Source organism: Collinsella aerofaciens (assembly GCF_015670745.1).
In the GTDB taxonomy this organism is placed as follows: Bacteria; Actinomycetota; Coriobacteriia; order Coriobacteriales; family Coriobacteriaceae; genus Collinsella; species Collinsella aerofaciens_T.
Window position 1 is genome coordinate 1 of sequence record NZ_JADPCH010000007.1, and the last position, 90255, is coordinate 90255.

General features: G+C 59.5%; 78 protein-coding genes, 1 tRNA gene and 1 pseudogene. 21 read left to right on the forward strand and 59 right to left on the reverse strand.

The features are described from left to right. Positions 1 to 75 precede the first annotated feature (75 nt). Complete coding sequence (locus I4W07_RS03675) at positions 76 to 933, reverse strand: class II fructose-bisphosphate aldolase (protein ID WP_022095149.1); 858 nt, start codon at positions 931 to 933, stop codon at positions 76 to 78. Between the two features lie 335 nt (positions 934 to 1268). Between I4W07_RS03675 and I4W07_RS03680 the strand changes: the two genes are divergently transcribed. Next, entirely contained in the window at positions 1269 to 2072 is an 804-nt protein-coding gene (locus tag I4W07_RS03680; RefSeq protein WP_195444998.1) for a DeoR/GlpR family DNA-binding transcription regulator, read from the forward strand. Positions 2073 to 2136: 64 nt separating this feature from the next. Here I4W07_RS03680 and I4W07_RS03685 read toward each other — a convergent pair whose 3' ends face one another. Further along, complete coding sequence (locus I4W07_RS03685; protein ID WP_196025644.1) at positions 2137 to 3297, reverse strand: FprA family A-type flavoprotein; 1161 nt, start codon at positions 3295 to 3297, stop codon at positions 2137 to 2139. A 129-nt stretch (positions 3298 to 3426) separates the two neighbouring features. Next, positions 3427 to 4413: a LacI family DNA-binding transcriptional regulator gene (locus I4W07_RS03690; protein WP_196025690.1), complete on the reverse strand. Its 987-nt coding sequence runs from the start codon at positions 4411 to 4413 to the stop codon at positions 3427 to 3429. Between the two features lie 383 nt (positions 4414 to 4796). Between I4W07_RS03690 and I4W07_RS03695 the strand changes: the two genes are divergently transcribed. Both I4W07_RS03695 and I4W07_RS03700 read left to right on the forward strand, forming a co-directional pair. Then, the gene (locus tag I4W07_RS03695) at positions 4797 to 6002 is read left to right on the forward strand and encodes a galactokinase (protein ID WP_196025645.1); all 1206 of its coding nucleotides are present in this window, start codon (positions 4797 to 4799) and stop codon (positions 6000 to 6002) included. Beyond that, positions 5993 to 7621 carry a UDP-glucose--hexose-1-phosphate uridylyltransferase gene (locus tag I4W07_RS03700; RefSeq protein WP_196025646.1) on the forward strand — a complete coding sequence of 543 codons (1629 nt, stop codon included), beginning with the start codon at positions 5993 to 5995 and terminating at the stop codon, positions 7619 to 7621. The genes I4W07_RS03695 and I4W07_RS03700 overlap by 10 nt, the downstream gene beginning before the upstream one ends. A 242-nt stretch (positions 7622 to 7863) precedes the next feature. On the opposite strand, the gene I4W07_RS03705 is transcribed toward I4W07_RS03700, so the two are convergent. The 6 genes from I4W07_RS03705 to I4W07_RS03730 all read right to left on the reverse strand — a co-directional run bounded on the left by I4W07_RS03705 (position 7864) and on the right by I4W07_RS03730 (position 13361). Next, on the reverse strand, positions 7864 to 8799 hold the full coding sequence (locus I4W07_RS03705; RefSeq protein ID WP_196025647.1) for a hexose kinase: 936 nt from the start codon (positions 8797 to 8799) through the stop codon (positions 7864 to 7866). Positions 8800 to 8998: 199 nt separating this feature from the next. Then, on the reverse strand, positions 8999 to 9523 hold the full coding sequence (gene lacB, locus I4W07_RS03710) for a galactose-6-phosphate isomerase subunit LacB (protein ID WP_117583544.1): 525 nt from the start codon (positions 9521 to 9523) through the stop codon (positions 8999 to 9001). A gap of 63 nt (positions 9524 to 9586) precedes the next feature. Continuing rightward, positions 9587 to 10015, reverse strand: coding sequence for a galactose-6-phosphate isomerase subunit LacA (lacA, locus tag I4W07_RS03715; RefSeq protein ID WP_006234830.1), 429 nt, complete (start codon positions 10013 to 10015; stop codon positions 9587 to 9589). Between the two features lie 308 nt (positions 10016 to 10323). Further along, on the reverse strand, positions 10324 to 11295 hold the full coding sequence (locus I4W07_RS03720) for a hypothetical protein (protein WP_196025648.1): 972 nt from the start codon (positions 11293 to 11295) through the stop codon (positions 10324 to 10326). Between the two features lie 508 nt (positions 11296 to 11803). Next, positions 11804 to 12142 (reverse strand): PTS lactose/cellobiose transporter subunit IIA, encoded by a 339-nt coding sequence (locus tag I4W07_RS03725; RefSeq protein WP_006234827.1) that lies wholly within the window; start codon positions 12140 to 12142, stop codon positions 11804 to 11806. A 214-nt stretch (positions 12143 to 12356) separates the two neighbouring features. Next, positions 12357 to 13361 carry a LacI family DNA-binding transcriptional regulator gene (locus I4W07_RS03730; protein WP_196025649.1) on the reverse strand — a complete coding sequence of 335 codons (1005 nt, stop codon included), beginning with the start codon at positions 13359 to 13361 and terminating at the stop codon, positions 12357 to 12359. Positions 13362 to 13718: 357 nt separating this feature from the next. On the opposite strand from I4W07_RS03730, the gene I4W07_RS03735 reads away from it, so the two are divergent. Beyond that, positions 13719 to 15494 (forward strand): lactose/cellobiose PTS transporter subunit IIB, encoded by a 1776-nt coding sequence (locus I4W07_RS03735; RefSeq protein ID WP_196025650.1) that lies wholly within the window; start codon positions 13719 to 13721, stop codon positions 15492 to 15494. Between the two features lie 66 nt (positions 15495 to 15560). Beyond that, a complete protein-coding gene (gene lacG / locus I4W07_RS03740; RefSeq protein WP_196025651.1) occupies positions 15561 to 17000 on the forward strand; it encodes a 6-phospho-beta-galactosidase in 1440 nt (479 codons plus the stop codon). A gap of 204 nt (positions 17001 to 17204) precedes the next feature. Here the strand turns inward: lacG (I4W07_RS03740) and I4W07_RS03745 are convergent, their stop codons facing one another. Then, on the reverse strand, positions 17205 to 18233 hold the full coding sequence (locus I4W07_RS03745; RefSeq protein WP_230317464.1) for a LacI family DNA-binding transcriptional regulator: 1029 nt from the start codon (positions 18231 to 18233) through the stop codon (positions 17205 to 17207). A 350-nt stretch (positions 18234 to 18583) separates the two neighbouring features. On the opposite strand from I4W07_RS03745, the gene lacG (I4W07_RS03750) reads away from it, so the two are divergent. Both lacG (I4W07_RS03750) and I4W07_RS03755 read left to right on the forward strand, forming a co-directional pair. Further along, on the forward strand, positions 18584 to 20026 hold the full coding sequence (lacG, locus tag I4W07_RS03750) for a 6-phospho-beta-galactosidase (protein ID WP_022094683.1): 1443 nt from the start codon (positions 18584 to 18586) through the stop codon (positions 20024 to 20026). A gap of 176 nt (positions 20027 to 20202) precedes the next feature. Next, positions 20203 to 21963, forward strand: coding sequence for a PTS lactose transporter subunit IIBC (locus tag I4W07_RS03755; RefSeq protein ID WP_022094682.1), 1761 nt, complete (start codon positions 20203 to 20205; stop codon positions 21961 to 21963). Positions 21964 to 22301: 338 nt separating this feature from the next. On the opposite strand, the gene I4W07_RS03760 is transcribed toward I4W07_RS03755, so the two are convergent. Beyond that, positions 22302 to 23303 (reverse strand): LacI family DNA-binding transcriptional regulator, encoded by a 1002-nt coding sequence (locus I4W07_RS03760; protein ID WP_196025653.1) that lies wholly within the window; start codon positions 23301 to 23303, stop codon positions 22302 to 22304. A 284-nt stretch (positions 23304 to 23587) separates the two neighbouring features. On the opposite strand from I4W07_RS03760, the gene I4W07_RS03765 reads away from it, so the two are divergent. The 3 genes from I4W07_RS03765 (at position 23588) to I4W07_RS03775 (ending at position 28448) form a co-directional block, all read left to right on the forward strand. Next, entirely contained in the window at positions 23588 to 25351 is a 1764-nt protein-coding gene (locus I4W07_RS03765; RefSeq protein ID WP_196025654.1) for a PTS lactose transporter subunit IIBC, read from the forward strand. A gap of 75 nt (positions 25352 to 25426) precedes the next feature. Then, positions 25427 to 26848, forward strand: a complete 1422-nt coding sequence (lacG, locus tag I4W07_RS03770) for a 6-phospho-beta-galactosidase (RefSeq protein WP_230317460.1) — start codon at positions 25427 to 25429, stop codon at positions 26846 to 26848. A gap of 367 nt (positions 26849 to 27215) precedes the next feature. Then, entirely contained in the window at positions 27216 to 28448 is a 1233-nt protein-coding gene (locus I4W07_RS03775; protein WP_006234817.1) for a Fic family protein, read from the forward strand. Here I4W07_RS03775 and I4W07_RS03780 read toward each other — a convergent pair. Then, the gene (locus I4W07_RS03780) at positions 28445 to 28825 is read right to left on the reverse strand and encodes a sugar phosphate isomerase family (protein WP_271739747.1); all 381 of its coding nucleotides are present in this window, start codon (positions 28823 to 28825) and stop codon (positions 28445 to 28447) included. The two genes, I4W07_RS03775 and I4W07_RS03780, sit on opposite strands and share 4 nt — an antisense overlap. Before the next feature lie 162 nt (positions 28826 to 28987). Then, on the reverse strand, positions 28988 to 30682 hold the full coding sequence (locus I4W07_RS03785; protein ID WP_196025655.1) for a PTS lactose transporter subunit IIBC: 1695 nt from the start codon (positions 30680 to 30682) through the stop codon (positions 28988 to 28990). 356 nt (positions 30683 to 31038) lie between these two features. Between I4W07_RS03785 and I4W07_RS03790 the strand changes: the two genes are divergently transcribed. After that, positions 31039 to 31959: a DUF7916 family protein gene (locus tag I4W07_RS03790; protein WP_196025656.1), complete on the forward strand. Its 921-nt coding sequence runs from the start codon at positions 31039 to 31041 to the stop codon at positions 31957 to 31959. 54 nt (positions 31960 to 32013) lie between these two features. After that, positions 32014 to 32751, forward strand: a complete 738-nt coding sequence (locus I4W07_RS03795) for a GntR family transcriptional regulator (RefSeq protein ID WP_196025657.1) — start codon at positions 32014 to 32016, stop codon at positions 32749 to 32751. A gap of 272 nt (positions 32752 to 33023) precedes the next feature. Here the strand turns inward: I4W07_RS03795 and I4W07_RS03800 are convergent, their stop codons facing one another. Further along, complete coding sequence (locus I4W07_RS03800; protein ID WP_271739748.1) at positions 33024 to 33788, reverse strand: DeoR/GlpR family DNA-binding transcription regulator; 765 nt, start codon at positions 33786 to 33788, stop codon at positions 33024 to 33026. A 204-nt stretch (positions 33789 to 33992) separates the two neighbouring features. Here I4W07_RS03800 and I4W07_RS03805 point away from each other — a divergent pair, with 204 nt between their 5' ends. After that, a complete protein-coding gene (locus tag I4W07_RS03805; RefSeq protein WP_196025658.1) occupies positions 33993 to 35045 on the forward strand; it encodes an aldose epimerase family protein in 1053 nt (350 codons plus the stop codon). 84 nt (positions 35046 to 35129) lie between these two features. Here the strand turns inward: I4W07_RS03805 and I4W07_RS03810 are convergent, their stop codons facing one another. Beyond that, a complete protein-coding gene (locus tag I4W07_RS03810; RefSeq protein WP_196025659.1) occupies positions 35130 to 35609 on the reverse strand; it encodes a PTS system mannose/fructose/N-acetylgalactosamine-transporter subunit IIB in 480 nt (159 codons plus the stop codon). A 156-nt stretch (positions 35610 to 35765) separates the two neighbouring features. Here I4W07_RS03810 and I4W07_RS03815 point away from each other — a divergent pair. After that, positions 35766 to 35841 (forward strand) — tRNA-Thr (locus I4W07_RS03815). A 213-nt stretch (positions 35842 to 36054) separates the two neighbouring features. Here the strand turns inward: I4W07_RS03815 and I4W07_RS03820 are convergent. From I4W07_RS03820 to I4W07_RS03830, 3 genes are all read right to left on the reverse strand, one after another. Further along, positions 36055 to 36528 (reverse strand): NanQ anomerase/TabA/YiaL family protein, encoded by a 474-nt coding sequence (locus tag I4W07_RS03820; RefSeq protein WP_117746073.1) that lies wholly within the window; start codon positions 36526 to 36528, stop codon positions 36055 to 36057. Positions 36529 to 36725: 197 nt separating this feature from the next. Continuing rightward, on the reverse strand, positions 36726 to 37661 hold the full coding sequence (locus I4W07_RS03825; RefSeq protein ID WP_196025660.1) for a hexose kinase: 936 nt from the start codon (positions 37659 to 37661) through the stop codon (positions 36726 to 36728). A gap of 59 nt (positions 37662 to 37720) precedes the next feature. Next, the gene (locus tag I4W07_RS03830) at positions 37721 to 38602 is read right to left on the reverse strand and encodes an aldose 1-epimerase family protein (protein ID WP_196025661.1); all 882 of its coding nucleotides are present in this window, start codon (positions 38600 to 38602) and stop codon (positions 37721 to 37723) included. A 156-nt stretch (positions 38603 to 38758) separates the two neighbouring features. On the opposite strand from I4W07_RS03830, the gene I4W07_RS03835 reads away from it, so the two are divergent. Beyond that, on the forward strand, positions 38759 to 39343 hold the full coding sequence (locus I4W07_RS03835) for a flavodoxin domain-containing protein (protein WP_230317461.1): 585 nt from the start codon (positions 38759 to 38761) through the stop codon (positions 39341 to 39343). A 75-nt stretch (positions 39344 to 39418) separates the two neighbouring features. On the opposite strand, the gene nagA is transcribed toward I4W07_RS03835, so the two are convergent. The 21 genes from nagA to tmk form a co-directional block, all read right to left on the reverse strand. Continuing rightward, the gene (gene nagA, locus I4W07_RS03840; protein WP_022094606.1) at positions 39419 to 40588 is read right to left on the reverse strand and encodes an N-acetylglucosamine-6-phosphate deacetylase; all 1170 of its coding nucleotides are present in this window, start codon (positions 40586 to 40588) and stop codon (positions 39419 to 39421) included. Between the two features lie 118 nt (positions 40589 to 40706). Further along, entirely contained in the window at positions 40707 to 41873 is a 1167-nt protein-coding gene (gene agaS, locus I4W07_RS03845; RefSeq protein WP_138374503.1) for an AgaS family sugar isomerase, read from the reverse strand. 114 nt (positions 41874 to 41987) lie between these two features. After that, positions 41988 to 42719, reverse strand: a complete 732-nt coding sequence (locus tag I4W07_RS03850; RefSeq protein ID WP_022094608.1) for a GntR family transcriptional regulator — start codon at positions 42717 to 42719, stop codon at positions 41988 to 41990. Between the two features lie 185 nt (positions 42720 to 42904). Then, on the reverse strand, positions 42905 to 43987 hold the full coding sequence (locus I4W07_RS03855) for a PTS system mannose/fructose/sorbose family transporter subunit IID (RefSeq protein ID WP_022094609.1): 1083 nt from the start codon (positions 43985 to 43987) through the stop codon (positions 42905 to 42907). Further along, positions 43977 to 44777: a PTS mannose/fructose/sorbose/N-acetylgalactosamine transporter subunit IIC gene (locus I4W07_RS03860; RefSeq protein WP_022094610.1), complete on the reverse strand. Its 801-nt coding sequence runs from the start codon at positions 44775 to 44777 to the stop codon at positions 43977 to 43979. The genes I4W07_RS03855 and I4W07_RS03860 overlap by 11 nt, the downstream gene beginning before the upstream one ends. 90 nt (positions 44778 to 44867) lie before the next feature. After that, the gene (agaV, locus tag I4W07_RS03865) at positions 44868 to 45350 is read right to left on the reverse strand and encodes a PTS N-acetylgalactosamine transporter subunit IIB (protein ID WP_022094611.1); all 483 of its coding nucleotides are present in this window, start codon (positions 45348 to 45350) and stop codon (positions 44868 to 44870) included. 36 nt (positions 45351 to 45386) lie between these two features. Next, positions 45387 to 45668 (reverse strand): preprotein translocase subunit YajC, encoded by a 282-nt coding sequence (gene yajC / locus I4W07_RS03870; RefSeq protein ID WP_022094612.1) that lies wholly within the window; start codon positions 45666 to 45668, stop codon positions 45387 to 45389. Next, a complete protein-coding gene (locus tag I4W07_RS03875; protein WP_022094613.1) occupies positions 45668 to 46111 on the reverse strand; it encodes a PTS sugar transporter subunit IIA in 444 nt (147 codons plus the stop codon). Before I4W07_RS03875 ends, yajC begins: the two co-directional genes overlap by 1 nt. 631 nt (positions 46112 to 46742) lie before the next feature. Next, complete coding sequence (locus tag I4W07_RS03880; protein WP_196025663.1) at positions 46743 to 47837, reverse strand: hypothetical protein; 1095 nt, start codon at positions 47835 to 47837, stop codon at positions 46743 to 46745. Positions 47838 to 47963: 126 nt separating this feature from the next. Continuing rightward, positions 47964 to 49049: an isocitrate/isopropylmalate dehydrogenase family protein gene (locus I4W07_RS03885; protein WP_196025664.1), complete on the reverse strand. Its 1086-nt coding sequence runs from the start codon at positions 49047 to 49049 to the stop codon at positions 47964 to 47966. A gap of 6 nt (positions 49050 to 49055) precedes the next feature. Further along, entirely contained in the window at positions 49056 to 49754 is a 699-nt protein-coding gene (locus tag I4W07_RS03890) for a HEAT repeat domain-containing protein (protein WP_196025665.1), read from the reverse strand. Between the two features lie 15 nt (positions 49755 to 49769). Continuing rightward, a complete protein-coding gene (locus tag I4W07_RS03895) occupies positions 49770 to 50198 on the reverse strand; it encodes a hypothetical protein (protein ID WP_118206488.1) in 429 nt (142 codons plus the stop codon). Positions 50199 to 50203: 5 nt separating this feature from the next. Next, entirely contained in the window at positions 50204 to 51283 is a 1080-nt protein-coding gene (locus I4W07_RS03900; protein WP_196025666.1) for an NAD(P)-dependent oxidoreductase, read from the reverse strand. Between the two features lie 98 nt (positions 51284 to 51381). Then, the gene (locus I4W07_RS03905; RefSeq protein WP_196025667.1) at positions 51382 to 52335 is read right to left on the reverse strand and encodes a DegV family protein; all 954 of its coding nucleotides are present in this window, start codon (positions 52333 to 52335) and stop codon (positions 51382 to 51384) included. 80 nt (positions 52336 to 52415) lie between these two features. Beyond that, positions 52416 to 53000 (reverse strand): ribosome hibernation-promoting factor, HPF/YfiA family, encoded by a 585-nt coding sequence (gene hpf / locus I4W07_RS03910; protein ID WP_055285508.1) that lies wholly within the window; start codon positions 52998 to 53000, stop codon positions 52416 to 52418. A 317-nt stretch (positions 53001 to 53317) separates the two neighbouring features. After that, on the reverse strand, positions 53318 to 54328 hold the full coding sequence (locus tag I4W07_RS03915) for a substrate-binding periplasmic protein (protein WP_230317467.1): 1011 nt from the start codon (positions 54326 to 54328) through the stop codon (positions 53318 to 53320). A 733-nt stretch (positions 54329 to 55061) separates the two neighbouring features. Next, a complete protein-coding gene (locus I4W07_RS03920; protein WP_196025668.1) occupies positions 55062 to 56174 on the reverse strand; it encodes a hypothetical protein in 1113 nt (370 codons plus the stop codon). Between the two features lie 10 nt (positions 56175 to 56184). Continuing rightward, positions 56185 to 56991, reverse strand: a complete 807-nt coding sequence (locus tag I4W07_RS03925) for a ComF family protein (RefSeq protein ID WP_196025669.1) — start codon at positions 56989 to 56991, stop codon at positions 56185 to 56187. A gap of 101 nt (positions 56992 to 57092) precedes the next feature. After that, positions 57093 to 58787, reverse strand: coding sequence for a PSP1 domain-containing protein (locus tag I4W07_RS03930; RefSeq protein ID WP_196025670.1), 1695 nt, complete (start codon positions 58785 to 58787; stop codon positions 57093 to 57095). Next, a complete protein-coding gene (locus tag I4W07_RS03935; protein WP_196025671.1) occupies positions 58778 to 59905 on the reverse strand; it encodes a DNA polymerase III subunit in 1128 nt (375 codons plus the stop codon). Before I4W07_RS03935 ends, I4W07_RS03930 begins: the two co-directional genes overlap by 10 nt. 1 nt (position 59906) lies before the next feature. Continuing rightward, complete coding sequence (tmk, locus tag I4W07_RS03940) at positions 59907 to 60590, reverse strand: dTMP kinase (RefSeq protein WP_196025672.1); 684 nt, start codon at positions 60588 to 60590, stop codon at positions 59907 to 59909. 248 nt (positions 60591 to 60838) lie between these two features. Between tmk and I4W07_RS03945 the strand changes: the two genes are divergently transcribed. Then, entirely contained in the window at positions 60839 to 61822 is a 984-nt protein-coding gene (locus I4W07_RS03945) for a zinc-ribbon domain-containing protein (RefSeq protein WP_196025673.1), read from the forward strand. 122 nt (positions 61823 to 61944) lie between these two features. On the opposite strand, the gene I4W07_RS03950 is transcribed toward I4W07_RS03945, so the two are convergent. From I4W07_RS03950 to I4W07_RS03980, 7 genes are all read right to left on the reverse strand, one after another. Then, positions 61945 to 64536 carry a DNA topoisomerase I gene (locus I4W07_RS03950; RefSeq protein ID WP_196025674.1) on the reverse strand — a complete coding sequence of 864 codons (2592 nt, stop codon included), beginning with the start codon at positions 64534 to 64536 and terminating at the stop codon, positions 61945 to 61947. A 54-nt stretch (positions 64537 to 64590) separates the two neighbouring features. Continuing rightward, the gene (hypB, locus tag I4W07_RS03955) at positions 64591 to 65274 is read right to left on the reverse strand and encodes a hydrogenase nickel incorporation protein HypB (protein WP_138374518.1); all 684 of its coding nucleotides are present in this window, start codon (positions 65272 to 65274) and stop codon (positions 64591 to 64593) included. A gap of 55 nt (positions 65275 to 65329) precedes the next feature. Beyond that, positions 65330 to 65686: a hydrogenase maturation nickel metallochaperone HypA gene (gene hypA, locus I4W07_RS03960; protein WP_117565013.1), complete on the reverse strand. Its 357-nt coding sequence runs from the start codon at positions 65684 to 65686 to the stop codon at positions 65330 to 65332. A gap of 6 nt (positions 65687 to 65692) precedes the next feature. Next, positions 65693 to 66484 carry a twin-arginine translocase subunit TatC gene (gene tatC, locus I4W07_RS03965; protein WP_022093860.1) on the reverse strand — a complete coding sequence of 264 codons (792 nt, stop codon included), beginning with the start codon at positions 66482 to 66484 and terminating at the stop codon, positions 65693 to 65695. Continuing rightward, complete coding sequence (locus I4W07_RS03970) at positions 66484 to 67071, reverse strand: twin-arginine translocase TatA/TatE family subunit (protein ID WP_196025675.1); 588 nt, start codon at positions 67069 to 67071, stop codon at positions 66484 to 66486. Before I4W07_RS03970 ends, tatC begins: the two co-directional genes overlap by 1 nt. Positions 67072 to 67224: 153 nt before the next feature. Further along, on the reverse strand, positions 67225 to 67539 hold the full coding sequence (locus I4W07_RS03975; RefSeq protein WP_035137695.1) for an STAS domain-containing protein: 315 nt from the start codon (positions 67537 to 67539) through the stop codon (positions 67225 to 67227). Positions 67540 to 67590: 51 nt separating this feature from the next. Further along, positions 67591 to 68895: an aminotransferase class I/II-fold pyridoxal phosphate-dependent enzyme gene (locus I4W07_RS03980; protein ID WP_196025676.1), complete on the reverse strand. Its 1305-nt coding sequence runs from the start codon at positions 68893 to 68895 to the stop codon at positions 67591 to 67593. Positions 68896 to 69044: 149 nt separating this feature from the next. Between I4W07_RS03980 and I4W07_RS03985 the strand changes: the two genes are divergently transcribed. Next, on the forward strand, positions 69045 to 69299 hold the full coding sequence (locus I4W07_RS03985) for a hypothetical protein (RefSeq protein WP_022093864.1): 255 nt from the start codon (positions 69045 to 69047) through the stop codon (positions 69297 to 69299). Between the two features lie 372 nt (positions 69300 to 69671). On the opposite strand, the gene nhaA is transcribed toward I4W07_RS03985, so the two are convergent. From nhaA to I4W07_RS04020, 7 genes are all read right to left on the reverse strand, one after another. Next, positions 69672 to 71030: a Na+/H+ antiporter NhaA gene (gene nhaA, locus I4W07_RS03990; RefSeq protein WP_196025677.1), complete on the reverse strand. Its 1359-nt coding sequence runs from the start codon at positions 71028 to 71030 to the stop codon at positions 69672 to 69674. Positions 71031 to 71297: 267 nt separating this feature from the next. Then, positions 71298 to 72221, reverse strand: coding sequence for a manganese-dependent inorganic pyrophosphatase (locus tag I4W07_RS03995; protein WP_196025678.1), 924 nt, complete (start codon positions 72219 to 72221; stop codon positions 71298 to 71300). Between the two features lie 166 nt (positions 72222 to 72387). Next, the gene (locus I4W07_RS04000; protein ID WP_230317462.1) at positions 72388 to 73341 is read right to left on the reverse strand and encodes an ROK family protein; all 954 of its coding nucleotides are present in this window, start codon (positions 73339 to 73341) and stop codon (positions 72388 to 72390) included. A 241-nt stretch (positions 73342 to 73582) separates the two neighbouring features. After that, positions 73583 to 73915, reverse strand: a complete 333-nt coding sequence (locus I4W07_RS04005) for a PTS lactose/cellobiose transporter subunit IIA (protein ID WP_230317463.1) — start codon at positions 73913 to 73915, stop codon at positions 73583 to 73585. Positions 73916 to 73924: 9 nt separating this feature from the next. After that, positions 73925 to 74227: a PTS sugar transporter subunit IIB gene (locus tag I4W07_RS04010; RefSeq protein ID WP_035137700.1), complete on the reverse strand. Its 303-nt coding sequence runs from the start codon at positions 74225 to 74227 to the stop codon at positions 73925 to 73927. Positions 74228 to 74376: 149 nt separating this feature from the next. Further along, positions 74377 to 75729, reverse strand: a complete 1353-nt coding sequence (locus I4W07_RS04015) for a PTS sugar transporter subunit IIC (protein WP_196025680.1) — start codon at positions 75727 to 75729, stop codon at positions 74377 to 74379. Positions 75730 to 75849: 120 nt separating this feature from the next. Next, positions 75850 to 77250 (reverse strand): glycoside hydrolase family 1 protein, encoded by a 1401-nt coding sequence (locus I4W07_RS04020; protein WP_196025681.1) that lies wholly within the window; start codon positions 77248 to 77250, stop codon positions 75850 to 75852. Between the two features lie 303 nt (positions 77251 to 77553). Here I4W07_RS04020 and I4W07_RS04025 point away from each other — a divergent pair, with 303 nt between their 5' ends. Next, entirely contained in the window at positions 77554 to 78273 is a 720-nt protein-coding gene (locus I4W07_RS04025; protein ID WP_196025682.1) for a GntR family transcriptional regulator, read from the forward strand. A gap of 73 nt (positions 78274 to 78346) precedes the next feature. Next, on the forward strand, positions 78347 to 79279 hold the full coding sequence (locus I4W07_RS04030) for a type I phosphomannose isomerase catalytic subunit (protein ID WP_412766513.1): 933 nt from the start codon (positions 78347 to 78349) through the stop codon (positions 79277 to 79279). A gap of 278 nt (positions 79280 to 79557) precedes the next feature. Here I4W07_RS04030 and I4W07_RS04035 read toward each other — a convergent pair whose 3' ends face one another. Together I4W07_RS04035 and I4W07_RS04040 are read right to left on the reverse strand one after the other, a co-directional pair. Continuing rightward, positions 79558 to 82458, reverse strand: a complete 2901-nt coding sequence (locus tag I4W07_RS04035) for an ATP-dependent helicase (RefSeq protein ID WP_196025684.1) — start codon at positions 82456 to 82458, stop codon at positions 79558 to 79560. Between the two features lie 413 nt (positions 82459 to 82871). Further along, positions 82872 to 83846 (reverse strand): undecaprenyl-diphosphate phosphatase, encoded by a 975-nt coding sequence (locus I4W07_RS04040; protein WP_196025685.1) that lies wholly within the window; start codon positions 83844 to 83846, stop codon positions 82872 to 82874. 248 nt (positions 83847 to 84094) lie between these two features. Between I4W07_RS04040 and I4W07_RS04045 the strand changes: the two genes are divergently transcribed. Next, complete coding sequence (locus tag I4W07_RS04045; RefSeq protein WP_196025686.1) at positions 84095 to 84532, forward strand: universal stress protein; 438 nt, start codon at positions 84095 to 84097, stop codon at positions 84530 to 84532. A 330-nt stretch (positions 84533 to 84862) separates the two neighbouring features. Here the strand turns inward: I4W07_RS04045 and I4W07_RS04050 are convergent, their stop codons facing one another. The 4 genes and pseudogenes from I4W07_RS04050 to purH all read right to left on the reverse strand — a co-directional run bounded on the left by I4W07_RS04050 (position 84863) and on the right by purH (position 89186). Next, complete coding sequence (locus I4W07_RS04050; RefSeq protein WP_138374528.1) at positions 84863 to 85906, reverse strand: sensor histidine kinase; 1044 nt, start codon at positions 85904 to 85906, stop codon at positions 84863 to 84865. A 9-nt stretch (positions 85907 to 85915) separates the two neighbouring features. Further along, positions 85916 to 86586: pseudogene (locus I4W07_RS04055) on the reverse strand (response regulator transcription factor). 179 nt (positions 86587 to 86765) lie between these two features. Then, positions 86766 to 87497: a hypothetical protein gene (locus I4W07_RS04060; protein WP_196025687.1), complete on the reverse strand. Its 732-nt coding sequence runs from the start codon at positions 87495 to 87497 to the stop codon at positions 86766 to 86768. 81 nt (positions 87498 to 87578) lie between these two features. Then, entirely contained in the window at positions 87579 to 89186 is a 1608-nt protein-coding gene (purH, locus tag I4W07_RS04065; protein WP_196025688.1) for a bifunctional phosphoribosylaminoimidazolecarboxamide formyltransferase/IMP cyclohydrolase, read from the reverse strand. Between the two features lie 277 nt (positions 89187 to 89463). Here purH and I4W07_RS04070 point away from each other — a divergent pair, with 277 nt between their 5' ends. Next, the gene (locus I4W07_RS04070) at positions 89464 to 90105 is read left to right on the forward strand and encodes a GNAT family N-acetyltransferase (protein WP_196025689.1); all 642 of its coding nucleotides are present in this window, start codon (positions 89464 to 89466) and stop codon (positions 90103 to 90105) included. The last annotated feature ends 150 nt before the right edge of the window (positions 90106 to 90255 follow it).

Consider the following 90255-nt stretch of genomic DNA (forward strand, 5'->3'; position numbering starts at 1 on the left):
CATGCCCGAGGACGATTGGGGAACTAAGCCCTCGTCCCTCCCCGGGATATGTAGCGAGTCGGAGTACCCTTGCTGTTACTCTGCTTTGCCCACAGAGTTGAGGTTGGTCATGCGGATCTTAACCAGCTCGGTGATCTCACGCATGCCCTCCTTGGCCGGCTTCTTGGGATCGAAGCAGGCAGGGTTCTCGGCCATGTAGGCCATGAAGCCCTTGGTGTAGGCCTGACGCAGCTCGGTGGCGTAGTTGACCTTGCAGATGCCGTTCTTCACGGCCTCGGCGACCTGCTCATCGGGCACACCGGAAGTGCCGTGCAGAACCAGCGGCACGTCGACGGCGTCGCGGATGGCCTTGACCACGGACTGCTCGATGTGAGGATCGCTCGTGTACACGCCGTGGCTGGTGCCAACGCCAATGGCCAGCGAGGTGCAGCCGGTGCGCTCGACGAACTCCTTGGCCTCGGCCGGATCGGTGTAGGGGCTCTCGCCCTCAACCGCGGGACCGTCGTCCTCCTTGCCGCCAACCTTGCCAAGCTCGGCCTCGACGGGCACACCCATGGCGCGGCCAGCGTCGGCGACGGACTTGGTCAGAGCGATGTTGTCCTCGAAAGACTCGTGAGAACCGTCAATCATGACAGAGGTGTAGCCCGTGCGGAAGGCCTGCATGCAGCGGTCATAGCCATCGCCGTGATCGAGGTGCAGAGCGACGGGCACGGAAGCGCGCTCGGCGGCAGCCTTGACCATGCCGTAGAAGTAGTCCAGACCAGCGGTCTTGATGGTGCCCGGGGTGGTCTGCATGATGACGGGGGACTTGGTCTCCTCGGCAGCGGCCAGAACGGCCATAACAAACTCGAGGTTCTCGACGTTGAACGCGCCAACGGCGTAATGGCCGGCCTGAGCGTCCTTGAGCATCTTTTCGGTGGTAACAAGTGCCATGAGCGTTTGCTCCTCTCCCTCGCCCGCATCTGGACATCGGGCGTACGTGTCCGCAAGACGTTTTACCTTGCGTTTTGCTGCGTCCATTGTATGAAATTCAGCGGCTTTGCATGTGCGAGATATTGAGCCCATGCAGGTCAATACAGTCGTTTTTGAAAAGTAAACGGAAGGAATTGGAGCCGAGTGGGCGTATTCGATATTGAATTTTGGGCGTTCAGCGTCTTTCTTTTATAGAAAAGATAAGTAATCGAAAGGCGTTTTCTTACTCAAAAAGAAAATGAACGAAAATAGACTCAACACAATTCCTGCAAATTTCGGTTGAGAATGGAGCAGCTATGGCCCATGCGACAACCCGAGCTTTCGCCGATGAGCGTCGTTCCGCCATCATGGAAATGCTCGAACATAACGCCTCGGTGCAAGTGGCAGAAATCGCCCAGACCTTTGGCGTGTCCTCCGTTACCGCCCGCGCCGACCTGGACGCGCTCGCCGAGTCCGGCAAGTTGCGCCGCACGCATGGTGGCGCCGTGTCTCTCCAGAAGCGACTGACCGTATCCACCCAGGATCGCCGCATCAACGTCAATGTCGCCGCCAAGCAGGCCATCGCGCAAAGCGCCATCGAGCTCGTCGGCAATGGCGACACGCTGCTTGTCGACTCGGGCACCACGGCGCTCGAGTTCGTCCGGCTCCTCGATCAGCGCGACGGCATCACCGTCATCACGGCCGACATTACCATCGCCGATTACATCGACGAGAGCATGCCCTCGGTCGATGTCGTCATGCTGGGTGGGGCACTGCGCAAAGGTCATCGCTATCTGTACGGTCCACTTACCATGCAGGCGCTCCAAATGGTCCACGCCGACCTTGCCGTCATGTGCCCCGGCGCTTTTGTCCCCCGCTGCGGCTTTACGACCGACTTTCCCCAAATGGCCGAGACCAAAACGGCTATGATCGCCGCAGCCCATCAAAGCGTCGCCCTCATGGACGCCAGCAAGGTTAACGGACGCGGCATGTACCGCTTTGCCGAGCTGGCAGATGTCGACACCATCGTGATGGACCGTGACCCCGATCATGCCGTCGCCACCTCAATCGCCGAGATCGTCGACGACGCCCGCCCAAATCTCCTCATCGCTGGCGCTTAAATAAAAACCACCACAAAGGTGCCTGTCCCCTTTGTGGTGGTTGAGCGTTAAAAGCGAAATATCGCTACTTGGAAAGCTCGTCGGCGAGGGCCTCGATCTGGGCGCGCGATGCGTCGTTGAGCGAACCCATGACGGTCACTTTGTTCTGCGTCTGGGCGATGTCCTTCATGCCCTCGAGCTCCTTGGTCATAACCTTGGCAGCGGCAGGCGCCCAGGAACCGGCCTCGACGAGCGCAACCGTACGGTTCTGATAGGCGTGCTCGGCAAGCGTATGGATAAAGGTGCTCATGAACGGGAAGATCTCGCCCTGATAGGTGATGGAGGCGAGCACCAGGCGGTCGTAGCGGAACGCGTCCTCAACGGCCTCAGCCATATCATCGCGAGCCAGGTCAAAGACGGAAACCTTCTGGCCGCGGGCCTCGAGCGCAGATGCGAGCTCTTCAACGGCAGCCTTCAGATGCCCATACACACTCGCATAGGCAATCGTGATGCCCTCGTCCTCGGGCTGATAGCTCGACCAGGTGTTGTAGGTGTCGAGGTAATAGCCCAGGTTCTCGGTCAGCACGGGACCGTGAAGCGGGCAAATGATCTGGATGTCCAGATTGGCGGCCTTCTTGAGCACGGCCTGCACAAACTTGCCGAACTTGCCCACGATGCCAAAGTAGTAACGGCGCGCTTCGCAGGCCCAGCCCTCGGGATCCTCGATGTCGTTGGCGCCAAACTTGCCAAAGCCGTCGGCACTAAAGAGCACCTTGTCGGTGGCCTCGTAGGAGAAGAGCACCTCGGGCCAGTGAACATTGGGGGCACCGACAAAGGTTAGGCTGTGGCCGCCCAGGTCGAGCACGTCGCCATCTTTGACGACCATCTTGCGCTCGGAGAAGTCGGTGCCAAAGTAGTTGACCATCATGCGGAAAGCACCCATGCTAGCCACAATCTGCGCCTGGGGATAGCGCTCCATAAAGGCGGCGATACCGGCGGAATGATCGGGCTCCATGTGATGGACAACCAGGTAGTCGGGCGTACGGCCATCGAGCGCGGCCTCGAGGTTGCCGAGCCACTCGTCGACAAAGCCAGCGTCGACCGAATCGGCGACAGCAATTTTATCGCCCAAGATAACATAGCTGTTGTATGCCATGCCGTTCTCGGACACGTCGTACTGGCCCTCGAACAGGTCAATGTCGTGATCGTCGACGCCAATATAGCGGATATCCTTGGTGATCTCCATCAGGCAAAGCCTCCTAGATAGACAAAAGAACCCGTCTATCATAACACTCGCCTTTAGAGCCACAGCTATCTACCGGCATCCTTATCGATTGTTATTGATGCGGAATATACCGCTTTTGACCTGCAAAAACTATGCGCGAGGCTCTGCCGTGCTATGTCGAACGATGAGCTGACCGGGGATGCGAATGGCGACGGTTTTGTCCGTTGCCCCCGCCTTGGGAACCGCGTGCTCGAACACCTCGCGTCCACGCTGATGCAAATCAAATCGAACGGTCGTGAGCTCGTTGTGTGCGACAAAATCATCGAGCGAATCGTCGACGCCCACCACGCTCACGTCCTCGGGCACGCGCAAGCCGCTATCGCGCAGCGCTGCAATGGCGCCATTTGCCATCTGATCGTTTGCCGCATAGATCGCCGTCATGGTGCGATCGTGCTCGGCCAGGTACCTACCGGCCTCGTAACCGCTGTTGGCAGACCAGTCGCCCTCGAGCGGCTCTGCCGGCTCGATGTGCTTACGCTCGAGCGCATCCTGCCAGCCGGCGCGACGGAACTGTTCGTCAATCGAAAAGGACGGGCCGCCGATAAAGCGAATCTGTTCATGTCCCAGCTCAAACAGATGATTCATGAGCAACAGCGAGCAGCCGTAATGATCGGAGTCAACCGTAGTCACCCGCGGGTGCGCATACATGGTAACGATGACCGTGCCAATACCCGGCAACGGATCGAACGTCTCAAAATCGGGAGCCATACGGCTCATGCCGATAATGATGCCGTCCACGGGCAGCGCGGCCATACGACGTGTTGCCTCGGCAAGAGAGAATTCCTCGGTCTTGGACATCTCGACCAGTGTGATGGCGCAATTATGCTCGCGAGCAGCGCTGGCGATGCCGTCAATCATTGAGAGGTTGCCAAACTTGGTGACATCGTTGACGCACAGGCCGACCGAATGGTAACGGCCGTCACGCAACGAACGGCCGGCATAGCTCGGACGGAAGCCGAGCTCTTGCATAGCGGCTTGCACGCGCTGGCGCGTCTGTTCGTTAACGTTGGGCAATCCGTTGGCAACGCGCGAAACCGTCTGTTGCGAAACACCGGCAGCGCGGGCAACGTCGGCCATGGATACCGGACGCGTACCCGTATCGTTGGAAGGGCGCCTTGCCACAAAATCACCTTCGCTCTCGCAGGATCTGAATAGTGCGAATGTCGGCCCGGGCAGAAACACACCCCGCGCCGAAGCCCGCTATCGTCGGACGCATGTTAACGTACTCTACTTTTTCTATCAGCGGTTCTTTTGCTCCATATGTCCATACGGCCACACCGTTCACGGCCGAAAATCTACCGATTACCAGATTCTCAAAAAAGGAGATACATTGTGTTATGAGTACGTTAACATACCCTTTAACGTGCGGCGCCGCGAACGTCTGGTTTGTGGTGCTCAAAATTGTTAACGTACTCATAATGACACGGACCAGTCTCTCCGGCGTCAAGGAAAGGACTCCCATGACCACCCCCGACGAAAAGACATTCGCCACGCTCACCAAACTGTTTGAGGAGGAGTTTGGCCCCATCGGCGACCGCCAGGTGCTCTATGTGCACGCGCCCGGCCGTTCCGAAATCAGTGGCAACCACACCGACCACGAGGGCGGCCACGTCATCGCCGGCTCGCTCGATGTCGCCGTTGACGGCATTGCCGTAGCGACCGACACCAACAAGATTCGCGTCGCCGACGAGGGCTACCCCACCTTTGAGATCACGCTCGACACGCTGGATATTCAAGCGTCCGAGAAGGGCACGTCCGCGAGCCTCGTCCGCGGCATGGCCCACGAAATCGCTGCTCTGGGCGTTGAGCCCCAGGGCTTCGACTTCGCCTTCACCTGCTCTGTCCCCTCGGGCGGCGGCCTTTCCAGCTCCGCTGCTGTCGAGGCGGCATACGGTCGCGCCATGGAGACGCTCTGGGGCGCACCCGCCATTGAGCCCGTCGCGCTCGCTCAGATGAGCCAGCGCACCGAGAACAACTACTACGGCAAGCCCTGCGGCCTGATGGACCAGGCCGCCGTATGTCTGGGCGGCCTCGCCTACATGGACTTTGAGGACCAGGCTCAGCCTAAAACCAAGAAGCTCGAGCTCAACTTTGAGGATCACGGCTACGCGCTCGTGCTCGTTAAGGTCGGTGCCGACCACGTGGCCGCCACCGACGACTACGCCGCCGTTCCGCGCGAAATGCAGGACGTCGCCGCCGAGTTTGGCAAGGAACGCCTGTGCGAGGTCGATGTTGCCGACTTTGACGCCAAGCTCCCCGAGCTGCGCGCCAAGCTGGGCGACCGCGCCTGTCTGCGCGCCGTTCACTACTGGTACGAAAACGGCCTGGTCGACAAGCGCTGGGCTGCCCTGAACGCCGGCGACATCGATCAGTTCCTGGTCCTGACGCGCGAGTCCGGCGCCAGCTCTGCCATGTACCTGCAGAATGTCGTTGCCAAGCTGGGCTCCGAGCAGCCCTCGATGTATGCCCTGGCACTGGCCGAGCACGTGCTCGACGGCCGAGGCGCCGTCCGTATCCACGGTGGCGGCTTTGGTGGCACCATCCAGGCCTTCGTGCCGCTCGACCTGGTCGACACCTTCATCGCCAAGATGAACGGCTGGCTGGGCGAGGGCTCTGCCCGCCACTACGCAATTTCTGACAAGGGGGCCTACGCGGCATGGCTGTAATGACTGACGTGCGCGAGGCCGCGCAGAACCTGATCGAGTACGCCATCCACCGATCGATGATCGGCCAGGACGATCGCATCTGGGCGTATAACACCATTCTCGAGTGCATCGGTGCTACGGGCCCGGCGCTCGACATGGCCTGGGCGCTCCAGGTCGAGAAACTCTCGCTCTTGCACCCCGATACCCTGCCCAACTTTGACCTTGAAGGCACACTTGCCGCGCTTGCCGAGGCGGCTGTTGCCAACGGCGCCGCCGAGGACACGGCATCGGGCCGCGACCGCATCGCCATGCGCATCATGGGCGCGCTCATGCCGCGCCCGTCTGCCGTGATTGACGAGTTTACCGGCCGCATGGGCGTCAACGAGCCCCGCGCCGCGACCGACTGGTTCTACGGCCTGTGCTGCGACGCCGGCTACGTGCGCCGTGCCGCCATCGCGCGCAACATCAAATGGAGCACCCCCACCAACTGGGGCGATCTTGAAATCACCATCAACCTGTCCAAACCCGAGAAGGACCCGCGCGATATCGCCGCGGCAGGTGCAGCCAAGAACATGGGCGAGAAGTATCCCGCCTGCCAGCTCTGCATCGAGAACGAGGGTTACCCCGGACGCTCCGCCGCGGCTGACGGCGGCGCTCATCCCGCCCGCCAGAATCTGCGCGTTATCCCCATCCAGCTCGACGGCGAGCGTTGGGGCTTCCAGTACAGCCCGTACGCGTACTTTAACGAGCACTGCATTGCCATGAGCTCCGAGCATCGTCCGATGCACGTCGACCGCAAGGGGCTGACCTGCCTGCTCGATTTTGTGGACCTGTTCCCGCACTACTTTATCGGCACCAACGCCGACCTGCCCATCGTGGGCGGCTCGATTCTGTCGCACGACCACTTCCAGGGCGGCGCGCACGAGTTCCCCATGATGCATGCCACCGAAGTCTCGCAGTTTAGCGTGCCCGGCTTTGACCAGGTCAGCGGTACCGTGTTGCAGTGGCCGCTTTCGGTGCTGCGACTGCGCTCGCACGACCGCGCCCAGTTGCTCGACGCTGCCGAGAAGATTATCCTCGCCTGGCGCGAGTGGACCGATGAGTCTGTGGGCGTTATCGCGCACACGGCCGACGGCGTAGCGCACAACACCGTGACGCCCGTCATCCGCCGCGTCGACTTCCGCGGCAATGCCGGTGGCGAGATTTACGAGGCCTACCTGGCACTTCGCTGCAACATCACGACCGACGAGCATCCGCTGGGCGTTTTCCACCCGCATGCCGAGTATCACCATATTAAAAAGGAGAACATCGGCCTGATCGAGGTCATGGGCTTGGCCATTTTGCCGCCGCGCCTGGTTCCCGAGCTCGGCGCTGTCCGTGAGCACCTGTTGGCGGCCAAGACCGATGCCAGCTACGACCTTGCCGGTGCGCTCGAGGGCGACGACCTTTGCCGCAGCCACGCCGCATGGGCCGAGGACGTCTTTGCCCGCCGCGCCGACGAGCTTACGGCGGACAACGCCATCGACATCCTGCACGAGGAGGTCGGCGTGGTGTTTGGCCACGTGCTCGACAACGCCGGCGTCTTTAAGTGGGACGAAGCCGGCCGCGCCGCCCAACAGCGCTTTATCGACTCACTGTAATGATCCCTTGGGGACGGAGGAAAACGGATCACTTCGTCTTCAAGACAACGGCGCCCGCCGGCAACATCGCCGGCGGGCGCCGTTTTTTGAGTGTAGTCATTGGGGATGTTCTTAAACGACTGGTCATTAAAGAACGTCCCCGACGACTAATGACTCGAGCGTGGAAAATCTCCCACTTTGAGCTCGTATGGGCACCAAAAGCGGGAGATTATCCACGCTCATTCTATTAGGAGTCGCAACCGCTACAACTCTACGACCTCAACGCCGTTGTAAATCTCGTCCCAGCGGTCCATGACCAGGTGGCCGGTCTTGGGATCCATGGCGTTGAGCTTGCCGCAGGTATTGGCGGTCTTGAGCACCGTGACGTCGTCGGCACCAGCAGCAATGGCATGCGCAAAGCCGGCGATGGTCGAGTCGCCGGAACCCGTCGCGTTCACAGCCGCAATCGCGGGCGTCTTGGCGCGGAACGCGCGCCCCTCATGGAAGCCTACCGAACCGGCAGCACCCATCGAGACAACGACCCAGGGGATTCCGGCAAAGCGGCCATCGGCGGCAAGTGCCTCGCGCAGGGCATCGACATCATCGGTCGTAAAGGACGTACCCAGCAGGCCGTTAATCTCGGTCAGGTTGGGCTTTACGAGCTCAGGCTTAGCGTCGGACTCCAGCGCGGCCTCCAGCGATGCGCCCGAGGTGTCGAGCAGCACCTTGGCGCCCGCCTCTTCGGCGATCTTGACGAGCTCGGCATAGTAGCCGGCATCGACGCCACGCGGCAGCGAGCCCGAAAGCGTCACAACGTCAGCCTTCGCTGCAAGCTCGGCGAACTTGGCCGTAAAGGCCTCGAGCTCGGCTGGGACGATCTGTGGGCCGCTCTCCAGCAGCTCGGTCTGATTACCCTCGTGCAGAATATTCAGGCAAATGCGCGTCTCACCGGCGATGGGCACAAAGTCATTCTTGACGCCATCGGCATCCATGAGCTCGGCCATATAGGCACCCATGTGACCGCCAAGCAGGCCGGTCGCAAGCACATCGTCGCCCAACTGCAGCAGCACACGGCTCACGTTGAGGCCCTTGCCACCAGCGGTCTTTTCGGGCATCACGCGGTTAACATCGTCGATGATCAGCTTGTCGAGCTGATAGCGCGTATCAATCGACGGGTTCATGGTAACGGTCAGAATCATGTTGGACTCCTGTTTAGAAAACCGGCCCGCGCCCCATCACAGAAACGCGAGCCGTCAATTAAAAAGCTGCAGAATGCCGGGTGCCGCCAAAAACGAAGCACCCAAGCTCAGCAAGCAAAAGTGTTATCAGAGCAACTCGCCCGCCAGATGGCTTCGCAGCGGCGACTGGTCTGGCGTTCGGTAGAACGCCGGAACCTCCTTAGTCGTGGTATTCGCCGCGGTCCCACTTCTCGAGAAACTCGTCAAAGAAGTGCGGGTCGGCCTGAGCCTCGGCGTCGGCCTTATTGCAGGCATCGATCTTGGCAATCAGGGCATCGTGCTCGGGAGTCTTGTCGTAGGGCTCCTCCAGGAAGGCAAGCATGATATCGGCCATCAGGAACTCGCCGGTGATCTTACCGCCAAAGCCCACGATGTTGGCGTTGAGCTCGCGACGGGCATACAGGGCAGAGGTCATATCGCGGACCAGGGCGCAGCGGGCGCCGGGAACCTTGTTGACGGCGTTGGTGATGCCGATGCCGGTGCCGCACAGGGCCACGCCAAAGTCGGCCTTGCCGCTGGCAACAGCCTCGCCCACGGCCTTACCGTAGATGGGATAGTGCGTACGGGTGTGGCTGTAGGTGCCGCAGTCGAGCACCTTGTAGCCAGCCTGCTCCAGGCGGTCGGCCAGATAGATCTTCTCGTCCGTAACGATATGGTCGCAACCGATTGCGATGGTCTTCTTCATCAGAACGTCCTTTCGTCTGAATTCACAAGTTGAGATAGAAGTTCGAGTTCTCGGTGGCTCTCGTTAGGCCATCTTATTGAGCATGTCGACACGGATCTGGTGACGGCCGCCGGCGTACTGGGCGCGCAGGAACTCGCGGGCGATCTTCTTGGCGACCTCGGTGCCCACAACGCCCGGGCCCATGGTGACCATACGCGAGCCGTTGTGCTCGCGGGTCATGTAGGCGGAGCGCTCGTCGGAAATGTTGGCGACGACCATGCCCTTGATCTTGACGGCGGCCATATAGGAGCCGACGCCGTACTTATCGAATGCAAAGCCCTGGGAATCCTTGTGCTCCAGCAGGTCCTTGGCAACGGCGGTCGCGGAATCGACAAAGTCCGCGGCAGGGGTCTCGGAATAGTCGACGACCTCGTGACCGTCGGCGATGAGCATCTCCTTGATGGACTCCTTCATCGACATACCGTCGGCATCGGAAGCGATTACAACCCTCATGACATCCTCCTTGAGAGATACGCTGGCGCGTAGTTTCTGTTTGGAAGTGTTGAATCGCGATCAGGTCCGGGCATCTGAATGTGCGGTTCTTCACTGTTCATGTTTATTTGAACACATTCGAACATTAACTGCAACAATTATTTGTTTGTCTTTGTTCTTTTTTGAACAAATACCGTTCGCGGATGATTGCTGACCGTTTGGACTCAGAAAAGGCCCGGCTTACCGCGCATTCAACAAACAAAAGGGCGGCCAAGAACGTGTCTCGGCCGCCCTTCGGCGGTATTCCCCGGTATATACAGCTGTTTTAGCTACTCGGACTGCCCACCCTTTTTGGCGTGCTTGGACGGAGCACTCAGAAAGCGGCCCGTCAAATAGTTCGCCGGGCCGGAAATATCGATCCCCAGCAGTACGTGTCCCAGCCACAGGAACGCCGCGAGCACCAGCAATGGAATCACGCACGAGGTCACGATCATCACGATGACGCCTTCGATCAGATCGGTCACCTGCCGCACAATTTCATCGGTCATCTGCTTGGCGCCGCTGGTCACCGACGTGACGAGACCCGAGGCACCGTCGGCAAGCTGCTCAAGCACGTTCTTGGACTCTGTGGACTCGGTCTTTTTCTTGCTTGTTTTGGAGCTATCGCTATCTGCCGCGCTCGCAGCGTCGGCCGCCTTTTGCTCGGCCGCCTCGATGCTAACGCGATACGTTTCATCGACCTTTTGCGACACCCATACGCTCGCGGGCACGAGCGCCATGCCGATCACAGCAACCACCAGCACACGCGTTGCCACGCGGCGAATGACCGTGCTCGTACTCCAGCGCCCGTGAATGCCGAGCGACACCGCAAAGAGTACCAACGCAAACGGGATTAAGATGCCCAAGCCAACCGACCACAAAATCGTGAGCAAATATTTCTCTAGGTAGAGCACGGCAAGCACGATACCAAGGTTGCCTGAAAGCTGCGCGAGCTGCTCGGCAACTGGCGTTCCCGTATCGCCCGGCAGCGCAGTGATACCCGCAGATAGGGCGACGCACGAGGTCGTGAGCGCCAAAACATTGCCCTTCTTTTGATCGATGACCTCGATGGTGGAGTCCCAGGTCTTGGTATCGGCAAAATGCGGACGAGCTACAAAGCCCGACAACAGCGCCAGTACCACGAGCGCAACGATAAAGCCAATCTGTAGCTTTTTGTTTGCGCACACGATATCGGACAGACTGGGCTGTAGCTCGGTTACCGTCGTATGCTCAGTTATCTGGACAGGACGCCCATGGGCCATCTCGTGCGCACCTCTTTTTTGTATTGACCCGTTATCCGGCATTTGGATACCTCCTCATTCCGGCCTGTATTGCGGGTGAAAGTATACCCATCCAGCGAAAAACCGAACGGGAGGGCGTGCAGAAGCTCCATAACGCTGCTAGTCGAACAGTGCCATTTCAAAACTATGCCGGTTTACTACCGTAAAACCGATAGGACCGACCACATTTGCTATTAGCAGAAAATGGCAAGCTTTCTACCTGCGGCTTTGATAACGCTGTTCTTTCTATAGTTGAAAGAATACGATTCATCGTAGTAAACCGGCATAGTTTTGTAACCGACGGGTCGAGTCGGCACCGCAACAAACCTAATAACCCGTTTTCTTCCATCCTCAAAGGATCAAATGCATGGCAGGAGTGTCCCTAACTGCCGGCAGATAAGGAACGTCCCCAAGTGCCGGGTAAAAAGAAAAAGCCCTGTCGCGAGTCTGCGGCAGAGCTTTTGGAAGGGGACTTGGTTGTGCGGACTCGTTAGGCGAGCTTGGCCTCGAGCTCGGCGATGCGCTTGTAGGCATCGATAGTAAAGCGGGTCTGCTTCTCCAGAATCATAGTGGTCATGAGAGTATCCTGAGCGTGAGCCATGATGAAGGTCATCTCCATCTCGCCGCCGCCGGCCTCCTGCGAAAGCAGCTTGGTCTGCGTGTCGTGGGCACCGATGAGCGCATCGCTGGCATCCTTGTGCAGCTGCTCGGCCTTCTCAAAATCACCCTCGCGAGCAGCATCGAGCGCTGCAAGCAGATCGGTCTGGGCGTCACCTGCGTATGCGACGATCTCGAATCCAACCATCGAGATTTCTTCTTTGGTTGCCATATTGCGTTCCTTTCACATATGAACCAATGGAGAGCATCGCGTCCGGGCATACGCGCTGCGTTCTGTATGGCAGAAACATTAACATTCAAACAAAAAAGAACAACGCAAAACATAATTTCAAGCTATGAACGGTCAAATTTCGCCCGTGAACGGTTTCCAAACCATTTCGAACAATATCAAACATGATTAACGGAAACCCAAACAGGACCGCGCCCTAGCGCAAATCGCGCACCGTATCGCCCTCTACGAGCACGCCGGGGATCAGCATGTGCTCCACGCCAGACGCACCCCCCTCGGCACCGGCGATCTTATCGACTGCCCACATGCCGACACGCCTGTTGTCAAAGCGCACGGTGGTCAGGCGACGGTCGGGCACGATATCGCCCAGGCTGTCATCAACACCCACCACGCTCACGTCCTCGGGCACACGCCTTCCGCGCGATTCGAGCCCGCGAATGCAGCCGTAGGCCATGGCGTCGTTGGAGGCATAGATGGCAGTACAGGTCGGATCGTCCGCCAGAGCCTGGCCTGCGGCATATCCGCTCTGCGCCGTCCAATCGCCACGGATGAGTCGCGGCAGCTCAATACCATGTGCGCGCAATGTCTCGCGCCAGCCTTCCTCGCGCTGCATGCCCGAAAGCGAGCGCTCGGGACACGAGATAAAGTGCACGGTCTTGTGCCCCTGCCCCAGCAAGTACTCGACCACCTGGCGCGAGCAATCGAACTGGTCGTTATCGACCGTAGAGCACAGCGGGTGCTCCAACATCGTAACGAGCACCGTCTGCATGCCGGGCAGCGGCTCGAAGGTTCCAAAGTCCGCCGGCATGCGGTTCATAATCACGACCATACCGTCCACCGGCAGTGCGCTCATACGCGACGATGCACTCTCGAGGGTATAGGGGTGTCCATCTACTTTAGTAAGGGTGATGGCGTAGCCATGCTTATCGGCGGCGGCGGCAAAGCCCTCCATGCGGTCGAGGTTGCCAGTGCCGGTAATATTGAACATGGCGACGCCGACGGTCTTAAACTTACCGCGACGCAGCGATCGACCGGCAAAATTGGGGCGATAGCCCAGCTCGCGCATGGCGGCACGCACGCGCTCCTTGGTCTCGGGGCGCACGCTGGGCGAATCGTGAACGGTGCGCGAGACCGTCTGTTCCGAGACGCCCGCGAGACGCGCCACATCCTTAACGGATACCGATTTTTTAACAGCGGCCATAGGTCGATCTTTCTATGTCAACGATGCCATTGGTGACACCCTACGCAGTCATTTTTAACGCCTTCAAGTATATCCAACGCCTCCCCCACCATACGCTCACCACCCAAAAACTACCGTTCACCGACATTTTTGCTTCCCCGAACAGCTTTTGTCGACCAAATGTTAACGTTGCCATTATGCAAACACAGAGCCACCGGGCGGCTCAAACGTTTACGCGCAAGGAATCGACGGTCCACAGGCACAGGGGCCATCGGTTCGCGTCTTATTTTGTGTCGCAAAATGGCAACGTCAACATTTTGGCAACCAAACGTCAAAAGCTACCATCGTTGCCAACCCACCGACTCTTAGGAGCTTTGCATGGAGCAACTTATCGCCATCATCGAAAAGGGGCAGCCCTTTTTCAACGCGATCGCCCGCAACAAGTACCTCAAGGCGATCCGCGACGGTTTTATCTCCGTCATCCCCATCATCATCTTCTCGTCCATCTTCTGCCTGGTAGCCTCGGTCCCCAACATCTGGGGTTTCTACTGGCCCGATGACATCAACAACGCCCTGTGGAAGTGCTACAACTACTCCATGGGCATCCTGGCCATCGCCTGCGCCGCCACCACCGCCAAGCACTTCGCCGACGCTCAGAACCGCGACCTGCCCAAGAACAACCAGATCAACTTTATCTCGTGCATGTGCGCGGCCATCATCGGCTTCTTGCTCCTTTCGAGCGACACCATCGCCACGGACGCCGCCAGCGGCTTCAACACCACCTACCTTGGTTCCAAGGGCCTGCTGACTGCCTTCATCGCTGCGTTTGTGACCGGCATCATCTACAAGTTCTTTATCAAGCGCAACATCACCGTCAAGATGCCCGAGCAGGTTCCGCCCAACATTTCGCAGACCTTTAAGGACATCATCCCCTTCTCCGTTTGCATCACCGTCTTTTGGGTGTTTGACATCGTCTTCCGCGCTGCTTTTGGCTTCTGCTTTGCCCAGGGCGTCATCCAGGTGTTCCAGCCCCTGTTCACCGCTGCCGACGGCTACATCGGCCTCGCTGTGATCTACGGCGCCATGAGCCTGTTCTGGTTCGTGGGCGTCCACGGCCCCTCAATCGTCGAGCCCGCCATCGCCGCCGCCCTCGTTGCCAACATGACCGACAACCTGGCTGCGTTCCAGGCTGGTCAGCACGCTTCTGCTGTCCTGACCCAGGGTGCCCAGTACTTCGTCGTCTGCATGGGCGGCACCGGCGCCACGCTCGTCCTGGTCTTTATGTTCTGCTTCCTGGCCAAGTCTCAGGAGATGCGCGCTGTCGGTAAGGCCGCCATCGTCCCGGTCTGCTTCGCTGTCAACGAACCGCTGCTGTTCGCCGCACCCATCGTGCTCAACCCCGTCTTCTTTGTCCCGTTTGTCTTTGCCCCGATCGCCAATATCTGGATCCTCAAGATCTTTATCGACTTCTTGGGCATGAACGGCTTTATGTACACCCTGCCCTGGACCGTCCCCGGCCCCATCGGCACCATCATGGGCCTGGGCTTCCAGCCGCTCGCCTTTGTGATGCTCGCCCTTATCCTGGTCGTCGACTTCGTTCTGTACTATCCGTTCTTCCGTGCCTATGACGCCCAGAAGTGCGCCGAGGAGGCCGAGATTTCCGAGGAGGAGCTCGCCGCCAAGAACGCCGAGAAGGCTGCCAAGCTCAACGATGCCTTCCAGGGCAAGGCTGACGCCAAGAGCGTTGCCGCCGGCGCTGCTGCCGAGGCCGTGAAGGCCGATGCCCCCGCCGCTTCTGCAGCACCCGCTGCCGAGGCAACGACCGCCAGCGACCTCAACGGCAAGCGCGTGCTCGTGCTCTGCCAGGGCGGCGGAACCTCGGGCCTGCTCGCCAACGCACTGGCCAAGGCCGCCAAAGAGCGCGGCATCAATCTTGAGACCGCTGCCGAGGCCTATGGCAACCACGTTGACATGCTCCCCGACTTTGACCTGGTCGTCCTGGCCCCGCAGGCCGCCAGCTACCTGGCCGACCTGCAGAAGGACTGCGAGCGCGTGGGCAACAAGTGCGTCGCTTGCCGCGGTAAACAGTACATCGAGCTCTCCCAGAACGGCGATAAGTCTCTCGCCTTCGTAAGCGAGCAACTCTCGAAGTAAGTAACGCTCAGGGCCAGCCGACCATCCAAGACCGGCTGGCCCTTCGATTTAGACGATTGGATCATCATGTCCGTTAACCCTGCTAGCGTCACTAACCCGCCTGCGCAGTTTCCCGAGGACTTTGTCTTTGGCGGCGCCACTGCTGCCTACCAAGTAGAGGGCGAGACCCGCACTCACGGTAAGGGCAAGGTTGCCTGGGACGACTTCTTGGAGGCCCAGGGGCGCTTCTCCCCCGATCCCGCTTCGGACTTCTACAACCAGTACCCCGTCGATCTGGAGCTGTGCGAGGAGTTTGGCATCAACGGCATTCGCCTCTCCATCGCCTGGAGCCGCATCTTCCCCAACGGTACCGGCGAAATCAACCCCGAGGGTGTCCAGTTCTACCACGATCTTTTCGCCGAGTGCCACAAGCACCACGTTGAGCCGTTTGTCACGCTGCATCACTTCGATACGCCGCTTCCCCTCTTTGAGAAGGGCGACTTCCTCAACCGCGAGACCATCGACGCCTTTGTGGACTTTGCCACCTTCTGCTTTAAGGAGTACGCCGACGAGGTGACCTACTGGTTCACCTTTAACGAGATCTGGGCCGATGCCTCCAACACCTACATCGAGGGCACCTTCCCCGGTGGCGTCAAGGCGCATCTGGCCGAGGCCTTCCAGTGCGAGCACAACATGATGCTCGCCCACGCCAAGGCAGTACTGGCCTTCCACAACGGCGGTTTTAAGGGCAAGATCGGCGTCATCCAGTCGTTGGAGTTTAAGTATCCGCTCAACGAGAACGACCCCGCCGACATCAAAGCCGCCAACAACGAGCACGTGCTGCAGAACCAGTTTTTGCTCGACGCCACCTTCCGCGGCGACTATGCGCCCGATACGCTCGAGTGCGCTAACCGCCTGGCTGCCGTCTCGGGCGGCACCATCGAGATCCTGGACGAGGACCTCGAGATTATGCGCGAGGCCGCGCTCTACAACGACTACCTGGGCGTTAACAACTACCAGTGCCGCTTCTTGAAGGCCTACGATGGCGAGAACGACCTGCACCACAACGGTACGGGCGAGAAGGGCACTGGCCGCTGGCGCGTTAAGGGCATTGGCGAGCATGTGAACAAGCCTGGCATCCCCACCACCGACTGGGACTGGATCATCTATCCCGAGGGCCTGTTCGATCTGCTCGTCTACATTAAGCAGCGCTACCCCAACTACAAGCAGATCTTCATCACCGAGAACGGCATGGGCTACAAGGACCCCTACAAAGACGGCTTTGTGGACGACCAGCCGCGCATCGACTACATCGAGCAGCACCTGCGCTGGTTGCTCAAGGCCATGGAGGTGGGCGTCAACGTGGGCGGCTACTTCCTGTGGAGCCTGCAGGATCAGTTTTCCTGGACCAATGGCTACAACAAGCGTTACGGCTTCTTCTACGTTGACTTTGAAACCCAGAAGCGCACGCCCAAGGCAAGCGCCTACTGGTACAAGCACGTGGCGCAAACCCGTCGTCTGGACTAGCGGCTTGCGGCGAGCGGTTGGCGGAGTTGCACCGCCCACATAACCTGTCCCCATTTCTCAGCCGGGGGCGGCACGTCACACGGCGCGCCGCCCCCGACCTTTTTGTTCAGGTCGGAAGCCGTTTGTCTCAATCTGTAACATCTAGCCGAGTTTTTTGGGTCCTAGCTGTTACAGATTGAGACAAATAGGCAGAACGAGCTGAACCTACGCCCGTATATCTTTGACAGTCGAGCGTTCGACCAACGTACTCGGCACATGAATCGCCTCGATAGACGAGCTCTCTCCAATCGCCGCCTCAAACGCAAGCTTACCGACACCGCGCAAATCAAATCGCAACGTCGTCAGCCGATTGCGAGGAACAAGTCCCTCGAGTGCGTCGTCGATACCAACCACGCTCACGTCGTCGGGCACGGACAGGCCCGCGTTCTCGAGCGCGGCGATAACGCCCAGCGCCATCTGGTCATTTGCCGCAAGCACGGCAGTCGGCGCCTGCGACCCGCCGGCAAGCACCTCGGCCGCAATCCGCTCGCCCATGGCGTACCCACTGTCCGCACTCCAATCGCCACGCAGCATCGGAGCGGCATCGACATGAGCACGACCCAGCGTATCGCGCCAACCGGCCTCACGAAAACGCGAGGAAATCGAGTTTTCCGGACCCGCCACAAACCGCATATTCGAGTGACCATGTTCCAGCAGATAATTGGTCAACAGCTCGCACGAACCATACTGGTCGGAGTCGATCGTCGTGCAGCGCGGATGCGCATACATGGACAGGATGACCGTTCGCACTCCCGGCTGGGGAACAAACTCCTCAAAATCGGGAGCCATGCGGTTCATGTTGAGAATCATGCCGTCGACGGGTCGCTCGACCATGCGGCGCGAGGCATCGGCAAGTGTATAGGGCTTGTCGCCGCCCATCTCGATCATAGTGACGGCAAAATCATGCTCGCGCGCCGCTTGCATGATACCCTCGAGCGTCGCCAGGTTACCGACACGTGTGATGTTGTACATGCACAGGCCAATAGAACGATACGACCCGCCGCGCAACGCCGTTCCAGCAAAATTGGGACGAAAGCCCAGCTCTTCCATGGCGGCCAGCACACGCTTGCGCGTCTTTTCCGTCACGTTGGGCATACCGTTGACCACGCGAGACACAGTCTGGCGGCTCACGCCAGCGAGCGCCGCAACCTCTGCCGCGCTCGCCGAACGACCATTCCTTGTCCGCTGAGCCATGCCTTCCACGCTAACCTGCTTCCCAACTATTCCCCGCGCCCATGGCGCATCGTACATACATTGATAACGTGCTCATGATACCCGAGCCATATACCACAACATGAAAACTTCTGTCAATCAAAACCGCTTACCGAACAAATACAACCGTTCGCGGCTGTTTGAAGTTGTTTTGTTTCTATACATCCCAGCCGGATGTTAACGTGCTCATTGTCAAATGTTCACGTGCTCATTTTGGTTCTAATCATTTTAAGATAGTGTTTATCGGGCTTTTTCACCGCTGAACGCTAACCAGGGAGCCTCCTGAGCACAAACGCACAATATCGAACAGCGAGACGAGAGGGTGTATGCATATGTCTTTGCTAAACCGCGTACAGCAGCTGCCGAAGGGCTTTGTTTGGGGCGCCGCAACCGCCGCGTACCAAACGGAAGGTTCCACGAAGGTGGCAGGCAAGGGTAAGACCATGTGGGACGATTACCTTGTCGCCCAGGGTCGCTTTTTGCCCGACCCGGCCAGTGATTTCTACAACCGCTACGAGGAGGATATCCGCCTTTCTGCCGAGCATGGGCTCAACGCCATCCGTGTGTCCATCGCCTGGACCCGCATCTTCCCCAACGGCGACGATGCCGAGCCCCTCGCCGAGGGCGTTAAGCACTACCACGAGCTGTTCGCCTGCTGCAAAAAGTATGGCGTCGAGCCCTATGTGTCCCTGCATCACTTTGACTCCCCCGCCGCCCTGTTCAACCAGGGCGACTGGCTCAACCGCAAGACCGTCGACGCCTATGTGCGCTATGCCGAGTTCTGCTTCCGCGAGTTCCGCGAGGTCAAGAATTGGTTCACCATCAACGAGCTCATCAGCCTCTCGCACTCCCAATACATCCAAGGCAACTTCCCGCCCAACCATCACTTTGATGTGACGAGCGGCATCCAGAGCCAGCACAACGAGCTCGTTGCCCACGCCCGCGCCGTCAACCTGTATAAGGATCTTGACGAGACCGAGCACCTGGGCGGCCGCATTGGCATGGTCAACGTCCTGACGCCGGCATATCCTGCCACCGACTCGCCCGCCGACCAGCACGCCGCCGACCTGTACAACGCCTTCTACACCGACTTCATCATGGACGGCGCCTTCCTGGGCCACTACTCCGCGCGCACCCTCTCACTCATCAACGAGATTCTGCGTGCCAACAACGCCACGCTTACGGTTGAGGACAGCGACATGGAGGAGCTCGCCAAGGCGGCGCCCCGCAACGATATGTTCGGCCTCAACTACTATCAGTCGGCGTTTATCGCCGCCTACGATGGCGAGTCCACCAACAGCTTTAACGGCACCGGAGACAAGGGCACCTCGTGCTTTAAGTTTAAGGGCGTCGGGCAGCAGGTCGATATGCCGGGTATCCCCACCACCGACTGGGATTGGCTCATCTACCCGCAAGGCCTCTACGACACGCTCAAGCACATCAGCGCCACCTATCCCAACCTCCCCGTCATCTATATCACCGAAAACGGCCTGGGCCACAAGGACCCCGAGCCCGACGCAAACGGCATCGTCGCCGATCCCGAGCGCATCGACTTTGTCGACCAGCACATGGAGAAGGTGCTCCAGGCGCGCGCCGAGGGCGTCGACGTCCAGGGCTACTTTATCTGGAGCCTGCAGGACCAGTTCTCGTGGGCCAACGGCTATAACAAGCGCTACGGCCTGTTCTACATCGACTTCGACACGCAAAAACGCTACATCAAGCAGTCGGCACTCTGGTACAAGGAGCTCGCCGACACTATGGCGGACGCGCAGTAGCGCATCGCCTCGCTTTCCCCCGAGAAGGGAGCGGCCCTATGCGATACAAACCCAGCCGCTCCCCTCTCTCCCCCTGGGACCGACCCCGCCTGCACCCGGGCTTTTAGCAGGCGGGAGACCATATAGGTTTTCAACGTCCATGCCATTAAGATTTCATGCAAAGAGGAGCGTGAACTATGGAATCGATCGTTAAGTTCTTGGAGAAAGGTCAGCCGTACTTCGACAAGGTCTCTAAGAACATCTACCTTCAGGCCATTAAAGACGGCTTTTTGGCAGCAATGCCCATCATCCTGTCTTCTTCTGTCTTCCTGCTTATTTCGACCCTGCCGGGCGTTGTCGCCACGGTCGGCGGCTTTACGCTGCCCGACTGGTGGAACGTCGACGTCGTGAACTTCTGCAACAAGGTTTACAACTTCACGATGGGCGTCGTGGGCATCATGGTCGCCGGCACCACCGCAAGCGCGCTGACCGGCTCCAAGAACCGCCGCATGCCTGCCGGCAAGGCCATCAACGCCACGAGCACCATGGTCGCCGCCATGTGCGCTATGCTCATCTTGGCCGTTACCCAGACGAGTGCCAAGATCGACGGCGCCGATGTCTCGGTGTTCTTTACCGACAACATGGGCACCAAGGGCCTGCTGAGCTCCTTTGTCGCCGCATTTGCCACGGTCAACATCTATGCCTTCTGCATTAAGCGAGACATCACCATCAAGCTGCCCAAAGAAGTCCCCGGCGCCATCGCCCAGAACTTCCGCGACATCTTCGCCTTCAGCTTCTCCATCCTGTTTGTCGCCGTCATCGACGTTATCTGCCGCACCTGCTTGGCCGTCCCGTTTGCCAACGTCATCTCCACGCTGGTGAGCCCGCTGTTCGCCGCTGCCGATTCCTACGCCGGCCTCGCCCTCATCTGGTTCATGATCCCGCTGTTCTGGTTCATGGGCATCCACGGCCCCTCGGTCGTTAAGCCTGCCCTCAACGCCGCGCTGTTTGGCAACATCACCACCAACCTCGCCACGCTGCAGGCCGGCGGTCACCCCGCCCTCGCCCTGACCGAGAACTTCGGTAACTACATCGGCGAACTCGGCGGCACCGGCGCCACGTTCATTGTCCCGATCATCTTCCTGCTCTTTATGCGCTCCAAGCAGCTCAAGGCCGTCGGCAAAGCCTCTGTCGTACCCGTGATGTTCGCCGTCAACGAGCCGCTGCTGTTCGCCGCGCCCATCATCCTCAACCCGTACTTCCTGATCCCGTTCCTGTTTGCCCCCGTGGCCAACGTCCTCATTGGTAAGTTCTTCATCGACTTTTTGGGCATGAACGGCTTTATCTATGCCATGCCGTGGGCACTCCCCGGACCGATCGGCACCTTCATCGACACCAACTTCCAGCCGATCTCTCTGGTCCTGGTTGTCGTCCTGCTGGTCGTTGACTTCTTGATCTACTACCCGTTCTGCAAGGCCTACGACAACGTCCTGTGCAAGCAGGAGGCCGAGACCCTGGCCGAAGAAGAGGCCGAGGAGACCAAGGCCGTCAAGACCGCTGCCGCCCCCGCCGTTGAGGCTCCTGTTGTCGAGACCGCTTCTGCCACTGAGGCCTCCGCAGCTCCGTCCGCCCTTAAGGGCAAGGATCTGAGGGTTCTGGTTCTGTGCGCTGGCGCCGGCACCTCTGCACTGCTCGCCAACGCGCTTAAGGAAGGCGCCGACGAGCTGGGCATCGACATTACCGCCAACGCCGGTGCCTACGGCAGCCACTACGCCATCATGGACCAGTACAACGTCATCGTCCTGGCTCCGCAGGTTCGCACCTATTACAACGAGATGAAGGCCGACACCGACCGCCTGGGCATCACGCTGCTGTCGCCCAAGGGCAAACAGTACATCGACCTCACTAAGGATCCCAAGGGCGCCGTCGCCTGGATCGAGGAAAACCTCGAGGCATAAGACGCTGACACCACCTGCCGCTTGCAGACAATAAATGGCCCGTGCATCGATGTGTGATGCGCGGGCCATTTTGTTTAGACCGCACCCGTCCTCCTGTTCATCTCAATCTGTAACATCTAGCCGAGTTTTTCGGTCCTAGCTGTTACAGATCGAGATGAACGCACAGGCCAAGCCGAAAATCTCAATCTGTAACATGTAGACCACTTTTGACCGCTTAGACGTTACAGATCGAGACAAACGGAATATACCGGACCGAATTGTCTAAATCTGTAACAACTAGCTGAGTTTTTCGGTCCTAGCTGTTACAGATCGAGACAAACGGAATAGGCCGAGCACGTCTACGCCCGCAAGTCCTTTACGCTGGAACGCTCGACCAACACGCCCGAGACGAGCGTACGGCTTCTGGAGCTCGGAGCTTCCAGACCCGCGACGACCTCGTTGAGCGCACGGACGCCCAGCTCGCGGTGGCGAAACTTCACCGACGTCAGAATCGAGTTGGGAATCGTCTTATAGAGCTCATCGTCGAAGCCGATCACGGACACATCATTGGGCACACTGAGCCCTTTGTCACGCAGAGCCATCATCACGCCGTTTGCCATGCAGTCGTTAGCAGCGAGGACCGCCGTGCAATCGGGCTTATCGGCAAGCACAAGGCCCGCGGCATAGCCACTATCCGCATTCCAATCGCCTTGCAGAGGCTCGGGCGGCTCAATGCCACGCGCCTCGAGTGCCGCACGCCAACCTTTCATACGGCACTGGCTCGACAACGACTCTTTCTTACCAGAGACGAAGTACACGTTTTTATGCCCGTGGTTCAAGAAGTACTCGCACGCCATGCGCGCGCCGCCCTCTTGGTCGTCACTGACGGTGGAGCAGGTAGGATGTTCCATCGGTGTGATAATCACCGTCTTGAGGTCCTTCGGTGCCTCAAAGGTATCAAAGTCATCGACCATCTGACGCAGGTTGAAGATCATGCCATCAACAGGCAGCTGCGACATCCTACGCGCCGCTTCGGCAAGGGTCATCTTCTCCCCCGCCCGCTTCTTAATCATCGTGAGCGCAAAGCCGCGTTCTTCGGCGGCATCGGCGATACCGTCAATCATGTCCACGGCGCCGCCCGACAAGTGGAACATCACCACGCCGATGCACCCGTAACGGCCCAACTTGAGCGAACGCGCGGCAAAGTTGGTTCGAAACCCGAGCCTCTCCATAGCCGAATGGACCTTATCGCGTGTCGACTCTCGCACGCTATTGGGCTCGTTGATCACACGCGAAACCGTCTTGAGAGAAACGCCCGCGGCAACTGCCACATCATTCATTGAGACATTTTTCTTGTCCATCGTTGCCACTGCTTCTCCACTCGGTTCTCTATCGCTTGTTTTTTGCGTTCTAGCATACACTACCTGCCTGACTGATAAATCAACCGTTTACCGGACAATATCGACCGCTCACCCGTGTATCCTTGTTGCTCTTCCAAAAATGTCTTACGTTGTCATTAACGAAATGACAACGTTGTCATTTCGCAATGCCTTCCTTAAGCAGGAAGGTTTCCGGGCAGTCCTGACCATCCATCGACGACCAGTTCCATCCACATGCATCGCGCATCAAGTAGCAAAGGAGCTTTATGGACGCCATCGTAAAGATGCTCGAAAAGCATCAGCCGTTCTTTGAGAAGATCTCGAGGAACATCTACCTCCAGGCTATTAAGGACGGATTCCTTGGGTGCATGCCCATCGTCCTCACCTCTTCGATCTTTCTGCTCATTGCCACCCTTCCTGGCGTAGTTGGCATCACGCTGCCCCAGCCGCTCATCGACTGGTGCAACAAGCTGTACAACTTCACCATGGGCGTCATGGGCATCATGGTCGCCGGCACCACTGCCAAGAACTTTACGGCTTCCATGAACCGTCGCATGCCCGCCGGCAAGGTGCTCAACGACGGTTCCACCATGGTGGCCGCCCAGTGCAGCATGCTGCTGCTCGCAGTCACGCAGTTCACCACCAAGTTCAACGGCTCCGAGCTTTCGGTCTTCGATTGCACCAGCATGGGTACGCGTGGTCTGTTCTCGGCCTATATCGCCGCGTTCATTACCGTTTGGGTCTATAAGTTCTGCGTCTCTCGCAATCTGACCATTAAGCTGCCCAAGGAGGTCCCGGGCGCCATCGCTCAGAACTTCCGTGACATCATCCCCTTTGGCGGCGCCGTCATCATCTGCGGCATCATCGATGTCGTCGTGCGCAACCTCATGGGCGTTCCGTTCTCCGAGCTGCTCATCAAGCTGCTCTCCCCGCTCTTCACTGCAGCAGAAACCTATCCTGGCCTTATCCTTATTCAGGCGGCCACCGCGTTCTTCTGGTTCATCGGCGTCCACGGTCCTTCGATCGTCCAGCCGGGCATCGACCCCATCCGTCTTGCCAACCAGACCGAGAACCTGCAGGTTCTGCTGGCCGGTGGTCACCCCGCCCATTCCCTCACCTTTAACATGTCGCTCGTGGGTGAGTTCGGCGGCACCGGCGCCACGTTCATCGTGCCGCTTCTGCTGATTCTCTTTATGAAGTCCAAGCAGCTCAAAGCCGTCGGTAAGGCCTCGATTGTTCCTGTTGCCTTCGCCGTCAACGAACCGCTGCTCTTTGGCGCGCCGATGATCCTTAACCCCTACATGCTCATCCCTTTTGTTGCCGCCGGCTGCGTCAATGTGAGTGTTGCCAAGTTCTTTATCGATAACGTGGGCATGAACGGCTTCTCCTTCGTGGTGCCTTGGGCTACTCCTGCCCCCATCGGCATCTTCATCACCACAAACTTCCAGCTTATCGCCCTGGTGTTTGTCGCAATCATCATCTTGCTGGACGCCATCATCTACCTGCCGTTCTTAAAGGCATACGATAAGTTGCTCTGTGACCAGGAGGCCGAGCGCGCCGCCGAGCTGGGTCTCGAGTCCGATGGTGCTGCCAGCACCCCTGCGCCCGTCATCGAGCCGACCGCCGCTGCCGCCGACAGCGAGCCTGCCGCCGACAGCAAGCCTGTCGCCGATCAGCCCGAGCCCGCAGCCAACGCATCCGCTAAGAAGGATGTCGACGGTCTGAAGGTCCTCGTCCTGTGCGCCGGCGCCGGCACCTCTGCCATGCTTGCCAACGCCATCAAGGAAGGTGCTGCGCAGACCGGAGAGAACATCGCTTCCTCCGCAGGCGCCTATGGCCAGCACACTGCCATCATGGATCAGTACGACGTCATCGTGCTCGCCCCGCAGGTTCGTAGCTACTACAACGACATGAAGGCCGACACCGATCGTCTGGGCATTAAGCTGCTCGCTCCCCGCGGTAAGGAATATATCGACCTTACCCGCGACCCCGCTGGCGCCATCAAGTGGCTCCGCGAGAACCTCGACTAGTTCCTCCCTCTGTTGGTGCCCGGATCCCCAGTTCGGGCACCTCTCCCTATTCGTATCCCACAGAAAGGATGACTCATGACCAACCCCATGCAGTTCCCCGACGGCTTTGTGTTTGGCGGCGCCACCGCTGCTTACCAGGTTGAGGGCGAGACCCGTACGCACGGCAAGGGCAAAGTGCCCTGGGACGATTTCCTGGCTGCTCAGGGTCGCTTCTCCCCCGACCCCGCAAGCGATTTCTACAACAAGTACCCGGTCGATATCGACCTGTGCCAGCGCTTCGGCATCAACGGTATCCGTGTCTCCATCGCTTGGAGCCGCATCTTCCCCAATGGCACCGGCGAGATTAACCCCGAGGGCGTCGCTTTCTATCACGAGCTTTTCGCCACCTGCAACAAAGCTGGCGTTATCCCCTATGTCACGCTCGATCACTTCGATACGCCCGAGGCCTTTTACCAGAACGGCGGCGAGGGTTTCCTAACGCGCACGACGATCGACGCCTTTGTCGAGTATGCCAAGTTCTGCTTTGCCGAGTTCACCGAGGTCAAGCACTGGTTTACCTTTAACGAGATTCCCGCGACCGCCGAGGGCAGCTTTATCGTCGGCAACTGGCCGCACGGCGAGAAGTATCGCCTGGACAAGGCCTTCCAGCTTATGCATAACATGATGGTGGCCCACGCCAAGGCTGTCGTCGCCTTCCATGAGGGCGGCTTTGAGGGCGAGATCGGCATTGTCCAGAACCTGGAGCCCAAGTATCCCCTCGACCCCAACAACGCCGACGACTGCGAGGCAGCTCGCATGGCCGACGTCATCAACAACCGCTGGGTACTCGACGCCACCTTCCGCGGCCACTATGCAGCCGACACCATGGAGGCTGCGACCAAGCTGGCCCATATCGCCGGCGGCGAGCTCGACGTCCGCGACGAGGACATCGCCGCGCTGACCGCCGCGCTCCCCTATAACGATTGCCTGGGCGTCAACACCTACAAGTGCCAGTTCCTGCGTGCCGCCGAGGGCGAAAACGACATCAACCACAATGGCACCGGCGACAAGGGCTCCTCGCGCTGGTTCCTCAAGGGCGTGGGCGAGTCATGCGTGCGCGAAGGCGTACCCACCACCGATTGGGACTGGATCATCTATCCCGAGGGCCTGTACGACCTACTGCTCCGCATTAAGAACGATTACCCCAACTACAAGAAGATCTACATCACCGAGAACGGCATGGGCTATAAGGACGACTTCGAGGACGGCTTTATCGACGACGCTCCTCGTATCGACTACATGCGTCAGCATCTCGCATGGATCCTCAAGGCGATCGACGGCGGCGTGAACGTCGACGGCTACTTTGTGTGGTCGCTGCAGGACCAGTTCTCCTGGACCAACGGCTACAACAAGCGCTACGGCCTGTTCTACATCGACTTCGAGACCCAGAAGCGCTACCCCAAGGCGAGCGCGTACTGGTACAAGAACGTCGCGGAGACCGGCCTGCTCATGGCCTAACTTTTGCCGCATACCCCCTGTCGGCCGCATGCGAATCCCTCCACGGGTTCGTATGCGGCCTTTTTGTTTTTGGTGGGCCCGTGCAGGCCGTTTGTCTCGATCTGTAACATCTAGCAGGGATTTTCGGTCTTAAATGTTACAGATCGAGACAAACGGAACGCCCGAGCAGAAATATCTCAATCTGTAACATGTAGCCCGCTTTTAACCGTCTAACTGTTACAGATCGAGACAATAAGATAGTCAAATCCGAACTTTCCAAGCAGTTATAAAGCATGGTTTCTAGTTTTCGGTATCACGAACATACTTTCGGTATCATTTAATGATATTATGATATCGAAAGTATGTTCGTGATACCGAAAGGAGCCGCATGCGCCAGTTCGATTACACCACAGTCCCAGCGGAACTCGAAGCAACTCCAATCACCAACCTCCTCCTCTCGATACGCGAGCATAAAGGCCGTCAGCTTGCTCTGAGTCAAGTCAAACCCGAGCTTCTATCGTCCCTAATGGAGGAGGCTAAGATCCAAAGCACCCGGTCCTCCAACGGACTTGAAGGAATTGTTACCACCCAAAAAAGACTCAAAGCGATCATGGCGTATTCCGCCAAGCCAAGCTCCCGCGCAGAGGAAGAAATTGCTGGATACCGAGATGTGCTGTCGCTTATTCACGAGCAACACGATTCCATTCCCGTAACGCCATCGGTCATTCTGCAGTTGCATCGTGACCTCATGGCGCACACGGCAATCTCGTATGGAGGCCATTGGAAAGATAGCGATAACGAAATCGTCTCCATTGACGATCAAGGAAATCGATTTGTGCGCTTTAGGCCCCCTTCGGCCCTAGCAACCCCGGGACTTATTAAAGAAGCCTGCCAGTCCCTCAACGATGCTTTATCTCGCCAAGTTTGCGATCCCCTCCTTATATCGCTCCGCTTTATCTTCGATTTTGTTAGCATTCATCCCTTCAACGATGGCAATGGCAGGATGAGCCGGCTCCTTACAACGCTGCTGCTCGAAAAGACTGGATACGACGTTGCGCGTTACATCAGCATCGAACGACTTATTGAAGACAACAAAGCGCTTTACTACAACGCTCTCGCTGCAAGCTCCACTGGATGGAATGAAAATCAAAACACCGAAGTACCCTTTATCCGTTTCATGCTCGGAACAACCCTGGCCGCCTACCGACAGCTCGAGCAGCGTACCTTAATTGAATCAAGCACTCGTCCCATGTCGAAGCAAGCGCGCATCGCCGTTCTATTTCAACAGAGACCCGGCGTCATTAAGAAATCCGACATCCGATCCAACTGCCCCGATATCAGCGAGGTCACCGTTAAACGAACCCTCGGTCAGCTTGTTAGTTGCAGCGCAATCGAAAAAACAGGAGCGGGTCGTTCGACAGGCTACATACTCAAAGACGTCCATGCTCTAGAACTATTCTTGCAATCCACAATACCCGATAGCGAGGCCGCAATAACAAAAGAGGCTCCAAAGGATAAGCTCCTTGAACGTATAAACCACGCCGAGGATGAAAGCAAAGAGGGGCTCTATGAAGACTATGATTCATTCTCAAGGGACATAAAGACGAAATACGGAGTCTAGTCATATCTCAGAATAGCCTCATCCTTGTTGCTCAAAGTTATTTGCGCGTCATTGTAAAGCGGTACCCCCGCGCCGGCAGGGGGGCAGATGTATCGCCTGCCGATCCTGCTGGAGTCGGCAATCAGATAGCGCGTATCGACCTTGCTAAAGGCGAGCTGCTGGATGCGGCCCTCGTCCATGTTGGACGTGGACACGTCGCCGTCCAGAATACCGTTGGCGCCGATAAACGCCGCATCGATGCCCAGCGCGCGCAGGGTATCCTCGGCCGTGGGCCCCACAAAGGCGGCGGTGCGGCGACGGTACATGCCGCCCACCAGGCACAGCTCGCAATCCTCGCGCGCCTCGAGCAGGCTAAAGGCCGAAAGCGAATTGGTCACATAGATGGAAGGCAGTTTGTCGGTGACTCGGAGAGCGCCAATGCGATCTCACGACGGTTGCGCTCATTGTCTCAATTAGATACTCAACGAAATACGGCCCCGCAGCTCAATAAGCTGCGGGGCCGTACCATACACCGACGAATCAACGACGAAGTGCATCCACTATTTGGCCAGCTCCTGAACGATCCAGTCAATTGCACCTTCGGGATCGTTGGTAAGGTCGATATACTCCTTGCCCCTTGTGGTGAGCAGTTTAATTCCAAGGCGATCGGTATCGGCCTTCATAGCGTCATAGTACATGCGTGCCTGGGGTGCCAGAACAATCACGTTGTACTGATCCATCGTCTCATAGTGGCTTCCGTACGCACCGGACTGAGAAACCAGATCGATACCCTTAGCAGCGGCACCTTCGCGAAGAGCATTTGCCAAGAGAGTCGAAGTGCCGGCACCCTGGCAAAGCACAAGCACGCGGATCTGCTCCGCCTTGTCCTTTACCGCCTCGAGAGCTTTTGCGACATTTTCCTGTGCGGCAATAGCATCTGCATCCGAGTTTCCTGCAGTCTCCTTTGCAGACTCTTCCAAACAAAGCTGATGGTCATACGCCTTGCAGAACGGATAGTAAATCACAAAGTCAACGACCAACAGCACTGCCATCAATACAAGAGAACGCAGATCGAGACCCGTGGTGAGGAATGCACCGATTGGGCCGGGAAGCGCCCACGGCATGGTATACATGGGGGCGTTCATTCCAATGACGTCAATGAAAAATTTACCGATAATGGCGTTGACCATAGGAGCCACTAGGAAGGGCACGAACATATAGGGATTGAGAACAATCGGCATACCGAAGATAACGGGCTCGTTAACTCCAAAAATCACCGGGATAATCGATGCCTTGCCCATGGCTTTTAGCTGCTTGGAGCGCATAAACATGATCAGGATAATAGGAACGATGAACGTGCAGCCAGAACCGCCCAGACCGCCGATGAAGCTTGTAAAGTCCTGCGTGAGAGCAATTGACGGGTGTCCACCTGCTTGGAAAACCTCAAGATTGGTAACGGTATTGCCATAGAGCGCAGCATTGATCGGACTCATGACAACCGAAGCACCGTGGATACCCATAAATTGGAAAAGTGCGACGGCGCCTTCGATAAGCGCCATGCCAGGATAGGTGTCGACCGCGGAGAACAGCGGCGAGATGAGAGCGGATACCAAATTGGCGAACGGCACAGCAAGCAGCTTGCGGCTCGCAAGATCGATAAAAGCGCACGCAAGGATCGAAAACCCAAATGCAAAGATATCGCGAAAACTCTGCGCAATAGAGCCAGGGACCTCTTTGGGGAGCTTGATCGTCACATTATGGCTAATGCACACCTTATAGATATTAACGGTCAAGAATGCGGCTACGAACGCAGCGAGAAAACCCTTGGTTCCCATATAGCCGGTTTCAAAAACAGATGTATCTGCTCCGCCAATCGAGACAACATCGTTCGTCACCGATAGCAAGAGCATGCCGCACATGGCACAAACCATGCACGAGGTGGGGTTGAGAGATTTGCCCGAAGGCATGCGACGGTTCATCGACATTGCAAGTGAGCTCGCCGTGGTGCCGGCCACCATAATGCCAAGAAGCCCCATGGTATATGCATAGATTTTATTGAAGAAATCCAGCACCTCAGGCGGAAGCGTGATGCCTACATAGGCAGGGAGCGTCGAAAGAAGAAGGAACAGGCTCGAGAACAGCACAATTGGCATATTCGAGAGAAAGCCATCCTTGATCGCCACCAGATAAATGTTCCTCGAGATTTTGTCGAAGAGGGGCTGGTGTTTTTCAAGGAATTTGACGATAGCGTCCATAACACATCCTTTCATGATTCCCAGGCACGTAACGATTTATCCGGACTCAACCGTCGTCGTCCCCGTTTGTATCCACTTATGTAAGTGAATACGTTCTTGTGCGAAATGTAATATCATTTGCGCGATTTGTCATAACCAATTCTTTTTCCGCTTTGTCGATATGTCAAGAATTCAAATACTTATTCGGTGAACGGTAGTTGATTAATATAAGGTTTTCCCAGCTAAATGATATTTTTTTCGAGCAGTACAATAAGTTTGCAACCGTTCACCGATTGGATATAACATATTGAATATATTGTTGTAACAATATTAGAGACAATGTCACAAGCCTGTCGTTCTAGTCAAAGGAAGTAACAATGCCCAAACGATTACTGAACATGTCCGCATCCGATTTTGCCGCCACGTCACCCATGGATCTAAAGCAGGCAATTCTGGCTTCCGAGGGACGTACCATCATGGCGGAAAACGTACCCTCTTCCCAATTTCTCGGCGGCGTTACTAATGCCGAAATCGAACGTGCCGCAGGTGCCGACCTGCTTCTGTTTAACGCGCTCGATGTGTTCAATCCAGTTATTGCCGGTATTCCAGATGATCTCAATGAAAACCCGGTCACTTGGGTAAAGCGAGCATGCGGAAGGCCCATTGGCGTCAATCTGGAACCAGTTGATAACGAGGCAGAGATGTCTGAATCCCGAACGGAAATCCCCATGGGTCGTCGTGTCTCTCCCAAGACCTTAGAAAAGGCTAACGAACTCGGATTTGATTTTATCTGCCTGACGGGCAACCCTGGAACCGGCGTCTCCAACGATGCAATCGCCCATTCGATTAAACTCTCCAAAGAGCATTTCAATGGCCTGGTCATAGCCGGAAAAATGCATGGAGCGGGCGTTGCGGAACCTGTCATGACGCTCGAAATTGCGCGCAAGTTTGTTGACCTCGGCGTCGATATCCTTCTCGTGCCAGCCCCCTACACCGTCCCTTGCTTCCAAGAAGCAGACCTGCGCGCCATCGTAGACTTTGTACGATCCCACAACGTAGGCAAGTCAATTGAAGAGAAGGTTCTCGTCATGGCGGCGAACGGGACGAGTCAAGACTCCTGCGACAGCGAGACCATTAAGAAAATAGGCCTTGCAGCAAAAGCAGCCGGCGCTGACCTCCAACATATCGGGGACTCCATGAACGGTATTTGCCTGCCCCAGAATATCTTCACGCTCGGACAAGCCCTTCGTGGATACAGGCATCAGATCGTCATGCTGAGCCGCTCTGTGATACGTTAAGGTTACCTTGCCCACGCTACATCCCGACTGAGGCAACCATCAGGTATAACCAACATGCAAACTGAGGCTCTAATGCTCGATACACACGAAAAACGGCCACTCTATTTACAGCTCACCGACGCGCTGCTCAAGCAGATCGTCGATGAATATCAAGCAGACGATAAACTTCCAACAGAAATGGAACTCTGCGACGAATACGCCGTAAGCAGAACAACCGTCCGACTTGCCATGAGTGAGCTGGAGCGTCGTGGAAGTATCTATCGAATCCAAGGTAAGGGATCGTTTGTTGCACCGAAACGCGTTAGCGAGCTCAATTCACTTTTAGACTTTGACTTTGCAAGCCATTGCGATGGCGTTGATCCGGATGCCATCACCAAACATTTCGGCGGCCTCACATCAGGTCGTCCAATTTCCGTAATGATGCTCCAACAATTTGGATGTCAAAATCGCGATGAAATTCAGCGTCTTGAATTGACCTACGAACTTGAAGGCAGCTTCATAGGCGCTGATACGTTCTTCATTTCAAAGTCGCGCGTTCCGAATAACCAGTTAGATTATCAGGCATTTAGCAGAATCATGGATGACTTGTCCAAGTCTATCCAATCTGTTAGGGAAAGCTATAGAGCACGTCAGCTCAGCGATTCCGAAGCCAGTAATTATGGTGTTGCAAAACTTCCGGTCATCGAACTGACTCATTATGCTTACGACTCCGGAGGCAAACTAATCTCAATTGTCTGCCGCACCGTCTTAACTGGGCGAATCCCTTATCAAAACTTTATTGTCAAGTCCTAATGTTCTTTTTCTTTTGTCTCGATCTGTAACACGTAGCCGAGTTTTTAAGTCCTAACCGTTACAGATCGAGACAAACAAGGTAGACCCCGCCGAATTGTCTCAATCTGTAACACTAAGACCGGTTTTGGACGTCTAGATGTTACAGGTTGAGACGATTTGATAGTGGAGTCCTCATTTGCGCGTCATATCGCGTAGCGCTGACGCGCTGGTTCCCACAATGACAGGAGGTAAAAGTCCTCCCGCATCGCCTGTTGGCAATCCCGTAGCTTTAGCTAACAAATAACCTGCGTGTGTTCCTCGATGGCGGCGCGATCCTCGGCGGCAATACCCGGCTCGCACACCACGGCGTCCAAATTGTCCAGGCGGCAGAAGGTGTAGAAGTCGCGCTTGCCGATCTTGCTGGAGTCGGCGATCAGATAGCGCGAGTCGGCCTTGCTAAAGGCGAGCTGCTGGATACGGCCCTCGTCCATGTTGGACGTAGATACGTCACCGTCCAAGATGCCGTTGGCACCGATAAACGCCGCGTCGATGCCCAGCGCACGCAGGGTATCCTCGGCCGTTGGCCCCACAAAAGCGGCAGTGCGGCGACGGTACATACCGCCCACGAGGCACAGGTCGCAGTCCTCGCGCGCCTCGAGCAGGTTAAACACCGAAAGCGAATTGGTCACAATGCGCAGACGAAACGCCGGCAACATCGAGGCCATCTGCTCAACCGTGGTGCCTGTCCCCAAAAAGATGGTCGAGCCTTCCTCGATAAGCTCCACAGAACGGCGCGCAATCTGCAACTTTTCCTCGGCATGCTTCGTGCGCTTTTCGCTGTGCGAATACTCATGGCGCAGCATAGCGTGTGGACGGCCCTGCGCACTGCGGGCTCCGCCGTGCACGCGCTCGATCTCGCCCAGGCTCGCAAGCTCCTCAAGGTCACGGCGGATCGTCATATCCGAGACACCTAACGCATCCGAAATCTCCTTGACCGAGACCGTGCCCTGCTCTTCGAGCAGCTGCCGAACCTTATCCTGTCGCTCCGCTTTAATCACGATGAGTCCTCGCTGTTCCACGCTCACGTCAATTCAAACAGTAACGAACAAATTGTATCAGACCCGCGCGCGTCAGAAATGAACGCCCGTACAGCTCAATCATCACTTTTTTGAGAAAAATACCCCCTGCTTTAGTGGGGTGTAGTGATAATCTCGCCTGTTCGCGCTACAGTTTGTCGGAAATACCTCGATGTTAGGAACCAAATGATCACTTCCGAGCTTTTCGGCACCGCGCCGTGCGGTACCCCCGTTCATCGTTACACCCTCAACGGGCCCGAGATCTGCGTTCGCATTATGGACTTTGGCGCCACCGTGCTGGGCATCGACGTGCCCGACATCCCCGGCAACGTGCGCGATGTGGTGCTGGGCTTCGATAAGCTCGAGGATTACTTTGACAACCCCGCCTGCTTTGGCGCGACCATCGGCCCCGTGGCCAACCGCACTGCGGGTGCCACGATCACCATCGCCGGCACGGACTGGCATATGCCGGCCAACGAGGGCGTCAACAACCTGCACAGCGACCTTGAGCACGGCCTGCACAAGCGCGTGTGGGACGTTGAGCTCGACGAGGTCCACAATGCCGTGCGCATGACCACCTCGCTTGAGGACGGTGAGCTGGGTCTTCCCGGCAACCGCACCTTTACGGCCGTGTTTACCGTGACGCGCACCGGCTGCTTCCGTATCGAATACGGCTGCGAGAGCGACCGCGCCACCTACGTGGCCATGACCAACCACACGTACTTTAACCTTGCCGGCCATAACGCCGGAATGGACTGTGAGCACTTCTTTGTTGCTAACGCTGCCCACTACCTGCCCATCAACGAGCAGAACATCCCCACCGGCGAGATTGCTCCGGTCGAGGGCACGCCGTTTGACTTTCGCGAGCTGCGCCCCGTCGCACCCGGCATGGAGGCCGACGACCCGCAGATCAAGCAGGCCCGTGGCTATGATCACTGCCTGTGCATCGATGGCTATCAGTACGGCCGCAGCCTGCGCCGTGCGATGCACGTCGAGGAGATGTGGACCGGCCGCGAGCTGGACTACTACACCACTGCCCCGGGCGTGCAGCTCTACACCGGCAACTGGCTGGGCGACGAACACGCCAAAGACGATGCCAACTATGGTTGGGGCGCCGGCTTTGCCCTCGAGGCCGAAATGTATCCTGACACGCCGCACCATGCGCTGTTCCCCCAGGGCATCGTGGGCCCCGGTCATCCCTACAGCAATGTGATCGAATACCACTTTATGAGGCACTAGGCCCACAACGCGACATATCGCACAGCAACGCCCGCCGGCACCACCGCCGACGGGCGTTTTTCTACCTAGTCATTGGGGACGTTCTTAAATGACTAGTTGGATGGGGTCGGGATTGGAGCTGGGGAGGGAGCGGATTTCTAGCTCTATGCCGAGTTCTTGCAGCTCTTTGAAGGCGGCGACGTCTGTGTCGTCTACGGCAACTGTGGGCGTCGCGGGACGCTTGCCCTCCCCTGCTTGCATGTGACCGATACTGATCTTGGTTATTGGCACACCGCCCTTAACCAGCGCGAGTGCATCGGAGGGCGAGGCCACCATGATCAGAATCAATTGGCGCTGCGTCGCAGTATGAATGATGTCGATGGTCTTTTGCACCGAGAAAAACCTTGTCCAGACGCCTTCTGGCGCCGCCACCCTCATGGGTGCCCACTTGCGCGAATCCGCTGCAATCTTGTCGTTAACGATCAGGACGAGGTTGGAGCCAACCGCCTCATTCCACAGCTCAACGTCTTGCCCGTAAATAAACCGATCATCGATGCGTGTGAGAAGAATCTTGGGTTGAGCCATCACTGCCCCATTCTGTTTGAGACCCGTAAGAGCAAGATATCGCGTCTCCAATATTAGTGCATTTAAAGTGAGAAAAGCCGTCAGAACACTTGCGCTGATGTGCGATGTCCCGTATCATAGACAGTCGTTGACGCTTCAGTTGCGTCACACATGGCCGCCAGCGTAGCTCAGTTGGTAGAGCACCGCTCTCGTAAAGCGGGGGTCACCGGTTCGAGCCCGGTCGCTGGCTCCATTGCACAAGATAGCCGCCTTCGGGCGGCTTTTTTGTTGCCGATTTTGAGTGCGAGCGCGCCAATCCAAGCATCGCCACGTTGACCGCTTTCTACTCAAAAACAGAAAACCCCGCCAAACGTGATCCCCTAGGGAAAACGCATTTGGCGGGGTTCTAGCGTGATTTCTATAGGGGAATCACGCCATCAGACGAACAGCTCAGCCGAGTAGCTCGCTACTCCTCCCAGTAAGCATCTGCAAGTAGCTTAAAGCAGATCTTCTTGACCGGCTGTGCGCCATCGCCCGGGAACTCGAGCGTGGGCATGTGAGGCTCGCCGGCAACGAACAGCGCGAACTTGTCGTCGGCAAGATCGCCGGCAATCGAGGCGTCTGAATCGACCAGGTCGTAGTCGTCCTTCTCGTCAAACTCCTGGACCAGCGTCAGGCTGCCCGTGGCAACCTTAAAGGCCTCGCGACCCTCAATGTCGATCTGCAGGTCGTGATAGCGCTGATGCGTCTCGTAGTGAGCCTCTGCCTCGGGACGCGTCGTGGGAGCCATGACGTTCGCAAAGACCTTGTCGCCCAGAATCGGATGGCTGCCGACCTCGAGCTGCGCCGGGTCGTTCTCCTCGAGCCAGTCGATCAACACGTCGAGGCCCTTGAGCATTCCGCGGTACTCCTCGATATCGCCCAATGCACCGTAAATCATCTAAATCCCCTCTCGGATCGCTTCTTTGGCGGCTACTCGGCAAACGCGTTACCGACGCTGTTGCCACCCACATACGTCTCGACCAGGGTAAGGTCGGGATTGAACACGACAACGTCGGCGTCGCGCCCCGACATAATGCTATCGCACTTGTCGTCGACATGAGCTAGCAATCGATGCCGGGGCCGACGCCCAAGCCCTTACAGCTCGGCCACGACAACGCCGTTGTAGACCTCGTCCCAACGATCCATAACCAAGTGGCCAGTCATGGGATCCATGGCGTTGAGCTTGCCGCAGGTGTTGGCGGTACGCAGCACCGTCTCGTCGTCTGCGCCAGCAGCGATGGCATGTGCGAAGCCTGCGATAGTGGAGTCACCAGAGCCCGTGGCGTTAACGGCAGGGATATCGGGCGTCTTTGCGCGGAACGCACGGCCATTGTGGAAGCCAACGGAGCCGGCAGCGCCCATGGACACGACGACCCAGGGGATATCGGAGAAGCGGGCATCAGAGGCAAGCGCGGCGCGGAGCTCGTCCACATCGTCGGTGGTAAAGCTCGTGCCCAGAAGGCCGTTGATCTCGGTCAAGTTAGGCTTGACCAGCTCGGGCTTAATTTCGGACTTAAGGGCGGCCTCGAGCGAAGCACCCGAGGTATCGAGCAGCACCTTGGCGCCGGCGTTCTCGGCAATGCCCGTGATCTTGGCATAGTAGTCCGCCTCGACGCCGCGGGGCAGCGAACCCGAGATGGTAACGACATCGGCCTTGCTCGCAAGCTCGGTAAACTTGGCGGTAAAGGCATCGAGCTCCTCGGGGGCAATTGTCGGGCCGCTCTCGAGCAGCTCGGTCTGGTTGCCGGCGTGGAGGATGTTGAGGCAAATACGGGTCTCGCCCTTGATGGGCACAAAGTCGTTGTTAATACCGTTGGCGTCCATGAGCTCGGCCATGTAGGCGCCCATGTGGCCGCCGAGCAGACCGGTTGCCACAACGTCGTCGCCCAGCTGACCCAGTACACGGGCCACGTTGAGGCCCTTGCCGCCGGCGGTCTTTTCGGGCGTCACACGGTTGACGTCGTCGATAATGAGCTCATCGAGCTGATAGCGCGTATCGACAGACGGGTTCATCGTAACGGTGAGGATCATTTTTAGCTCCTTATCTCGCAGGCTCCTTATGCCTCGCGATACGAGTCGACAAAACGGAATTACAGAATCTCAATCGTGAACGAGCGAACGACGGTCTCCTTGGGCTTGGCGACAAGGCAGCCGCGCTTATGCTCAAGCACGTCGTCCTCATCGGAGCAGGTCGAAAGACCGCCCCAGGGCTCAACTGCCACAAAATCACCCTCGGGCTTGCTCCACACAATGAGGTACGGGAAGCCCTCAAAGCTCAGGCGAACACCCTTGTCCTCGCCCTTTTTGGAAAGCGTGACCTGACGGCTCTCGAGCACGTCAAAGATGGTCTCCGCAAAATCGAAGAGCTCATGTGACAGAGGCAGCGTCTTTCCCACCATGGGGTTCTTGGAGCGGTTGGTCACGTCAATCAAGCCAGTCGAGGGGACGGCAGTGCAAAGCTCAGCAGCCTCGTCTTTCTCAAAACGCAACTCGTAGTCCGTATAGGCCTCGCCCTCATCGAGCGGGCACCTAAAGCCGGGGTGTCCACCGATAAAGAAAGGCATGTCCTCGGTGCCCTCGTTGGTAACCTCATAGGAGACGCGCACGGCGGCGTCCTCGAGCGTATAGCGGGCGACAAGCTTAAACGGATACGGATAATCGCTCAGCAGCGCGGCGTTATCCTCCGAAGCCAGGCACATCGCTAGCTCGTTCTCGCTCTGGCTCAGCAGCTTCCACTCCTGTTTGCGCGCAAACCCATGGCGGGCGAGCTTCACATGATGTCCGGCAAACGTCATGGCGCTGTTATCGCGCAAACCTCCGCAAATCGGGAAGCAAATCGGTGCCTGGCCGGACCACACGGCGGGATCGCCCTGCCACAAGTACTCGCGACCTCCAGCCTCAATCGAGGTAAACGAACCACCGGCCGTGGAGACCTTGATAGAAATCGAATCGTTGGAGAGAGCGTATTCCATTGTCCATCCTTTCGAACAACTGCTTTTTGCTCGCAAGAACCCGTCTCGGCCCTGACCAAAGGACAAACCCGCACGTTCATCGATGCGTCCGGTTTCCCAGCCATGCAACGGGGTACCATACAGACATTGATGCAATTACAGCTGAAAGGCCTTCTTATGCGAACCATCATCCTTTATGCCTCACACCACCACGGCAATACGAAAAAGCTCGTGGACGCCATCGTCGAGGCGCACCCCGAGATCGATACCCTCGACGTGAAGTCACTCGGTAAAAACGAGTACCCCGACCTGCACGAATACCATCTGATCGGTGTCGCCACGGGCATCTATTACTCCGAGATCGACAAGGACATGGCACGCGTGCTCACGAACGTGCTGCAGCCGCAGGACAAGGTGTTTGGCCTTATGACCTACGGTGGCAAAAACAAGTGGTACGGCAAGGATATCGATGGCATCTGCCGCATGAGACAGGCCATCTTTATGGGTGTCTACGGCTGCCCCGGCTTTGATACGTGGGGGCCGTTCAAGCTCGCCGGCGGCGTCCAGAAGGGGCACCCAACTGCCGAAGAGATTAAGGGAGCCGTCGACTTCTTCGACAAAATCGAAGACGAGTACGGCGACATCATCGTCGAAGAGTATGCCAAGCGCGAGAAGCGTCTAGCCTACGAGAAGGAGCATCCTGCAGGAGGTCTGGTGGCCGGCGTCAAGCGCACGGCAAAGAAGATCGCTAACAAGCTGTAACTGTAAAGGTGCTTTTGAGCGTTTAACCCATACGGCGGGTCCGAGCAGATTCGGGCCCGCCGTCTTTTTCTATCGTTACTCGGTAAAGGCGTTGCCGACGCTCTGGCCGCCAACATACGTCTCGACGAGGGTGAGCTCATGGTCGAACACGACAAAGTCGGCGTCGCGACCCGGCATGATGCTGCCGCACTTATCCTCGATGTGTGCAGAGCGAGCCGGCACCTCAGTTGCCATGCGAATGGCGATATCGGCGCTGGCGATGCCCCAGTCGACGATGTTCTTGACGCCCTGGGCAAGCGTGAGCACCGAGCCGGCAATGCTCTTGCCGTCGGCGAGCCAGCACAGGTTGTCCTTCATGATGACGTCCATGCCGCCGCTGGTGTAGCTGCCCTCGGGCATGCCGCCGCAGCCAAGGCAGTCGGTGATGAGCACCGTGTGCTGCCAGCCCTTTGCCTGCAGCAGCGCCTTGATGGCGGCAGGGTTTACGTGCTTGCCGTCACAGATGATCTCGGCGTAGGTCTCGGGCGTGGACATGGCAGCGCCCACGACACCGGGCTCACGGTGATGCAGCCCGCGCTGGCCGTTATAGGTATGCGTAAAGCAGCTGGCACCGGCGTTGATGGCGGCGATGCACTCATCGTAGGTGGCGTCGGAGTGACCGATGCTGGTCACCACACCCTTGGCGTTCAGAGCAGCCGCATAAGCAGCGGCACCGTCGCGCTCGGCCGCCATGGCGCTCTTAACGATGCGACCGCCCGCAGCCTCCTGCCACTGATCGAAGACCTCCTCGGAGGGATCGATAAGATAAGCGGGGTTCTGCGCGCCCACGTGCTTCATGGTAAAGAAGGGGCCCTCCAGATAGATGCCCTGAATGCGAGCACCGCAGAAGTCAGGGCCGCGACCCTCGTCCGCCTGGGCGATGGCGGCGCAGGCATCCTTGATCTGCTCGACGCCATCGGTGAACGTCGTGGGCAGCCAGCTGGTGGTACCGCGACGGGCGAGCTCGGTCGAGCTGATATCAATGCCCTCGGGATCGTTATCGGTAGTCGAGTGGTTATAGAAGCCATGGATGTGAGTATCGACCATACCCGGTGCGATCCACGATCCCGTGTAGTCCTTGATCTCGCAAGAGGGCTCGTCGGCCTGCCAGGCGCCAAAAACGCCATCCTCGACCATAAGATAGCCGCCCAGTTGCGGGCCTGCCGGCAAGAAGAACTTGTCAGCCTTAATTGCGTACGTGCTCATATGCACTCCTTGCTTCTAAAGCAGTTGACTGTGGTAATGCTTATACCCGGTCCATGTAAAAACAAAAAGCGCCCGCCCGCCGTTATGAGCGGACGGGCGCCCTTACAGGGGGACGCGATTAAGCGGTGAAGGGGTGAATCGTCACACCCTTGACCACGCGGTTGACCGTGCCGGTGGGGCTCGGCGTATCGGGCGTGTTGCCCACGCGCACGGAGTTGAGCAGGCTGATAGCCTGGGCAAACATCACGAACGGCAGGGCAAGGTAGCCCTCGGGAAGCGCCTCGTAGCCCTTAAAGGTGAAGGACTCGCCCTCGTAGACGGTAGCGCCATCCTGCTGAACGGCAACGGTGTGCTGAGCAATCTTGTCGCCACCGATCTCGTTGAGGATGTCGATGTCGTACTGACGGGTGTAGGCGTCGTTGTTGACGAACACGAAGACGAGCGTCTTATCGTCGACGAAGGACTTAGGTCCGTGACGATAGCCCATGGAGGTGTCGTAGGAAGTAGCAACCAGACCGTGAGCGAGCTCGAGGATCTTGAGCTGGCTCTCCTGGGCAAGGCCACCGAAGGAGCCAGAACCCAAGTAGGTCACGCGGTTGAAGTCGCCAGCCAGGTAATCGGCGATCTCAGGCTCACGGGAGATGACCTCCTCGCCCATCTTGGCAATCGTCTCGACCCACTCGGCCTTCTGCTCGTCAGAGGCAGTGTCGAAAATAAGGGTGGAGAGCAGGGTCATGCAGGTGTAGGAACCGGTCATGGCGAAGCCCTTGTCGTTGGCGCGCGGGATGAGCAGCGTCAGCGCATTGGGATCATCGGCGGACTCGACGGCGAGCTTGCCCTCGGGAGCGCAGGTGATGTTGAGGAACTTGACGTTGTGGACGAGCTCCTTGGCAACGGCAACGGCGGCAAGGCTCTCGGGGCTGTTGCCAGAGCGGGCAAAGGAAACCACGAGCGTGGGATCCTCGGCGCGCAGGAAGTCGCGCGGGGCGCTCACGATGTCGGTCGTGGCGATGGGCTTAAAGTCGTAGAGATCAGTGTTGCCAGCGTGACGCAGGTACGGGGCGCAGGTATCGCCAACGTAGTCGGACGTACCGGCACCGGTGAAGACAACGGACAGACGACCCTCGCCCATAGCGCGAGCCTCGGCCAGGAAGGCCTCGATGGCCTCCTTGTTCTCGCGATAGATGTTGAGCGTATCACGCCAAAGCTCGGGCTGCTGAGCAATCTCGGCCGTGGTGATCTGGGCGCCGAGCTCGGTGAGCTCCTCGACACTCTTCTCGAACATTTCTAATACCTCTCTCTAGAAGTAATCCTCTGACGTGCAATTATACACTTCGGTTGGTTATCTGGTAGTAACCAGTTAAATGCAAAGAATCACCATATGGAAACGATGCGAGCACTAGTTACTGCGCTGGTGGTAAACCTTGTATTTAAACTGATCGGCACGAGCAACCGAGAGTGTGTACTCCACTACCTCGTTTGACTCGTTATACGTAGTCCTGACCAAATCGAGCACAGGCGAGCCCTCGACAATTCCCAAAAGGTGGGCATCGGTGGGACGGGCTATGCTCGCATAGAACTCCTCTTCGGCCACGCGAATCTTTTGCTGAAAGTCCTGCTCAATCACATCGTAAAGCGGCTTACGCTCCAGCAGCGGTCGCTTTAGGGACAGAAATTGACGAACCGGTAGATAGCTGCGTTCGACCATCATGGGCATGTTGTCGGCAGAACGAAGGCGCTTGAGCTTAAAAATGCGATCACCGATGCGCAATCCCATATGCTCGGCCAGATTCTTATCGGCCTCCATCTCGCAAAACTCGAGAATCGTGGTCTCGGGTTCTCGACCCATCGCGCGCATCTGCTCGGTAAAGCTGTAGGACTGCATAAGATTGGTTGCTTTTGCCGAACGGTCGGTCACAAAGGTACCGCGACCGTGCTGCCGAACCACCAGTCCTAAACGCTCCAGTTCCTGCAGAGCCAGGCGTACCGTAGTGCGCGAGAGACCATAGCGCTCCGAAAGTTCGCGCTCGGAAGGAATCATGTCACCGGCGCGATATTCATGGTCAATCTTTTCGGTCAGAATATCGACCAGCTGATCGTACAGCGGTTGCTTACGCGCTCCGATCGCCATCCTATCCTCCCTTTTGCTCGAATTCGGCTAACTACCTAGGGTGTTTAGCATTATCTGTCTGCCACACCCGAATCAACAAGAAAACAAAAGCCGCGCGCTCTTTCGAGCACGCGGCTTTTAACATACACATGGCTTAAGGGGTCGGGGTGTGAGCCGCGTAGGGACACACCCCTCAAGCTAGAGCCTTACCAGATGCTCGGCCAGAGACCAAGCGGGCCAGCGCCCAGGATGCCAAGGACGAAGAGCAGGAGAATGCCCTTGGTCGGGGTCCAGCTGTGCTTAGCGAACATGTAGTAAAGCAGCAGCGTAAGCATAAGCGGGACGAGCTTCGGGACGATGGTGTTGAGGGTGTCGGCAACAGAGAAGTTGACCGGATCCTCGGTAACGGTGCCGTAGGTAACGGACTCCATGCCGTTGCCCAGATCGGTGACGCCGCACTCGACAGCGTTGCCGTCGGCATCGGAAGCGGTGAGGGCGTTGCCGTCCTCATCGGTCATGGCGATGGTACCGGCCTCAGCGGTCTCGGTATCGATACCCTCCATACCGGTGAAGTTCTCGGCCTCCTTCTCGGAGACGATCACGGTAGTAGCGGAGAGGCCACGGGTGGTGCCGTTGGGGATCTGGAGGTTGATCTGGGTGCCACCCATGGTGACGACCAGGCAACCGACGACGAAGACGCCCATGATGGAAGCGGCACGCGTGAAGGCCTGCATGTTGGCGGTCAGAGCGTCAATAGCGCTGGTGCCAAGCTTGTAGGACCAGTTCATGAGCCAGAAGCGCAGAGCGAACTGGACGACGTTGAAGATCACCAGGAAGATGATCGGTGCAGCGGCGTTGCCGTTGATGGCCATGTTGGAGGTGATGCCGGCCGTGATAGGCACGAGCGTCAGCCAGAACAGGGCGTCACCGATACCACCGAGCGGGCCCATTGCGGCGACGCGGACGGCGCGGATCGTGGGGATGTCAACCTTGTTCTGCTCGAGCGAAAGCACGATGCCCATAACAAAGGTGACGAGGAACGGGTGGGTGTTGAAGAACTCCAGGTTGTGGCTCATGGAAGCCGCGAGGTCGTTCTTGTTGGTGTGGATCTTCTCCAGACCGGGGATGATGGAGTAAAGCCAGCCAGCGGCCTGCATGCGCTCGTAGTTGAACGATGCCTGCAGGAAGCAGGAGCGCCAAGCCATCTTGTTGAGGGTCTTCTGGTCGAGCTGCGGAGCAGGAGTGAGATCCTCGTAGTGCTCCGGGATCACATACTCATTAGATGCCATCTTCGAAGTCACCTCCGTCAGAAACAGCTGCACCCTTCAGCTCGGTCTGCTGCTGGAAGTCCCAGAAAGCGATGCCGAAGCCGATGAGAGCGAGGATGAGCAGAGCAGGGGTTGCCAGCGAATCGTTGGCAACGGTGATGAGCGCGAGGCCAAAGCCCATGAGGAAGAAGCCCCACATATCGCGGTTCATCATAACCTTGAGCAGGACGGCGAAGCCGACGAAGCGCATCATGCCGCCTGCAGCGGAGAGACCGGTCTGCAGCCAAGTCGGGATGGCAGAAGCGATGGTCTGACCGATGGTAGCGCCAGCGATGAAGAACAGGGTGACGACGACAGCGAAGATCAGGCCGAGCAGAGCCATGGCGAAGTAGTTCAGGCGCTCGATGCCCTTGGTGTCCGCGTTGTGAGCCATGTTATCGGCCGTGGACATAAGCGGGGACATAAGCGTGAAGACCAGGGTAACGCCGAGCTGGCCAAGCAGAGCGAACGGAATGGCGAGACCGACTGCCGCGTTGGGCTCGAGGCCCGTGGCGATAGCGAGAATGGCTGCCATGATGCCGCCGATGACGGCGTTAGGCGGCTGAGCGCCTCCGATCGGCATGTTGCCGATCGTCATGAGCTGATAGGTACCACCCACGAGAAGACCGGTGTTGAGGTCGCCAAGGATAAGACCGATGACGGCGCCGGTGACGATGGGCTGATAGAGAGACTCGAGGAAGTCAAACTGGTCGATTGCCGCGATGAACGTGACGACGAAGACCAGAGCGATCTGGATGATCGAGTATTCCATCTTGCTCCTCCTTTCAAAATGTATGTACGCACTTTGGATTTCACGTACAGAACGTCAGGGTTTCACTCCTGACAACGTGGATCACGAGGATTACGAGAAGAGCTTGCTCGTGTCCTCAACAGGCGTGCTCGGAACGCGCCTGATCTCCAACTCCACCCCCAATTCCTGCAGCTCTTTAAACGCAGCGACATCCTCGTCGTTAACTGCGACGGAGGTGGCGACTTGGCGCTTTCCTTCCGACATGTGCATGTTGCCGATGTTTACCTTCTTTATAGGCACACCGCCCTTGACGAGCGTAAGCACGTCTTCCGGTGTTTCGGCCACGATGAAGATCTTCTGGCGCGGGCTCGCCTTGCCAATGACGTCGATGGTCTTCTGCAGAGAGAAGAAACGCGTAGCGACGCCGGCGGGAGCGGCCATCTTCATGAGGTTCTGGCGCATGGTGTTGGACGCCACGTCGTCGTTGGCGACGAGGATGAGGTTGGAGCCCAGGGTGGAGTTCCACTGGGTGGCAACCTGACCATGAACCAGTCGGTTATCGATGCGGGTAAGAAGAATGTTGGGTTCTGCCATGTTGATCAGCTTCCTTTCGTTATTTGCTGACGACAGTTACTTGATCTCCTGAATCGCGTAACGCGAAACATCTACGACGGCTCCGGATCGGACTTTGATCTGGACCTTCTCGCCTTCGATGCCTTTGACGGTTCCGTAGATACCGCCGGCGAAAAGAACCTCTTGACCCGGCTTGAGCTCGGTGTGCAGCTCCTTGAAGTACTTCTGCTTCTTCTTCATGTTGATTTGCGACCAGATGGTGTAAATCAAGCCCATGATGACAAGCAGGCCTAAAAGGGCGACCGAGGAGCTCAGGACGTTGGCTCCGAAATCGGCCATTAGATGCCGTCCTCGTCGCCGAAGATATCCTCTTCGTCGGAGCCGGCAACGGATGCGACCGTCTGGGCGGTGATGCCCGTCTGGCCAACGGTCACGGCCTGCTCGCCAAGCTCGGCGAGCGTGGCGTTGCCGCGGAGGAACAGAAGCTCAATAACCATGGGAAGGTTGGTGCCGGTCAGAACCTCGACGTTGTCGACATCCTGGGCAATCATCATCGCCTGGTTGAACGGGGTGCCGCCAAGCAGGTCGGTAAAGACGAGCACGCCATCGCACTCCTCGCGCATGGCGGTAATAGCGGCGCGGAGATCCTCACCGTAGGAAGCAGCCTGGTCGCCCTCAAAAGGAACGACGGTAAAAGCGGGCTGGTCGCCAGCAACCATAGCGATAGCGCTTGCGAGGCCGGGTGCGAACTGTCCATGACCGGTAAGAATAAAGCCAACCATTCAAATTTCCCTTCCGAAGGTGTGTACGATCTGAGTCCGATGATTTTCGGAAGCCAGCGGGCGCTCGCCCTTAAAGCTTCTTAGAAAGCGTACTTTGAAGACCAGTGGTTTCTAAACTGGTAGTAACCACGTGACGTGTTGTTGTCACTATATCACCCCAGAAGAGGTCGCTTTCGTTGATTCATACGGTAAAACTTTTTTGCACCGCTCACGGTGATAAATCGACCGTTTACCGGTCGTTAACACTTCTACCTGCGGTTTTGAAACCGTTCCGAAATGCTTTGGCAAAAGATCGGATCTTTTCCTGTGTCTAAACAACGCAGGGCGGCTAAAAATAGCGTGTAGAAAAATTGCAGGTCATTGTGAAGATATGTGAATTGGTCTTTTTGACTTAATACCAGTTAGAACCAGTTTTGAGATTATCGGTGAACGGTAGTTTTCGACCGTTCACCGGTTACTTGCAATCGTTTGCAGTCGTTTTCCCAGATGAATTAGGGAAACACAATGGAGCGCTTGCGCGGGCGCGAGGCCTACCCCAGTGGTTTCGGCAGCAAAAAGCCCGCTAGAACGTTGTCCGTTCTAGCGGGCTAAATCAGGCAGATCGGCTAGCGCGCAGTAGTGCAGGCAAACCTTACGCAAACAGGCCGTAGATGCTGATGTTGGCCTTGGCGTAGAGGCCGTTCGCATACTCGGTCCACTTGGAGCTGGCGCTCGAAGCCTGCGAGGAATACTGCTGGTAGGCGGTGTAATAGGCGGTCATGGCCTGCTTATAGGTCGCACTATCGGCCGTAAAGGCATCGTCGGCAAAGGCCTTGGCATAGGTGCTGTCGGCGTCCTTCCAAGTGCCCTTCTCGCTATCCCACTCGTCACCGGCAAGGTTGATGATGTAGTCGGCGTAGTCCTTGCTCGCGGTCTCCTCGTTGCCGTCAGCAGGCTCGGTCGGAGCGGTCGGCATGCTTGCGGAGCTATCGCCCACCTTCTTCTTGTAGAGCTTCTGCAGCGTCGCAGACTGGCGGACGATCTGCTTGGCCTGATCCTTGGACACGCCGTACTGCGTGGCCATGGTCTTGTAGTCGGAGGTACCGATGGAATCCTCGGCGTACTGCTTCATTTCCTTGGAAGAGACGGTAATGCCCTCGTCCTCGGCAGCGTCCAGCAGAATCTGGTTGCGCACGTAGGACAGGATAACGTCGGCAGACGGAGCGGTGTAATTGCCGTCGTCGTTCTTGACGGTGTCGAGGCTATACTGGCTCTCGATGGCCTCACGCGCGGTGATGTCGCTCTTCTTGCCGTTGTAGCTATAGCTTGCCACGGTCGAATCGAGCTGGTCCTCGGTCAGGGTCGCCGAGCCGACGCCCTTGCCGCCAAAACCGCCATTGCCGATAAAGAAGCCGACCACGGCAGCGATCACGACGGCGACCACAAAGGCGGCAATCATCGTCTTCTTGTGCTTGGATGCGCGGTCGTCTTCGTCGGAACCCAGGATATCGTCGTCCTCGTCCTGCTCCTCGGGCATGAGGTTCTCGTCGGCGGCGTCCGCGGCGATCTTTGCCTCCAGGCGAGCGTCCTCCTCCTCGGCCGTCGTACCGGCGGCAATATGTTCGGCAGACGTACCGGCGACCAGATCGATCTTCTCCTCCTCATCACCATCGGGGCCTTCGCCGCGCTCGATGATCTGGATGCCGTCGATCTCGTCCTTCTCGTCCTTCTTTTGAATCAGACCCATATCAGTTACTCCTTGTTAGGAAACATAGTCCGCAATAGAATACGCCCGACAAAGCGCCGGGCGTATTGATTCTCAGGTTATACGCAAACACTTAAGTACTATTTAGGCGTTTGCAGTCTGCATGCCTTAGGCCAGGTGCGCGATAACGGCATCGGCAAAGGCCTGCGTGCCCACAGCGCCCTCAACGGAGCCGGTCTGGGCACGACGAACGTCGCCGGTAACCTGCTCACCCTCGTCGAGCGTGGCAGACACGGCGGCGCGGATACGATTGGCCGCATCATTCTCGCCCAGATGATCGAGCATCATAGCCGCAGACAGGATCTCGGCCGTGGGGTTGGCGATATCCTGGCCCGCGATATCGGGCGCGGAGCCGTGCGTTGCCTCAAAGATGGCGCAGTCGGCACCGATGTTGGAACCCGGGGCCATCCCTAAGCCGCCCACCAGGCCGGCGCACAGGTCACTCACGATGTCGCCGTACAGGTTGGGCAGCACCAGGACATCGAAGTCGTTGGGGTTCTGGACCAGACCCATGCAGGTGGCGTCGACGATCTTGTCGTTGAACTCGATATCGGGATAGTTGGCGGCCACCTCTCGCGCCACGCGCAGGAACAGGCCGTCGGTCGCCTTCATGATGTTGGCCTTGTGCACGGCCGTCACCTTTTTGCGGCCGCAACGGCGGGCATACTCAAAGGCATACTCCACAATGCGGCGGCTCTTGGCGATAGAGATCGGCTTGATCGAGATCGCGGAATCGACGGCGAAGGTCTTTTGGCCCGAACGCTCGACGAGCTGCGAGAGCTCCTCGACCTCGGCAGCGCCCTCATCGAACTCGATGCCGGCGTAGAGGTCCTCGGTGTTCTCGCGCACGATAACCAGGTCGACATCGCGGAAGCGCGAGCCGTCGCCCGGCTGCGACAGGCAGGGGCGCACGCAGGCGTACAGGTCGAAGTGCTTGCGCAGGGCCACGTTAACGCTGCGGAAACCCGTGCCGACCGGTGTGGTGATGGGACCCTTGATGGCAACCTTGGTCTCGGCGACCGCATCGAGCACGTGCTGGGGCAGCGGCGTGCCAAACTCGTCCATGACGCCGGCGCCGGCCTCCTGGACGTTCCAGTTGATCTGGACACCGGTGGCCTCGACCACGCGGCGCATGGCCTGCGTAATCTCGGGACCGATACCGTCACCGGGAATCAGGACTACATCGTGCGCCATAATCTGTTACTCCTCGTCTTCGGCGTCGTCAGATTTTTTAACGCTAGCACGCTTCTTCTTTTTGGAGAGATCAAGGTCAAAGCGTTTAACAAGCATTTCGCAAATCTCGCTCGAACGGGCTTTGAGATAGCTGCCCTTGCCGTTCTCGGCGTCGAACTTAAGGCGCAGCGCGAGCTTCTCGGCGACCTCGGCGTCAATCTCGCCCTGGCCAAACTCGTACAGGCAACCGAGCATGTCGCGATACTCGAGGTCGCCGTGGTAGCACTGGATGGCCTCGTCCAGGATGGGCCAAGCCTCGCGCGAACGCTCGACGCTCGTGGCGCCCCACACGCACAGCAGGCGGAAGGCAGCATAGCGCAGCGTGGAGGAGATCTCGTCGAACAGTGCGGTCTCGGCACCCTCAAAGGCATCGCCCAGCTGCTCGGGGCAGGTGGTGGCGAGCGCCGTCAGGGCATCGAGGGCCTCCCAGCGGGTCTGAGCCTCGGGGCGGTCGAGCGCCTCGATCAGCGCGGGCACGCAGGGCACGACGCGCTGCGGATCGCGCTCGGCAAGCAGGTGCAGCACGCGGGCGGCAAACTGGCGGATGCGGCGCGTGGGGCAGCCGAGTTCCTTGACCAGACGGTCGACGGCGTTCTCGTTCTCCTCTGCCAGCTGAAGCTGTGCCAGCTCCTCGTCGGTGAGCTGTTCGTCTTTGTTTTCTGCCATAGTTACCTCTTCTTACTATTTCTTAGCGTGCTTGCCAGCACCCTTGCTGTCATCGGTGACCGAGATGAGCTGTCGGTCGGCCGCGCCATTGCGACGCGCACGGCGGCGTTCCTCGGCGTCGCCCGCGTCGGCGGCGGCGCGATGAGCCTTGTTGACGTTAAAGACCTCGTCGTGCTTGCGCCACGGACCGACGGACTCGCCAAAGCTCATCTTAAGACCGGCGATAAAGCCGCCGAGCCAGCCGATCGGCGCAAACTGCACCAGCGGGAACAGCGAGAACACCCAGGTTAGCAGGACGACTGCCGCCGCACCTGCAAAGTTGGCGATCCAGTAGTCGCGCTTGGTGATGACGCGCTTTTCGCACGCCCACTGGCCGCACAAAAAGCCAATATAGATCGCAAAGATAAAGAGCACCAACGCGAGCACCACGAACGTCCAGCTCATGGGCGCTACTCCCCGTGATGGTGGCCGCAGCAGCACTCGTGGCCGTCGTCATGGCCGTGGCCGCCGCAGCACTCGTGGTCCTCGCCATGGTGGTGGCCGCAACCGCACTCGTGGTCGTCGCCATGCTCGCCGCAACCGCAGCCTTCCTCGTGAGCGCCATGCTCTTCGGGACGATACTGCGACCAGTCCAGACCGGCGGCAATGGCGTCGGCCTCCTCCTTATAGAGGACCGTGATGGCCTGGGTACCCAGCTTGGCGCCGCCGATGGCGTCGAGCATGTCATAGAGCGTAAAGGCGACGTCGGCGCCGGGCAGCGCGAGCTCGCGATCATCGGCGTAGGCGAGCGCCAGACGCAGGTCCTTAATGAAGTGCTCGACCATAAAGCCGGGCTTGTAGTCGCCGTCGAGCGCCTTGGGCGCCAGGCTCTCCATGGCGCCGGACTTACCGGTGCCGCCCAGGATCATCTGGCGGGTCTTCTCCAGGTCAAGGCCGCTCAGCTCGGCAAATGCCATGGCGTCCGCCATGCCGACCATGCAGGCGCCCAGCGACACCTGATTGGCGAGCTTGGCAGCCTGGCCCTTGCCGGCGCCGTCGAAGCAGCAGATGTTGGCCGCAAAGGTGGCAAGGATGTCGCGGACCGGGGCGATGTCGTTCTCGGTAGCGCCCACGATAGCCGTGAGCGTGCCGGCGATAGCACCCGACTCGCCGCCGGTGACGGGGCAGTCAAACGCCATGCGACCAGAAACCTGGGCGGCCTCGGCAATGTCACGGGCGAGCTCGGGCGAGCTCGTGGTGAGATCGATCAAGACCGCGCCCGGCTTGGTGCACGCAAGCAGGCCGTTGCCCGCCAGATAGAGCTCCTCGACCTCGGAGGGATAGCCCACCATGGTAAAGACGACATCGGCGTTCGCCACGGCCTCGGCCGGCGTATCGGCCCAGACGGCGCCGCGCTCGATAAGCGCGGCGGCCTTGGACTTGGTGCGGTTGTTGACCGTGACGGGGTAGCCGGCGTCCAGGATGTGGCCGGCGATGGGGGCACCCATGATTCCGGTGCCAATGAATGCGACGGAGAGCTTGTTTGCCATGAAACCTTTCCTTTTGGGTTGGGTGTTGTTACCAGGTTGAATACTCGGTGCCAGCGTTTGGGCTGTGAGTCGAGGGCGATTACGGACGCAGCGCTTGCCTACTGACCGCGCACGCGGCGGGCGATACGGTCGGAAAGCGACGCCTTGTCGGCGCGGTTCTTACCCCAAAACGCGCAGCCCACCATGCCGGGGCCCACGTGCGAGCCGATGGTGGGACCCACGGAGCCGCGAATGATCGTGACGTCGGCGCAACCCTCCTCCTTGCGGATGGCGGCTTCGAGCCAGTCACCATCCTTTTCGGCATCGGCCGTCATGATGGCGATGGGCATGGTGCGATCGGGCACGTAGTTCTCGCGGAACGACTTGAGGATGGACTTGAGCGCCTTCTTGCGGCCGCGGTTGACGCCGATCAGCGACAGCGAGCCGGCCAGGTCGTAGGAGAGCTCGGGCTTGACGTCGAGCTTTGCCGTGAGCTGCGCCGCCGCGGGAGGAATGCGGCCGCCGGCAGCCAGTGCGTCGAAGCTCTCGAGCGTAAAGTAGCCGTGCACGTAGGTCTTTGCCTCGTTTGCCCAATCGACCAGCTGCTTGGCGGTCAGTCCCGCCGAACGCTGGCGCACGGCCTCGAGCGCCAAGAGCGCACCGGTCGCGCAGGGCAGAGCGTTGTCGACCACGTAGAGCTCAAAGTTGGGATACTCGGCGCGCACGGCATCTGCCGCCTGGCACGCAGAGTTGTAGCTCGACGACAGCGCCGAGGCAAAGCACAGGTAGACCGTGGGCGTGCCCTCTTTGGCGCACTCGGTAAAGAACTCGATATAGCGACCGAGCGACACAGCCGAGGTGGACACGCGGGCGCCGGCGCGCATGCGGTCGTAGAACTCCTTAGGGCTCATGCTCGACCAGATATCGTCCGTGCGCTCCTCGCCATCGATAATGAAGGGGAAACCCAGGGTATCGACATCGAGGTTCGCGGCGACCTCGGGGCTAAAGTCGCAGCAGGTATCGACGACGATGCGGCAGCGGTCAGAATGGCCGGTAGATGCAGCCTTGTCCATCAAAGCGACTCCTTACGTAAAAAAGGCGGCCATCCGCATGGGATGGCCGCCGGCCGTTAAGTCATGCAAGTTAACGTATTTTACTCGTCAAGTGTTTCGATACGGGGCTTGATGATGCCATATCCACCATTCTTACGGTGATACACCACATTGATAAGGCCAGTCGTCGCGTTCTCGAACACGTAGAAGTCGTGGCCCAGCAGATCGGTCTGCACCAGCGCCTGCTCCTCAGTCATCGGGGTGACATCGATGACCTTCTCGCGGACGAGCAGGTCGTCGTCCTCCTCGGGCAGCAGCAGGTCGGCCAGATCCTCGACGCGCTCGACCGGCGCGACATCCGCTGCGCTGGCACCGCCCTGGCGGTTGTCCACGACCTTGGTCTTGAACTTGCGCAGCTGGCGGGTGACCTTATCGGCGGAGAGGTCGATGGCGGCGTACATATCCGCACCGTGCTCGGCAACGCGAATCACCGAACCGCGGGCACGAACCGTAACCTCGACGATTGCCGGGTTGGGGTTCGAGGGGTTCTTCTCATAGCGAAGTACAACGTCGACCGTCATGGGCTCGATATCGAAAACCTTGAGCGCCTCGCCGATCTTCTCATCCACATGCGCACGCAGAGCATCGGTTACCGTCGTCTTGCGTCCAGAAACCTTGATATCCATACGTGGCTCCAATCTGCCTCGGGAACTTACTGTACTGGCTATGTACCCATTGCCGTGCATTTAATCACGCGGATTCCCAAAGACCCGAATAACGATTGCTTGATACCGCATACCGAAGTCTCGCACTTTTCCGTGGCAAAGTGCGCTATGGGAGGGCGTCGGCAAAGCTAGTTTTTTTCCTGGAAATCAGCTTTTACCTGCCGTTTTTACCAAAATAGAAAAGCCGGGCTCCCTTATTGGGGAGACCCGGCCATGCGTGTTGAAACCGTGAAGAAGCGCCTTGTTCAGCGTGTGGCAGGCGCCACCCCTACCAATAACTAGCTATTGAGCTTGTTGATGTCATCGTCGGTGATGGTGCCCTCCTGGCTAGACGACGGGCCGTCGCTGTTGTTATCAGAGGCGTCGTCATCGGAGGACTCGGTCTCGTTGGACGTGGAGTCGGATGCCTGCACATTGGCCCCCGAAACGGTCTTGGCGGTAAGGTCGTAGGGCATCTGTCCGTACCAGACGCAGTGGACTGCCTCGAGCGTGCCATCGACCGTGATGCCATCGAGGGCATCGCTCACGGCACGGCACAGCTCATCATTAGAGCTAAGACCTGCGACGCCAAGCGTGGAGGGCGCCTCGAGCGTACCGACATAGGAGATCTGGCTCATCAGACGCGCGAGGTAGCCACCAGCCGTGGAATCACAGATCACGTAATCGACCTCGCCCGACTCGAGCGCCTCAAAGCACTCATTGATGTTGGAAAAGGTCTTTTGGTTGGCGGTGATGCTTTGCTTGGCGAGCGCCTCCTGCGAGGCCGAGGAGGTCTGAACGCCCAGGGTAGCGGTGTTAAGCGTTTCGGTGGAAACGCTCAGCGACTCGCCGTCACTGCTCTTGCCGAATACGGCGGCGGCATCGTACAGACAGGTGCCAAGCGAGCTGATGTCGCCGCCCGCAGACTTGATGTCGCCAATGAAGATGTCCGCCTTTTTATCGCTGAGCGCGGAATCGGCCGAGGACGCATCGACAAAGGCGACCTTGAGACCCATGCGGCATGCGAGGGCACGAGCGGCATCGACCGCATAGCCCGTGAGGTTTCCGTCGGCATCCTGCATGGCCTGCGGTGCATCGGACGTATCGAGGGCGACCGTCAGGGTTCCCGGCGTGACCAGGGCATCGTCCGATACCGTGGGGGTAACGGTCTCGCGCTCGATCTGGTCGATCGTGGGCGTCGTGAACGTGGACAGTGGATTGAACGCGCATCCGCTCAGGCCCAAAACGGCAATGACCGCCGCGGCCCCAGCACCTAACCGAGCCGCATGCATCAAGCTGCCCCTCACCATGTCCACTACCCTGCCTTCTGTGTCGTATACGATCCGTGCCCCGCACGGAATATCGGGGTGTTCCCACCAGCTGACCTGGTATTTGACCCCACACTTGCGCACCGGGGCGTTTGCTCGGGAGGCCGCAGCCACCTTCACGACTGGCCCGCTCGCCCGCGAGGCGGTATTGCCCCAAAGAAAGTAGAACGGACGGTGCGGCTTACATCTAGGACGCGCCATGATCGCGCCGCGCGCACGCGGTCGCTTACGTGGATCCCTTTGACCGCGTCTGTCTTGGACTAGGATGGGCATTTCGTCCGTCCGCAACCACAGCCTGGCAGGAACGTAGCGCATTATAGCTAAGTTCAAGCTATAGTTTAAGGTTAGGGACGTTATTCGCATCGCGAGCACAGATTTCGCAGGTCGGGGCGGACCATTCGTGCCCCCATGAAGCCCGGAGCTCCCCCACGGGGAGCCCCGGGGCACCCGTCTCAGGGTGCCGTGTGCAAAAAACGGCAAATATGAGTACTGCTACCAATTTAGTAGCAGCGTATTTCCGCCCCACGAGCCCTTTTTGAGTTCCGCACAGCCCGCTTGGCGCCAAGATATTCCACATTCGTTTATTATCTCTTCGCTGAATCCAGTTTTTCGGCCCAAGTTTCTTTATTTTTGCTGTCACTAATCTAGTAACAGTATTCATATTTGCCGTTTTTTGCACATGGCATATAAACAGACCCCCTATAAAGCCATAGTTTTACGCCGGCTTGAGCCCAAAGCACGCTCGGAGCGTATTCAGCAGAGCATCTTGCCTCTTTCGACGAGCCTCTACACGATTCTGATATCGTTTACCCATACGCTGGTGGATGCGCCATGCGAGCGCTTCCATCGCTTCCATGTCGCAGAGCATCTCGTTGTTGACCGTCGCGACCTCGATTCCCATGGACGCCAAACCCGTATTGCGTTTTTCATCGTGAATGCGCCCGCCGCGAGACGAATGGCCCTGCTCACCGTTGTATTCCAGGTCAAACCGAGCTGCTTCCTGATAGGCATCGCAAACCGCATACGGCATCCCCGAGATCGCCTGCGCACGGTCGTTGAACTCGATCTTGTGGTCGGTCTTAAAGGGACCGCAGGCAAATCCGCCATAAGAAAACGGAAGCGAAAACATGGCAAGCATGATGCATTCCATGGGTGAGCGCAGGTTTTCCGACAGAAAGGGGCACAGCCGCCGCAGCTGCTTGGCCGCGCTCCCCTTGCATGCCGCAAGGTAATCTGCCAGGCGATCGGGCGTCAGCACTGGCTCGACCTCAAAGTAGCCCACATCTGACGGCTGGTCCTTATCCTTTGCAAGCCTGTTCACGGTAGGCGAGCTGTAAGGGGGCAGATACCGCCCGCGATCGCTCAGCGAAATCTTGGAGCACAGCTCCTGGGCCAGGGCAAATGCCTGGATACAGCCGACTTCGCGCGCAACGGCGGCACAGAGGGCCTCGGGAGACAAGCTGTACACTCCCGGCTCCACCTCCAAAATCGAGGCGTCCGGCAGGTCTGTAGAACAAACGGACCAGCTTGCACCAGGCATGCGGCGACGCTGCTTCGCCGACCCCACCAGCAGGCACAAGTCTTCTTGGACCTCGCCACTCACGGCCCCGATCCGCACCAAATCGGGAAGATAAATGTCCTCGGCCGAGGGAGACGATGCGCGCAGCACACGGCACTCTTCATCGGGAGCGAGGTCCCTCCAACTGATGTAACCCATTTGTCGGCGCTCGGCGCGCATCATGCGCAGCGCCGAGGCGCCAGTCAGGATTACAGAGGCCGCCAGTTGCTCGCTTGTCGGCTCGATGCGTCGCGCTATCTTCGCTGCCACAAAACCACCCCTACCAAACGCGTGCGATAGCGAGGCCATCGACGGCCGCGGCACCGGCACGTTTGAGCTCCGCCGAGGCTGCTGCCATGGTCGCGCCCGTGGTAATGACATCATCGATGAGCAGCAAACGACAGCCGCGCACATCTTCGACCGTCTCGTACATGCCCCGGGCATGTTCCCGGCGCTCATCGCGACCGAGCTCTCGCTGGTCACCGTGACCGTATTTGACCAGGGCGTCCAGCAACGACACACCCGAAAGATCGCAAAACGAGCGCGCGATTGCTTCCATATGGTCGAATCCACGCCGCCGAAACGCTGCCGCAGTCGCGGGCACAAATACCACCGCGTCGGCGCCGGACAGCACACCGCCGTAGCGATCGGGGGCTGCCACCTGGGCATGTAAGACGGTGTCGTAGAGTAGCTCCGCCAGATACGGTGCCAGGCGGCGCTCGCCCGCATCCTTGTACGCCTTGATGGTGCGCGGCAGCGGATGTGCGTAGACGGCACACGCCAGGCAGCGATCGAGCGCCTCGGCCATTGCCGAAGACGTGCCCTCGACCGAACACTCGGTGCACAGCAAATCCCCAAACGGGGCGCCACATCGGATGCAGCTATGGCACGGATCGATGAGCGCGAATGAGGCCAGGCAATCCTGGCAAATCAGCGCACCGAAACGCTCGCAGCCGGCGCATCGCGTGGGCGACAACGCCTCGAGCGCCTCGTACGTCGCGCGCTCGGCAAGCGGTAGCAATTCGTCCGCAAACGGTAGGGTGCCAGCACCCTGCAAGCGACTCAACACATTCAAATGTCTCTTCATGACACAACCCTCCCTACGCGAAGGCGAAGGGAGGGTTGTCGGTGTAGAGCCATGATACCCAGAGGCGCTGGGGTCAGGCGGGTTACATCCGCTTACGGACGTTATTCGCCGGCAGGCGGTTTCGGTGAGGACGAGGTGTGGGTCGAGCCTTCGCCACCGTCCTGGCGCGGCTTGCGGGAGCGACGGCGACGGCGGCGCTTTTGACCCTGGTCGGTCGAGCCTTCGCCATCGCGATCCTCACGCGGTTCGCGCTCGTCGCGAGAGCCGCCGCGCGAAGCCTTGGCGGCAGCTCCCCCGCCATCGCCGGGGCGACGGCGCGTGACCTTGACTTCGCCATCCGAAACCTGATCGGCCACGGAAGGAACCGAGGGCTTCTGCTGCGTGCCCGAGGAATGGCGACGGCGCGGACGTGGCGCGCGCTCCTCCTCGCCACGCGGCTTGCCAGCCTTGTCGGCAGGCGCATCGGAGGCCGAGACGCCCTTGGGAGCGGCACCGGCCTCGCGAGCAGCTGCGGCGCGGAAGGCGTCCTCGCGCTCCTCGCTCGACAGGTGACGGCGACGACGGCGCGTGGGGTTCATGCCACCGCCGCGGTTTTGCTGCTGGAGCTGCTGAGCCTCGCGCTCACGGGAAGCGTTCTTGCCCGCGGCCTCGCCATTGTCGACGGACGCTGCGCGCTTGCGGCGGCGACGACCACCGGCTGCCTCCTCGGCCTCGGGCGCCTCGGCCTTGCCGCGGCCCTTTCCGCGGCCACGACCCTCGCCCTGGCCCTGAGCAGCGCGAGCATCGGATTCGGCATCGCGGCGACGGCGCTTGGGCATCGACGTGCCGGCCAGACGATCGGCACTCGACAGGCCATCGCCCACATCGACGCCGTTCTCGCGATCGAGCTCCATGAGCGCCAGGCGCATCTCGGGCGACTCGATGCGCTCGAGCACGTCGCGCGTCACGCAGTCGGGGCGGCAGTTGCAGCCCTGCTCGGCGGCCTTCTTTTTGCAGCCCTCCGAGCACGTCATATCGGCCAGGTTGACCTTAAAGACTTTGCCGTTCTCCAGACGCAGCACCAGCTGCTCACGCGGCGTGTCATATTCCTGGATACGCGCCTTGCCAAGCGGCGTATCGATGAGCGTCTTCTTTTTGGGCGCACGGCTCTTAAAGTCCTTGTACGCCTCGAACTCATAGCGCAGACAGCACATCAGGCGGCCGCACACGCCACTGATCTTGGACGAGTTGAGCGGCAGGTCCTGCTCTTTTGCCATGCGAATCGAGACGGGCTCAAACTGTCCGCCAAAGCGCGTGCAGCAGAGCTCCTGTCCGCACTGGGCATAGCCGCCCACCAGGCGGGTCTCGTCGCGCACGCCGATCTGGCGCATGTCGACGCGAATGTGCAGCGTCGAGGACAGGTCCTTGACGAGCTGACGAAAATCGACGCGCTCCTCGGCCGCAAAGTAGAACACGGCCTTCTCGCCGCCAAACAGGTACTCGACGCCGACCGGCTTCATCTCGAGGTCGAGCTCTTTGACGAGACGGCGGAAATCGACCATCGCCTCGTCGCCCTGGATGGCCAGGTCGTCGGCAAGCTGCAGGTCGATGTCGCTCGCCACGCGCAGCACGGGCTTGAGCGGCTGGCCGATCTCATTTTGCGGCACCTCGAAGGGATCGGCCGTGACCAGGCCGATCTCGGTTCCGCGCTCGGTGGAGCAAATGGCATAATCGGCCTCGAGGATATCCAGATCCTGCGGGTCGAACCACAGGTCGCGCGAGGCGTAGGTAAACTTAACGGGTACGACTAACGGCATTTCAGTGCCTTCCTGATATCGAACAGCATGACCTCGATGGCCAGCTGGGGAGTAACGTTTCTGGCGATGTTGCGCTCGGCGGTCGCGACCGCCTCGAGCGCCCGGGTGGCACCCGCAGCATTCGTCGCGGCGGCAAGCCGCCCGATCGTGTCGCGCACGTCTTCGTTCACGACGTCGGCCGCCTCGTCCTGAAGCGTCAGCAGCACGTCGCGCATGAGCGTCCGCGCGCTCGCCAGCGCTTCCATGATACCCGAACGCTCGCGCGCGTTGAGTTCGCGCTTGTTGCGGTCCTCAAGCTGCTTCAATGCTCCACGCGACAGGTAGTCGGCGTTTTGCTCGAGCACCTTTTCCTGTGTGGACTTGACCTCGGCGAGCGGTGCCTTAACGGCGACGATGAGCGACTTGGCGCGGCTGAGCACATCAGCCTCGTCGGCAGCGATGAGCGAATCGATGGCGCGGACCATCTGGCGGCGAGCATCCTGGCGCTCGGCACTCTTAAGGAACTCGATACCGCGTGTGGGGCTTCCCGCCACGGCGACCGCCATGCGGCAACGCGCGAGGTCCTGACCCGTCGCGCGGCTCACGGCCTGCGCGGCAACGGTGGGCGACACCAGCCGAAACGGCACGCACTGACAGCGGCTCACGATGGTGGGCAACATCACGTCTGCCGAGGTGCCCAACAGGATGAACATGACGCCCTCGGGCGGCTCCTCGAGCGTTTTGAGCAGCGCGTTGGCGGTGTTGGCGCGCAGCTGCTCGGCACGGTCGATGATGTAGACCTTTGCCTTGGCGCGGATGGGCGCCAGGGGCACGTCGTCGAGCAGCTCGCGGGTCTGCGCGATGAGGTAGCCCGTAGCACTTTCGGGCGTGTAATAGTGCACGTCGGGATGCGTATGGCGGGCGACGCGCACGCAGCTGTCGCACGAGCCACAGCCGTCCCGCTCGCACAGGAATGCCTGGGCAAGCGCCCATGCGGCGTCGAGCTTGCCCGCGCCGGGCGCGCCCAAAAACAGGTAGGCGTGCGATGCGCGACCGCTGGCGACGGCACTGGTCAAAAAATCACGCGCGCGCTCTTGGGTGTCGAGCTTGGCCAACAGACTTGCCTGAGCGGGGGCCATGTTACTCGGCCTCCTGGGCAAGCGCGGCGGTGACGGCGTCCTGGGAAATATCGAGGCCGTAGGCGCGAACCTGCTCGACCGTCTTCTCGAAGACTTCCTCGATGGTCGCGGTGGCGTCGATGAGCTTTACGCGGTTTGGTTCCTCGGCGGCAATGGCGCAAAATCCCTGGTAGACGCGCTCTTGGAAGGCTATACCTTTTGCCTCCATGCGATCTGCCGCACCACGAGCTGCCATGCGCAGCGCCGCCTGCTCGGGCGTGATGTGGTAGACGAGCGTGAGCGCCGGATGCGTACCGGCGACAGCCAGGTTGTTGGCATCGCGTACCATCTGACGGTCGAGGCCATCGGCAAACGCCTGGTAGCAGGTCGTGGAGTCGTAGAAGCGATCGCACAGGACTACCTTGCCGGCCGCGAGGGCGGGAGCTATGACCTCGTGCACCAACTGGGCACGCGCCGCCTCGTAGAGCAGCAACTCGCAGGTGTCTCCCATCGCCGTATTGGCGGGGTCGAGCAGCAGAGCACGGATCTTTTCGCTAATGGCGGTACCGCCCGGCTCGCGCAGGCTCACAACCTGGTAGCCAGCGAGTTCGAGCGCGCGGGCAAGCAGACGCGCCTGCGTGGACTTGCCGGCGCCGTCGACGCCCTCGAGCGTGATAAAGCTATGTTGAGCGGGCTCAAAAGCCATGGGCGCAGCCCCTTCCTACAAGGCGCGTAAATGCAGATATATCAACCAAGCCATGATACCCCAGGGGCAGGCGCGCCCCAAATCGGGCCTAGTCATTGGGTAGTCATTGGGGACGCTCTTAAATGACTAGGCGACAGCTAGGGACGTTCCTAAAGTGCCGGCAGAAAAGGAACGTCCCTAACTGCCGACTTTTTTGAGCGCTGGGTATAATCGTCGTATTGATTTGAAATGTGGCGAAAGGAGTGGCAATGTCTCGGTATTGCGCCTCGTGCGGCAAACTTCTTGCAGATGATGCCAAGTTCTGCACCTCATGCGGTGCACCCGTTGAGCAGACAACCGCAAGCAATGGCCAACCCGCGTTTGAGCAGACCGGCTTCCTCGATACGCCGCAAGCTAAGCCGGACGACCCCCTCGCCTATCGCCCCGACCCCGCCGCCAGCCCCGCAGCGGTCGAAACGACGCAGCGCATACCCGTCGCGGACACCCCGCCCCAACAGCAACCGGCATCTACGTACGCGCCTGATTCACCACAGGCCCCCGCCGCCAAAAAGAGCAGCACCAAGGCGCTTATCGCCGTTATCGTTGTGCTCGTGGCAATTATCATCGCCTTGGTCATCTTTTTTGTGATCAAGCCTTTCGACAACGCCGCCACGCAAACGACTGCCGAGATTACTAAGCTGCACCATGATGTTGACGATGATGACCTCAAGCCTCTCGACGACCCCAATAGCCTCTACGATGATGACGACGAGGACGACGAGGACGACGGCGAAGCAACCCTCTCCGAGCAGAACCTCTACCGTCGCCTGAGCGAATACTACGATCTGCTCGAAGATCTCGATAGCCAGGTCCGCGCCTGCGCGCAGGCCTTCAATGGCAGCTATCTGGAAGAAGATCGCACCGCCCGTCAAAATCTCGCCGACGTCGCCGAGCGCACGGAAGACACCATCGAGCAGTACTACGATATCGTCGAGGACCTGGACGTCCCCATGAGCTCTAAGAACTACAGTTCCTGGAAAGACATCGTTGCCCTGTATGACGACCTGGACAACCGCATCGACGCGATCTGCGATGCCTGGGAGATCAGCCTAAAGTACGCAAACCCCGCGGACCATAAGGACGAAATCGTGACGCCGCTGGCACGCGACAACGAGCCGGGGACCAACAGCAACAAGTACCGTCAGGACTTTGAGGACCGCTATCCCGGAGCCAAGCCCGTCGAGGTAAACTAGTCGCATGCGACGTTCTTAAACGACTAGTCATTCAAGAACGTCCCCAATGACTACGCAAAAAACGAGCGGGGATCATGGGACCCTCGCTCGTTTTTGTTTTGGGCAATGTTTCGGCTGCACCGCTACTTGTCGGCGGCTGCCTTCTTGGTGGTCGATTTCTTGGACGTCGTCTTTTTCGCCGTCGTCTTCTTGGCAGCAGTCTTCTTTGCTGCCGTGGTTTTCTTCGCCGTGCTCGCCTTGGTCGTGGTCTTGCGGCCGCGGGCGGGCTTCTTCTCCTTGGTCGGGCAGTCCATGTTCACGCAGATGCGCCACGGACCGCGCGCCGTGTTGACCACCACGATGGGGGCGCCGCACTCGGGGCAGGTCTCACCCGTCGCCTCGAGCTTACCGCGCGCCGGTAGAGGATAGCTCACGCCGCAATCGTCATAGTTGGTGCAGCGGATAAAGCGCTTGCCGCTCTTCTCGCTCTTGTGCGCGATCAGGTCGCCATGGCGTCCTGCCTCGGCGCACACCTTGCACTCGCCCACCTTAAGGTCGGGCTCGTAATTGGTGGGGCACGTGGGGTTCACGCAAATCTCGAAGGCCTTCTGGCGGAACGGCTGGCACTTAATGCGCGGCGCGCCGCACTCGGGGCACACGGCCGCCTCGCCCTCGAGCGGGCTTACCTTGACGCCGCTCGGCACCGGATAGGTCACGTCGCAGTCGGGCCAGCCCATGCAGCCAATGAAGCTGCCGCGGGTCTTGGCGCTCGTCTTCATAACCAGGTCCTTGCCGCACTTGGGGCAGGCGCCCACGCGCGCATCGGCTGTGACGGCGTCGCTGATGGCGTCGCCCAGCTCCTGCGTGTGCTTGAGCAGCTCGTCGAGCACGCCGGCCAGCAGCGCGCGCGAGTGCGTCACAACATGCTCTTCGGTGTCCTCGCCGCGCTCCACACGGGTCATATCGCCATCGAGCTCGCTGGTCATATCGGGGCTCGTGATGCGCGGGGCAAACTGCGTCAGCGCGTCGATGATGGCGATACCCAGCTGGCTCGGCTCAACGGGATCATTTTTGAGATAGCGCACAGCGTACAGGCGCTCGATGATGCTCGCGCGCGTGGACTTGGTACCCAGGCCGCGCTTCTCCATCTCCTGCACGAGCTTGCCCTGGCTGTAGCGCGCGGGCGGCTCGGTCTGCTTGGCCTCGAGCTTAATGTCGAACACGTCGACCGTATCGCCCTGCTCCAGCGGCGGCATCTGCTCGTCGCGCTTAAGGCCGTACGGATAGGCCTCGCGGAAGCCAGGGGTCACGAGCACGTCGCCCGAGGCCACGAACGGCTCGCCGTTGACGTCGAGCTCGAGCTTGGTGTTCTCGATGGTCGCGGGACCCATAAGCGTTGCCAGGAAGCGACGGGCGATGAGGTCGTAGAGCTTGCGCTGGCCGCCGTCGAGCGTGGATGGGTCGCCCTCGCCCGTGGGATAGATAGGCGGGTGGTCGGTGGTCTCGACCTTGCCGCGCGTGGGCTTCATAGGACCGGCAAGCACCTTTTTGCACACGGGCGCCAGCGCCGGGTTGATCTTTGCCAGGTCGCTCACCACGGCGCCCAGATCGAGCGTCGCAGGGTATACGGTATTGTCGACACGCGGGTAGCTGATAAGGCCCGCCATGTAGAGGGACTCGGCGATGCGCATCGTACGCGCAGGCGAGATGCCCTCGGCCGCGGCGGCAGCCTGCAGCGAGGTCGTCGCAAACGGCGTGGGCGGCTGCTGCTTACGCGAGCGCTTGGTCACCGCGGCAACGGTCGCCGTCTTGGCGCCGTCGACATGGCCGTACGCCGTCTCGGCAGCATCCTTGTCGGTAAAACGCGCCGTCTTGTGCGCGATCTTAAAGCGGTCGTCCTCGGCAGCGCCCTGCGCGGCACCCATGCCGCGAATCTGCCAATAGTCCTCGGGCACAAACGCCATGCGCTCGCGCTCGCGCTCGACCACCAGGGCGAGCGTCGGCGTCTGCACGCGGCCGGCAGAGCGCACGTTACCAAAGCCGCCGAACTTGGCGAGCGTCAGATAGCGCGTGAGCACCGCGCCCCAGATGAGGTCGATGTGCTGACGGCTCTCGCCGGCGTCGGCCAGATTCTGGTCGAGCGTGACGAGATTATCGAAGGCGTGCGTGATCTCGGCCTTGGTAAACGAAGAGTACTGGGCGCGGGCGACCGGCAAGTCCGGCGCAACCTCGCGCACCTTGTTGAGAGCATCCGAGCCAATCAGCTCGCCCTCGCGGTCGAAGTCCGTGGCGATGATGACGCTGTCAGACTTCTTGGCAAGGTTCTTGAGCGAGCGAATGAGCTCTTTCTCAGCCGGCAACTTAATGACGGGCGCCCAGGTGAGGTAAGGCAGACTCTCGAGCTTCCAGCCCTTAATGGAGATGCCATCGGCAAGGAACGGCTTACGCTTGGTGTCGTAAGGCGGACGCGCCAGGCCATCGGGCATGTCGGCCGGCAGTATCTCGCCGTCCTCGGTGACCGAATACCAGCCCAGCTTTTTATCGAACAGCACGCTGTCGCAAAAATCAGGCGCAAGGATGTGACCGGCAAGGCCGATCGTCACGCACTCCTCGCCCTTCCACTCAAAGCGGTAGATGGCGGTGTTGTACACCTTGTCCTTTTTGGGCTTACCCGTGGACAGACGCTCGGCGATCTGACGCGCGGCGTCGTTTTTCTCGGCGATGATGAGCTTCAAAAGAGGCTCCTATCTCGTATCTCTGCGGCTACGCCCGCCCGTATGGCGGCCGACTTACGCCCTTGCTTGCTCAATCTGCCCGATGAGCCAATCGCACCAGGCATCCATGCCCTCGCCCTTGCGCGCGCTCACGGCAAACCGCGGCGCCTGCGGATTGAGGTCATCGAGTGTCTTAGTATACCTATCCATGTCAAAATCGAAAGCCGGAGCCACGTCGACCTTGTTGAGCAGCTGCGCGCCGGCGTGTTGGAAGATGCCCGGGTACTTGATGGGCTTGTCGTCGCCCTCGGGCACCGAGAGAATCATGATGGACAGGTTCTCGCCCAGGTCAAAGTCGACCGGGCAGACCAGGTTGCCCACATTTTCGATAAAGATGACGTCGATGTTTTCCAGACCCACAGCCTGGTCGAACGCGTCGACGGCCTCCATGATCATGTTGCCCTCGAGGTGGCACAGGCCCCCCGTGTTGATCTGGATGGCAGGCATGCCGGCTTCCTTCATGGTGATCGCGTCGACGTCCGAGGCGATATCGCCCTCGATGACGGCACAGCGCAGGCCAGCCTTGTCGCGCAGGCGCTCGTTGGTGCCCAGGATCGTGGTGGTCTTGCCCGAACCGGGGCTCGACAGCACATTGATCACATAGGTGTTTGTCTCTTTAAATCGCTGTCGCAGCTGATCTGCCAGGCGCTCGTTGCGCGACAGGATCGGCGACGCGATATCAATCGTTTTCTCAGCCATACTTGGCACTCCTTACTTTGGCCCCTTTATACCCCATCACCAGATGGCTAGCGGGCTAATCGTCGGGGGTTTCGATTTCGATACTCGCGATATCGAGCTCGCGGCCGTGCAGTAGGCGCACGTTGGCACCACCACACTGGGGACAGCGGCAATGGAAGCGATCGTGCTCAAAGACCTCCCCGCAGTCCAGACACTCGCTTTGTGGATGGACTTCCTCCACGGCAAGCTCGCAGCCTCGCGTGAGCGGGTCCTCATCGCGAAATGTCTCCCACGCAAAGTCGAGCGCCTCGCGCACAACTTCGGTCATATCCCCGATACGCAGCGTTACCAAAACGGCGCGCGAGGCCCCCGCCCCACGCGCCGCGCGAATCACTGTATCGAGTATGCCGTTGACAATGCCAACCTCGTGCATACCGATTTACTCCTCGTCGTCCTCATCGTCCGAGAACAGGTCCAGACGGCTCACAAACAAGCCCTCCTTGCCCTCGCGCGCGGTAATGACCACGCGGGCAATGGCGAGCGAAATCTCGTAGAGCGAGAGCAGGGCACCATACATGAGGCCCAGCGTAACGGGCGAGCCGTCGGGCGTAATCACAGCCGAGCCCACAAGCAGGCCCACGTACACGTAGCGCCAGGCGCCGCGGAAGGCCGCGTAGGACACGATGTGGAAGACGGACAGGTAGAAGATGATGAGCGGCAGCTCAAACGCCACGCCAAAGCCGATCATAAAGAGCAGCTCCATGTTGACGTAGTTCTCCAGGTCGGGCAGCGCCGTGGCGACGGCCGAGGTCTCGCCGATAAGCCACTCAAAGCCCGCCGGGATGATGATGAAATAGCAGAAGATGGCGCCCAGGAAGAACAGCACCGTCGAGGCGAGCACCGTGGGCACGACCCATTTGCGCTCGTTGGGACGCAGTGCCGGCAGGAAAAATGCCAGAATCTGCCAGATGATCATGGGCGTGCACATGACCACGGCCATCTTGATGGCCAGCGAGAAGCGCAGGCCAAAGCCGCCGAGCGTGGTGGTGATGTAGAACTTACCGTCCGGCACAAAGGAGCGGATGGGGTCTTCCAGGATGTCGAGCACCACGGGCGTGGCGAAATACAGCACGATGGCGGCGGCAAACACCGACACGACCACGATGGTCAGGCGGCGACGGAGCTCGCCCAGGTGATCGAAGAGCGGCATGCGCGCAGGTCCGATAGGCATTACTCATCGCCTCCCTTCGGGGCATCGGCGGCAGCGGCGTCGTCCTCGGCCTCGAGCTCGCGAGCGAGCTGGTCGACGACGGCCTTGCGCTTGCGGGGACGACGGGCGTAGAGGTCAGCCGTCGTGGGCTCTGCCGGCTCGGGCTCGGGCTCCGGCTCTGCAGCAGGCTCGGGCTCGACGACAGGCTCGACGGCAGCGGCAGGCTCGGCACCCTCGGCCTCGGACTCCTCAGCAGCACCCTCGCCCTCGGCGGCAGCCTCGCTCGCGGCTTTCTCGGCAGCAAGACGAGCGCGACGCTCGGCAAAGGTCTCCTTCTTTGCGGGCGCTGCCGTCTCGGCGGCATCCTCGTCCGCATCGGAATCGTCATCGACGGCAGTCTTCTTGGGCTTGACCGGTGCCGAAGCGGCCTCACTTACCGGATCGATAATCTCGGACTGAACAACGGCCGTCATCTTTTCCTGCGTCTCGCGGAACTGACGGATGGCACGGCCGATTGTGCGGCCCATCTGCGGGAGCTTATCCGGGCCAAACAGCAAAAAGCCGAAGACCACGATGATCGCGAGCTCACCCTCTCCAATACCAAACACACATACCTCCAAGGCTCGATGTGAGTCGAGCCCGCACCGCGCCATTCGGCCGGAACTCGTCTATTCATTCGGTCAAGTATAGCGCCCGGACGCCAAAACGTCCGAGCGCATCACAAACATATGCCAAACGGCACGCCCTTTTGGGGGCAAAGATTATGCAGCGGTGATCGAAATCTCCTGGTCGACACCCAACAGCTGAACCACGCGCATTACCGGGGGCTGCACATTGGTGCAGCTAAAGCGCTTGCCGTGGTCGACCGCGTGGTGCGCGGCGCCCACGAGCACGCCAATGCCCGTCGAGTCGATATAGCTCACCTGGGCAAAATCGAGCTCAACGGCCTCAGTGGGCTGCTCGAGCGCCAGGTCGATGGCATTGCGCAGGCTATCGGCGTTAGAGATATCGATCTCGCCGGTTACCTTAATGGTGTAGAGCTCTGGCGTGGGGTTGGTGGAAATACCCAAATCCATGTATATGCTCCTTTACGTATCGAAGGTGCGGATAGTACGGGAAGCCGCGCGTTAGGCGCGCTCGGCACGCGCAAGCTCGGCAGCGACGAGCTTAACGGCCAGCACCAGCACATCGAGCGCGGCCTCCAGGTCCTCGACCGTGGGATAGCTCGGCGCGATGCGGATGTTGGTGTCGCGCGGATCCTTGCCATAAGGCCAGGTGGCACCAGCCGGCGTGAGCTTGACGCCCAGGTCGGCACAAAGCGCGGCGACCTTCTGGGCCGAGCCCTCGGGACCATCGAAGCTTACAAAGTAGCCGCCGCGGGGGTGCGTCCAGGTGGCGCAGCCCGTCTCGCCCAGACCCTCGGTGAGCTTGCGCTCGACGGCCTCAAAGCGCGGGCGCAGGAACTCGGCATGCTTTTTCATGTGCTCCTTGACCGCCTCGATGGTGGGAAGGAAGCGCACGTGACGCAGCTGGTTGAGCTTGTCGGCGCTGATGAGGCCGGCCTTCAGGCGCTTGGAGAACTCCGCGATAACCGCGGGGCTCGCACCGATAAAGCCGATACCGGCACCCGGAAAGGTGATCTTGGACGTCGAGGCAAAGGCCACCACGCGGTCCTCGGTGCCCGCCGCGCGAGCGAGGTCGAAGATATTGGCGAGCTCGTCGGTCTCGTCGTACAGGTCGTGCACGCAGTAGGCGTTGTCCCAGAAGATGCGGAAATCGGGCGCGGCCGTGGGCATCTCGACCAGGCGGCGCACGGTGTCCTCGCTAAAGGTGATGCCCGTGGGGTTGGAGTACTTGGGCACGCACCAGATGCCCTTGATGGAGTCGTCGGCGGCGACCAGGCGCTCGACCTCGTCCATGTCGGGACCGTTTTTGGTCATCGCGACGGGGACGTTCTCGATACCCAGATCGGCGGTGATGCCAAAATGACGGTCGTAGCCGGGGACGGGGCACAGGAACTTGACCTTCTTGCCGTCGTGGGCAGCCTCGTAGGCATCCCAGGGCTCGCTGCCGCACGAGCCGCAGCGCCAGAACATACCGGCGATGTCGTGCTCGATCAGCAGGCTCGACGAACCCAGCACGAGCGTCTGCTCGGCGGGGCAGCCCAGGAACTCCCCCGCCAGCTTGCGTGCCGAAGGAATGCCCTCAAAGCAGCCGTAGTTGGAACAGTCGACGTTGCCGTCGTGCAGGTCGGCATCGGCATTGAGGATATCGAGCATGGGTCGAGAGATGTCCACCTGGGAGGGCGACGGCTTGCCGCGGGCCATGTCGAGCGCCAGGCCCTTGGCCTTGACCTCGGCGACCTCGGCTTTGAGCGCCTCGATGGCGGCATCGAGTTCGGTGGTTTCCATCTTCTGGTAGATCGTCTGCATGGGTGCGACCTTTCACGAAGCGGTACGTTGCAATTCTTCTAAGTATAGACCGCCACCGTCGCAACGTTATGAAGCCGTGATAGATTAAGTCCATCGCAATGAATTACGAACCGCCGCGCATGCCGGCATGAAGCGCCCAAGGAGGCACTATGGAGTACGGATCGTTCCAGGCCGAGGAATTCGGCGACCTTCAGCGCCTGGTCGACGGACTGTTTTACGACCGCCACGCCATCGACCGCCTGGATCTGATCGTACAGGCCGAAATCTTGGACCTGGCGCCCGATCTCATGGAAATCGTGAACCTGCTACCGCCCGGCTATTACGACCGCCAGTCACTTTGCGACCAGCTCAACTCCGCCTTGGCCGCCCACGGCTGGGGCGCCGTCTACGGAACGGTGGAATAAGCCTCGAGGCCGACTTTGGCCCGTTTCGCGACCCTGGCGAGGCTTGTTTTAGGGCTTGTGGCCAAAAAAGGGCAAATATGAGTACTGTTACCTTTTTAGTAGCAGCGATTCTTGGTCGAAATCGGCAAAACTCGACTTGAAACTCCCTAATCACCGTCAGCTAGCGCCAAATTGGAAGTCGATAGTCACTCATTAACGTACAGTTCTTATAACTTTGTTCATTATTTTCCACACCTAAAATGAAACGCCGTTTGTGACAGTACTCACAAACGGCGTTTTTTGACCACGGGGGTATCTGGCAGGGGGCCAGTAGCACCCGGATCCGAGTTTCGAACGCATCCAAACCGGTTCTGGTGTCTTTTTTTCGAGCTTTTACTCGTCCTTGGGCGCCGGGTGCTTGCAGACCACACTCATGTAGATCATGCCGAGCACGGCCGCGGTGACAGAACCGGCAAGAATGGCGGCCTTGGCAGCCAGAACCTCAAACTGGGCCGTCGGGAAAGCAAGGCCGCTAATGAGAATCGACATGGTAAAGCCGATACCGCCCAGAATGCCCACGCCGGCGATCATATGCCAGTTGACGTTGTGCGGCAGCTCACAAGCCTTGAGCTTAACCAGGGCGAACGTCATGCCAAAGATGCCGATCGGCTTGCCCAGCAGCATGCCAAAGTACACGCCGAGCGTCACCGGGTCGGTGAGTAGCGTGCTCATGTCCACGCCCACCAGGCAAACCTGCGCGTTGACGAACGCGAAGATCGGCAGGATCACAAAGTTGACCGGCGTGGAGATCAGGCGCTCCATGCGGATGAGCGGCGGGGTCACGCGGTGCATGACGCGCTCGACTTTGGTGGTCGAGACGGTAAAGTCATGCTGGCCCAGGATGTGCGCCTCGTCGTCGTAGCGGTCATCGAGCAGCGGCAAGCACTCGCCCAGCCAATCGGTGAGGCTATCAAGCTTAACACCGCACTTGGCCGGGATGGTGAAGGCCAGGATGACGCCAGCAAGCGTAGCGTGCACGCCGCTCTTGAACATGCAGAACCACAACAGCAGGCCCAGTACCGAATACGGGGCAAGGCGGTAATGCTGCGTCTTGTTGAGCCACACGAGCGCACAGGTCACAAGCGCGGCGGCGCCCAACCAAAACGGATTGGGGCTCTGACCGTAGAAGATGGCGATGGCGGCGATGGAGATGAGGTCGTCGGCGATGGCGAGCGTCGAGAAGAACACGCGCACGCCGTTGGGCACGCGGTTGCCCAAAAGCGACAGCACGCCCAGCGCAAAGGCAATATCGGTTGCCATGGGAATGGCCCAGCCGTTGTGCGCGCCGGCATGGTTAAAGATCAGATAGATGCAGGCGGGAACGACGACGCCGCCCACGGCCGCCAGCATGGGAAGCATAGCCTGGCGCGGGTTCTTGAGCTCGCCGACCGTCATCTCGTACCTAAGCTCAATGCCCACCAACAAAAAGAAGATCGCCATGAGGAAGTCGTTGACGAAAAGCTCAACGGTGAGACCGGCCGTAAGGTTGCCCAGACCCACATACAGCGGGGTCTCCAAAAAGTGATGGATGGCCTCGTAGGCATCGGTGTTGGCGCAAATGACGGCGGCGATGGCGGCGAAGACCATGACGGCGGCGGAAATCGTGCCGTTCTCGGTGATGCGCTCCCAAATGTCGTGGCGCTCAAAACGCTTGCGCTCACGAACGTTAAACAGCTGCTCGGGTGCTGCCATGGGCGGCTCCTTTCACGGGAAAGCTCCCGTCTTAAAAAAGCACGGCCCGCCCAAGTGGCGGTGCCGCGCTCTAACGTATTACGCTTGCATCTAGCCTACCCTGCACGACAGGCACGCAGGCGTGGCCGAAAAGCGGAACCACAGGTTGAACATTATTTGCTCAACGGCACGGGCGCGCCTATCCAAGAGACGACGCGGCGCCGTGCACAAAAAACGACCGGAGCGCGGGGCTTCCGCGATCCGGTCGTGGCGTTTGGTCAACTAAACCTAGCAGGCGGCCATGATGGGGGCAGCGACCTGCTTCTTACGGGAGAGGACGCCCGGCATCCAGACGCCGTCGTGCTCGTCGGCAATGCCCAGGCCCTTCTGAGCAGCCTCGGTCTCGCCCTCGAGCAGGACCTGCGAGCCCTCCTCCATAATGTCGGTGATGCACAGGACAATGCCGTCAGCACCCTTCTCGGCGGCGTAGGCACGCATGGCCTCGCGGATCTCGTCGATCATGCCGAGTGCGCGGGTCTTGTCGACGGTCTCGTACTGGCCGATGAGCAGCTTCTTGCCGGCGGGCTCGAACATCTTGATGTCGTTGCCGACTATCTCGGCTGCGGTGAAGGAGCCGGACGGACGGGTGAGGAAGACCTCCATGCCAAACTTGACCGGATCGACGCCCACCTGCTCGCCGAGCTTGGCGGCGACGGCGCGGTCGACATCGGTGGTGGTGGGGCTCTTGAGCATGAGCGTGTCGGTCATCATGGCCGAGAGCAGCAGCTTGGCCTGAACGTCGGAAAGCTCAACGCCGAGCACGCCGGCGAGCTTGGTGACGATGGTGCAGCTGGAGCCCCAGGGCAGGCAGATGTAGTGCAGCGGGCCGGCAGTCTCGAAGTCGCCGATGCGGTGATGGTCGACGACGCCAAAGACCGTGGCGTCCTTAAGACCGGCGACGGACTGGGCAGACTCGTTGTGGTCGGTGAGGACGACGAGCTGACCGGCCTCGACGGAATCAATCACGCGGGGCTCGGCAATGCCGGCGTCGGCGAGCAGCTTGGCGGACTCTGCCGGAAGCTGACCAAGGGCGCAGGCCTCGTAGGTGTTGCCGGCATACTCAACCTGGTTGAGCAGTTGGGACAGGACGACGGCGCTCATGATGGCGTCGTTATCGGGGTTCTGGTGACCAAAGACAAGAACGTTTGCCATGGATATCCTCCACTTAATATGTGTACTTGGACGTAGCTATGGTAGCACGCTGGCGCCGAGCCTTCTGAGACGGAAGGGCCGCGGCGCAATTTGGGGCAAGTGTCGGGGCGAAGTCTGCCCCCTTTGCACCATGTTGGTGCAAACTAACCTGTCCCCTTTGCACCAGCTATTTGCCGGCGGCGCGCAGGGCTACGTAAGCGGCACCGATGATGCCGGCGTCGTTGCCGAGCGAGGCGACCTTAATGGGCGTCTCGCGCGAGGCAGAAAGCGCGTAGCGCTGGAAGTACTCGCGAGCCTTGTCGAGGTAGACATCGGCCGAGGCGGAGGCGCCGCCGCCGATAAGGAACATCTCGGGATCGACCACGTTGGCAATAAGCGCCAGTGCGCGACCGAGATAGTCGGCCATGGTATCGGCCGCGGCCAGCGCAAGCTTGTCGCCCTCGCGGCAGGCTTGGAACACGTCCTTGGAATCGGAGGGGCCGGTGAGCTCGATGGGATCGACACCCGCTTTCTTGCACTCGGCAAGGTAGTTGCTCACCACACCGGTGGCACTGGAATACTGCTCCAGGTGGCCATGGCCGCCGCAGCCGCAGGTGCGCTCCTCAGCCGGGTTCAGGCACATGTGGCCAATCTCGCCGCCAGCACCCACAACGCCCGACACCACGTCGCCGTTAACGATAACGCCGCCGCCCACGCCGGTACCGATGGTGACCATCACCACGTTCTGCACGCCCTTGGCAGAACCGAGCCAGGCCTCGCCCATGGCAGCAGCGTTGGCATCGTTCTCATACTTAACGACCGCGTCGGGGCAGTGCTCCTGAATGGCGACTCTCAGCTCGGGCAGGTTAATGGCAATGTTGGCCTTGACCTTGGCATCGCCCGACGCCGGAATGGGGCACGGAACGGCCAGGCCAATGCCCGCCACAAAGGCACGCGGAATCTGAGCCTTGGCGACCACCTGGTCGATAGCCTCGGTCACCGCGGCAAAGCCCGCGGCGTCAACGATGGGAGGCGTAGGCACGCTGGCCTTGGCAAGCAGGTTGCCGTCCTCGTCGAACAGACCCTCCTTAACCGAAGTGCCGCCGACGTCGATGCCGATGTAGTACTGCTTAGGTTCCATGGGAGCCCACCTTTCTCGTTTAAACATTGCCTGTATGGTACCGCTCCCAAGGCAAAAACCTACCAAAAAGGGACAGGTTTGTTTTGGCAGGTTTTATCTGGGGTAACGCAATTGGCCGCTCAACAGACCGCGCAAGACCATCCCCAAAAATAAAGGCGCCGGGAGGCGGAGACTCCCGGCGCCCGTCAAAGGGACTATGTTGTCTGTTGGAGCGCGCGGTCCATCGCGGCGATAACGCCGACTAGGCCTTAAGTGCCTGCAGCTGCTTGTGGATCTCGATGAGCTCCGTCGCCATGACGCGCATGGTCTCGGTGCCGGCCATCTGGTCCTCGGCATGCAGCAGAATCAACGGGGCCTCGCCGTTACGCTCGCCGCTGGCCTCTTTCTTCAGAAGCCCCATGTGAACATCGTGGCCACCGTTATAGGCCTCGTCGCCCTGTTTGATAAGCTCCTCGGCGGCGTCAAAATCGCCCTCCTTGGCCTTTTGCACGGCATTGATGTACATGCTCTTGGCGGTACCGACGTAGCTGATGATCTCGAAGCAGGTCATCTGCAGCTCGTTCATATCCTCCATATGCTGCACCTAACCCATCACGCTGACGCAGTGGTCGATGATGCCGGCAGCGTTCATGCGGCCGTAGTCGACCATGTTGATCACCTCGACCGGGAAGCGACCGGCGGCCTCCTTCTCAAAATCGCCCTTGGTGTAGCCGATCTGCGGACCAAGCAGCAACATGTCGCACTCATCCAGGTGATCGTGGGCCTCATTCATGGGGCGAGCCTCGACCTCGATATCCAGGCCACGGTTTGCAACCTCGGCCTGCATCTTCTGGACCAGCAGGCTCGTAGACATACCGGCATTGCAGCAGAGCATGATCTTCTTCATGGTTTCCTCCTTATAACTGCGCGGCGCGCAGACGACAACTGGTTGTATTCCTTGCGGTTATTGTGCCCTCTTTCTGCGCCCTTACGCAAAAGAGAGGTGCGGGCACCGGCACCGCGTACCGGCGCCCGCAAAGGTGAAAGGGACGAACGTTAGGCGTTCTGCTCGGCGAGAGCCTCCTGCTTGGCGATTGCCTTCTCGGAAATCTTCATAAAGGGCAGGTAGACGGCCATGCCAATGACAATCTCGAGAGCCTGCCACACGCCGGCGCGCCAGTCAAAGCCCGTAGCGAGCAGGGCATTGATGACGGGAGGCATAGTCCAGGGCACCTGGGCGATGCAAGGGCTGATGATGCCTGCGCAGGTAAGGCCATAGGTGATGCCGATGAACAGATCGGGAAGGAGGACAAACGGAATCATGAGCGGCAGGTTGTACACGATGGGGTAACCGTAGATAACCGGCTCGTTGATGTTGAACAGACCAGGCAGGATAGCCATCTTGGAAACGGTCTCGGAAGCCTTGTTCTTGGAGAACAGGAGCGTGTCGAGCAGAAGCATGAGGGTGCAGCCCGAGCCGCCGATGAGGGCAAAGCTATTAACGATCTGCATGTTCATGTAGTGATCGGGCTGAATGGTGCCACCGGCGGCAAAGGTAGCCATGTTGTCGACGATGAGCATGGTCAGGATCGGCTCGACGGTAGCGCCAGAGATGGTGGACTGGTGAATACCGACGCAGAACAGCAGGTTGGCAAGGGTGTAGATGAGGATAACAGCCCACGGGCCGGCGTTCATGATGTTCTTGAGCGGGTTGGAGATGCACGTGGAGATGATGGTGCACAGATCGGTGCCGGCGCACACGGCGAGCAGGGCTGCGGCAAGAGCGAAGATCGCGAGGTTGAGCAGCATCGGGATCATGACGTTGAAGGAGTTGGAGACCGCTGGAGGCACGCCCTCGCCCAGCTTAACCTTGAGCTTCTCGACGCCAGAAATCTTGATGAAGAGCGAGACGGAAAGCAGGGCGATGATAATAGCCGAGAACAGACCGTTGGTGCCGGTGTTGGTAGTCGAAAGGGCGCCCGTGACCTCGGCGGAGGTGATCTTGTCGGTGAGCAGCGGGCTCGTGGCGGCAAGCGTGGCGGTGATCTGCTGCGGCATCATGATGACGAAGGCAGAGATAGCGACGACCACGCAAGCGAGCGGGTTATCGAAACGCTTGTTCTTAGCGAGGCTGTAGCCAATCAATCCGGCCAAGATAATGGCAGAGACGTTGAGGGTGCCCAGCGTAATTGCCGAACCCCACGTCTGAAGGTTGGCAAGGCCCGCCGCATCGAGCGGGAACAGAGGGAACACGACGTTGTTAATAAGAACCGCGATACCCGCAAGGATATAGAGCGGCGTGATGGTCGCGAAGGCGTCGCGCAGGGAACGCAGGTGAACCTGGTTTCCCACCTTCGCAGAGACCTCGGCAAACTTGTCGAGGAAGCTCTTTCCGTTGTCACTGGCCATGATTGCTCCTAACTTTCAAATCCGGCCTTTTCCTATGCGCACGGTGGTCTGTCGCCCTCTGCCACCAGATGTGCCATGTGTTGCGCGCGGCGGCGCGCGGTCTGGGCGTTCGCCCGGTCGCTAATCAACCACGTGGGTCGTGGCGACCTGTTTGAGCCAAGCCGCCGACTTCTTAAGGCGGCGCTTATAGCCGTCCATAAGGTCGACCTCGACAAAGCCGTAACGATTCTTAAAGGCATTGGCCCAAGACCAGTTATCGATGACGGCCCAATAATGGTATCCGCGGCACTTGGCGCCCTCGGCAATTGCCTTGGCAACCCACTCCAGGTGCTGGCGTACAAAGTCGACACGGTAGTCATCCTGGATGGTTCCTTCGGCGTCACGGTTCTTGTATTCGTCCATGATGCCGATGCCGTTCTCGGAAACGAACCACTCAAGATCGGGGTAGTTCTTGGCGCAGTTCATGCCAAAGTCGTAGAGGCCCTGCGGGTAGATTTCCCAGCCGCGGCTCTCGTTCATAACGGCGTCGGGCCACACGTACTCGTCGGCAAAGTGCGGCAGGCCGTACTGGTCAATCTTGCTCGCCGGCGCCTGAACGCGCGTGGGGTGGTAGTAGTTGCAGCCGAGCCAGTCGACAACACCCTGCTTGAGAATCTCTTGGTCGCCGGCACGGAACGGGAGCTTAACGCCGCCCTCGGCCAGGCTGTCGAGCACGTCGGCAGGAAGCTCGCCCTTGGTAATAAGGTCGAGCCACCAGCGATTGTTGATGCCGCTGGTCATACGCACGGCCTCAAGGTCCGCCTCGCTGGGGTTCTCCTTGGTGTAGACCGGGGTAAAGCAGTTGATCATGCCGATTTTGGCATCGGCGCGAACGGCGCCCTCGTCATAGGCGCGACGGTAGTTGGCCACGGCCAGCGCGTGCGCCAGCGAGATGTGATACTGCACGGTGCGGGCGCGACCATAGTCGTGGAGCTGCGGGAACCACACACCCTCCTGATAGCGCTGTTCGGGCTCGACGATGGGCTCGTTAAAGGTGAACCAGTACTTAATCTCCTGGCCAAACTCGTGGAAGGCGACATCGGCGTAATGCGCGTAAGCCTCGACGACCTCACGGCTCTCCCAGCCGCCACGGTTAAAGAGGTAGGTGGGCATGTCAAAGTGGTACAAGTTGACAAACGGCTCCAGGCCGGCCTCGCGAGAGGCGCAGAACAGCTCGTGATACCACGCAGCGCCCTCCTCGTTGAGGTTGCCGTCGGCATCGAGCAGACGGCTCCACTGGATGGAAGTGCGATAGGTATCCAGGCCCAAGTCCTTCAAAATGCGAAAGTCTTCCTGGTACTTGGCCATAAAGTCGTTGCCGGCATAAGAGCCAACGCAGTTGTAGAACGAACCCAGATCCTGGATGGACCAGGTGTCCCACAGGTTCTCGAGCTTGCCGCCCTGGTTCCACTGACCCTCAGTCTGCGGGCCGGACATAGCAGCGCCAAAGAAGAAGTCGTTAGGCAGCTGATACTGTGCCATCAAAGTCCTCGCTTTCGTGTTCTAGAGCTTACGGTTGGAGACGGGTTTGCTTTGGCAGGTTATCCGGCGCGGGCGCGCACCGGTTATACCGATATCCAACCCACCAAAACAAAACCGTCCCCAAACGGTCGATCCTGTTGTGCGGAAGGATTCCGTTCGTTGCTTAAACTATAGCGCTCTAATTCTAAAAGTAAAGCGTCTTTTTCTTTTTTCTTTCTCGAACTTCTTAGATAAAAGTTATATGGGTGCCTTGTTGAGGGTTATACTTACTTGCGTATTGATATATGTCGGAAAGGAGGTTCCATGATTCCCAAATACGAGGCGATAGCTGCAGATATTCGCCGAAGCATCGAGGATGGCGCTCTTAAACCGGGCGACAAGCTTCCCACCGTCGTTGAGTTCTGCGAGCTCTATAGCGTTTCCAAAATCACCGTCAAACGAGCTATCGAGCAAATCACCGAGGAAGGTCTTATTACCAGCCGACGCGGATCGGGCACCTACGTTAAGGACACGGCGGGGCTTCCCGGCCAGGCATTTTTCCAAGGCAAAAACGACCGTGCCCAGGGCTTTTCGTATGAGCACCGCGGGGAGAAGGTCACCTCGGTGGTCTACGATTTCTCAATTGTTAATCCACCAGCGGACATCGCAGCCCAGCTGGGAATTGCCGAGGATGACTTTGCCTATCACATCGTGCGCGTACGTCAGGCCGATGGGAAGCCCATCGTTATCGAATACACCTACATGCCCCTCGAGCTGATTCCAGGCCTTAAAAAGAAGGACCTGTACGGATCGGTCTACCGCTTCATCCGCGAGCAATGTGGTCTGAAGATTTCGAGCTTCCACCGTACCATTCGCGCCGTGGCAGCAACCGAGGAAGAAGCCGAGCGTCTGGACACCAAGCCTGGCTCTCCCCTGCTCGAGCTCACCCAGATTGGATTTTTGGACAGCGGCGCCGCCTTTGAGTATTCGATCTCGCGCAACGTTGGCGACCGCTTTGAGCTGCACAATGTAACGTTGGCATAGGTTTTTGTAGTCATGCGGGCGCTCGTTTTGAGCAGCTTTACGCGGCGCCCGCGCAACACAATGGGGTATGAATATGTCCGATTTAATTAAGCTGACGCCGCTCTTCCACGAGAAGATCTGGGGCGGCCGCCAGCTCGAAACCGTTTTCGGCTACGACATTCCCGAGGGTCCCATCGGTGAGTGCTGGGCCATCTCGGCCCATCCCAACGGCGACTGCCAGATTGCGGAGGGACCGTACGCCGGCCACACGCTGTCGTGGCTGTGGGCCGAGCACCGCGAGCTCTTTGGCAACTGCGAGGGCAAGGAGTTCCCGCTGCTCATCAAGATTCTGGACGCCAAGGACGACCTTTCGATCCAGATTCATCCCAACGACGAGTACGCCGCCGAGCACGAGAACGGCAGCCTGGGTAAAACCGAGTGCTGGTACGTGCTGGATTGCGAGCCCGGCTCCACGATCATCGTCGGCCAGCGTGCTAAAGACCGCACCGAGGCCGCACAGATGATCGAGGACGGTCGCTGGGACGACATGCTCAACGTGCTACCGATCCACAAGGGCGACTTTTTCCAGATTGATTCCGGCACTGTGCATGCCATCAAGACCGGCACGCTCATTTTGGAGACGCAGCAGTCGAGCGACGTGACGTATCGCCTGTATGACTACGACCGCCCTGGCACCGACGGCAAGCTGCGTCCCCTGCACATTGAGCAGAGCCTCGACTGCATCGACTTTGATGCTCAGGCTCCGACCGACGGCACGGTGACCGCGCCCGAGGTGGACGGCGTGACCGAGCTCGAGTCTAACTCCTGCTACACCGTCGATCGCGTACGTGTTGACGGCAACAAGACCCTCGACCAGCGCTGGCCCTTCATGTGCCTGTCGGTCATCGACGGTGAAGGCACCGTCTGCGGCGACCCCGTCCACAAGGGAAGCCACCTGCTGGCCCCGAGCACCGTCAGCTCCATCGACCTCGAAGGCAAGATGGAACTGATCATCAGCCACCTCTAGGTCGCAGCAACAACCAAAACGCAACAAGGGGCTCCCCCGTCCACCAACGGAGGAGCCCCTTATCCATATATATCAGCCCACCCGGCTCTCCAGATCAAAAAAGCGGACGAGCAGAGCGACGTTCGCAAGCAACGTTATCTAAGGACCTGGACGGGCGTATGGGGCAACATCGATCGCGAGTTCCGCACGAGCCGGAGAGCACTTAATGTGCTCTCCGTGCGAGCAGGACTGCCCGAGCAGGCGATGTTGCCCCATACGCCCGCCCAGGTCCGCCGGGATCACGACAGCTTGACGATCGGAGCAAAGCCCTTCATTAGCTTTTTGGTCTGGCCGGTCTTTTCAAATTGAACCTCGATCATGTCTCCAACGACCGAAATCACAGTACCCATGCCAAAGGTCTTGTGGCTCACGGTGTCGCCTGCGGAAAAGTCCTGCGATGCGCTGGCGCGATCGACCTTGCGCTCCACCGTCGGCGACACCTTGGACGTGGCCTTCTTGGCTCGCGGCGCACCCGAGCCAAAGGTCGAGGCCACACGACCGGCGTCGGGCGACACCCCACGATGGCGCTCGGTCCCGTAGGTGCTTCCACCAAAGAAATCGTCGAAGCTCGATCCGCCGCGCGAACCGGAGCCGCCGGTCGAACGCGTATACGAGCCAAACACCTTGCCGCCATACATTTCCGAACCCATGCCCGAGCCAAAGGTGCCGTGGCGGTCGCCACGTTTCTCCCAGCCCGTGCCCTCAAAACCGGCAGAACCGATGCCGCTAAACTCGATGTCCTCAAACGGAATCTCGTTGAGGAAGCGCGAGCGCGGGTTGGCAGAGGTCGAACCGTAGGTGCGACGCGTGGCCGCATAGGTCAGGAACAGGCGCTTACGGGCACGCGTGATGGCAACGTAGGCCAGGCGACGCTCCTCCTCGAGCTTGCCCGGGTCATCGCTGCCGCCAAAGTCGTGCACATGCGGAAAGATGCCTTCCTCCATGCCGGCCACGAACACCGCGGGGAACTCCAGGCCCTTGGCGGAGTGAATGGTCATCATGGTGATGGCATGCGTCTCGCCGGCCAGGGAATCCAAGTCGGAGCGCAGGGCCAGCCACTCCATGAGAGCAGGCAGCGCCTTGCAGGTGAGTGGGCCGTAGGTGCGCTCGATCTCGTCGGCATGCACGGCGCCCGCGGGCAGCTCTGTCGGCGCGGCATAGGCGTTGCCCGCGATAGCGGCAGCCAGGGCATCCTGCGGCGAGAGCGCCGGGGCCGCCAGGCTGTCGAGCGGATTGGAACCCGCGGCGTCACGCGCGCCAACGAGCGCCTCAAACGAAGACGTGGGCGCAGACGGGCCGGGCTCGGGCGCAGGCACGCTCACCACAACGGGCTCGGGCTCGGCGTCGACAGGCACATCGGCAACACCGGCAGCGCGCAGCTCTTCTAAGCTCTCGAGCGTACCCTCGATATCCTCGTGCGTCTCCTCAAACTCGGCAGCGACGCCCAAGAATTCCTGGATGTTCTCGGCGCGACTCTCGGACTCCATGGTGCCCTCGGCGCGGAAGGCCTGCAGCAGGCCCGTCTTGTCGACAATCATCTCGACGACGTCCTTGAGCTCGCCGTCCATGCGCCGGCCCTCGCGCACCAGCGCCACAAAGCTCGACAGGCCGTTGCGCACCTTGGCGCTAAACATGCCCGTCTCGGCGCACGCGATCTCACAGGCTTGGAAGAACGAGCAGCAGTTGTCGCGTGCCAGCTGCTCAATCTTTTGAATCGAAGTGGAGCCGATGCCGCGGCGCGGCGTGTTGATGACACGCTTGACGCTCATCTCGTCGGCCGGGTTCACGATCATCTTGAGGTAGGCCATGACGTCGCGGATCTCGGCGCGGTCGAAGAATCGCGTGCCGCCAACGATTTTGTAGGGCACGCCCGCGCGCAGGAACATATCTTCGAGGATACGCGACTGGGCGTTGGTGCGATAGAACACAGCGATATCGTCGTAGCTCGTGCCTTTGGCATGCAGTTTCTCGATCTCGCCGGCAATCCAGCGGCCCTCGTCGCGCTCGTCGTTCGCCTGAAAGGCCTGGATCTTCTCGCCATCGCCCTCGGCCGTAAACAGGCGCTTGTCCTTGCGCTGCGAGTTGTGGCGAACAACAGCATTGGCGGCGCTCAGGATGTGACCGGTGGAGCGATAGTTCTGCTCCAGCTTGACGGTCTTGCAGTTTTTAAAGTCCTTCTCAAAGTCCAGGATGTTGGTGATGTCGGCGCCGCGCCAGCTATAAATGGACTGGTCATCGTCGCCTACGACCATGAGGTTTTGGTACTTGGCGGCCAGCAGGTTGGCGATCTCGTACTGGACGTGGTTGGTGTCCTGATACTCGTCGACGCTAATGTAGCGGAAGCGCTCTTGGTACTTGTCGAGCACCTCGGGGCGGGTGCGTAGCAGCTCGAGTGCGCGCACGAGCAGGTCGTCGAAGTCCATCGCGTTGGCGGCGCGCAGGCGGCGCTCCAGCTCCATATAGACCTGTGCGGCCTTTTTGTCGTTGGGGCTGTCGGCGGATTTGAGCATGTCCTCGGGGCCGATCATGGCGTTTTTGGCCGAGCTGATCTTGCTGCGGATCATGTTGATGGGGAATTGCTTTTGCTCGATGCCGAGCGCCTGCATAATGTCACGCACCATGCGCTTTGAATCATCGTCATCGTAGATGGTGAACTGACCGGTGTAGCCCAGCAGGTCGGCATCCTCGCGCAGCATGCGCACGCACATGGCATGGAAGGTGCACACCCACATGCCGCGGGTGCCGCTGGGAATGAGCGCTGCCAGACGCTCGCGCATCTCGGCCGCGGCCTTGTTGGTAAACGTGATGGCAAGGATCTGCCAGGGCTTAACGCCCAGGTCGCCGAGCATATGGGCGATGCGGAAGGTCAAGACGCGGGTTTTGCCCGAGCCAGCACCGGCAAGGACCAGCAACGGACCTTCGGTCGTCAGGACCGCTTCGCGCTGGGCGGGGTTAAGACTGTCGATGTCGACAAGCGGCTTAGCGGGCTTGGGTGCCGGTGCGGGAGCATCGTAGATGTCGAGCGGGACGAGCTCGGGCTCCGGCGCAGCGGGGGCAGTGTATGCATCGAGCGGCACGGGTTCCGGCGCGGGCGGCACGGGCGCAGCAGTGTTCTTTTCCCAGGGCAGGGGCTGGGTCATGGGCGACTCCTCATCTGACGGACGGCGCGCCTGCGGGCAGCGCCATAGTTTGAACCGTACCAGTATACCGAGCCGCGCGGACACACCGCCAGCCATTTGGGGACGGGGTAGAAACGGTAGAAACAACGCTTGACAATACAGTGGTACGGACAGGCCATCCAATTGGCGCAAGGGAATCAGGTTAGCCTGCACCAAGTTGGCGCAAAGTAACCTGACCCCGATGCACCAAAAAATTGCGGTGAACGAGGAACTGTCGACCCCTTTAGTAAGGCCATTTAGTCCCTATTTCACCGCAACATTTCATAAGCCCGGATGGCAGCAGTGGCTTCGATTTGGCAAAGACTCACAATCAAAAAGTCAAGAGCTGGAGGGGTAACATTTCTGCCATTTCTACCCCGTCCCCAATTGGCAGGCTAGAGACCGAGCATGGGCTCCAGAACGAAGAAGTACACGAGCACTACGATGCCCAGGATGATGCGGTAGACACCGAAGCATTTAAAGTCGTGACGACGAACAAAGCCCATAAGCCACTTGATGGCGATGAGCGACACCACAAAGGCCACGACGCAGCCCACGCCCAAGATAGCAATCTCGTTGGTGCCGAAGGTACCGCCCTTAACGAAGTACTTGACCAGCTTGAGCGCACTCGCGCCAAACATAACGGGAATGGCCAGAAAGAACGTAAATTTAGACGCCACCGAGCGCGTGCAGCCCAGCAAAAGACCGCCGATGATGGTGGAACCAGAGCGCGACGTACCCGGCACCAGCGAGAGCACCTGGAAGCAACCGATACCCAGCGCAGTCTTCCAGCTCAGGTCCTCAAGCGTGGCAATAGAACCAAAGTCCAAATCCTCGTCATCGTCCTCGGCAATATCTGCCGCGGGCGCGGCAAAGTGCGCACCGGCGGGACGTCCGCCCGCCACCACAGCACGCGAACCAAACGAACCGGCAACGGCCATTTCCTCGCGCTTGCTCGCGCGCCAGTTCTCAATCACGATAAACAGTACGCCGTACACAATGAGCGCCAGCGCCACGACGGGAGCATTGTAGAAATGCTCCTCCATCCAGTCGTTGAGCGGCAGACCGATCGCCGCGGCGGGAATGCAGCCGAGCACAATCTTGCCCCACAGCACCCAGGTGTCGCGACGGCCCTCCTTGCCCTTGCTGGGCGAGAACGGGTTGAGCTCACGGAAGAACAGGACGCAGACGGCCAAAATGGCGCCAAGCTGAATCACGACCAGGAACATATTCCAGAACGTCTCGCTCACGTTCATCTTGACGAACTCGTCCACCAAGATCATGTGACCGGTCGACGAAACAGGCAGCCATTCGGTGATGCCCTCGACCAGGCCCATGAAGGCAGATTTTAGAAGCTCGATGATATCCAAAGGGACCCCCTCGTTAGACACCCGCCGATATTGTTCTGCGGACGGTGCGGGCGATGTCCCATTATCAACCGTTGGCGACGCGCCTGCGCCTACCCTTACCAAAAAACTCGCCCGTTCACAGAATTGCGAGCGGTCAAACCGAAATCCTTGGGTATAACTGCAACAAGATAAAGTGTCCGGCGGCCAACGCGCCCGCGCCCGCCCGACGCACGAGCCCCGCGCCCGTGCGATAGACCAAGGAGGAAACCATGAACGAGGGCTATGCCAAGGTATTTGTTTCACTCGACGGTACTGAGCAGCAGGATTTTGTGCTCGCACGCGCCATCAAGGTCGCCGCGAACAACGGCGCTAAGCTGATCATCGGCCACGTTATCGATTCCACGGCACTCGAGAGCGCCGGTTCCTATCCGGTCGATCTGGTCAACGGCCTGGAGGAGGCCTTTAAGAATTCTATTTCCAAGCAGCTCGAGGAGGTCAAGGCCAACCCCAACATTCCCGAGGTCGAGGTCATGATTCGCGCCGGCCGCATTCGTGAGACGCTCAAAGACGAGATGCTCGACGTGGTCAAGCCCGACTTGGTGCTCTGCGGTGCCCGCGGCCTGTCCTCGATCAAGTACGCGCTGCTGGGCTCCATCTCGACGTTCCTGCTGCGCAACACCGATTGCGACATTCTGGTCGTGAAGTAGGTTCCTTCCCGCCGGCGCAAGGCCTGCGGGGTTATCACGCCGACGTCCTCGCCGCTTCGCGGCTGCGGGATGTCGGCTTAGATAACCCCTCCCGGCCTTGCGCCTTCGTCACCGTACTTCAGCGAGTTGGCTGATAAAAGATGGCGTGCCGCCCCGTTTGGGGCGGCACGTTTTGTTTGGGGCGGCACGTTTTGTTTGGGGCGGCACGTTTTTGTTATGGGAGATTCATTTGAGCCCCATAGTTGTGTTCACGTTCAGGAACATGGCGCCAATTGCCTTAGCTAAGTTCACGTTCGGGAACATAGCCGCCCGCACCGCAAGACGGCCCGCCTACTCGAAATATTGGAACTTGTTGGTTGAGAAGGCAAACGTGACGACAAAGCCTTCGCCGGGCTCCGATGCTGCGGTGACGTCGATGCCCATCTTGGAGCACAGGCGCGCCACCAGGTAGAGGCCGATGCCCGTTGCGCGCTTGGTGGTGCGGCCGTTGTCGCCGGTAAAGCCCTTCTCGAACACGCGCGGCAGGTCGGCCGCGCTCACGCCGCAGCCGTTGTCCGCGACAGTGAGCTCGATGCGTTCGCTCGCCAGGCCCTCGTCCAGCAACGCGCCCGAAAACACGATCTTCGCGCCGTCCTCGCGCGCATATTTAATACTGTTCTGAATAAGCTGGCCCAGAATAAACTCGAGCCACTTCTCGTCGGTAAAGACCTCGAAGTCGAGGTTCTCGCACACCGGGGCCACGTGCGCCGCGATGAGCTCACGCGCGTTGGCCTTAATCGCGCCCGTCACCAAGGTCTTGAGATCCCAACGGCGAATCAGGTAGTCGCGCTCCACGACTTCCGAGCGCGCGTAGTACAGCGCCTGGTCGATATAGCGCTCCACGCGAGCCAGCTCACGGCCCAGGTCATCCACGCGCGACAGGTCGTCTTCGCTGCCATCCAGGTTTTCCAAAATCAGATGAGCCGCCGCCAGGGGCAGTTTGGCCTCGTGGACCCAGCTCTCGATATAGTCGCGATAGTCATCGGTCTGACGCCGGCCTTCGGCAACCTCGTCGCAAGCGGCTTTGCCCACCCGGCGCAAGACCTCGTACTCGAGCTCGCCCTCGGCATAGGTCGGGCATTGCACCATCTCCTGCACCCATGCGGGGCTCTCGAGCTCCTCTGCCGCGCGCTCCAGCTGACGCAGAAAACGGCGGCGACGCGCGTACTCGACCACGATGCCGAGCATACCAAAGATAAAGGAAACGCCGACCGCCACGACCACAATAGAAACGGGTGCACCGGCGACCGTCAGCACAAAGCAGCTCAGCAGCACGCCGCACGTCCACACGGCGACGGGAAGCAGCGCATCTTTAAAGAACTTGCCAAACGACATAGCCGGCCCCTAGACCGAATAGCCTTGGCCGCGATGCGTAGTCAATACCCTTTGATGCCGATTTTTTCGAGCGTGGTGCGCAGGCGGTTGATGTTGACAGTGAGCGTATTGTCGTCCACGAAGGCGTCGGAGTCCCACAGGTCCTGCATGATAGCCGAGCGCGAAGCGATCTTGCCCGCGCGGCTCAGAAGCAGCGAGAGGATACGCAGCTCGTTTTTGGTGAGCTCGGTGCTGGTGCCCGTTTGCGTGTTGGTGACCATGGAGCGTGCGAGGTCGAGCTCCAGTCCCTTGTGGACGAGCGTGCTGCGCTCGCCCGCCGCCGCGGTGCGACGCAGCAGTGCGTTGATGCGCGCCACAAGCACGCGCGCGCTATAGGGCTTGGGAACAAAGTCGTCCGCGCCGAGCGTCATGGCCATGACCTCGTCGATCTCGGTCGTGCGCGACGTGAGAACGATGATGGGGACCTCGGATTCGCGACGGACCTCATGGCAGATGTGCTGGCCGTCTTTGACAGGGAGTGTGAGATCGAGCAGCACCAGGTCGGGCGCGGCGGCGAGAATATCGCGCGAGACATGCTCAAACGATTCGCAGGCCTCGATTTCAAACCCGGCGCGGGCAAGGATGTCGACAAGCTCACGACGAATGGGCTCGTCGTCCTCAACGACATAAATCAGCGCCATGGATTTCGCTCCCCTCTTGGTTGTCTTGCCACCATTATGGCTGCGAAACTGCAGGTGCGCACCGCGCGCGGTACCAAGGTGACAGAACTGTTCGCGAGCGGGGGCGTTTTGTCCGCCTCGCACTCGCAGCGGCGGCGGGGACCAAAATGATTCTTTAATCCCCGTCCCAGAAAAATCATTTAGCGGCGGGCACGGAGCTTTTCGTAGCCTTCGGCGAAGAAGGCGACCGTGGCGGCGTCGGCCTCGGCGGCGTTCGTCTCGGTCGCGGGGACCACGCCGTGCTCGTCGCTCACTAGGAACAGCGCACCCTTGAGCTGCGCGGGAATGTCTACGCGCGTGACCGGGATTCCCTTGGTCTGGGCCAGCTGCTCGATGAGCGTCGCCGTGCCACACAGACACTCGTCCGCTGGCACCACAAAGGCGAGCTCGCCGTTGTTGACGGCGGCGAGCAGCTCGGGCGCCACGCCGGTTTCGTCGGCCTCGGAGCGGGCCTCTGCGGAACGGGCACGCAGCGCCTTGGCCGACGTATCGGCGAGCGGCTCGTACTCCCCCACCGTCATGGCGGCGTTGCCGTTGATGTCGATCACCAGCATGAGCACGCCGTCGCGTGCGGTGTAATCGCCCTCGGCAAGCGACCACTCAACGTGCTGTTTGGCCCAGCTGAGCATGTTATGGGTGAGTGGCTCGCCCTGCACCAGGCGCTCAGACAGCGCGCGGATGTGACGGTTGAGCATGGGTACCTTTTTGTTGGACATGCGCCAACGGCAGATAAGCGCGGGCTTGTCGAGCGTAAACTTCTCGACCGCCTCCTGATTGGCGCAAAAGTCCTCGTACGCACGCTGATCCTCGGCATTGCCAAACAGCTCGGCATCATCAATCTGGGGCATGGTCATACCTTTCGTGTTAGTCATTCCGTCCTCTTATACCAAAAAGACGGCCCTCCAAACGGAGCAGCCGTCTTTTGCGGAGATTATTTTGTCCCAAGGCGGAACTTAGTGGCGGAAGTGGCGGGCGCCGGTAAAGACCATAGCAATATTGTGCTCGTTGCAGGCCTGGATGCTTTCGTCGTCGCGCTTGGAGCCGCCGGGCTGGATGATGCAGGTCACGCCGTGTGCAGCAAGCACGTCGACGTTGTCGCGGAACGGGAAGAACGCGTCGCTTGCACAGGCAAAGCCGCCCTTCTCCACGCCCTCGCGCTCGCAGAAGTCCTCGGCGCGCTCGCAGGCAAGCAGTGCAGAGTCAACGCGGTTGGGCTGACCCGGGCCCATGCCAATGCCGGCCTTACCCTTGGAGACCAGGATGGCGTTGGACTTGACGCCCTTGCAGACCTTCCAGGCAAACTCGAGCTCGGCCATCTCGGCGTCGGTGGGCTTGCGGTCGGTGGGGAACGTAAAGGTCGCAGGATCCTCGGTCACGTGGTCGACCTCCTGCACCAGCATGCCGCCGTCGACGGAGCGCAGCTCCACCTGGGCGCCGTGGTCCACGCCGCCGGTGGCCAGCACGCGCAGGTTGGGGCGCTTGGCCATGCGCTCGAGCGCCTCGGCAGTGTAGCTCGGAGCGATGATAACCTCGACGAACTGCTTGTTCTGATCGGCAAAGTGCTCAACCAGCTCATAGGGAACCTCGCGGTTGCAGGCGATGATGCCGCCGAAGGCGCTCTTGGGATCGCAGGCGAAGGCGCGGTCGTAGGCGGCCGTGATGTCCTCGGCCACGGCGGAGCCGCAGGGGTTCTGATGCTTGAGGATCACGCAGGCCGGCTCGTCGAACTCGCGGACCAGGTTCCAAGCGGCGTCGGCATCCAGATAGTTGTTGTAGCTGAGCGGCTTGCCCTGGATCTGCTCGGAGCCCACGAGCGGGAACTGCGAGCTCGCGGTATTCTCGCAGCCCTCGGCAAAGCGATAGACCGTGGCCTTTTGCTGCGGGTTCTCGCCATAGCGCAGGTCGTCGACCTTCTCCAGCGAGATCTCGAGCTTGGCAGAGGTGTCCGCCACGTCGCTTGCCTGGGCGGCAAGCCAACGGGAGATAGCCGTGTCGTAGGCGGCGGTGGTCTGGTAGACCTTCACCTGCAGGCGACGACGGGTGGAAAGCGTGGTGCAGCCACCGGTCTCGCGCATCTCGGCCAGGACGGCATCATAGTCGGCCGGGTCGGAGATGACGGTAACGCTCGCGGCGTTCTTGGCGGCAGAGCGCAGCATGGAGGGGCCACCGATGTCGATGTGCTCGATGGCGTCCGCGAAGGTGACCTCGGGGTTGGCGACGGTCTTCTCGAACTCGTACAGGTTGACGACGACCAGGTCGATCAGCTTAATGCCGTGCTGAGCAGCCTCCTGCATGTGCTGCTCGGAATCGCGGCGGGCCAGCAGCGCGCCGTGGACCTTGGGGTGCAGGGTCTTAACGCGGCCGTCCATCATCTCGGGATAGCCCGTGAACTCCTCGATGGGGGTTACGGGGACGCCCGCGTCCTCGATGGCACGAGCCGTGCCGCCCGTAGAGATGATCTCGACGCCAAAGTCATCGACCAGCGTCCGTGCGAAATCGACGACGCCCGTCTTATCGGTAACCGAGATCAACGCGCGTGCGATCTTCACATCAGATCCCATGCAGTCCTCCTGTCTGGTACGCCGCCGTGCTCTGTGAGCCGGTGATACGTCGATCTGCAGCGCTCGCGCAGCGGCATTGAAAATACTGATTCAATGTAGCGCATCGAGCGCATCGATGCACCCCGCAACGGGCGCATATGCAGAAAAAGTTTGCGAGCGGAGGGGATGGGCACGGCACCGGGCACGGTGAGTTCATGGAACACAGGGGCACCATAATTAGATGCCAATAGCGTGGTAGAACTGTGCTCGATATGCATCCGCAAAAGAAAGAGGCACCATGGTCTCGCGGGTTCTCTACCGACCGTTTGATACCGAAGACTTCGACGCCATCGCGTTGATTCTGCAGCAGCTTTGGCATAACAATTCGGATAACGATGAGTACAACCGCCTCGAGGCCGCGTGCGACCTCGCCTATTGCCTTTCGTCTTCGACGTTTTCGCAGGTTGCCGTAATCGACGGTCAGGCGCGCGGCATTGCGCTCGCGCGTGCGGGACAGAGCTCCGGCGCCACCGTTAAGGAACATTGGCTGGATACCGAACGCGCACTGCTATCGCAAATGCGCGAGCTGGAGCCCGATGCCTGCGCCGAGTATCTCTCGTTTGTGCGCGCAACCATCCGAACCAACAACCGCCTGCTCGAAAGCAGCCCGTTACCACACGACAACGAGGTCACGCTGCTTGCCGTAGATCGCGACGTCCATGGCCTGGGCGTTGGCTCGGTGTTGCTCGACGCCGCAGTCTCGTACCTGTCCTCGCGCGGGGCGACGAGGGCGCACCTGTACACCGACTCCAACTGCTCGTGGAAGTTCTACGAACTGCACGGCTTTAAGCGCACGGCCACGCACCGCGCCAACCGCGAAGAGCGCCGTCACGAAATGCCGCGCGAAAGCTTCCTCTACGAACTCGACCTAACAGCCTAAACCCGGCAGTTAGGGACGTTCCTTTTGTGCCGGCACCCCGGGACACTCCTTGGCAGCAACCGCACCTAGTCGTTGGGTGTTCCTATAGTTTTGTCAACCGTCGGGGCTACTCCCGGTAGGGCACCCGGTCGCGCATCACGGCGTATATCG

Excerpts from the sequence above, each read along its gene's own strand:
- I4W07_RS03675 (WP_022095149.1), bottom strand. The coding sequence starts at position 933 with ATGGCACTTGTTACCACCGAAAAGATGCTCAAGGACGCTCAGGCCGGC.
- I4W07_RS03680 (WP_195444998.1), top strand. The coding sequence starts at position 1,269 with ATGGCCCATGCGACAACCCGAGCTTTCGCCGATGAGCGTCGTTCCGCC.
- I4W07_RS03685 (WP_196025644.1), bottom strand. The coding sequence starts at position 3,297 with ATGGAGATCACCAAGGATATCCGCTATATTGGCGTCGACGATCACGAC.
- I4W07_RS03690 (WP_196025690.1), bottom strand. The coding sequence starts at position 4,413 with ATGGCCGACGTTGCCCGCGCTGCCGGTGTTTCGCAACAGACGGTTTCG.
- I4W07_RS03695 (WP_196025645.1), top strand. The coding sequence starts at position 4,797 with ATGACCACCCCCGACGAAAAGACATTCGCCACGCTCACCAAACTGTTT.
- I4W07_RS03700 (WP_196025646.1), top strand. The coding sequence starts at position 5,993 with ATGGCTGTAATGACTGACGTGCGCGAGGCCGCGCAGAACCTGATCGAG.
- I4W07_RS03705 (WP_196025647.1), bottom strand. The coding sequence starts at position 8,799 with ATGATTCTGACCGTTACCATGAACCCGTCGATTGATACGCGCTATCAG.
- lacB (WP_117583544.1), bottom strand. The coding sequence starts at position 9,523 with ATGAAGAAGACCATCGCAATCGGTTGCGACCATATCGTTACGGACGAG.
- lacA (WP_006234830.1), bottom strand. The coding sequence starts at position 10,015 with ATGAGGGTTGTAATCGCTTCCGATGCCGACGGTATGTCGATGAAGGAG.
- I4W07_RS03720 (WP_196025648.1), bottom strand. The coding sequence starts at position 11,295 with ATGGCCCATGGGCGTCCTGTCCAGATAACTGAGCATACGACGGTAACC.
- I4W07_RS03725 (WP_006234827.1), bottom strand. The coding sequence starts at position 12,142 with ATGGCAACCAAAGAAGAAATCTCGATGGTTGGATTCGAGATCGTCGCA.
- I4W07_RS03730 (WP_196025649.1), bottom strand. The coding sequence starts at position 13,361 with ATGGCCGCTGTTAAAAAATCGGTATCCGTTAAGGATGTGGCGCGTCTC.
- I4W07_RS03735 (WP_196025650.1), top strand. The coding sequence starts at position 13,719 with ATGGAGCAACTTATCGCCATCATCGAAAAGGGGCAGCCCTTTTTCAAC.
- lacG (WP_196025651.1), top strand. The coding sequence starts at position 15,561 with ATGTCCGTTAACCCTGCTAGCGTCACTAACCCGCCTGCGCAGTTTCCC.
- I4W07_RS03745 (WP_230317464.1), bottom strand. The coding sequence starts at position 18,233 with ATGGCTCAGCGGACAAGGAATGGTCGTTCGGCGAGCGCGGCAGAGGTT.
- lacG (WP_022094683.1), top strand. The coding sequence starts at position 18,584 with ATGTCTTTGCTAAACCGCGTACAGCAGCTGCCGAAGGGCTTTGTTTGG.
- I4W07_RS03755 (WP_022094682.1), top strand. The coding sequence starts at position 20,203 with ATGGAATCGATCGTTAAGTTCTTGGAGAAAGGTCAGCCGTACTTCGAC.
- I4W07_RS03760 (WP_196025653.1), bottom strand. The coding sequence starts at position 23,303 with ATGGACAAGAAAAATGTCTCAATGAATGATGTGGCAGTTGCCGCGGGC.
- I4W07_RS03765 (WP_196025654.1), top strand. The coding sequence starts at position 23,588 with ATGGACGCCATCGTAAAGATGCTCGAAAAGCATCAGCCGTTCTTTGAG.
- lacG (WP_230317460.1), top strand. The coding sequence starts at position 25,427 with ATGACCAACCCCATGCAGTTCCCCGACGGCTTTGTGTTTGGCGGCGCC.
- I4W07_RS03775 (WP_006234817.1), top strand. The coding sequence starts at position 27,216 with ATGCGCCAGTTCGATTACACCACAGTCCCAGCGGAACTCGAAGCAACT.
- I4W07_RS03785 (WP_196025655.1), bottom strand. The coding sequence starts at position 30,682 with ATGGACGCTATCGTCAAATTCCTTGAAAAACACCAGCCCCTCTTCGAC.
- I4W07_RS03790 (WP_196025656.1), top strand. The coding sequence starts at position 31,039 with ATGCCCAAACGATTACTGAACATGTCCGCATCCGATTTTGCCGCCACG.
- I4W07_RS03795 (WP_196025657.1), top strand. The coding sequence starts at position 32,014 with ATGCAAACTGAGGCTCTAATGCTCGATACACACGAAAAACGGCCACTC.
- I4W07_RS03805 (WP_196025658.1), top strand. The coding sequence starts at position 33,993 with ATGATCACTTCCGAGCTTTTCGGCACCGCGCCGTGCGGTACCCCCGTT.
- I4W07_RS03810 (WP_196025659.1), bottom strand. The coding sequence starts at position 35,609 with ATGGCTCAACCCAAGATTCTTCTCACACGCATCGATGATCGGTTTATT.
- I4W07_RS03820 (WP_117746073.1), bottom strand. The coding sequence starts at position 36,528 with ATGATTTACGGTGCATTGGGCGATATCGAGGAGTACCGCGGAATGCTC.
- I4W07_RS03825 (WP_196025660.1), bottom strand. The coding sequence starts at position 37,661 with ATGATCCTCACCGTTACGATGAACCCGTCTGTCGATACGCGCTATCAG.
- I4W07_RS03830 (WP_196025661.1), bottom strand. The coding sequence starts at position 38,602 with ATGGAATACGCTCTCTCCAACGATTCGATTTCTATCAAGGTCTCCACG.
- I4W07_RS03835 (WP_230317461.1), top strand. The coding sequence starts at position 38,759 with ATGCGAACCATCATCCTTTATGCCTCACACCACCACGGCAATACGAAA.
- nagA (WP_022094606.1), bottom strand. The coding sequence starts at position 40,588 with ATGAGCACGTACGCAATTAAGGCTGACAAGTTCTTCTTGCCGGCAGGC.
- agaS (WP_138374503.1), bottom strand. The coding sequence starts at position 41,873 with ATGTTCGAGAAGAGTGTCGAGGAGCTCACCGAGCTCGGCGCCCAGATC.
- I4W07_RS03850 (WP_022094608.1), bottom strand. The coding sequence starts at position 42,719 with ATGGCGATCGGAGCGCGTAAGCAACCGCTGTACGATCAGCTGGTCGAT.
- I4W07_RS03855 (WP_022094609.1), bottom strand. The coding sequence starts at position 43,987 with ATGGCATCTAATGAGTATGTGATCCCGGAGCACTACGAGGATCTCACT.
- I4W07_RS03860 (WP_022094610.1), bottom strand. The coding sequence starts at position 44,777 with ATGGAATACTCGATCATCCAGATCGCTCTGGTCTTCGTCGTCACGTTC.
- agaV (WP_022094611.1), bottom strand. The coding sequence starts at position 45,350 with ATGGCAGAACCCAACATTCTTCTTACCCGCATCGATAACCGACTGGTT.
- yajC (WP_022094612.1), bottom strand. The coding sequence starts at position 45,668 with ATGGCCGATTTCGGAGCCAACGTCCTGAGCTCCTCGGTCGCCCTTTTA.
- I4W07_RS03875 (WP_022094613.1), bottom strand. The coding sequence starts at position 46,111 with ATGGTTGGCTTTATTCTTACCGGTCATGGACAGTTCGCACCCGGCCTC.
- I4W07_RS03880 (WP_196025663.1), bottom strand. The coding sequence starts at position 47,837 with ATGGGTCTGATTCAAAAGAAGGACGAGAAGGACGAGATCGACGGCATC.
- I4W07_RS03885 (WP_196025664.1), bottom strand. The coding sequence starts at position 49,049 with ATGGCGCACGATGTAGTCCTGATTCCCGGTGACGGTATCGGTCCCGAG.
- I4W07_RS03890 (WP_196025665.1), bottom strand. The coding sequence starts at position 49,754 with ATGGCAGAAAACAAAGACGAACAGCTCACCGACGAGGAGCTGGCACAG.
- I4W07_RS03895 (WP_118206488.1), bottom strand. The coding sequence starts at position 50,198 with ATGAGCTGGACGTTCGTGGTGCTCGCGTTGGTGCTCTTTATCTTTGCG.
- I4W07_RS03900 (WP_196025666.1), bottom strand. The coding sequence starts at position 51,283 with ATGGCAAACAAGCTCTCCGTCGCATTCATTGGCACCGGAATCATGGGT.
- I4W07_RS03905 (WP_196025667.1), bottom strand. The coding sequence starts at position 52,335 with ATGGACAAGGCTGCATCTACCGGCCATTCTGACCGCTGCCGCATCGTC.
- hpf (WP_055285508.1), bottom strand. The coding sequence starts at position 53,000 with ATGGATATCAAGGTTTCTGGACGCAAGACGACGGTAACCGATGCTCTG.
- I4W07_RS03915 (WP_230317467.1), bottom strand. The coding sequence starts at position 54,328 with ATGGTGAGGGGCAGCTTGATGCATGCGGCTCGGTTAGGTGCTGGGGCC.
- I4W07_RS03925 (WP_196025669.1), bottom strand. The coding sequence starts at position 56,991 with ATGAAGAGACATTTGAATGTGTTGAGTCGCTTGCAGGGTGCTGGCACC.
- I4W07_RS03930 (WP_196025670.1), bottom strand. The coding sequence starts at position 58,787 with ATGCCGTTAGTCGTACCCGTTAAGTTTACCTACGCCTCGCGCGACCTG.
- I4W07_RS03935 (WP_196025671.1), bottom strand. The coding sequence starts at position 59,905 with ATGGCCCCCGCTCAGGCAAGTCTGTTGGCCAAGCTCGACACCCAAGAG.
- tmk (WP_196025672.1), bottom strand. The coding sequence starts at position 60,590 with ATGGCTTTTGAGCCCGCTCAACATAGCTTTATCACGCTCGAGGGCGTC.
- I4W07_RS03945 (WP_196025673.1), top strand. The coding sequence starts at position 60,839 with ATGTCTCGGTATTGCGCCTCGTGCGGCAAACTTCTTGCAGATGATGCC.
- hypB (WP_138374518.1), bottom strand. The coding sequence starts at position 65,274 with ATGGCTGAGAAAACGATTGATATCGCGTCGCCGATCCTGTCGCGCAAC.
- hypA (WP_117565013.1), bottom strand. The coding sequence starts at position 65,686 with ATGCACGAGGTTGGCATTGTCAACGGCATACTCGATACAGTGATTCGC.
- tatC (WP_022093860.1), bottom strand. The coding sequence starts at position 66,484 with ATGCCTATCGGACCTGCGCGCATGCCGCTCTTCGATCACCTGGGCGAG.
- I4W07_RS03975 (WP_035137695.1), bottom strand. The coding sequence starts at position 67,539 with ATGGATTTGGGTATTTCCACCAACCCCACGCCAGAGCTCTACACCATT.
- I4W07_RS03980 (WP_196025676.1), bottom strand. The coding sequence starts at position 68,895 with ATGCAGACGATCTACCAGAAGATGGAAACCACCGAACTCGATGCCGCC.
- I4W07_RS03985 (WP_022093864.1), top strand. The coding sequence starts at position 69,045 with ATGGAGTACGGATCGTTCCAGGCCGAGGAATTCGGCGACCTTCAGCGC.
- nhaA (WP_196025677.1), bottom strand. The coding sequence starts at position 71,030 with ATGGCAGCACCCGAGCAGCTGTTTAACGTTCGTGAGCGCAAGCGTTTT.
- I4W07_RS03995 (WP_196025678.1), bottom strand. The coding sequence starts at position 72,221 with ATGGCAAACGTTCTTGTCTTTGGTCACCAGAACCCCGATAACGACGCC.
- I4W07_RS04000 (WP_230317462.1), bottom strand. The coding sequence starts at position 73,341 with ATGGAACCTAAGCAGTACTACATCGGCATCGACGTCGGCGGCACTTCG.
- I4W07_RS04005 (WP_230317463.1), bottom strand. The coding sequence starts at position 73,915 with ATGGAGGATATGAACGAGCTGCAGATGACCTGCTTCGAGATCATCAGC.
- I4W07_RS04010 (WP_035137700.1), bottom strand. The coding sequence starts at position 74,227 with ATGAAGAAGATCATGCTCTGCTGCAATGCCGGTATGTCTACGAGCCTG.
- I4W07_RS04015 (WP_196025680.1), bottom strand. The coding sequence starts at position 75,729 with ATGGCCAGTGACAACGGAAAGAGCTTCCTCGACAAGTTTGCCGAGGTC.
- I4W07_RS04020 (WP_196025681.1), bottom strand. The coding sequence starts at position 77,250 with ATGGCACAGTATCAGCTGCCTAACGACTTCTTCTTTGGCGCTGCTATG.
- I4W07_RS04025 (WP_196025682.1), top strand. The coding sequence starts at position 77,554 with ATGATTCCCAAATACGAGGCGATAGCTGCAGATATTCGCCGAAGCATC.
- I4W07_RS04030 (WP_412766513.1), top strand. The coding sequence starts at position 78,347 with ATGTCCGATTTAATTAAGCTGACGCCGCTCTTCCACGAGAAGATCTGG.
- I4W07_RS04035 (WP_196025684.1), bottom strand. The coding sequence starts at position 82,458 with ATGACCCAGCCCCTGCCCTGGGAAAAGAACACTGCTGCGCCCGTGCCG.
- I4W07_RS04045 (WP_196025686.1), top strand. The coding sequence starts at position 84,095 with ATGAACGAGGGCTATGCCAAGGTATTTGTTTCACTCGACGGTACTGAG.
- I4W07_RS04050 (WP_138374528.1), bottom strand. The coding sequence starts at position 85,906 with ATGTCGTTTGGCAAGTTCTTTAAAGATGCGCTGCTTCCCGTCGCCGTG.
- I4W07_RS04060 (WP_196025687.1), bottom strand. The coding sequence starts at position 87,497 with ATGACTAACACGAAAGGTATGACCATGCCCCAGATTGATGATGCCGAG.
- purH (WP_196025688.1), bottom strand. The coding sequence starts at position 89,186 with ATGGGATCTGATGTGAAGATCGCACGCGCGTTGATCTCGGTTACCGAT.
- I4W07_RS04070 (WP_196025689.1), top strand. The coding sequence starts at position 89,464 with ATGGTCTCGCGGGTTCTCTACCGACCGTTTGATACCGAAGACTTCGAC.